Genomic DNA, 115343 nt, shown 5'->3' with positions numbered 1-115343 from the left:
TGCCGATTGTGGTGATCGCCAAGCCCCAAGCGGAATTTGATGCTTGGGTGCAAGAAACCGCCTTAGCGCAGCAAAAAGCGCGCGAAGAAGAGCAACGCTTGCTGGACATGGAAATGCCGATGGATGAGCTGATGGCGCTCGGCAAACAAGTGTATGACAGTCGTTGTGGCATGTGTCATCAAAGCGAAGGGCAAGGGATGCCGGGCGTGTTCCCCGCGTTGGCGGGCGCTGAGATTGCTACTCAACCGGATAGATTGGTCGACCATATCGATATTGTCGTCAACGGTAAAGCGGGCACTGCCATGCAAGCGTTTGGCCCGCAATTGTCGCTCAAAGAATTGGCAGCGGTGGTGACCTATGAGCGTAATGCGTGGGGCAATGACACTGGTGAGACCGTACAAGCTGCGCAAATCAACGCGGTGAAGTCAGGTGAAGATCTTTAGGAGCGCGTGATGACAGATACTACCCCAGATAACCTGCATGACGATCATCACCACAAACCACGTGGGATCATGCGTTGGGTGTTGACCACCAACCACAAAGACATTGGCTCCATGTACCTGATTTTCAGCTTCACCATGTTTTTACTGGGTGGGGCAATGGCGATGGTGATCCGCGCTGAGCTTTTCCAGCCCGGACTACAATTGGTTGAGCCTAACTTTTTCAACCAAATGACCACAGTGCATGGCCTGATCATGGTGTTTGGCGCGGTGATGCCCGCGTTTACCGGTTTGGCTAACTGGATGGTGCCGATGATGATTGGGGCACCGGACATGGCGCTGCCACGGATGAATAACTGGAGCTTTTGGATCCTGCCGTTCGCATTCTTGCTACTCATTGGTTCTTTGTTTATGGAAGGCGGCGGCCCTAACTTTGGTTGGACCTTCTACGCACCGCTGTCGACCACCTATAGCCCAGACAGTACCGGTCTATTTGTATTTGCCCTGCATATCATGGGGATCAGCTCGATCATGGGTGCCATCAATGTGATTGTCACCATTACCAATATGCGTGCGCCGGGCATGACCTACATGAAAATGCCGCTGTTTGTTTGGACGTGGCTGATCACCGCCTTTTTGCTCATTGCAGTGATGCCGGTGTTGGCGGGCGCGGCCACCATGGTGCTTACCGATAAATACTTTGGTACCAGCTTTTTCGATGCCGCGGGGGGCGGCGATCCAGTTTTGTTCCAGCATATTTTCTGGTTCTTTGGTCACCCCGAGGTCTACATCATGATTTTGCCAAGCTTTGGCATTATCTCGGCCATTGTCCCTGCGTTTTCACGCAAGCGCCTGTTCGGTTATAGCTCGATGGTGTATGCCACCGCCTCGATTGCGGGGTTGAGCTTTTTGGTGTGGGCGCACCATATGTTCACCACCGGGATGCCGGTGTTTGCCGAATTATTTTTCATGTTCTGCACCATGCTGATATCGGTGCCCACTGGGGTGAAGGTCTTTAACTGGGTGGCGACCATGTGGCGGGGATCCTTGACCTTTGAAGTGCCCATGTTGTTTGCGATTGCCTTTATTGTGCTGTTTACCATCGGTGGGTTTTCGGGCTTGATGCTGGCCATTACCCCGGTCGATTTTCAGTATCACGATACCTATTTTGTGGTGGCGCACTTCCACTATGTGCTGGTTTCGGGGGCGGTGTTCTCGATTATGGCCGCCGCTTACTACTGGCTCCCCAAGTGGACGGGCCATATGTTTAATGAAACCTTGGCCAAGTGGCACTTTTGGTGTTCGGTGATTTCGGTGAATGTGCTTTTCTTCCCCATGCACTTTCTGGGACTGGCGGGAATGCCACGCCGGATCCCCGATTATGCCCTGCAGTTTGCCGACGTGAATGCGATTGTCAGTATCGGTGGCTTTGCCTTTGGTTTATCGCAACTCATCTTCTTGGTGGTGGTGATTCAATGCGCACGGGGTGGCGCACCAGCGGCCGCTAAACCGTGGGAAGGTGCCGAAGGGCTGGAGTGGACTGTACCTTCGCCGGCACCGTATCACACCTTTGAGACACCGCCTGATCTCAAGGAGGTGCGAGATGGCCACTAAATCAACCCGCTCCGCTCGCCGATTACTGCTGCTCGCAGTGGTGATGTTTGGCTTTGCCTTTGCCTTAGTGCCTTTGTATGACGTGTTCTGTGAGGTGACGGGGATTAATGGTAAAACCGATACCGAGGCGGCCGCATCCAGTGCAGGCATTGACCAAGACCGCTTGGTGACCATTGAGTTTATCGCCTATATCAACCCCGGCATGCGTTGGACGTTTGAGCCCCAAGTCAACCAGATGCAAGTGCACCCTGGTGCGACTCACACGATTAATTATCTCGCAACCAATAATGCGCGCTACGACACCATTGGCCAAGCCGTGCCTTCGGTCTCGCCGGGTCTAGCGGCGCAGTACTTGAACAAAATTGAATGTTTTTGCTTTAACCGTCAGCCATTGCCACGTGGGGAGGATGCCTCTTTACCGCTGATCTTTTACGTGGATCCTGAGTTGCCGGATGACATTAACCACTTAACGCTGGCTTACACCTTGTTTGATGTGACCGCCAGCGCCGAGGAATAAGGAGGCGCTCATGGCGACGCCTGAACGTTATTATGTCCCAGCGGCGAGTATTTGGCCGATTGTCGGTGCCGTGGCGCTGTTTTTAATCGCTGCTGGCGCGGGGGCGACCGTGGGTGGTTTATTTGGTGGCAGTGGCCCTTGGCTGTTGCTGGCAGGCACTGTGCTTATTTTGGTGATGCTTACCGGCTGGTTTCGCGACGTGATCCGTGAGTCCATGCAAGGGCTGTACTCGGCGCAAATGGACCGGTCTTTTCGCCAGGGAATGAGCTGGTTTATTTTCTCTGAGGTGATGTTTTTTGGTGCCTTCTTCGGTGCGCTCTTTTATGCCCGCTTTATCGCCGTTCCGTGGCTCGGTGGTGCGAGCAATAACGCGATGACCGCGGCGGTGTTGTGGCCGGATTTTGTCGCTCAGTGGCCACTTACGTTGACCCCGGGCGGAATTGAAACCACTGCGATGCCGGCAATGGGACTGCCCTTACTTAACACACTTATCCTACTGACCTCATCGGTCACGCTCCATATTGCCCATACCGCGATTGAAAAAAATCAGCGCGAGCGACTGAAAGGCTTTTTACTGGTCACGGTATTGCTTGGGGCGCTGTTTATGTTCTTTCAAGGTGAAGAGTATGTGCACGCCTATCAAGAAATGAATCTGCGTCTCGATTCCGGAGTGTATGGCAACACCTTTTATTTATTAACTGGCTTTCATGGCCTACACGTTACATTAGGTACCATCATGCTGTTGGTGGTGTGGCTGCGTGTGATGCGGGGGCATTTTAGCCCTGAGCATCACTTTGGCTTTCAAGCTAGCGCCTGGTATTGGCACTTTGTCGATGTGGTCTGGCTATGCTTGTTTGTCTTTGTGTATATCTTGTAGCTCAGTAAGGACGCGGGTTAGGGGCTATCCAGCCCATGGAGAGCGCAATCAGCAATAATACGAAGACAACCACGGAAAACAGCACACGCCGACCGAGATAACGCGATAAAGGCACGGAACTATCGCCTTTTAGGAGTACCGGCAAGGCACGAAAAAGATTAAACAGAATAAAAACCAGTAAACAAATCAGAATAGCTTTGACCAACATAAGCGCTCCTTAGCGCAATAGGTAATCATGAAACAAGGACGGCGAATGGGGTTTCTGATATTGACTGTGGTTGTGGTCTTGCTGCTCGTCAAGTTAAGCCATTGGCAATGGACGCGTGGCGAGCAAAAAGCCCAACATCTGGCACAGTTTGAGGCCAATCAAGCACCGGAATCGCTCTCAGGCTCGGTGCAAAAAGGGCAATACCTGGCGATTGATGGCCAGTTTCGTCCCGAGTTTGCCGTGTGGCTCGACAATCAGACTCACCAAGGTCGCGTAGGCTACCGCCTTTTTCTTCCCTTCATTCCAAGCCAGCAGCCATCGCAATGGTGGCTAGTGGAGTTGGGCTGGATGGCCGCGCCTGCGCTGCGCCGCTTGCCGGCGGTGCCAGAGTTGGCATCGCGTTACCAGCTGTCTGGCTTCGTTGATACACCGTCTAAGCGGGTGGTACTCAAAAAAGAAACGGCATCGCATGATTGGCCCGCTCGGAGGCAGCGCATTGACTTACAAGCCTTGAAGGCCCAATTGCCAACGCTTAATCCGCAGTGGCTGATACGGACAGAAAAACTGGTGGATGTGACCACGCCGAGCACAGATGCCTTGGCGCAAGCTGGGGTGACGCCAGTGTGGCAGCCGGTGGTGATGCCGCCAGCAAAACATTATGGCTATGCTTTGCAATGGGCATTGATGGCGCTCGCGGTCAGTATTGGCGCAGGTATTTGGTGGTACAAAACAAAACAGAGGGAAGCGATGTGAAAGGACGCATGACGCTGGTGGCATTGATTGGCATTTTTGTCCTGCCCGTGGTGGTGGCGAAATTGGTGCTGGAGAAAAGCTGGTATGAAAAAGGGGTCACCAATTACGGACAGTTTCTCTCTGAGCCAGCGACCCTAAATTGGTTACCCGAACAAGGCCAGTGGCGGTTGATTTATCGGGTGCCAGAGCAATGTGATTCTGTGTGTGAACAAGCGCTGTTTCAGTTAACACAAATTCCCATTGCGGTAGGCAAAGAGCGAGACCGGGTCAGTAGCGTGGCACTGATGAGCACCGCCCAGAAAGCGCCGGAGGTACTGACACGGCAAACCCTGACGACGGAGCAGGCGCAGGCATGGCAGCAGCAAGCGTTTGATAAAAATACCATTTATCTTAGCGACCCGATGAACAATGTGGTGCTGGCCTATCCAGTCAGTGACGATAAAACCCAGTGGGTGGCGCAAGGTAAAGGCTTATTGCGCGATCTCAAACGGCTTCTCAAGTTGTCTAAGGTAGGCTGATTATGGCAACGCGTCGCTACCAACTCGCCGTCTTATCGACACTGATACTGGCCGTGCTGGTGGTTGGACTCGGCGCGTATACCCGCCTGACTGAAGCAGGGCTGGGCTGCCCAGACTGGCCCGGCTGCTATGGCCATTTAGGAGTGCCGGCCAGTGACAGCGCGCAATCGGTCGCCATGTCGCGTTTCCCAGATGCGCCGCTCGATATCAATAAAGCGTGGAATGAAATGCTGCACCGCTACGTGGCCGGCACCCTAGGGCTGGCGATTTTTGCGTTGGCGTGGATCAGCTGGCGACGTCCTGACTATCAGGCGTTGCGACCGCTGACCACCTTGCTCAGTGTGGTGGTCATCGCGCAAGCCGCCCTAGGGATGTGGACGGTGACCCTAAGTTTAATGCCGGTGGTGGTAATGGCGCACTTACTCGGTGGTTTCACCACGGTATGCTTGCTGGTTTGGCTGGCGGTGGCAACAGGCGCGCTCCGATTGCCGGCAATTGCGGTGTCGTCATCCGCACGTCGTGTGGGCTCCTTGGCCTTGGTGGCGGTGATTATACAAATCGGACTCGGCGGCTGGACCTCCGCCAACTATGCCGCCACTGTATGCACTCAGCTTCCTATCTGTGAAAGCCCTTGGTGGCAGCTTTTCACCCCTTCCGCCTTTCATCCTGTCAGTCCTCTTAGCGACACCTATCAGTTTGGGGTGCTGAACCATGCCGAGCGGGTGACCATTCATGCCACCCACCGTCTGGGCGCCATGGTGGTCACCGTGTTAGTGCTCGCTTGGGCATGGATGCTGTGGCGTGCTGGGGCGCGTGCGCTGGCAATGAGTGTCAGCGCCGTGTTGGCGATTCAAATTACGCTGGGCGTGACCAATGTGGTCGCGCTACTGCCCCTGAGTGTGGCGGTGGCGCATAACCTCGGTGGATTGTCGCTATTGGCCACATTACTCCTCACCCGATTTTTATGTCTTTCATCGTCGATCCGACAAGGAGCCCGTGATGGCACAGTTTCAACGTACCGCTAGTGTTTCGACGCCTGCTGGCGCCAGTTGGCGAGATTATTATGAGCTGACCAAGCCGCGCGTGGTCGCCATGTTGCTCCTCACTGCGCTGGTGGGAATGTGTTTAGCCACCCCCGGCTGGCCACCTTGGTCGGCCGTATTGGTAGGGTTATTTGGCATTGGCGCACAAGCCAGTGCCGCGGCGGTGTTTAATCATGTTATCGACTGGAAAATTGACACGAAAATGCAGCGCACCCGCCATCGCCCCGTTGCCGAGGGACGAGTGACTCAAGGCGCCGCGTTGGCCTTTGCGGTAGGGCTGATGGTGAGCGGTTTTATCGCCTGTTGGTGGCTGAACCCGCTCACGGCTTGGCTAACGTTTGCTAGCCTGGTCGGGTATGCGTTGGTGTATACCCAGTGGCTTAAACCCGCGACCCCGCAAAATATCGTGATTGGTGGTTTGGCCGGTGCAATGCCACCACTGCTAGGCTGGACCGCGGTGACCGGAGAGCTTCACGCGCATGCGTTGCTGTTGGTGATGATCATTTTTACCTGGACGCCGCCTCACTTTTGGGCGTTAGCGATACATCGTCGCCATGATTATGCCAAAGCCGATGTGCCAATGCTGCCGGTCACTCACGGGGTAGGGTTTACCCAAACCATGGTGTTGCTTTATACCCTACTGCTGGTCATCGTGGGCATTTTCCCTTGGCTGACTGGAATGAGTGGTTGGCTGTATCTGGTAGGGGCGACCACGCTAAACCTGGTCTTTGTTGGCTATGCGTGGCGACTGAAAACCCAGTCGCAAAAAGGCATCGCGTGGCAGACCTTTAAGTTCTCGATATGGCATATCTTTGCGACCTTTGTGGTGCTGCTTGCCGACCACGCGTTGCGCTATTGAGTTGCGCGATTGGAGGGACTATTTTAGCCCTTTTGCCGACAGCACGGTGGCTTTGTCGGCGACAAACGAGACTTTGATGTGTTGACCATCGCCACCCCATACACAGTGGGTCAATCCCATGGTGTCGTCGCATTGGCTTGGCTCGCCAATGTGGCTCACAACCACGTCATAGCTCATGCCGACTTCGAGTTGATCATAGTTTTGCTTGGTGACTTTCGAGCAGCCCGCGAGTAATACCACCAACACACAAGCAAAAAATATACGCATAACCCTTCCTTATTCATTCAGTGATGAGGGCAGTTGACGCAGTGAGGCTGCCGCTCGTCGATGAGATTGCTGCAATGGTACACTGCTGCACCCATCAGGGCTACCCAAGGATGTGAGCGCTTGTCGGTGCAATCATGTTCTTTATCAAAAATAGATTACCTCCCTCACTCAGTGTGGGTTCTTTAAGATTCAAAACGAGGCAGTATGTGGCAGTCTTTAACCCAGCGTGAACTTCACTGGCGCGTTTTATCGCTGGCTTTACCCATGGTGATCTCCAACATTACCGTCCCCTTGTTAGGGCTCGTGGATGCCGCGGTGATCGGCCATTTGGAGCATGCGTGGTATCTAGGTGGCGTGGCGGTTGGCAGCACCATGATTAATGTCACCTTTTGGTTGTTGGGCTTTTTGCGCATGGCGACCACCGGGTTTACCGCGCAAGCCTATGGCGCGAATGATAACCGTGAGCTGGCAGCGACCTTTGTGCGTGGCGCGACCTTAGCGGGTCTGTTGGCTACGCTATTAATCGCACTGCATGTGCCCATTTTAGAGGGGGTCATGCACTTTAGTGATGCCAGTGCTGAAGTCAAACATTACGCGAGCCAGTATTTCTCCATTCGGATCTTTAGTGCGCCGGCGACCTTGATGAACTTGGTGATCATGGGCTGGCTACTAGGGGCGCAAAATGCGCGTCAGCCGATGTGGCTGCTGATTGTGGTTAATAGTGCCAATATTATCCTTGATTTGCTGTTTGTAGTGGGTCTCGATATGAAAGTCGAGGGGGCCGCGGCGGCGAGTGTGGTTGCCGATTATCTCGGCCTCATGCTGGGGCTCTATTTTGTCAAAGGTATCTGGCAATCGCGTCAGTTACCGACCGTTTGGTCGGTGTTTGAGCGTGGGCTAACTGGGATGAGCCGTTTGCTAAAGCTTAACCGAGACATCTTTTTACGCAGCCTTAGTTTGCAGTTGGCGTTTACTTTTATGACCTTCCAAGGGGCGACGCTTGGTGACGAGATTGTGGCCGCCAATGCGGTATTGATGAGCTTTCTGATGCTGATTTCCTTTGCGATGGACGGCTTTGCTTATGCGATGGAGGCGATGGTGGGTAGAGCGATTGGCGCGCAGAGCAAGTCTGCGTTGTTGGTGTCACTGATAGGCAGCACTTTTTGGTCGTTGGTGATTTGCTTGGCGATCACGCTGGCGTTTGGCGTGGCAGGCCATCACATCATTGCGCTGATTTCCGATATTGAGGCGGTGCGTGACCAAGCGGCACGCTATTTACCTTGGCTAGTAGCTATGCCTTTGGTGTCGATGTGGTGCTTTTTGCTCGACGGTATCTTTATTGGCGCGACGCGGGGTAAAGACATGCGCAATGGGATGTTTGTCGCCACTGCAGGCTTTTTTGCTGCCTGGTGGCTAGCGCAAGGATGGGGCAATCACGCCTTGTGGTTAGCGATGCTTACTTTTATGGCGCTAAGAGGGCTCAGTCTCGCGGTGTGCTTTGTTTACCACTGGAGACGAGACAGCTTTTTTGATGTCACCCGCTGAGTCCTATCAACCAAAAAAAACAGGCCAGTTGGCCTGTTTTTGCGATGGAGGGGACAGCGTCTTAGTAGTAAGAGTGATCGCCACGGGCATGCTCAGTCACATCACGCACGCCGTTCAACTCACCGCTGAATTCGGCCAGCAACTGCTTTTCGATCCCTTCTTTTAAGGTCACGTCTACCATTGAGCAGCCATTACAACCGCCACCGAATTGCAAAATCGCCACCGCGTCATCGGTGATTTCAATCAAGTTCACATGGCCGCCATGGCTGGCAAGCTGTGGGTTAACTTGGCTTTGAATCACGTAATCAACCCGCTCCATCAAAGGCGCATCGGAGGCCACTTTCCGCATTTTCGCATTCGGTGCTTTCAACGTCAGCTGTGAGCCCATTTTATCGGTGACAAAGTCGATTTCCGCTTCGTCTAAAAAGGGCAGGCTCATCTCATCGATAAAGGCCGAAAAGCCGTTAAATTTGAGTTCGGTATCGCTGCCTTCTATCGCTTCGGGGGGACAATAAGAAACACCGCACTCGGCGTTTGGCGTGCCTGGGTTAACCACAAACACGCGAATATTGGTGCCCTCGGGCTGTTGCTCAAGCAGCTTCACAAAGTGGCTTTGTGCATTTTCTGAAATATTGACTTCTGACACGACAAATACCTGACTAATCCAGTGTGTTTTATACAGTGTACTCCGGTTTGCGTTGGCTATCACCCCTTGAAGCATGTGGCTACTTTATGAGCATGGATAGCACGCTTTCCGTTAGGGTAGATCGGTACGTGCCAAACAGTAAATATCGATCGTTTCTGCTCCCGCACGGCGTAATAACCGGCACAGTTGTGACACCGTTTGTCCGGTTGTTACCACGTCGTCAATGATAGCCACATGCGAATCTGGCAGCTCGCCGCTGATCGCAAACGCATGTTTCAGATTAGAGAGCCGCGCCTGTCGGCTTAAACCTTGTTGTGGCGCAGTATGGCGATGTCGGACTAAAACGTTATCGACGACGTGAGTATCCAGGTAGTCGGCCAGTGCCCAGGCTAAATGCCCGCTTTGATTAAAGCCGCGCTGCCAGCGGCGCCGCCAATGGAGTGGAACAGGCAGCAATACGGGGGCGGGGTGATGGATACGTTCACTTAACTGGCGGGCAAAAGGTATCGCCAATTCAAAGGCCTGTTGGTATTTAAATGCATGGATAAGCTGCGGCAGCGGATCCTCGTAGGCACTGATCGCGACCAAGCGGTCCCATGCTGGAGGGTGGCTAAGGCAGACACCACAGCGTGCTTGTGGGGTTGGGACCGGCAGGCCGCAACATTGGCATAGACAATAAGAATAGTGCGCATCCCAGCAGGCGGCACAGCATAAAGCCGGGGTGGCACTCTCGGGTGCGGCATCCAATGACAAGTGGCAAACCGGACACTGAGAGGGCAAGAGTTTGCCTCTCCAGTGGGTGAGTAAACGCGTGAAGCGCCGTGGTGTGATTGCTGATATCATAGGCACCTTGATTGAAAAGCAACCAAGGCAGTGTAAAGCATGGCGTTATGTGATTGGCAATCTCACGGGCAAGGTCCCGATCTGGTTCTCATTCATGGCTGGGGAATGAACAGCGCTGTCTGGTCAATGTTGCTCCCTTACTTGACCGCGCACTATCGTGTTCACTGTGTTGACCTGCCGGGTTTTGGCGACAGCGCCCACCAACCGGATCTTGATATCGAGAAACTGGCACAAGTGTTGCTTAAAGAATCACCAGCGCATGCAACTTGGATAGGTTGGTCACTGGGCGGATTAGTGGCAACACAAGCCGCACTGTTATCGCCACAGCGCGTGACTGGATTGGTCACTATCGCCAGCTCACCCAAGTTTGTAGCAGAGCCAGGGTGGCGTGGGATCAAGTCGGCGGTACTCACCGACTTTGCCGACCAGCTTGAGCGTGATTTTTCGCAAACGGTGGAGCGCTTCATGGCGCTACAAGCCATGGGGTCACCCACGGCGAGAAAAGATGTGAAAGCACTCAAACAAGCGGTATTTTCGCGCCCGGCGCCCGACCCTCGCGCGTTGGCGGATGGCTTGGCGATGCTGGCAAACACGGATCTGCGCCAGCAGTGTGAGGCGATTTGTGTGCCGTGGCTGCGGTTATACGGGCGGCTAGACGGTTTGGTGCCCGCATCAGTGGCGGAAGCTGTCTCTGCGTTAGCGCCTCATTCGCAATGTGCGGTATTGGCACACAGTGCTCATGCCCCTTTTGTGACGGAGCCTGACGAAGTGGTGGACAAGCTACTTGCCTTTTTAGGCACAAACTTGCCGCCCAAATAGTGTACGCTGATCGTTTTTTGGTAGAATTGACTAAATCCTGTCATGGTTCTGCCGATAAGTTAACTATGTCACTTGCTCTGACATTAGGAGAGACCATAATGAACGTAGGTAACGTTGGGCAGTCTCAGGCGTATCATCAACAAACGATGAAGCCAAAAGCGCCGACACAACCGCAACAAAATGCGGACAACGCGGCCAAAGACACGAAAACAGCCAAGGCGGCTGAGACGCTTTCCGCTGCCGAGGCAGCAAAAGAAAGCAAAGATGTGAAAGCAGCGAAAAACGCTGAAGGTGTTAAAAAGCCAGAAGATAAATCATCGGTTGAATCCTTTACCTATGGTGCGTTGGGCATGGACCACCCGGACAAAGTGAAAGAAAACGATGATGCGGCCTATGGTGCGGGACAATTTTTGTCTGCGCTGGGCACAATAGGTACCATACTCGCGGTTGTCGTCTAAACTATAAGGAGACGAGGCCGCACTGACAATTAGGCCTTCAGCTGATGTTGGGAGGTAGCATCAGATGAATATATCGCCAGCAAGCGTCAGTATCCCAACTGTCGCGCCATCGGTGAACCCGCCAACTGAACAAGTTGCGCGGGACAATCGCATGCGCGAAAAAATTGTCCCTACCAAGCAAGCCCCAGAGCCAGAACACGGCAAAGCGGCGACCGATCAAGGTAAGCAGCTCGGCCGCTCATCCTGGGATCCGTCACAGCACCCTAATTATTCGCTCGACTACAGTCGCGAGTCCTTGTCCGGCGCTGATTACGACGGTGCCAATATTGCTGGGCGTGTTGATGCCATGGCACGTAATGAGCCTGGAGAGCAAGCACGCAAAGACAACGGCTATCCCTTGGGGTTGAAAATGCCGGAAGAGGTGCTGGAGAAAGTTGAAGAGCTGAAAAGGTTCGAGCAAACGCGTGCGGTGGTTGCCATGCGTTATCAGCAAGCAACCGTGGCGAACATGCCCTCAGAGGTGCTGATTGTGATTTAAGTGGTGTCAATGATGCCACGATGAAAAAGCCCCACGATGTTTCGTGGGGCTTTTTGGTTAGGAGCGCTTGGCGCGGGCAAAGGCATCGGCCATGCTGCCCATTGCAGCGGGTTTGTCCTGGCGCTTTTTCGGCGCTTTCTCACGTGGCTTAGGGGCGGCGGCTGAGGGTTCGCTGGTGGCTGGGGTATCGTCGAGGCGCATCGATAACCCAATTCGCTTGCGCGGCGCATCCACCTCCATGACTTTTACTTTCACCACGTCACCGGCTTTGACCACGTCGCGTGGATCGCTAATAAAGCGGTTTGATAGCGCGGAGATGTGTACGAGGCCGTCTTGGTGGACGCCAATATCGACGAACGCACCAAAGTGCGTGACATTCGTGACCACGCCTTCGAGCTGCATACCTGGTTTTAAGTCACTGATCTGATTCACGCCCTCGGCAAAGGTCGCGGTTTTAAACTCAGGGCGCGGATCGCGGCCGGGTTTGGCCAGCTCGTTCAATACATCGGTGACGGTGATTTGGCCAAAGGTGTCATCCGCGTAGTCACTGGCGGTTAAGCTTTGTAATAAGCCCGTGTTACCCACTAAGGCATCGATGGCCTTACCCGTCTTTTGGGCGATATGTTTGACCAATGGATAGGTCTCTGGGTGGACACCCGAGCGGTCAAGCGGGTTGGCGCCATCCATTACCCGTAAAAAGCCAGCGCATTGCTCATAGGCTTTGGGGCCAAGGCGCGGCACTTTCAGCAGGGTTTTACGATCGCCAAATCGACCATTTTCATCGCGAAAGGCAACAATGTTTTGCGCCATTGTTTGGCTGAGACCCGCTACGCGATTGAGCAGCGGCGCGGACGCGATATTGACATCGACCCCTACGGCGTTCACACAGTCTTCCACCACTGCATCAAGCTTTTTCGCCAGCTGGTGTTGAGAGACATCGTGCTGGTACTGACCGACGCCAATCGATTTAGGATCAATTTTAACCAGCTCGGCGAGGGGGTCTTGCAGGCGGCGGGCGATAGAAACCGCGCCACGTAGCGAGACATCCAGGTCGGGAAATTCTTTGGCTGCCAGCTCTGACGCTGAGTAAACCGAGGCACCGGCCTCACTGACCATCACGGTTTGGATGCTCAAATCGGCTTGTTTGAGCATGGTGGTGACAAAGTGTTCGGTTTCACGTGAGGCGGTGCCATTGCCGACCGCAATCAAGTTCACGCCATGGCGATCAATAAAACGGCGCAGTGTTTTACTCGCCCCTTCAATATCGTGTTTAGGCGCGGTGGGGTAAATGGTGGCGGTGTCGAGCAGTTTGCCAGTGCCATCCACCACCGCCACTTTACAGCCGGTACGTAGGCCTGGGTCTATCCCCATGGTGCAGCGAGGGCCGGCCGGTGCAGCCATCAATACATCTTTTAAGTTGGCGGCAAACACATCAATGGCGTCGTTCTCTGCGCGCTCTTTCAGGTTGGCCATGAACTCGGTCTCAAGATGCATCAAGATTTTTACTCGCCAGGCAAAGGCGATGACTTGTTTGCGCCAACGGTCTGCCGGGGCGGTGCCCAAAGACAGCTGATAGTGTTGAGCAATCATGGTCTCGCACACGCTTTGCTTGCTGTCTGGTGCTTGGTCGGGGTCGGCAACCAGTGCCAGCTGTAGCACGCCTTCATTGCGACCACGAAGCATGGCTAAGGCACGATGAGACGGTACTTTGGCGATTGGCTCTTGGTGAGCAAAGTAGTCTTTGAACTTGGCACCGGCTTCTTCCTGGCCAGCAACCACGGTGGCGCGCAGCACCGCGTATTGCTTAAGGTATTGGCGCAGCGTCTCTAATAAGCTCGCATCTTCGGCAAGGCGCTCCATCATGATGGCGCGGGCCCCCTCGAGTGCCGCTTTGGTGTCGGCGACGCCCTTTTCAGCATTGATGTATTGCTCAGCAAGTGTGTCAGGGTTGTGTGAGGCGTCTTGCCATAAGGCCTCAGCCAAGGGTGCTAGGCCGGCCTCAATCGCAATTTGGCCTTTGGTTCGGCGCTTGGGTTTGTAAGGCAGATAGAGATCTTCTAAGCGGTTTTTACTCTCGGCAGCGAGAATATCGCGGCGCAAGCTCTCGGTGAGTTTGCCTTGCTCGTCAATCGATTTGAGAATGGTATCACGACGAGCGTCCAATTCGCGCAGATAGAGCAAACGGGTCTCAAGGGTGCGCAATTGCGAGTCATCCAGGCCCTGGGTCGCTTCTTTGCGATAGCGGGCGATAAAAGGGACAGTGTTACCATCGTCAAGCAGCTCAACCGCTGTCTTAACTTGACCTGGTGCGACATTGAGTTCGTGCGCCAGGGTGTGTGTAATGGATGTGTGCATGTGTTTCCTTTTCTCTACAAGCACGGCAGGGGAACGCCCTGCCAAGGGATAGCATTTTTGACCGCGATGGGGACGAAGGTTCCCTCAGGTGTTACTGAGCGTCGCTGTCACTGGGTTTCGGGTAGGTAATGGTATTCACAAACCATTGCTTTTCGCCTTCAGGGGTTGAGACCACCACCTCGTCATCAACGGCTTTTTTTAATAGCGCCCGCGCCATGGGGGCATCGATAGAAATGTAATCTTTGCGTTCATAAATCTCATCAGGACCAACGATTCGAAATTGCTTGGTGTCGCCGGCTTCGTTTTCAATTTCTACCCAGGCGCCAAAAAAGACCCGTCCTTCTTGCTCGGGCGCGTAATCAACAATAGTTAAGTCATTGAGGCGTTTGCGCAGATAACGGACGCGGCGGTCTATTTGGCGTAACAAACGTTTGTTGTAGGTGTAGTCTGCATTTTCTGAGCGATCACCCAAACTGGCGGCCCAACTGACAATTTTGGTCACTTCTGGGCGCCGTTCGTGCCACAGGTAATCGTGCTCGGCTTTGAGCGCGTTAAACCCTTCTCGGGTCACCAATTTGGTTTTCACGTTACCTCTCCTTTCGCTAGCCATTCGGCGTCGCGCGATATAACCTTGTCCAGGAAAGTACAAGAAGCGGGCAAACTTGTCGAGGCAACACTCGGTAACAATTTACCCCTCGCTTGACGGCAGACAAACACGCGGTCTGAAAGAGAACTGTGGCAAAATTCAGTATGATATAAGTGACGGCCAATCGATGGCCGGGCAACGATCAGCATTGAGGGCTTAGCATGCAAGAGAACTATAAAATTCTAGTGGTGGATGATGATATGCGTCTGCGCTCGCTACTGGAACGCTACCTGACCGAGCAAGGTTTTCAGGTACGTAGTGTGGCCAATGCCGAGCAAATGGATCGCTTACTCGCGCGTGAAGCCTTTCACCTGATGGTGCTGGATCTGATGTTGCCGGGGGAAGATGGCCTGTCAGTGTGTCGCCGTTTACGTCAAGCGAATAACCAGTTGCCCATTTTGATGTTGACCGCCAAGGGCGATGAGATTGATCGCATTGTCGGTTTAGAAGTGGGTGCCGATGATTACCTACCCAAGCCTTTTAACCCGCGAGAGCTATTGGCGCGAGTACGGGCGGTATTGCGCCGGCAGACCATTGAAGCGCCAGGCGCGCCGAGTGCAGACTCAACCACAGTGACCTTTGGCGAGTTTCGCCTCAACTTGGGCACGCGAGAAATGTTTCGCAATGATGAGCCCATGACACTCACATCCGGCGAGTTCGCGGTGCTTAAGGCCTTGGTCACCAATGCGCGCGAGCCGTTATCACGAGACAAGTTGATGAACATGGCGCGTGGCCGTGAGTATTCGGCGATGGAGCGCTCGATTGATGTACAAATCTCGCGTTTGCGTCGGATGATAGAAGAAGATCCGAGTAAACCACGTTACATTCAAACCGTATGGGGGCTCGGCTACGTATTCGTGCCGGATGGAGAGGTGTAGCGATGCGGATGTCACCGCGGACTAACTTTGCACGTACCTTGTTTATCTTGGCTGGCTTATTAATTGCCAGCCAAGTTTTTTCTTATCTAACCATCGTTAATTATGCCTTACTGCCCAGTTTGCAGCAGTTCAACAAGATCCTCGCTTTTGAAGTACGCTTGATGCTGGAAGAAGACTGGTATCTTAAGGATGGTGAAGTCCTTCACCTGGGTGAACCCGTGCGGCGGCAATTGTTGGAGCAGATTGGGGTCACCTTGCATGCGCCCAATAGTGAGCCTGCGGCGGCGTTTAAAGACGCCATGGAAATTGATTATTTAAGCGAGCATATCAGCGAGGAGTTGGGCACCCAAACCGAAGTGCGCTTGGTCAGTGGTGAAGACAGTTACGTGCTGTGGCTGAAGTTTGACCAGATTGACGATTTTCTAATGCGGATCCCGCTATCGGAGCTGCATCAAGACGACTTTGCGCCTTTATTTCAATACAGCTTAGTGATTGCCCTGTTGGTGATTGCGGGCGGGTGGCTATTTATCAAGATGCAAAACCGTCCACTCGTGGCACTTGAGCGCGCGGCGTTAGATGTGGCAGATGGCCGTTTTCCCGATCCTGTCCCACCACGAGGGGCATCAGAAATTCAGGCGGTGACGGTCGCGTTTAATAAAATGTCAGCCGGTATACGCAAGTTGGAAGAAGATCGCGCCTTGCTTATGGCAGGCGTCAGCCATGATTTGCGCACGCCACTGACGCGCATTCGCCTTGCCACTGAAATGATGTCATCGGATGACGCCTATTTGGCCGATAGCATTACCGAGGACACCGAAGAGTGTAATGAAATCATCAACCAGTTTATGGACTACTTGCGCGCGGTGCAGCAGCAAGACCCTGACCCTGTTGACTTGGCGAGTATTTGCCGCGATGTGGCGAGTAATCAGCAACAAATGGGGGTCGATATTGATCTCGACCTAGGGGCATTGCACGGAGAGCTATTTGCTAACTCGGTAGCGTTAAAGCGTGCGGTGACTAACTTGGTGGTTAATGCGGTGCGATACGGTCATGGCTGGGTCCGTCTCGGTTGTGGCAGTAATGCTGATCACACCTATCAGTGGGTGGAAGTGGAAGATAATGGCCCGGGCATTGAAGCGAGTCTCGAAAATACCTTGTTCCAGCCGTTCACCCGCGGCGATACGGCGCGGGGCAGCGAAGGAACGGGGCTAGGGCTAGCGATCGTGAAACGGATTGTGGAACAGCTTCATGGTGATATTCGCTTGTCGTCACGTACTGAAGGTGGGTTAAGAATTCAGATGACGTTTCCTGTGGGCAATAAAAAATAACGCCCTTGTGTGCGTGTGACCACGTTTTTGGCCGCGGAAGTCGCGGAACCAGGAGGGTAGACCATACTGTCATAGAGACTCAATACACTGGGAAACGGCCATGCGTTTATCGCTAGATAGTCAGGATCCGACGCCTAAATTTCAGCAGCTGATTGATCAAATTCAACGGCAAATTGCCAGCGGCACCCTCTACCCCGGCGCGCGCCTTCCCTCGGTGCGGCAACTGGCCAAAACATTGGCGATGAACCCAATGACGGTGTCGCGCAGCTATCAACAATTGGCCGACGAGGGCTGGCTGGAGCGCTTGCCCGGTGTGGGCATGCAGGTGAGTGAAACCATGCGCCCGGCTGAGCCCGAGCAGCGTTTGCACTACGTTGAAGGCGCACTGGCGCACTTTATCCAGGCGGCCAGTGAAGCGGGGTACAGCAAGTCAGAAACCATGGCGCTGATCATGACGCATTGGGAGCGTTATAGCGGCGATCAGGCATTGGAGTAGTGGGTTTTATGCCCCAGCCAGCGGCGAATAATCGCTTGAGCATGTTGTGGATAGTGTTGATGTAGGTGCGTGGCCAGTTTTTGCACTTCAGGGATCAGCCCCTGATCTCTGACCAAATCGGCAATCTTAAACTCAGCCAGCCCGGTCTGGCGGGTGCCAAGAAGCTCGCCGGGTCCACGAATATCGAGATCGCGCTGCGCAATCACAAAGCCGTCATTGCTATCGCGCAGCACCCCAAGCCGCTGACTGGCGGTTTTGGATAAAGGGGCATGGTAAAGCAGCACACAATGACTGGCGACGGAACCACGGCCGACACGGCCACGTAGCTGGTGGAGTTGTGCCAGCCCGAGTCGCTCGGGGTTTTCGATAATCATTAGGCTGGCGTTAGGGACATCGACGCCCACTTCAATAACCGTTGTCGCCACCAATAACTGTAACTCGCCTTGCTTAAACGCTTCCATGACCGCTTGCTTTTCTGCCGCTTTCATTCGCCCGTGAACTAAGCCAATCTCCAGGTTGGGGAGGGCTTCTTTAAGCGCGGTGGCTGTGTCTTCCGCGGCTTGCGCTTCTAAGGCGTCGGACTCTTCAATCAAGGTGCACACCCAATACGCTTGTCGACCGGCTGCACAAGCAGCACTGACGCGGGCGATGATATCGTCTCGGCGGGTGTCGGGGACGGCGACGGTTTGGATGGGTGTGCGCCCCGGGGGTAATTCATCGATGACGGACGTTTCAAGATCCGCATACGCGGTCATCGCCAAGGTACGGGGAATAGGGGTCGCGGTCATGATAAGCTGGTGCGGATGGGCGCCTTGCTGCTCGCCTTTTTCACGCAGCGCGAGACGTTGATGAACGCCAAAGCGGTGTTGTTCATCAATAATGACTAACGCTAGGCTGTCGAACTGGACGCTCGCTTGAAACAAAGCATGGGTACCGACCACCATTTTCGCTTCGCCGTCAGCGATGCTTGCTAGGGTTTGCTCCCGCGCTTTCCCTTTTAGCTTGCCGGCCAGCCAACCGACTTGAATGCCCAGTGGTTCGAGCCACTGAGCGAAGTTAGTGGCGTGTTGTTCGGCCAATAGCTCGGTCGGTGCCATCAACGCAACTTGATGGCCTTGTTCAATCGCTTGCAAGGCGGCCAGCACAGCGACCAAGGTTTTACCTGCCCCCACATCGCCTTGCACGAGGCGCATCATCGGAAACGGCTTGGCCAAATCGGCGCTGATCTCGCTCACCACCCGGGTTTGTGCGCCGGTGGGAGTGAAAGGCAGGTTATCTAAAAGACGCTGCCCTAATGACTGACTGGGCGCGAGGGCAAAGCCTTTCACTTGTTGGGCATGATGACGCACAGACAGCATCGACAGATGCTGGGCAAGGAGCTCTTCAATGATTAAGCGTCGTTGAGCAGGGTGTTGCCCTGCTAGTAAGTCTTCCAACACGGTCTCGGGCGGCGGACGATGCAAAAGGTGTAATGCATCGCGCAGCGAAAGTTGTCTATCGTACAAGCCCTCGGGCAGCAGCTCGTCGACGCCACTTTTGTCTAACAAAGCCAGGGCTTGATCGGTCAGGCTACGCAGCGTCGCTTGGCGCAGCCCCTCCGTGGTGGGGTACACGGGGGTGAGGGTTTCTTCCATCACCAACTCGGTAGGCTCGGAAAATACCTGATACTCGGGGTGAATGATCTCCAGCCCGTGCTTTCCGCGCTTGAGCTCACCGTAGGCTTTTACTTGCTTACCTACGGCTAAACTGTTTTTCATTGCGGCATTAAAGTTGAAAAATCGCAGCGTTAACGCGCCACTGTTATCTTGCACCCGAACCGTGAGCATCCGGCGGCGACCAAACACGGTGTCATTGTGGGTGATTTCGCCTTCGATGGTGGCATGTTGGCCGGGTAAGAGGCTGGCGACCGGCCACACACGGGTGCGATCTTCATAACGATAAGGCAGGTGAAATAAAACATCCTGCACCGTATGCAGGCCTATTTTTGCCAGTTTTTCTGCCATTTTGCTGCCAACGCCACTTAAGGTATCAACAGTCACCGCACTTAGCATCGAAGATCGCATCCGTTTCTCTATGGGTTCGCTCTGGCTCGCGTGTCGGACTAACGTGGATGTTTGGCCGCCTGCATCTGTGCCCACCACGCCTCGTCGGCCACAATTTGACCGTGTTCATCTAAGGGAGGATAAGGCAAGCCTTTTTGTTTTGCCACGCGGGCAAGCACCGGGTGACCACGCTCGAACAAAATGTGGTGAACCTCGTGGTCGGGCAAGCGTGTCTTATCCAACTGATACATGCCAGCCGCTTGGCGTTGGCGCTGTGCTTCGTACAAAATCAAGGCACTGGCCACTGACACATTGAGTGACTGTACCATACCTACCATAGGAATGAGGATGTCTTGGTCCGCTTTGTCGAGCGCTTCGCGACTGATGCCTTGTTTTTCTTGCCCCAGCACGATGGCCGTCGGACGGGTGTAGTCGATCTCGCGAAAATCGACCGCGGTATCCGACAAGTTAGTGACTAACACCTGCATCCCTTGGGCGTGCATGGCATCAAAGGCTTCTTCCGTGGTGTTGTGAGTGACCACATCTATCCAGTTGCGCGAGCCGGCCGATGTGCCGCCGAGGGTGCGCATCTTGGTGCCTTCTGGCCATACCGCATGCATGCGGTGAATGCCTACCGCGTCGGCCGTGCGAATGATGGCGGAAATATTATTGGGCTTGTGAACTTGCTCCATGCAGACAGTGAGATCAGGCTGGCGTTGGGCCAAGACCTGATGAATGCGTTCAAAGCGTTCAGGGGTCATGATTCAATTCCGTCAATAACAGGCAAAAAACGGTGACGCCCGCCAAAGGGCGGGCGACAGGTAATGATGGGTTGGGGCACTCAGTTTTTCTGGCGGCTCACTTTCACCACATTAGGCATCACGCGAAGGCGACGCATAATGTTGGCCAAATGCACTCTGTCTTTGGTCGTTAAGCGAACAAAGATAGTGTATAGGCGACCATCGCGCTCTTCGGTGGTTAACCCTTGGATATTGGATCCGGTTGCGGCGATGGTATTGGTGAGGTCGGCCAATGCTCCCTGGTGGTTTTGCATATCCACGCGTACCCGGGTGCTGAACTCTTGTTCAAAATCGTCCGCCCACTCGACCGGCATATATTTATCCGGCTCTTGGCGGTGGCCGCGGATGTTGGCACAGGTTTCACGGTGGATAACCAAGCCTTTACCTGGGCTGACATGCGCAATGATGGGGTCACCTGGGATCGGGCGACAGCAATTGGCATAAGTCACCAAGATGCCATCCGCACCACGAATCGGCATTTTGCCTTCGGTAGGGGCGGCCGGATCTTGATCTAGCAAGCGACGAGCGATCACCACGCTCATGAGTTCGCCAAGACCAATCGATGCCAGTAAGTCGTCACTGGTTTTGAGCTTCAAGTCGCTCAGTACAGCGTCAACGCGTTCAGGATTAATATCCGCTAGGTTTTTCTCTCCGAGCGCGTGATTGAGCAGGCGACGCCCTAGGGTGACCGACTCTTCTCGGCGCATGGTTTTTAGCACCTGGCGGATTTTCGTCCGTGCCCGCGCGGTGACCACATAGTTGAGCCAAGCGGCATTAGGACGCGCGCCTGGTGCGGTGATAATCTCAACCGTTTGACCATTTTTGAGCGGCTGGCTCAGCGGGTAAGGCTGACGATTAACCCTTGCCCCAACACAGGTGTTGCCGACATCGGTGTGGACGGCATAGGCAAAGTCGACCGCAGTGGCATCGACAGGCAGCTCGACAATCCGCCCTTTGGGGGTAAAGACGTACAGCTCGTCGGGGAAGAGATCCGATTTGACGCTCTCGATAAATTCGAACGAGCTGCCGGCGCTTTGCTGCAGCTCGATAATGTTCTGCATCCAACGCTGCGCCCGTTTTTGCGCGGTGGTGCCAGAGGGTCTGTCGGTGCCACTTTTGTATGCCCAGTGTGCCGCGACCCCTTTATCCGCCATTTGATCCATGTCTTCGGTACGAATTTGTACTTCCACCGGGACACCATGCGGGCCAATCATAGAGGTGTGCAGTGATTGATACCCGTTGGCTTTGGGCACCGCGATATAGTCTTTGAGCCGGCCTGGGCGTGGCTTATACAAGTTATGCATTTGCCCCAGCACGCGGTAGCAGGTATCGAGATCACCCACAATCACCCGAAACGCGTACAAATCCATGATGGTGTGGAAACGCTGCTCTTTGTTCTTCATCTTGTTATAGATGGAGTAGAGGTTTTTCTCTCGGCCCAACACACGGGCTTTAATCCCTGCATCTTCCAAGCGGCCTTCAATTTCCGCATGGATTTTTTGGATCATCTCTTTGCGGTTGCCCCGCGCTTGCGCGATCACCTTTTTAAGCACGCGGTAGCGATTGGGGTACAAGGCCTCAAAGCCGAGCTCTTCAAGCTCGACTTTTATATTATGGATACCCAGACGATGGGCGAGGGGCGCGAAGATTTCTAGCGTTTCACGGGCGATACGGCGCTTTTTATCTGGGCGTAGGGCGCCCAAGGTACGCATATTGTGGGTGCGGTCACTCAGTTTTATCAGGATCACGCGAATGTCATGGGCCATCGCCATGACCATTTTGCGGAAGTTCTCGGCCTGGGCCTCTTTGCGATCGCGGAATTTAAGCTTATCAAGCTTAGACACCCCGTCCACCAAGTCGGCTACCACATCACCAAAGCGTTGCTGCAGATCGTCTTTGGTCACCTCAGTGTCCTCAATCACATCATGCAGCAATGCCGCCATCAAGGTTTCACAGTCCAAGCGCATTTCTGCCAAGATCCGTGCCACCGCGATGGGGTGAATAATATAAGGTTCGCCGGTTGAGCGGGTTTGCCCGTCGTGGGCATCCCTGGCTACTAGGTAAGCTTGCCGAAGCGCTTCAAGCTGTGACTCCGGCAAATACTGGCTAGCAACTTCTTTCAGGCTATCAAATAGATACAAACGGCCTGTCCCTGATAAATGCAGCGTTTAACGTTGACCAGAAATGGTGCTTACCGCGGCCATTTCAGCGGCTTCTTGCTCTTGCTTCTCCTGACGCTCTCGTGCGTCGAGGACTTCTTTGTTGATCAGTCCTTCTTCAACTTCACGCAAAGAGATCACTGTGTACTTGTCGTTTTCTTCTGCGACGAGGGCATCTTTGCCGCCCGTTTGCATTTGACGGGCGCGGCGAGCCGCAACCAGAACGAGATCGAAGCGGTTACCAATTTTTTCAACGGCGTCTTGAACAGTTACGCGTGCCATGAAGGACTCCAGCTATGTCATCAATAGGTCATTCAAAATGACCGAAAAGTATACAAAAGGCCGCGACCTATTGCCAGCGTTGGCTGGGGCAATGGCCACGTCTCAATGTGGTGGTTAGTCAGCCAACAGTTCGTCGATCATTGTATGATACTTGCTGGCTTGTTTGGCTTGTGCCATCCGCTCGGCACGGATGATGGCCTTAATATCCATCAATGCGACATCAAAGTCATCATTAATAATCAGGTAATCATAATCAGCATAGTGAGAGATCTCGGTGCGTGCTTCCTGCATGCGTTGCGCAATCACTTCCTCACTGTCTTGGCCACGTGTCGTGAGGCGTCGTTCTAACTCTTCACGGCTGGGTGGCAAAATGAAAATACTCTTGCTGTTCGGCATTTGCTGACGAATTTGCTCAGCGCCTTGCCAATCGATATCGAGAAAAATATCGACACCATTATTAAGCATTTTTTCAATCCATACGCGCGAGGTGCCGTAATAATTGCCAAACACTTGCGCGTGCTCTAAGAACGCTTCCTGTGCAATCAGTGACTGAAATTCTTCCTCGGAGACAAAATGATAATGCACACCGTTTTCTTCACCAGGACGCATAGCGCGCGTCGTGTGAGACACAGACACTTTCATGTCATAGCGAGGGTTATCATTCAGCAGCGCTGAAATCAGACTAGATTTGCCCGCACCACTTGGGGCGGAAACAATGTAAAGCGTACCTTGGCTCATGGATTGATCACTTTCACTGGCTGATGCCCATCCGCAGTATAGCGTATACGTACAGGCGTCGATCGACGAATAGATAGTTGTTCCCCGTGGGAGGCGCGCAGGGTAGCACGAACCGGCGGGGATTTGAACGCTAGAGCGTGAAGTTACTGACTCGATACACGCGTGCGCGATTGCCGGTGTGACACAAACTGTGCGCTGAGTCGATAAAGCATGGCTCTATCTAGAACATGCTTGCATATACGCAATTATTAATGATAATTGTTAGCGTTTGTATTTAGTGGTCGGTTTAGATGTAGGGAGCACATTCAATGATAGGGAGTCAGCAGGCGTTACATCAGGGTGTTACCTCGCTGTATGTGTCACATCAGCGCTGGCTTTCGGGCTTTATTCAGCGACGAATGGGTTGCCCGTCAACGTCGGCAGATTTAGTTCAAGACACCTATTTGCGTTTGCTTAACTCTGGCCGTTTGCCTGATACAGACAGTGCGCGTGCTTACCTTACCCATATCGCCAAAGGCTTGATCATCGATTGGTATCGCCGTCGTCGCGTTGAGCAAGCTTACTTAGACTATCTGCAAGCGCAGCCAGAACTCATGGCCAGCTCGCCCGAGCAACACCAACAAACCATGGAAGCCTTGGTGGCGGTTGATGCGTTATTAGGGCATTTACCGGTCAAGGTGCGGCAGGCTTTGCTGATGCGCCAGCTCGAGGGAATGAGCTATAAAGACATCGCAAAGGCGCTTTCTGTCTCGGTTTCCTCGGTAGAGAAATATGTTGCCAAGGCACTGGCTGCCTGTGTACTCGCCGCGCAAGAGTGATTCATGATGTCGTCTTTATCACCTCATGTGGTTGAGCAAGCGGCACAATGGATGGCCCGTATGTGGGCGGACGATGTGTCTGAGCAGGATAAACAAGCGCTATCACAGTGGCGACGTGCTCACCCTCATCATGAAAAGGCATGGCAAGCGCTGGAAGGTGTGCAATCCCAGCTTCAGGATGTCTCGGGACATCATTCGGTCTTATTGCGACAAAGTGGCTTGTCGCGCCGGCGGTTTTTGGTGCTCGGTGGCATTGGTATTGGCGCAGGGTGCTTATTGGCATGGCGCTCCAATGCGCAGCGTTACGAACAGGGCGTTGCCTTGGCAAGCCGAGTCGGGGAACTTAAGCAGTTCACCTTGCCGGATCAGAGTCGTATCGCGTTAAACACAGATTCGCGGGTGTGGGTCGATTATCAAGGCGGGAAAAAACAGATTTTCCTTGAGCGCGGTGAAGTGATGCTCGAGGCGGCATCGCCTTTATCGGTTCTCACCGCCCACGGTCAGGTGTGGGTTGAGGATCAAGGCCAACTTGCTGTGCGCCAGTTTACGCGTTTCAGTGCTATACAATTGTTATCGACCAACGCGCGTATTCAGCCGTATCAGGGTCAACTGCGTCACATTCCCGCCGGGCATTCGGTGCAATGCACAGCCAATAAGGTGCAGCATCTTGCACCTTTAGAAACTCACGCGGTGAGTTGGTTGGAGCAAAAACTTGTGGCTGAACGCATGCCGCTTTCGGCGCTGGTTGAAGAGCTCTCACGGTATTTCTCAGGCTGGTTGCGCTTAGATGCACAACTGAATGATCTAACCGTGACGGGGGTATTTTCCACCCGTAATATCCAGCAAACGCTGGCGAATTTAGAAACCATTCTGCCTATTGCCCTGCGCTTTCGTACTGCGCTCTGGGTGCAAATTATTCCAGCCCAATAAAAAATGACATTCATCTTTACGGATCTCACGCCTTCGTTCGGTGTATCGGTTAGTCAATTCACTTAAGTGGAGCCGTATTGTGAAACTGCAGTCATCGATATTGTGTCTATCGTTAACCTTGGGCGTGCCTTTTTATTCCCCCGTTTATGCCCAAACAGACACGGTAAATACCTACCAGATTCCCGCCGGAGAGCTTGATGCGGTATTAAAAGCCTTTGCGCTGGCATCGGGTATCGAATTTCATCTGGATGCGCGTTTGTCCGAAGGTTTTTACAGTGCGGGGCTCGACGGACAGTTTACTCCAGAGCAAGGCCTCAACACCCTGCTGACCAGTACGGGGTTGACGGCACACCGACAAGCCGATGGCAGCTATCAAATTACCGACAGCACAGAGTCGCTGACGCTCGATACCCTAGATGTGTCGTTTTCGGAAGAGGAGATTAGTCGCGATGAAGCGGGTAAATATGCTGTTTACGATGACAACCGGTCAACGGTGTACGCGGGCAAAAAAGAGGTTGAGCGATATAAAGGTAAAGATGCGGCTGATCTCTTTAAAGGTATGCCCAATGTGTACAGTGGCGATGCGCGCAACGGCGGAGGCATTGACCCAAATATTCGTGGTGTCCAAGGGCCGGGTCGTGTGCCTGTTCTCATTGATGGTACAGAGCAAGGGCTGACTGTCTGGCGTGGCTATCGCGGTGTCTCGAATCGCAGCTATATTGATCCCAACTTAATTGGTGGTGTGCAGGTCATCAAAGGCCCCAATACTGTGGCGAATGTCAAAACATCCACAGGCGGCGCGGTGATCGTCAATACCCTCTCTGCGCAAGATATTTTGCTGCCGGGAAAAGACTTTGGCGGTGAGTTCTTGATTGAAGGTAGCAACAATGCGGTTGCGCCCACGTTAGGGACCTTATACACAGGGCAAGACTATCGAGAAGTCGACGGGTTTCCGTCCACGCCACAATACCCTTACGCCGATCCTTCGCTTTGGCAGCCGATGAGCCACAACAAGAACAACAATCCTTTCTCGGGGGATGACTACGCTTACCGTCTTGCGCTGGCGAAACGAGGCGAAAGCATGGAATGGTTAGCTGCTTACGCTTATCGCTATAAAGGCAATTATTATGGGGGCAAACATGATAGTGGTTTTTATAAAAGCGGCGATTCGAAAGAAGCCTATATGACCAAGATCGATCCAGAGACCTTGGCGCTGCGCCATCTGCCGGGCGCGGAAATTCCCAATACGTCCAGCGAAACCGAATCTGTGTTGCTGAAAAGTACATTCCTTTTCGAGGGCGCGCAGCAATTGAGCCTTGGCGCGCGCTACACCGATGCCGAGTATGGTGAGATCATGGCGAGCCGCTCTGGTGACTTAGTCGATGGCAATAAAATGGCGCAATGGCCACTTAGCCGCGTGCGAGCGCAAGCTTATAACCTTGATTATCATTGGTCGCCAAAGGACCCTTGGATTGATTTAACGGCCAAGTTATGGACCACCTACACCGTCAGCGATTCCAATACCCGAGGTGGGTTTCCTAACTATGCCAATAACCATGACCTGTTACCGGGCTACAGCACCCTGTTGCGCAATACTGCTGCGTCCAATGCAAAAGATAGCCGTATTGGCCTGAATATCAGCAATACCATGGCGTTCAGTGACACCTTATCTATTACTGCCGCAGGACGATATCAATACCGAGAGCAACGTTCTGATGATACTTATGATGCGAACAAAGCCGATGGTTGGGTGCACTTTCCACAAGAAGGGACCTATCAAGAATTTGATGCCAGCTTACAAGCCACTTGGCAGCCACATACCCAATGGACGCTTAACGCTGGTGTGAAGTTTCAAGGCTTTGATGTTAAAGATGACTTCCTTGCAGCGCGCCAAGCCGAAGGGGGCGATACCCTGTTCACGCAGCAGGCTGTCTCGCCGGGGCTTGAAGCCAGCTATAAAGTGCGGGTGTTCTTGAGTGAGGCTGAAATTCAGGCGAGGTTGGACCGTTATCGCGAAAGTTTGGAATTTTTTGGGGTGCCTGAAAGCCAGATATTGGTTGATCTTGCAGAAGAAGAAGCCAAGCTGCGCGAAGAAGGTAAAATTGAAGAGCGCACACAAGCTTGGTTACATGATGGAAATGGTAAATATAGCCGTGCGCAAAACCCCTGTGACCCTGCTAACGGACTATTACCCGACAACTACATTGAAGGGACGTGTCGTGCGACCAATCAATTGAATACCAAAGTGAATATGCGTCCCAAAACACACGATCACGGGCAGGGTTGGTCACCGTTTGCCTCCGTGGCATTTTCTCCCACGCCGCAAGACCGTATTTACTATCGCTACAGCCAAATGTTGCGCTTTCCAAGCCTCTTTGAAAGCACACTTAGCTTTTCCGCGTTAAATAATGCGTATACCAGCCTCAAACCCGAAGCAACGGTGAATCACGAGTTAGGCTACATTCATCATTTTACTCACGGTGATCTGAAACTGGCTTACTTTCACCACCTCACTGAAAACGTGATCGAGCGAGATGACATGCTGCGCTTTAGCAATATTGATTCGCAGACGCTGGCAGGGTTGGAGCTGCAAGCGAACTACGATGATGGTGATTGGTTTGCCGATTTAAATGGCGCTTACATGCTCACCAATCAAGTCTGTGATGAGAGCTCCGTCGTCACACGTTATCGCCCCGACGAGCCAGAATATTATCGCAATTGTTTGTTTGGCGGTTTTCCTGGCGGATATTTAGAATCGCAAGTCCCCCCAGCGTGGTCGACGTCGCTGAAACTGGGCCATCGCTTTTTAAATCGTCAGTTAGAAGCTGGGATCAAAGGCGCGTACCTTGCCAAAGCCAAGTCAGATGAGGTGGTCCAGCGCGACGATACCTTAACGTTTGATGCATTTGCCAATTATCAGCTATCACGCCACATCGCGCTTGAAGTCGTAGGGACCAATTTAACCGATGTCTACCACATTGACCCACTGGTGCGTTCCAGTGTACCGGCGCCAGGGCGGACTATTAAATTGATGCTAAAAGCAAAATTTTAACGACGCGGTTACGGGTTTGCCTGAACTGAACGGTAAAGAGGATGAAGCAAATAATTTGCTGGACGTTGAAATCATTTACCTAGGAGTCACATTATGCCTTACAAAACCGTCGTGATAGCACTAAGTGCCATTTTAACTACCACATCTGCTTTGGCTAATATTGTTGGCACACAAAGCGATGACGCCAATATTGAAGTCGGCACATCCAATGTGCCTTTTGGCCCCCATACAATGGGTAAGGCGGGGATTGGTAATGACAACCGTATCTCCTCGAAATTCAAAGTGGACTTTGAAGGGGTGACCCGTGCCATCAGTACCCAAAAGCAAGGCGACATTTACACCAATGGCACATCACATGCCGGGGATGCGGGAGTGTTTAACTTTGCGCAGGCCGGTGCGGGCGACGTGTGGTTTGGTGAATGGTCGCAAGACTTTGCCGGTAATGGTCAAGATCGCAGTGTGTATTATGCGGGCGATAACACCCAAACGAGTCTGCCCTCATCGGGCACGGCATCTTATGCAGTGACTGGCTTGAATCGCTTTACTGGCAATAATGCATTGACTGGTGAGTTTAACGCAGACTTTTCCGCTAAAACCGTTCGCGGCACCATCAGTAATGCTGCGATGAAACTAAGCATTGATGCAGATATTGATGCGAAAACTGCAGCGTTTAAGGGTGACGCGCATGCTTTACGTAGTGGTCCAGGGGTTGTAGGGGACACACAAGGCCATTTCTTTGGTGCAGACGCCGCAGCCCTTGCTGGGATTGCAACCTTTGCCGACCGCGATCTCAATACCGCCTTTGGCGGCACCAAAAAATAGCGTTTATTTTTTATGATGCAGAGGCGATGTGCCTCTGCTTTTTATTTGCGGGTGTTGCATGCGGTTTTATTTACTCGTCGGCGTTATTAGCTTGATGATCACGCCCACGTTGGTATTCAGTAGCCAATCCGAAACAGACCTTCGTATTGAACAACGTCAGAGACAACAACAAAAACAGTCGGAAGACAAAGCGCTGGCAGAGGCCGATTTAGCACTGCCCAGCACACCATCATGGCATGTTCCTTTAGAAACATTGGATGTGAATGCATTGGGAAGAGCGCTCTACCAAGCGATACGACAACACGCTTGGGATAGGGTGGCTGAATGGCTGCCTTACTATCAAACATTACCCGGCCATGATGCGATGTTAATTCTTTATGCCAAGGGGGGCTTAGCCCGACAGGCAGGAAACCTCGCCCAAGCCGCGCATTCCTATCAAGCTCTACTTAAGCTTAAGCCTGATTTTTTACTGGCGCAGTTATCACTAGCGCGCGTGTTATTTGAAGATTACCAAAGCCGTGAGGCTAAACAGTACTTTGAGGCTATCGCGACAAGCATTGCCGGTATGCCTCACGCTGCTGGTGTTCAGCGAACCGTCTCGGCCTATTTACAAGCACTATCTTTGCGTCAGTCATGGCAAGGCTCGTTGGCGATTGGGCCTGAGTATCACACCAATATCAATAAAACGTCTCACAGTGAAACCTGTTTGCTATCGGTGGCTGCAGGGTGTGCTTACGTACGAAAAACGCCGGACGCGATTGCCAGTTATGGCTGGGGAGCCACGCTCTCGGCAGCAAAAACATGGGCTGTGTCTGGTCATCACCATGGCTTTATCCGCGGCATGGCATATGGTGCGGATTACGATAAAAATGATACCTATAACCAGTGGGACACCCAGTGGTTGATTGGGTATCGGTATCAAAATGCGGCGAATCAACTCTCAATAGGCCCTTTATTGGAAGGCACTTGGCAAGGAGGCTCGTGGATTTCCCATACCTTTGGTGTCAACCTTGACTACCTACGTATCCTTACTCCTGCATCGACATTTAAGGGAACGGTTGTCAGCAAAGATATCCGTTATCAAGGCGCACAGCTGAAGGCGCTGTCGGGGCAGGAAACCTATTTGTCTGCAACATGGTTCTCTCAGCTTCATCCCAACTGGTTAGCTTTTATCGGTGCAAACTACACGGATAGCCAAAGTGAGGATACTGTCTTTGACTGGCACAGCCTAGGAGGACGAGTCGGAGTGAGTTTTCAGCCGACGCCCGAACTCGATGGCCTGTTTAGTTATGCCTATCAAGATCGTAACTATCAAGAATACAACGCCATGTTGGGGGATAAGCGGCATGATATTCAACATACGCTGGTATTGAGTTTGCGCCTGCCTACCCTAACTGTGGCGGGTTTTTCTCCGGTGATCACAGGCCAGTATCATCAAACACGAAGCAATGTTGATTGGCTCTATAGCCTTGATTACACGCGCATCCAAGTCCAGTTTGAAAAACAATTTTAAAAATTTTTACGGGTTTTCGTTATTCGTTCGGTATAGCGGGTAGATAACCGATATGGCGTATTACGCATGGATAATAAGGACTCAAAATGAAGCGATATTGGATAGGACTGGGGCTGTGGCTCTTGGTCATCACGGTGCATGTGCAGGCGAGTGAATCCACGGCACCTGCGGAGAGCGGGTCAATGGTGACCGCTTCAGGCTCGCAGGCCACCCATTTGTCCGTTGATGCACTGTCTCCGCTCGGTATGTATCAGGCTGCGGATCCTATCGTTAAAGCGGTCATGCTGATATTGCTGGCGGCTTCCGGCGTGACATGGGCTGTGCTCGTCACTAAGCAGTGGCAACTCGGTCGTGCGCGTCGCCGCTTAGCGCCACTGGTGTCACTTTGCGCTCACGCTGAAAGCTTTGCGGCGGCCAAAGCGGCGGCATCATGTCATCAGGGCACTGGGCTGGCGTTTCTTAGTGCGGCGCAAACCGAGCTTGCCCTATCCGAACAAGTAGATGCAGTCAGTCAAGGCGTTAAAGAGCGGGTACAAGCACGGTTGGAGCGGGTACAGGTAGCACAGGCTAGCATGATGAATCGCGGCACAGGGGTGCTGGCATCGATCGGGTCCGTGGCTCCCTTTGTGGGGCTGTTTGGTACCGTGTGGGGGATCATGAATGCGTTTATTGGCATTGCGCATACGCAAACGACTAATTTAGCCGTGGTGGCCCCCGGGATTGCTGAAGCCCTGCTAGCAACGGCTCTTGGCTTGGTCGCGGCGATCCCAGCTGTGATTGTTTACAACTATTTTATCCGTGCATTGGCTGCGTATCGTGCTCAAATGGGGGATTTAGCGGTGGCTATTTTGGTACTGGTGAGCCGCGATCTCGACAGTGAGCGCAATGCGCAAACTGAACTTGCGTGGCGACAGGCAGGGTAGAGAGATGAGCTTTCAATTTTCCTCGTCAGACCATGAACTACAAGAAAACCATGAGATTAATGTGACACCATTTATCGATGTGATGTTGGTGTTACTGATCATTTTTATGGTTGCGGCCCCGCTTGCAACCGTCAGCGTGCCGGTGGATTTACCCACCTCTTCGGCGAAGCCGAATGCATCGCCCAGTCAGCCTGTGTATTTGTCTGTAGGCTCTGGACAAATGCTGCAAGTTGATGAGCATCCTGCGTTCTCCCTTGAGGAAGCCAGTCAGAAGTTGCCTCAATGGGTGGCGAACAAACAAACCCGTTTATATTTGCGGGCCGATAAAACCTTGCCTTATCAGTCACTGTTGGAAGTCATTAATACGCTTAGTCAAGCGGGTTATCAGCAAGTCGGTCTGGTGGGCATTGCGCAGTCAGCATCGCGTTCCTCATGACGGTATTGGCTGGGTTGCCGCAAGGCTTTGAGTTAGACCGCACGCGAAAAGGCTGGTTAGTGGGGGCGGCAGTGAGCGTCAGTCTCCACCTTGGGGTGGCGATCGCGTACTTTTGGACACCGGCGCGCACGCTCGCACCGCCTCCCGCCGCGATGCCGATTGCCATTTCTGTCATCGCACCAGAGGTGTCAGCCCCAAAGGTGGAACAGCACGATGTGAAAGAGGGCAAACTGCAACGCGCCAGTCAGCCTGCTCATGCATCTGAGACGGTGCCGGAAAAAGTGATGTCGACGCCAAACGCGACGCCTGTGGTTCAAGATGAGAAAAACGCGCAAGTGCAAAAACAGCCGCAGTCTGTCCCACGTCCTGCCAAGGAGCAGCCTAAAGCGATAGAGACGAAAAAAACGGTTGAGACACACAAGGTGCAAACGACTGAGCCTCGCCCCAAACCAAAGGAAAACCCCAAAACGTCACGTGCATCGTCGGTCGCGCAAGAGGCGAGCGCGCCGAAACATTTTGATGCGCCAACACACAGTGAAAAAGTGACAGGCCCAGCGCAAGGACAGCTAACCGTAAAGGGAAAGGTTGCGAAGTTGAATTGGCAGCGACGGGTTCACGCGCACTTGGCTTACTATAAGCGCTATCCTCGATTTGCTCGGAGACTCAAACAGCAAGGCTCGCCTCGGGTAACCTTTACCGTCAATCGCCAAGGCGAGGTGCAATCGGTCAAACTCCAAACCTCGAGCCGCTTTGAGAGTTTGGACGAAGAAGCTAAGGCGCTGGTACAGCGTGCGTCCCCGTTGCCGACGCCGCCAGATGCCTTGCCGGGCTTGACAATAACGGTTACTGTCCCTATTCGTTTTTCACTTTAAAAAGAAGAGGATATCTTTTGTCCGCGAGCATGGATGACAAAGGTTCACTCTCGATTGCTAACCTGTTAGGCTGCTCCCGAAACTCGCTTCGGGGTTGATTTCTATCGAGTCGCCCCGATGTGAAGCTGTATTCCACTCAATGCCCGTTTGGGCCCCAAAAAGAGAGAAGATATCACTAAAAAACGAACGACATGAAGGAGGTGTCAATAATGGAAGGTACACCCGATTTGTATCCCTCACGCGTCAATGGAAAAGAAACCCTCTCCCCACGTCTAGACCCTGTTGTGTACGGCGGTGCGCAGCCAGAGGTACCGCATAGCTTGAGCCAACGTGATCTGGATACGTTTGATCGCCAAGGCTTTTTGGTGATGAATGACTATATGCCGGAAATGGTGGCACCGCTTAAATGTGAAATCGCCCGTTTACGCGATGATATGGCCGGCTATGAAGAGCTATATACCGAGCCAGATAGTGACGAGCTGCGTACTATTTTTAAACCCTTTGCCTACAGTGACTTAATTGATCGCTTCTCACGCGATCCGCGCATTCTCAATAAAGTTCGGCAAATTTTGGGCTCGGATGCATATTTGATGCAATCGCGCGTCAATATTAAGCCTGCGTTTAAAGGCAAGTCGTTTCCTTGGCATTCTGACTTCGAGACTTGGCACGTTGAGGATGGAATGCCACGGATGCGAGCCGTGACTGTATGGCTAATGTTAACCGATAACACCGAGCATAATGGGCCTTTGTATGTGATCCCCGGCTCGCACCATCACTATGCGTCTTGTGAAGGCAATACCGGCGAGAAGAACTATCAGCAGTCGCTGAAAAAACAAATGCTGGGCGTGCCCAAGCCAGAGACCATGGAGGCATTGTTAGAAGACAATGGCATTGCCTCGGTAACGGGACAAGCCGGTACCTTGGTGTTCCATGATTGTAACTTGATGCATGGCTCACCCGATAATATCGCCAACGACCCACGTTCGATTTTAATGTTTGTCTATAACAGTGTGGAGAATAAACCGGTGACGCCATTTAGTGGGTTGCCACCGCGCCCCCACTATTTATCCAATCCCGACCAACGCCCTCTGCAGGCGGTTGAGTCACTCTGGCCGCTAGCTTCATAGCCGTACTGACGCCCACGCTGTTGTGGGCGTTTTTAGTTTTTTTCGCTTTGAATCAGGGTTTTGCTATGCTGTCTCGATAATTGAACAAGCGTTTAATTATCTCGCTAATTTCAACGACATTAAGGAGTTTCCTTTGAATACATCATCAAAAACGACCCTGAGCGTGACTGTTGCCGCCCTGAGTGTAGCCAGTGCCGTATCCTTCTCTTCTTTTGCTCAAGCCAGTGACAGTACGCTTAGCGAACAACTTGGCATTGCTGATCATGCGGTGATTGCTCACCGTGGTGACTCTTACAATGCGCCAGAGTCGACCTTGCCGGCCTACCAACTTGCCTGTGAAGTGGGCGCCGATTATCTCGAGCTTGACCTGCAGCGCACCAAAGACGGCAAACTGATCGCGGTGCATGACGACAACCTTAAGCGCAACACCAATATTGATACAGTCTATCCTGAGCGTGCCGGCGACCCGGTCAATACCTTTACTTGGGCAGAGCTGGAAAAGCTGGATGCGGGCAGCTGGTTTAATCAGTCATACCCAGAGCGTGCGCGTGAAAGCTTCCGCGGCTTGAAGCTAGTAACGCTAGATCAGGTACGTAAAATCGCCGAAAACTGTGCCCATCAGCCCGGGCTTTATATTGAAACCAAGGTGCCGGAGTTCTTCCCAGGGATTGAGCAGGATTTGAAACAAGATTTAACCCAACACGGTTGGCTAGATAAGGACGCCAAGGGCAAAGTGATCCTACAGACTTTTAACAAATCGAGCCTTGAAGCGCTGCAGGATGTGATGCCGAATGTGCCAAAAATCTTGCTGCTGTGGGCAGGTGATGGCTACATTCCCACTAAAGACAGCGCGCCGAAAGCGGATGATGAGTCTTACGCCCAGTACTACGCGCGTCAAGAAGTGGCCTCAAAAGCCAGCTACGCAGAATGGTTGGATTATGCCAAGGAGCACGGTGCCATCGGTGTGGGGCCGTCGGGCACCCAAGCCAACTTTGATGATGCTTGGTCAAGCCAGTTTAGCTATATGGACTTGGCGAAGTCTTGGATGGTGGATATGAGCCATGAAAAAGGCTTGCTGATGCACATGTATACCCTGGACGATCGCGAAGATTTGATCCGTTACCGTGAGCGTGGCGTGGATGGCTTCTTTACCAACCGTCCTAACGTGGCGGTCAAAGCCTTAACCGACAGCGACGGTAAAGACATTGAAGTTACCTTAACGCAACTGGGTTATTAACCCCGCGCGTTAACAGTATTTATCCTTTGAGCCCGCCTGTTAGTAGCGGGCTTTTTTGTTGGGGGCAAACGCTAGAGAGGGTTCGGTTCGGCTTATTTCGCTGAGCAGACCCTCCGCGCCATGGATGGCGCGGCGGAGCCTCCAGGGATGGATTGACGGCGTGTCTGTGTGCGAACTGAGCCGATGCCCCAAGGTTAACGTTTTGGCTATCTACTCGCTCGCCATTAGTTTAGCCAGCGTACGTCGGTACATGGCATAAGCCACGGCGCCCGCAAGGAGGTTACCGATTAAGGCACCGGCAAACAGGCCAAACAGCTCGCCAATTTGTGCCCCCAGCCAGAGGCAGGGCAGGAAAAACGCAAATAGGCGAAGCGCAGAAATGGTCAGCGCGGTGTATGAGCGGCCTAATGCATTGGTAATCGACACCATCAACATACACACCCCCAGAGCGCCCAGGCTAAACGGCACTAGCGTAAGGTGAGTGTGCAAGATATCGGTAACTTGTTGATCGCTGGTCATCAAGTCGGCGAGGGGAGCGGCGGCAAGCCAGGTCACTACGGCAATCAGCAATTGAAAGCCGAGAATAAACTGACAGGCTAACTTGACCAAATGGCGGACTTCGGTCAGATCGCCTTTACCCAGCAAACGACCCACCATGGGTGGCATCGACATAGTTAATGCCAGCACCGAGACAATCGCGAAAAACTCAAAGCGCGAGCCCAGTGCCCAGGCGGCGACTGCCGCTGAGCCAAAGCTGGCGAGCAGCTTGGTGGCCAGCATAGATGACACCGGCGGCAGCAGCTGGCTGATCATCGCCGGTCCCATAATGTGGCCAATCGAGCGCACACTTTGTGTGATGTCTAAGTCTTGCCAGTCAAACGAAACCCAACCTTTACTAAACACGCGGGGCGCGACAATGGCGATGCCCGAGCCAAACGCAATTAAGGTGGCGACTGCCGCGCCATTAATGCCCCAATCGAGCCAAAAGATAAACACCGGGTCGAGCGCAAGGTTTAATAAGCTGGTGACCACCATCATGGAGCCCGGCAACATGGTGTTGCCATTAGCGCGTGCTAGGCTATAAAAAAAGTAAAGCACCGCGCCTGTCCAGGCACTGACCAACCAAATTTGCCAGTAGCTATCAATCACCGGAAATACTTTGTCTGGCGCATCGAGCAACATCAAGATCGGGTGGCGTAAGGCATAGAGCAAGCCGGCAAACAATGCCACGCCTGTGGTGCCAATAAATAAAATCAGGCCGCCTAGTTGTTTGGCATAGCGACACTGATCGGCCCCGAGCGCGCGCGAGATCACCGCCGTGGTCGCAATCCCGAGTCCGACTTGAATGCCGATAATGATCATCTGAATGGGCAAGGTGAAGCCTTGTGCCGCGAGGGGGAGCACGCCCAACTGACCAATGAAGGCACTATCGACAAGTTGAAAACTCATCAGTGACAGTACGCCAAACAGCATGGGTAGGGTGGTCGAGAACAAGCGTTTTGCGCGAGAAGCAGACTCCATCAGGCACTCTTTACATTAATAGGGTGAAAAAAGCCGAGCATTGGCATGCTCGGCATAGTCGCACCAATTGTAGAGGATTGCTGAAAATTACCAACCCTTAATCAATGGGGTGATTCATGGTTGACGGACGCCATCTAAGACTTACTCCATGCCGAGCTGGTCGGCGAGATACGTATAGGTCCGCGCGAGCATCTTGGCACGGGTGGTATTGTTGGATGCGCCTGCATGCCCGCCTTCCATATTTTCAAAATAGAGCACGTCATGCCCCATCTCCTGCATTTTCGCGACCATTTTGCGTGCATGGCCAGGATGAACGCGATCATCGCGGGTTGATGTGGTAAAAAATATGCGCGGGTAAGCCGTTTCAGCTTCAATATTATGATATGGCGAATAAGTGCGAATGTATTCCCAGTCATCATCGTTGTCTGGGTTTCCATACTCTGCCATCCAGCTGGCACCGGCCAGCAACTGGTTAAAGCGACGCATGTCCAATAGGGGCACTTGGCACACGACCGCGTTGTAAAGCTCGGGCCGTCGCATCGCGGTTGCGCCGACCAAAAGTCCTCCGTTGCTCCCGCCTTGAATGCCAAGATGGGCTGGTGAGGTGATTTTGGACGCGATCAATGCTTCTGCCACTGCTTCAAAATCTTCATAGGCTTTGTGGCGTTGATCTTTAAGAGCCGCTTGATGCCAAGCGGGCCCATATTCACCGCCCCCGCGTATATTGGCGAGGACATAAACGCCCCCTTTCTCGAGCCAATTTTTCCCCGTTACCGCGCTGTAGTGCGGTGTCAAGCTGACCTCGAATCCACCATAACCATATAACAATGTCGGGTGGGATTGATCCAGGTCGAGTGACTTTTTCGCCACGATAAAATAAGGAATGGCGGTGCCATCTTTTGATGTTGCAAACTGCTGTGTCACCTGAAGATCGTCCGCATTAAACTTGGCTTTAGTCGATTTAATCACGCGGGGATCTTGGCGACCTGGGGTCACTTGATAAATCGAGGGTGGGATCAGAAAGCTGGCTACGTCGACAAAAAAGTCATGGTGCTCAGGCGTCGCATTAAAGACCGAAAGCGTTGCATTATCTTCTATTGCCACCGTCTGAGTGTGCCACTGGCCAGTATCCTGTGGACGGAATAGCTGTATTTGCGACGTAACATCATTGAGCCAGCTGACCACAAGGTACTCGGCCGTGACGTCTAGCGCTTCAATATTGGCAGACGCCGTTGGTTTGACAAGTAATTGATAAGCCGGGGTCGGCTTGGCAAGCTCTGTCATTGAGGCATAGACAACACTGCCTTGCGGGAAGGTGCGTTCTCCTTGGCGATAGTCAGATTTTAGCTGGAAAAACAATTGCCCCTCAAAATAACCCATGACTTCACTATCTGCGGGTAATGCCAACGGCACCAGATCGTCTGCGTTTAGCCAAAAGAGCTTTTGCGAATAAAAGGTCATACCCTCTGCAATTAACGTCACTCGGCTGTGGCTATCACGTAACGTCATGGCGCTGACGGAGACCGAGTCGGTAGCGCCTTGGTATAAGGTTGTCGCTTCCGATAAAGGTGTGCCCCGTTGCCATTGTTTGATGGTGCGTGGGTAGCCCGAGTCCGTTAAGCTATCGGGCCCAAAATCAGTGGCTACGAGCAAATGATCGCGATCCAGCCAGGTGGTCCCGCTTTTGGCCTCGGGCAGTGTAAAGCCATCATGGACAAATGCCTTGTCGAGCATATCGAATTCACGTTTCACCGTCGCATCGGCGCCGCCGAGTGAGAGGGCGACCATACAGCGCTGGTAGTCAGGTGCGTAGCAATCGACTCCTTTTAACACCCAATCTTTTTGCTCTTGCTGTGCCAGGGCATCGATATCAATGACGATTTCCCACTCAGGCGCTTTTTGTGCATAACTTTGCGCCGATGTGCGTCGATAAATGCCCTTAACATGGGTATTATCTTGCCAAAAATTATAGTAGAAGGAGCCCCGTCGTGTCGGGTAGGCAAGCCGATCTTGTGCGTTAAGCACGGCCAAACTGTCTGCATAAAAGGCATCATACTGCGATTTTTTTTCTAAATATGCGTCGGTTTGGTTATTGTGTTTTTTGACCCATTCGAGCGCATCTTTGCCCTCGACGTCCTCAAGCCACAGGAAAGGATCCGCTTGCTCAGCGCCGTGTGCGGTTGCAACCGTCATGGCCAGTGCAGCCGCTGACAGGCATTTGGTTTTGTTTGTCATCGTGATTCTCCCGACATCATTGTCAGTGGGTGTGTCAATACATAGAAAAAAACCGAGCACAAAATGCTCGGCGTCGAAAAAGGTTCAACGTAAGCCGAAACGGCAGTGGTGGGATTTAACTGTTACTCAAAAAAGCGATCCATGGCGACGCCATCGGTTTGAGTGACTCAGACTGCGCCGCCTGCTTCATCGCTTTCAGCGCCGCTTGGTTATTCTCAAGCTCAAAATACGCCATGCCTTTTAAGTACTCGAGCTCTGCGCGTACATCTCCAGCGATATCTTGATTGTCGTCCGCAAAGGGAATGACTGCTTGGTACTGTTGGTCTTGTACCATCAGTCGGGCAATCTTTAGTTTGGTTTTTGGATCATTATCTATACGATAAGCCGCACGATACGCCTCGATCGCTTCCGGTAACTCTTTGGCTTGATGCCAATACTGCGCGAGTTTCTTTAAGTGATCATTGGTACGCTCGACAATGCCAGCGTCTAACGCTTGTGCCAGGGTTGTCGCTGCGCGATAAGGAATCGACTGGTAGGCTAAAAAGTCTGTCAGTCTCAACACTTCCTTTTCTTTATCGAGTAACCCCAAGCTATAGGCTGACTCCAAAGCGGCTAGAGCTGCTGCTTCATTGTTCCTTTCCATTTCAATACCGGACAGTTGTTTCCAATATTGCTTTTTCGTCGGGTTGATGGTGGTCAGCGTCGTTAACACTTGTGCCGTGTTCGCCAAATCGTTGGTTTGATAATAGGCCGACATCAGCATCATATACCAAGATTCACTCGGCGTATCACTGAGCGCAATGGCCTGTTTTATCTCGGGAATCGCTTGCTTAAACTGCTCTTGCTGTATGTACGCGCTTGCCAAGGTCATATAACTCATGGCGTCGGGTTTTTCCTCACCCTCAGCGAGTTGTATCTCGAACCACTGACGCATGAGTGAGACCGTTTTACCAAAGTCTTCTTGCACCATATACAACTGCGCCAAGCTATACCGCACTTGCTGCGCGACCGCAACGGGCAAGGCGCCAACTTCTAACGCTTTGGCGAAATAGGTAACCGCTTTGGCATAGTTATCTTCCATAGAATGGATATAGCCGAGTTGTTGTAAAAGTACTGCCTGATCATAATTTTTGTTACCGCGACGCTCGAGTGCCGATGCCAGCTCTTGCTTCGCCTCTTGATACGTCTCGTTAGCAATGTATTTTTGTACTTTGTTCACGGTACGGTAGGTGCGATCGGACAGCTCAGGCGTATCCGCACCATAGCTAGCGCTTGATAAACTGGCGGCAAATAAGGCCAGTGCCAACATCCGTGTCAGTTTTTTTTCCATGATGGCCATCCTAGTTAATTGAAAACTCTATTTCTTGAGAAAGTCGAGCTTTAACGGGGGCGCCGTCCACTACTTTAGGTTTAAAGCGCCATTGCTTAACGGTTTTTTGCGCCGCGCGGCGAAGTCCCATGCGGCGCGGATCTTCTTTGAGCACCGCCACGTTTTCGACGCCGCCTTGCTCATTCACCGTAAACTCAAGCAATACTGTGCCTTTTTCTAGCCCAGCGCGTGCCGCTTTACGTGGCATTTGCGGTAAGAAGGTGGCAAGCGGTGTCGGCCCTTGGTTGCCGCTCACTCCGCCGCCGCCTTGGCTGTAATGCCCCAGCACCGATCCGCCACTGACATTCACGGGTAAATCCAGGTCAGGCATATCTAAATCCACCTGGTCCATTTGCGGCTTCACCGTTGATGTCACTTTCATTTCCGGTGGTGGTGGTGGCTTTTTCGGCGGTTTCGGCTTAGGAAGCTCACGCTTTTTCTCTTTAACCGTTTCTTCGGGTTTGATCCGCACAAATTCGATGATTCGCTGATCGTCATCAGAAGCTAGCTCATGGCGTTCTTTGTTGACAATTTTATCCATGCCCCAAAAAAGCCCCAGCGAGACGAACAGCGCGATCACTATTGACGCCAAATAACGCATACGCTAGTCCTTGCTTTTCGCTGCAATCGAGATGCTATCGACGCCGGCCATCTTAATTTGATCCATCACATCGACAACCACACCCGCACTGGCCTCTTGATCGGCTTGGATAACAACCGCGCCCTCTGGGCTCTCCGCTCGTAAACGCTCAATATTGGCGCGTACGGCATCAACATCGACGCGGCGTTTGTCCACCCATACATCGCCAGCAGGACCAACCGCAACCATGATGTTGCCTTTACTGACTGTTTGTGCAGTATTGGCACTGGGTCGATTGACGTCTATCCCCGCCTCTTTCACAAATGAGGTGGTGACGATAAAAAAGATCAGCATGATAAAAACGATATCCAACATGGGAGTCATGTCGATTGCCGCTTCTTCATTGCCTTCATTGCTATAACGTCGTTTCATATCGCTACCTTAAATCCTTTTACGAGGTAACATGCTTAAGCTTATCTTCAAGCTTGCGCGTGGATAATTTGGCGAGGTGATCCAGCCGGGTACTAAAAAACAGCCCTGATAAAGAGGCAACCATGCCCGCAAGTGTCGGGATAGTGGCTTTGGAAATCCCTGAAGCCATTGCTCGTGGGCTGCCTGTGCCTACCACGGCTAACGTATCAAAGACGTGAATCATCCCTACCACGGTGCCAAGTAAGCCCAATAAAGGACACATGGCGATCAGTACTTTGACAATAGGCAGTCCGCGCTTGTTTTCAATATCACGTTGTGAAACTAGCTCCTCACGGATCCGCTTAGACGCCCAGCTTTTATGGTCCTTGCGTTGTTGCCACTGTGTGACGACCGACTTGGCCGCGCGTGGTGCCACAAAAATAAAGTAAAACCAACGCTCCAATAATGCACACCATAGAAAGACACTCAGGATAAAAATGGCGACGAGGACATCGCCGCCCATACCGAGAAAGTGTCGAATCGACTCTAGTTCAGAGAGTATCCATTGCATGATATCTCCTTAGCTTTCAGCGGTGTGAAGCTTTTCCTGGTAACGCGCAATAAAGCCAGCGCTTTGCTCTTCAAGCGTTTGAACCAGTCGACGACCTTTGCTGTGGACAAAGGTGTAGAGGAACAACAAAGGAATCGCAACGACAAGGCCAAGCATGGTAGTCACCAAGGCTTCGGAAATGCCGCCAGCCATCAGTTTAGGATCGCCCGTACCAAATAGGGTGATCGCCTGGAAGGTCCCAATCATCCCCATTACCGTACCGAGTAGGCCGAGTAGCGGTGCCACCGATGCAAATAACTTAATCGATCCGATAAAGCGCTCAATTTTCGGTGCATTGCGCATGATGATCTCGTCTAGTTTGGCTTCTAGATCTTCGAGGCTGGCACCTTGGTGCTCTTTATAAGCCGTGATCACTTCACCCAGCGGGTTACTACCAATCGCCTCTTCACTTTTCTTCTGCTTGCGTATTTTGTTACCGATAACCGATAGACGCAGATAGCAGAATAGGGCAATGAGCAGGCCAACGGCACCCATGGCGAGAATGATATAACCGACAATCCCGCCTTGGTCGATACGCTCTTGAACGTTTGGACTTTGCACCAGTAATGACAGAATCACCCCGCGTGATGGATCGATATGTAAGGGCGCATAGTCACTAGAGGCTGACTCAAAGGCGGCAACATTAGAGAGAATCGAATCGACGGGTTGACGCGCTAATTCTTCAAACTTGCCGGTTTCTGGCTCATAAGTCAGGTATTTACCATTGGCAATGGCATTAAACTCACCAATCAGAGTGACATCATCTTGGGCTTCGCTGCCTTCGCCGTACACCACAGTGGCCGGTACGGTCGAGGTGTCACCTGAGACGATCATTTGCTCCATAATGATCTGCCAAAACTGCTCGAGCTCGGTAATCGACGGCAGCTCTTTACTTTCAGCGAGTTTGGTTAGCAGTGCTTCCCGCTCAGGAAATTGCACCGCATTTTGAGAGGCGCTGAACAAGCCGTTAAATTCGCCGGAGAACTGGCGAACGACGCCAAACATCTCACCTAGCGATCCTGAGCGTTGGCGCAGGGTCTCACTAAGCTCAGTGAGGGTTTTGTCATTACTATCAAAGGTCGCTTTGAGATCTTCACCTCGCTGCGATTCGAAGGCGAGCTCCTCTTTAGCTTTGGCCAATAGCGCCGCTTGGTTTTCTTTATCGGCTAAAAACGCGGCTTCACGTTCGCGGTTTTGTTGCGATTCGGTAACGCGCTCGCTTTTAATTTGGTTGAGTAGCTCATCCAAGGTATTGGCTTGCACGTGGCTTAGCGATAATGTGACCGCGGCAATCCCTGCAAATAGATACTTGATTCCTTTCATGGTTACTTCTCCCCTGTAAAGACAGGCAACTCGATCAATGCGGGTGGCGCTTGTTTTTTCGCAATCCGCAGCCCTTGCGTAATTGCATCACTGTAGCCTTCGGGTAAGGCTTCCCATTGATTGGTTTGCTTATTCCACATGCCGGTTTCGGCGCCATCGGGCGATTGGAAGAAAAGTGCCGTTCGACCTATGCGAAGAAAATCATAGGTTTTAGTGTCACCATTACGTGCCATACTGGCTTTGTAGGCCTCAATGTTACGTGAGAAGCCTTCTTCAATTTGGTAAGCCTCGAGCACGCGACGGAACTTCTCTGATGTGGTGACATCCGCGCGATCCATCATCTCGCGGAGGCTGGCAATCCGTTTTTCCCGTTCGTCTAATTGGAAAGGTAAATCGAGCTGCACAAACTGATCGAGTGAATCAATCATCTTGAGTGTCAGCGGCACGATTTCCATCGCGGTTTGATCAATTTGTTCAATTTGCTTTTCCAGTGATGCGAGCTCTTTATTTTGCGAGTTCACCATTCGTTCAAGCTGGTTGTTATACACACGCATGCTATCGAGCTGACGCAGTACGGCTTTGTACTCGGCCAGCATGCTGTCGGTTTGTTCGCTGTATTGATCAATTTTTTGTTGCGATGCTTGCCCTGCGTTATTTTTACTTTCTACCGCTGACACCACGTCATCGGTAGAGGTAGCTATCGCAAACGAGCTCGTCAGCAACAGAGAACTGACAATGGCGTTATTTAATCCCTTACGTACCATATCCGTTACCTGTTAATTGTGGAGAAATAAGGCGCGGCTAGGCCGCGCCAGGTTTGAGTTAGAAGTTATATTCGGCTTCAACGTAGAGCTGACGTCCCAGAGGGCTGTCATAGTCATTGGCATAGAATGGTGATGTATCACTCAGCGGATCTGCTGGTGGTTGTTTATCAAACATATTGATAGCTCCCAAAGTGACTTTACCTTGCTCATTGAAGGCGTAAGTTGCCGTCAAGTTCCAAGTTGTCATGCTCGATACTTTGGTTTGCTGTCCAGCATCTTTAGCGTCTTGGCAGGTATCGAAATAGTATCGATTGGCATAGCTCGTACACATACTATCGCGGTATTTACCAAAGACATTGACGCTGTAATCGCCCATGACCCAGCCAAGGTTTAGTGTGGCTGTATACTCAGGTAAGAAGTCGGTTTCATCGATGAGCGGTTCACCATCGTTCTCGCGGTATTCAGCGTCAATGATCTTAGTCACTGACAGTTTAGGGCTGAAGGTACCGTAATTTTGAGTATCGTGAGAATAAGAGACTGATAGGTCGATACCTGAGCGCAATTCGGACGCTTGGTTGACCGGACCATAAATCACATTATCGATCTCGCCATCACTGTTGCGCTTCACTTCCGCACCGGCATATTTACTTGGCTCATTGATTACATCTTGATAGCTTGGTGCTGTGACCACGTTTTCCATCTTGATGCGATACCAGTCTAGTGTCAGACCGAGATCTTCAACAGGCTCCCACACCAGGCCCAAGTTAATATTGGTGCTTTCTTCTTCTTCAAGCTCTTTGTTTGGCCCAGAAGTGACATCGAAGTTTTGGGTATCACACTCAGGGATTGAGTCGCTATCCTGTGGGCCGTTGCCCCCAGCATTCTCACATAACACAGGGTCAAAGCCGCTACCAAATGCCTTGGTCTCATCGCCGAACAGGCGTTTCAGATCGGGGGCACGGAACCCAAGTCCGTAACTACCACGCAATAGCAAGGTATCGGTAGGACGATAAGCTAGAGAGGCTTTTGGCGTAAAGGCCCCACCGGTTGCCGAATCGTCAAAATAGTGGTCATAGCGACCCGCGAGTGTCATTTCAAGGTTTTCAATTATAGGAACTAAGGCTTCAACGCCCAAGCCGATCTGATCTCGGTCGCCACCACCTGATGAACCGCCTAAACCTTCAAAACGGCCGTTTTTGGTATTTTCATCGATGGTTTCGAGATAATCAGTTCGGTTCCACTCGCCGTATACCGAGAAGCTCGATATGCCCGCGGGAAGTTCAATTAAATCGCCACCCAATGAGGAGTTCACTGAATAAAGCTTAGTGCGTGCGTTTTTGGTCGATTTTCCCTTGTATTTTTCTACGGTCTCAGGAGAAAGACGAGCAAGGAGATCGATTTCGTCGTTTTTCACCGCATCGCCGATACTGGCAAAAATGGCTGGATTATCCGTTTCAACTTTCTGCTCTGAGTAGCTTGCATAAGCATCCCAGCTATAGTCGCTCATGTAGCCATCGAGCCCGACGGTGACACCATAAGAGCGCGATTCTGTGTTGCTCTCACGATTGCCAAATTCGACCATGCGTCGAGTATAGGTACCTTCTCCACGGCTGTGACTCGCATCGGTTTCGACTTTTAATGCGCCAGGCTCAAACGTGGAGTTGGTTTCTTTGTGGTTAAAGCGTGCTTCCGCAGTGGCCATCAAATCAGGGGAAATATCAAACTCACCGCGAAGCATTAGATCAGCTTGCTTGTTTTCAGGCTTTAAGGTCCGACGTGACGATCGGTTAAAACCACATTTTCCATCCGCACGCGCGACGCCGTCCCCCTCGAGAAAATCTTTACAGTTTTCACTCGGTAAGGTGATATTGTCGCTCGCATCCACGAAGCTTGCCCCGTAGCTCGAGTAACCACTCAAGGCTGAGCGTGCTGAGTTATCGTCACCAGCCCAGCTTTTGTCTTTTTGCTTGAGAATATCGTTGCCAGCAAATTGGCCAACGAAGAACACACGTTTTGAATCGAAGTCTTTACCGGCGACCACATCGAGACGATCTGCTGAATACCCCCCGCTGGTTGTTTGACCATGGCGACCTTTAACAGAAACACCGTCAAAGCCTTTTTTCATGATGAAGTTGACTACCCCACCAATGGCGTCTGAACCATAAACGGCTGACCCTGAATCTGTGAGTACCTCAACACGCTCAATGGCAGCAACGGGGATCTGGCCAATATCTTGGAAGTTTGTTGAGCCATTTTGTGCTAGTGGGTATTGAGGTAGGCGACGACCGTCAATCAAAATAAGTGTGCGCGATGCCCCAAGGCCACGTAGGTTCACTGACTGTGCGGCTGGGGTGAAACTAAAAGAGTTCGTTTGCGACAGGTTACCGCCGGTATTTTGAGTTAAGCTGTTGAGAATGTCTTGCGCACTGTTAAAGCCTTTGGCTCGAATATCCTCACTGCTGACTACAGTAATGGGACTTGGCCCTTCCACTTCAGCACGTGATATACGTGAACCGGTCACTTTCAGCTTCTGCAACTCTTGGGCTTGTTCTTGAGACTCTTCCGCGATAGCGGTTGAGGCGAATGTGACTGATCCCACTGCGAGACCAATGGCAACAGATAGTGCCGTTGTTCTTGTCTTCATCCTTGATTGCTCCCTGTCATTTGACTATTTCTCCAGCGCGTATTTTCAGTACTGCTCTTATTCCCTGAGCGCGCATGACAGCCAGATATACCGAATGTTTCGTCTAGGCGTCAAACAAGTGACAGCGACACCCTCTATCCGCGCTGTCATGGTTTATTTCGTTTTTTTTGGTGGTTTGTTTTGATGTGCAGCGCACAGGAATGTCTATATAACTGGTCTTTTACTTATTGTTAGAGAATTATTTCATGTGAGGCAGGGTTCGCGTGCTTGGTTGTGCGGTCAGTGGATATGCTGGTAATAGATGAATGTAAAGAATATACAACTATTTAACATGGTTTCGTTTCTCGTCGCATAATTTACCTAATGTGTGCATCGGTAATAGTGGCGTTCACGCGTTCAACGGAAAGCAGTTAGTCCAGTTTTAAACTGACAAGAGTTAACAAAAAATGACATTTATTTGACAATTGTGTTTATAGCGTCTATGGAAATTTATGCACTTTTTTTGCTTAAACTTCTAGAGCAAATGCTCAATTGATAGGTTTGTCATATTCTGTAATTTTACTGTCATGTGAATGAATGTTGTTTTTTTTATTTTGTAAGTGGCTGGTATCGAAAGAGAAAAAAAATCAGGTCTCATGGACATGGACCGTTGATCGTGGTGATAAATCAAGATAAATATAGGAGCCTTAAGTATCGTGTGTCATGAGGGGAAAGCCCCACGGTGCCTAGGATGGCACTGACAACTCGATACCATAGACTAATAAAGCGGCTCGTTTAGATGTCGTTGAGTCTAGACAGTCAACAGGGAGTAGTGGACTATGCTGTCGTACTTTTTACGCCGGTTACTGTTGGTGATACCGACATTTCTCGGCATTACCATTTTGATTTTCGGTATTACTCGCCTAGTACCGGGTGGGCCAGTTGAGCGAATGATGACCCAAATGCAAGCACAAGGTGATGCTGGGTCGAGCTTGCAACGTGCTGGTGACAGCTCGGCGTTATCGGACGATCAGATTGCTGAACTCAAGGCATTTTACGGCCTCGATAAACCCGTTCTAGAAGCCTATGTCGATTGGCTGGGCAAACTGGCCAACTTCGATTTGGGTGAGTCGACTCGCTATTACGAGCCGGTCGCAGATATGATTGCCGAGCGCCTGCCGGTGTCGCTGTTTTACGGCGGGATGACCTTCTTTATCAGTTATTTTATCTCCCTCCCGCTTGGCTATTACAAGGCCCTCAAGCACGGCTCGGTGTTTGATTCCTCCTCCTCGGTGCTGATCTTTATCGGGTTTGCCTTACCCGGCTATGTGGTCGGGGTATTGCTGATCACCTTGTTTAGCTATCACCTCGAATGGTTCCCGATGGGGGGCTTTGTGGGCGATGCTTACTACGACGCGACCAGTTTTTGGGAACGCGCCAAAGATGTGATGTGGCATGCGGTACTGCCGCTGATTTGTTATCTGATTGGTGATTTTGCCACCCTGACCATGACGATGAAAAACAACCTGATGGAAAACCTCTCAGCGGATTATATCCGCACGGCGATTGCCAAAGGGTTACCGTTCCGCTCGGCGGTGCGCAAACATGCGCTGCGCAACAGCTTGATCCCGATTGCTAGCCATTTTGGCAACTCGTTGCTGTTCTTTATGACCGGTGCATTTTTGATTGAGGTGATTTTTAACATCAACGGCATTGGTTTGCTCGGCTATGAATCAATTATGGAGCGCGACTATCCGGTAGTGATGGGGATTGTTGCCATCAATGCGCTATTACTGTTGGCGGGCAACATTATCTCCGATATCTGTGTTGCCTTGATTGACCCTCGCGTGAAGTTTGGATCTTGATATGTTGACGATTAGCCCTTTAACTCAAAAGAAAATCCGCAGTTTTAAGCAAATTAAACGCGGTTATTGGTCGTTTATCATCTTGACCACCATGTTGGTGTTATCGCTGTTTGCCGAGCTGTTAATCAATAGTAAAGCGTTAATGGTCAAATACGACGGCGAGTATTATTTCCCTGTAATGAGTGATGTATACTTGGCGCGCGACTTTGGTCAAGTGGGCACGAGCGAAGCCAACTATCGTCAACTTGCCAAAGCCTTCGAGGCACAAGGCGGTGATAACTATGTGGTCATGCCCTTGGTGCCGTGGAACCCGCTTGAACAAGACTTTAGTAGCGACTTTCCGCCCACTGCGCCAAGTGCCGCAGACCAGCATTACCTCGGTACCGATGATATTGGCCGCGATATTCTCGCCCGCCTGGTATACGGCTTTCGTATTGCTATGGGCTTTGCGTTACTGACCATGGCGGCGTCTTATGCGATTGGCACCGCCGTGGGCTGTGCGATGGGCTTTTGGGGCGGCAAGTTTGATCTGTTTTTCCAACGCTTTATCGAAGTTTGGTCGATGGTGCCGTTTTTGTACGTCATCATGATTCTAGTCTCGATTCTCCAACCCACTTTTACCTTGTTCGTCGCGATTAATGTGCTATTTGGCTGGATGGCGATTACCTGGTATATGCGCACTATGACGTACAAAGAATCAGCGCGTGATTATGTGATGGCGGCGCGTGCATTGGGTGCCTCTACTAGCCGGATCTTATTCCGGCATATTTTGCCCAACACCATGGTGATGATTGTGACTTTGGCGCCCTTTACCATCGCCCTCAATATTACCGCGTTAACGGCGCTGGATTATCTTGGCCTAGGGCTGATGCCACCGACGCCAAGTTGGGGCGAGCTGTTACAGCAAGGTAAATCAAATCTGGACGCGCCATGGATTGTTGCCTCTGTGGTATCGTCCCTGGTGGTGGTGTTGGTGATGGTGACCTTCATTGGAGAAGCGGTACGCGCCGCGTTTGATCCGAAAAAATTCACCCGTTATGACTGATTTTAAATATAACAAGCAATGTGTGCATCAAGATAAGGACATCACGATGAAAAAACTGATCCTTGCTACCTCCGTTTCCCTGTTTAGCCTCAGCGGCTGGGCGGCGGAATTGCCTGCAAATCTCAATTGGCAAACCAACTGGGATGCCCCCAAAATCGGCTCTCCCGACGCCAAGCGCGGCGGTACACTGCGTACCCATTTGCAGAGTTTTCCGCAGACATTACGCACTGTGGGGCCGGATTCAAACTCAGGCCTGCGCAGTTACTTTCTTGATGAAATGCCCTCACTGGTAAAGCGCCACCCAGATACGCTGGAATGGATCCCGGATTTGGCCAACGAGTGGGCATTTAGTGACGACAACAAAACCATCTATTTTAAGCTTAACCCAGAAGCGACTTGGTCAGATGGCGAACCAATGACCGCCGATGATTTTGTCTTTATGATGCAGTTTTATCGCTCTAAAGACATTGTTGCCCCTTGGTATAACGACTATTACACCAACACCATTGGTAGTGTGGAGAAAATCGACGCGCATACTGTGGCCATATCGAGTGCAGTAGAGAAAAACCAAGAAGAATTAATGTATACCTTAGGAAGCTTAATTCCGCGCCCTGCGCATTTTTACGCTAATCCGCGCAAAGATGAAAACCAAGACGGCATTGCTGACGACTATGTGCGCCGCTATAACTTTAAAGCCGAGCCCACCATGGGGCCCTATGAGCTGGGACGTGTACAAAAAGGACGCCGACTCACCTTTAATCATGTCGACGATTGGTGGGGTTATACCAACCCCTATTACCAAAATCGCTACAATGTTGAGCGTATTCGAATGCGCGTGATCCGCGATAACGACATTGCCATGAAGCATTTTGAAAAGGGCAATTTGGATGTGTTCGATTTGGTACTTCCAGATATCTGGCATGAAAAAACCCAATCTGAACCCTATAAAAAAGGCTATATCACCAAGTTCTGGGGGTATAACGAAGTGCCGGTTGGCGCGGGCGGTTTGTGGATGAACTCGGCCATGCCAATGCTGGATGATATCAATGTGCGCAAAGGGATTCTCTATGCTACCGATTTTGACGGCATGATTGAAAAAATCACCCGTGGCGATTACTCGCGGAAACCGCATGCAATGGGCTTTGGTCATGGTGAATACGACAATGACGGTGCGACGCCGCCACCGTTTGATCCTAAAAAAGCGATCCGCTATTTCGAACAAGCCGGCTTTGACCAGGTTGGCGCCGATGGTATTCGCGTCAATGACAAAGGCGAGCGTTTAAGCTTCGCGATTACTTATGGGTATCAGCAGCACACACCACGCATTGCTTACTTAAAAGAGCAGGCTAAGCAAGCAGGGCTGGAATTTACTATTAACTTGGTCGATGGCTCATCGGCGTTTAAATACGTACTCGAGAAAAAGCATCAGTTGGCGTTTCTTAATATGGGTACCTCGGAAATTCCGGCCTATTGGGAGTACTTCCACTCGGATAACGCTAATAAAACGCAAACAAACAACCACTCTAACTACAGCTCACCGGCATTGGATAAGCTGATCATGGCCTATAAAAGCGAGTTTGATACGGCGAAAAAGTATCAGCTGTCGCATCAAATCCGCGCCAAAATTTCAGAGGCCAGTGTGATTGTACCTGGTTACATGGTGCCGTATGTGCGTCAAGGTTTTTGGCGTTATGTGCAAATCCCAGATAACGCGATGACCAAGCGCACCGAAAACATGGTCACCAGCGGCCGCGTGATGGGCTTTGGCACCTTCTGGATTGATGAAGAGATGAAAGACGCCACCGAAGAGGCTATGGACGACGATAAAGCCTTTGAGCCGGTGACCATCATTGATGACAGATACAAGCTGTAGAGGCGATTATGACGCAGGATGTCATTCTTTCGGTTAAGGATTTGACCGTTAATTTTACCACTGACGATGGCCCCCGTGAGGTACTTCACGGGGTAAGCTTTGAGGTGAAAGCCGGGCGCACGCTCGGCTTGGTGGGCGAATCGGGCAGCGGCAAAAGTGTCACAGCGATGTCGATCATGGGCCTGCTCCCTAAGCCCTACGGCCAGGTGACGGGCGGCGAAATCTTGTACCGCGGGACCGACTTGGTGACCTTGCCCGCCAAAGAGCGCTATGCGATGCGTGGCAATCGGATCTCGATTATCTTTCAAGACCCAATGACGGCGCTGAACCCTGTGCATACCATTGGTCGGCAAATCAATGAAGTCTTGATGTTGCACCGCCCGGAGCTGGATAAAAAAGCCCGGTATGCCTGCGCATTGGATATGATGAACAAGGTAAAAATCCCACTGCCTGAAAAGCGTCTCAATGAGTATCCGCACAACCTGTCTGGTGGGATGCGCCAACGGGTCATGATTGCCATGGCACTGGCCTGTAAGCCCGATATCTTGATATGTGATGAGCCAACTACCGCCCTAGATGTGACGGTGCAGGCCTCGATTTTAGATTTGATTAACGAGCTGCAAGAAGAAACCGGCATGGCGGTGATTTTTATCACCCATGATCTGGGGGTGGTCGCCGAGGTGTGTGACGATGTGGCGGTGATGTACGACGGGCAAATTCGTGAACGGGCAGATATTTTTACCTTATTTGACCACCCTGCCCATCCATATACCAAGCGTTTGCTGGGGTTAATGCCGGGGCGTACCCACCAACCCAAGCAGATGATTGATATTCGCCCGTTGGAAGAGTTTGATGCCACGCCATCATCCACGTAGTTGCAGGAGAAAGCGATGAGCAAGGAAGTCCTCAGAGTAGAAAATCTGAAGCAGCATTTTGTCTCGGGCAAAGGCCTGCTTCGTCAAGGCTACACCATTAAAGCGGTCGACGGTGTATCGCTGTCGGTGTCACAAGGTGAAACGCTCGGGCTGGTGGGCGAGTCGGGGTGTGGCAAAAGCACCCTGGGCCGTACCATGCTTAAGCTGTTTGAGCCTACTGAAGGCAAGATCTTTTTTGAAGGTAAAGACATCACCCCGTTGTCGCCACGTCAGATGCGGCCTCTGCGTAAAGATATGCAGATTGTCTTTCAAGATCCGCTCGAGTCGCTCAACCAGCGCCATACCATTGGTGGGATCTTAGAAGAGCCCTTTATTATTCACAATATAGGCAATGCGAAAGAGCGCCGCCAATGGGTACTTGAGCTATTAGATAAAGTCGGCTTGCCCCACGATGCGGTTAACCGCTATCCGCATGAGTTTTCGGGCGGTCAGCGCCAGCGGATTGGTATTGCCCGGGCGATCGCCCTTAAACCGAAACTGCTGATTTGTGACGAGTCGGTCTCCGCCTTGGATGTGTCGGTGCAGGCACAAATTCTTAATCTGTTGCTGACACTCCAGCAAGAGATGAACTTGGCGATGATTTTTATCTCGCACGACTTATCGGTGGTTCGTCATATCTCCGATAAGGTGGCGGTGATGTACTTTGGTCATGTGGTCGAAGAAGGGCCGACCGAAACCGTCTACCATCAGCCGCAGCACGAGTACACGCAAAAGTTACTCTCTGCCATTCCGATCACCCACCCCAAATACCGCAAACACAAGCGTCGCGCCGAGCAACCGGTGGCCGAAAAAAAGCCTGAAACTATCGGATAAGTGTCGCCCTACCCAATTTCAGGGTGGGGCTCCTTTCATGTCTAATGATTTGATGAGAGCCAAGTAAACGGTGAGCCCATCATGTGGCTTGCCTCACATTTCCCTTCTTCCCATTATCGCTTATGACAAGTTCGTCAATAACTGTGAGTGCGATCTCTGTTCATGCATCAGTGTTACCGGTAACTTTACGGCGTAGAAGGTTGGTAACATAACAATTACATCCAGCGTTTCGACCACTCGCATTCCAGCTTGATGGAATAAATGGAAATAAAACAAGGACATCCTACTATGAAAGCAATAACGAAAACCCTGCTCGCTGCCTCTATCTCTGGCTTGCTCTCTATGTCAGCGATGGCGGCAGATTTTAATCTGAAAATCCAATCGTCTGATCCCTCGGGCGATCTCAACTTTAAGGTTCAGCAGCGCTGGGCTGACCGTGTTGAGACCATGTCTGATGGCCAAATTAATATCGATTTATTGCCTGTTGGCTCTGTGGTGAAACACACCGAGACGCTCGGGGCGATAAAAATGGGGATCCTGGACGGCCATGTCACTGCCACGGGCTACTTTTCCGGCAAAGATCCGGCCTTTGGCTTGATTGGTAACATGGTCGGTGCCTGGTCCGATACCACCCAGCTGCTGCAATACATGAATTACGGTGGTGGGAATGAGCTGATGACCGAGCTTTACGCCCCGTATGGTGTGCAGTTTGTAGGCGCGTCGACCACAGGCGTTGAGTCGTTTATTTCCAAAAAACCGATTGATGGCGTGGCTGATCTCAAAGGACTCAAGCTGCGTGCCCCAGAAGGCTTGGTGCAGCAAGTGTTTGCCGCCGCCGGCGCCACACCGGTTAACTTGCCGGGCTCGGAAGTGTTTACCGGTCTGAGCAAAGGGGTAATTGATGCGGCTGATTACACCGTGTTTTCCACCAACCAAAAAGCGGGGATGAATGACATTGCACCGCACCCAGTGCAGCCAGGCTTCCACTCGTTGCCACTGATTGACATCTCTATCGCGCAGAAAAAATGGGACAAGATGCCGGAAGACTTGCAGACCATTTTGAAAACCTCTGTTCGTGACTTTTCTTACGACATGACCACCCAGCTGAAAATGGCAGATATGGCGGCGGTGAAAGAGGCGAAAGCCAACCCAGAGATCACTATCCACGATTGGTCTGACGAAGAGCGCAAGAAGTTTCGTGAAATCGCCAAAACCCAATGGAAGGTGTTTGCCGAGCGCTCACCCAATGCACAAAAAGTGTATGACTCAGTCACTGATTTCTTAGAAACCAATGGCTTACTGTAAGCATTCATCCTTGTCTTGTCAGTGATAGGAGGGCGTTGCCCTCCTGATTGTGGACCCATTTTATGACTGAACAAACGCCTCACACCCCGCCCGAGCCCGACGAGCACCCAAGAAACGTGCTCGATAGAGCGATCATTAAGGTGAGCCACCTATTAAGTTGGTTGTTTATCGCCACCGTCTTTATCTCTTTTTATGAAGTGGTGATGCGCTACCTGTTTGATTCACCCACCACCTGGGTACATGAAACCGCCTCATTTATCGGCGGCTCATTGTTCATTATCGGTGGCATTTATGCCTTCGCGGCCAATCGCCATGTGCGTGTCGTCCTGATCTACGACGCGGTGTCGTCACAAACGCGCAAATACCTCAACCTGGTTCATCACCTCGTCGGACTCGCATTTGCCAGCATGCTGGCCTATTCATCCTACTCGCTTGCCAAGGAGGCCTGGTTTGCACCTTGGGGCGAATTACGGCTTGAGACCTCGGGGTCTGTGCTCAATGCTCCCTATCCGGCGCTGCTTAAAGGGCTGATTTTTATCGCGCTGTGCATTCTTGTGATCCAGTTTGTATTGCATCTCATCCAAGAGCTGATGGGGCTGAGGAACAAAGACGATGTTTGATTTATCTTCGATTGGACTGGCGTGGGGAAGCCTGCTCATGCTGGTGATGCTGATTGGATTGCTACTCACTGGGATGCAATTGGCGTTTGTGTCTGGGTTTGTGGCGATCTTTTTTACCCTCTTTTGGTTTGGCCCCGAGGCGATGCCATTGATTGCCAGCCGCACCTACAGCTTTGCCTCCGGTTACGTTTTTTTAGCCGTGCCGATGTTCGTGTTGATGGCGGCACTGCTTGACCGGTCAGGCATCGCCAAAGACCTTTTCGATGCCATGAAATCTCTAGGCCGCAAGGTGAGAGGCGGGGTCGCGGTACAAACCATTTTAGTCGCGGTGTTGCTGGCTTCTATGTCTGGCGTGATTGGCGGTGAAACCGTGCTATTGGGGATCTTGGCGTTACCGCAAATGCTCCGCCTTGGTTATGATCGCAAGCTGGCGATCGGTACTACGTGCGCAGGGGGCGCGCTGGGGACCATGCTGCCGCCCAGTATCGTACTGATTATTTACGGCATGACCGCCAGTGTATCGATTGGTGATTTGTTCAAGGCATCCTTTCTCCCCGCCTTTATTCTCGCCGCTTGTTACATCGCTTATGTGTTGATTCGTTGTAAGTTAAATCCGTCACTGGCGCCGATCCCAAGTGACAGCGGCGAAGACGACGAGCCGCAAGTGAGCTACTTTAAAGCGCTGTTTTTCCCGCTTTTCTCGGTAGCCGTGGTACTTGGCAGTATTTACACCGGGGTGGCCTCGGTCACTGAAGCCTCGGCGCTTGGGGTGGTGGGGATCATGCTGTCTGCCATTGTCCGTGGTGAGATGAACCTCTCGATGCTCAAAGAGAGCGCGATTGCCACTATGCGCACTTGCGGGATGATCATGTGGATTGGCATTGGTGCCAGCGCCCTGGTGGGAATCTACAACCTGATGGGCGGAATTGATTTTGTTGAACAAGTGATCCTGAGCCTAAGTGGCGGCAGTGCGATAGGTACCTTGCTTATCATGATGGTGATCTTACTCGTCTTAGGGATGTTTTTAGACTGGGTCGGGGTGGCGCTGTTAACCATGCCGATTTTTGTGCCCATCATCACCGGGCTAGGCTTTGACCCCATTTGGTTCGGGGTGGTGTTCTGTCTCAACATGCAGGTGTCGTTCCTTTCTCCGCCATTTGGACCCGCTGCTTTTTACCTTAAATCGGTGGCTCCGAAAGACATCAGTCTTGGTGAAATCTTTACCTCACTCCTGCCTTTTATCGCCTTGCAAGTGCTCGTGCTGTCATTGGTGATTATCTTCCCTGAGTTGGCAATGTGGTGGCAATGATCATGGTATTAAAACAGCAATATCGAGTTCTCAAGGTGTTATCGCTGGCGTGTGGCCTGGCTAAGGGTTGTGGTGTGCAATGAAAGTAAAAAAACTATTAATCATGGGGGTTTCAGGGTGCGGCAAAAGCCTGATTGGCAGTGAAATTGCCCGTGCACTCGACCTGCCTTTTTATGACGGTGACGATTATCACCCCGCTGACAATGTAGAAAAAATGCGGCAAGGGATCCCACTGACCGATGCTGACCGCAGTGGCTGGTTGCGCACCTTGAACCGTCTGTACACCGACAACGAAGCGGCGGTGATTGCTTGCTCAGCATTAAAGCCGGAATACCGTGACGTTCTGCGACAAAACAACTCAGAGTTAGTGGTTATTTACCTGCAAGGGGATTACGCCACGATTTGGTCACGGCTACAAAAACGGGCTAACCATTATTTTCACGGTGAAGCCATGCTGCGTAGCCAATTTGATGCCTTGGTCGAGCCCAGCGCTGAAGAGGCCTTGTTTGTCGATATCTCTTACCCCGTCGACATCGTGGTCGCGCACGTGTTGCAACAAATAAAGGAGATGGAGTCATGATGCCATCACAGATAAGTCTGGTTGGATTAGGCGTGATGGGGAAAAGCCTGGCTTTAAACCTTGTCGATCACGGCTTTAATGTTGCAGGCTTTGATATTGACCCGCATCACCGTCAAGCGGCGCATGAGGCTGCGTTATCCCTCAATCAGGCGTCGGGCAAAGGCCAGCTTACGGTGGTCGATTCGCTATCTCAGCTGCTGGCCAGTTTGCAAACGCCGCGCGTTATCGCCTTGTCGGTGCCCGCCGGCGAAGTTGTTGATCGGGTGATCGATGAGTTGTTGGTGGCGGGCCTGGCACCTGACGATATTGTTATCGACACCGGCAACAGCCTGTGGACAGATAGTGAGCGGCGCGCCCGCGACTACCAAGGGCAATTGCGCTTTTTTAACACCGCCATTTCCGGCGGGGAAGTGGGCGCGCGTATCGGTCCTTCGCTGATGGCCAGTGGCGATGCGTCAGCGTGGGCGCAGGTTAAACCCATGTGGTTGGCGATTGCGGCAAAAGTGGATCACGCCGGTCAGCCTGTGGGCCAGTTTGAGCAGGGGGAGCCGTGTGCCGCTTATTTAGGCGGGGCGGGTGTGGGCCATTATGTCAAGATGGTACATAACGGCATTGAATATGCGGACATGCAGTTAATTGCGGAATCGTACCATTTTATGTCGCAAGCACTAGGACTGTCGGCGGTGGAAATTGGCCAATGTTTTGCTCGTTGGAACCAAGGGCCACTCAATAGCTACTTGATGGCAATCAGCGCCGAGATCTTGCAAACCCCAGACCCTATCACAGGTAAGCCGTTCGTCGAGGTGGTGCTGGATAAAGCTGGCCAAAAGGGGACAGGCATGTGGACGGCAGTGAATGCGCTGCAAACTGGTGTTGCGGCACCGACCATTGCCCAGGCGGTGTTTGCACGCGCCCAAAGTGGCTTAAAAGCGGTGCGAGTGGCGGCAGCGAAAACCCGTACCAACGCAGAGTCTGTTGCGTATGATGATATTGATACGCAGCTTGAAAACCTACACGACGCCCTGTATTGCGCCAAATTATCGGTGTATGCCCAAGGGTTTGATCTGATCAACACCACCGCGCAGCAACAAGGCTGGACACTGGATTTTGCGCAAATTGCCAAGATTTGGCGCGCAGGGTGCATTATCCGCGCACAATGTTTAAGCGAGATTGCCAGCGCGTATCAACAGACGCCAGATGTCGCTAATTTACTTCTTGTCGCGCCCTTTGCCGAGGCGGTGAGTCGCCAAGCTTCCGGCTGGCGTGCGACCGTTGCCAGTGCCGCGCAAGCGGCGGTGCCTATTCCCGCGATGGCGGCGTCATTGAGTTATTTTGATGCCCTATGCAGCGAGGTGTTACCCGCTAACTTGCTTCAGGCTCAGCGCGACTATTTTGGCGCTCATGGCTATGCACGCGTGGATGACGATGAGTCACGCCAGTACCATTTGACCTGGAGTGAGCAGCCAAAGCGCCAGCAAATACGATAATAGAAGGCGCGCTGTGATGGGCGCGCCTTTTTGTTACACGTAACAACAAAAAGGGCCAAAGAGTGGGTATGATGGAGCCAAAACAAGACTGCATCAATGAAAGACCCCAGATGGCGAATAAGAAAAAGCGACCGACATTACAAGACATTGCCGATCGAGTCGGCGTCACTAAAATGACAGTAAGCCGCTGTTTACGCGACCCGGCAATGGTCTCTGAAACCGCCCGTGAAAAAATCCAATTGGCGGTAGAGGAGCTGGGTTACATTCCCAACCGCGCCCCCGATATTCTCTCCAATGCAAAATCCCATGCAATTGGCGTACTGGTACCTTCCCTGACCAACCAAGTCTTTGCCGAAGTGATCCGCGGGATTGAATCCGTCACCTCACCAGAGGGCTATCAAACCATGATTGCCCACTACAGCTACAGCGCCGCGCTCGAGGAGCAGAGCATTGAGTCTTTGCTCTCGTATAACGTCGATGCGATCATTTTGTCCGAAAATGTGCATACCGATAGAGCGCGCAAAATGCTGCAAACCGCCTCGATTCCGGTGATTGAAATCATGGATAGCGTATCGCCACGCATCGAGCAAGCGGTCGGTTTTGACAACACTAAAGCCTCGCGCGATATGACTAAGGCCCTGATTGAAAAAGGCCGCCAATGCATCGCGTATTTTGCCGCCCGTATGGATGAACGCACGCGCCTAAAGCTTGAGGGCTATCATCAAGCGATTGCTCAAACCCAGCAAACGCCGATCAGCCTGCAGACTGAAGACGCCTCATCATTTACCTTAGGGGCCAAGTTACTCGGTCAGCTGCTTGAATTACATCCCGAGGTGGATGGCATTGTTTGCACCAACGATGATCTGGCGATTGGTGCTTTATATGAATGCCAGCGACGCGGGATCAAGGTGCCGGAACACATTGCGATTGCCGGTTTTCATGGCCACGACATCAGCCAAGCCATGCTCCCCAAACTGGCGACAGTGATCACCCCCCGAGAAGAAATCGGCCGCGTCGCTGCCACCGAGCTTATTGCCCGACTCCGCGGCGCCGACACCTGGCCGAGCCACATCGATCTTGGCTACCGCATCGAACACGGGGAGAGTATTTGAGGCAGGGATCATGACACAGCGATGAGGCGTTGTCTGCGAACGCGTTAACCGATGGATATTACGTGGGAGCTGGCCACTCCGATGCCAAACTTTATGTGGCAGCAAGCGGCGAAGTTGGCAGTAGGCAGAAAAAAAGATTGCCAAATTGTTTCGTCAATCCACGACTATGGGGCATTGACCCCTGTGATAAAATGAAAGGTTGCATCATGATACTGTGCATATATACGCCTCATCAGTGATAGTTGTTTCATAAACTTGATAAAAAATCACGAAGTATAAAAGGGAAACTCTATGTCGTACCTTAGCTTTATTAGCGATACAGAGCTTGTTGCTCTAGTCTCAGAAGTCTTGAACAAGGGAATGAATGCTAAAAATACAGTCAAGGAGGAAAGTAGATTCAATAAGAACGTAATAGATCCTTTTACTACCTTATTTGATGCCTCTATATCTGGTTTTGATCACGAGACTTGGAAAGAGTCGGAAGCCACACGCCAGTATCAGAAAACTCTTACAAACAGTGTTGGTATGCTACATCAAAACTTACTTGGTCACAGTGAGGGGTGGGTTAATTTAGGGGTTGGATCTGAGGTCGATCTGAAGAACGATGAGCGTAAGATCATTGCTGAAATTAAGAACAAGCATAATACTCTTACTGGAGGCAAGCTCGCGAATCAATATCACAATTTGGTCAGTAAAATCTCTCAAAAGTCTAGCTATTATTCAGGGTATACCGCTTACTTTGTAAACATTGTTCCCAGAAAGCCGGAGCGGCTTGACATTCCATTTGTACCTTCAGATCCAACGACTGGTTCTAAAGTTCCTTCCAATCCTGATGTTCGTATTATAGATGGAGCTAGTTTCTATGCTTTGGTCACGGGTGATGATGATGCCTTGGAGAAGCTCTATAGCGCGTTACCAGATGTAATAGATCAGGCTTTTATACAACTAGGCTTGGATGGAAAGTCACCAAAAGATGCAGAAATATTTAAACAATATTTCACGAAAGCCTTTGAATAACCATGTGTAACGTTTGACCTTTTTACTGGTTAAATATACACTTGTAACCATGAATAAGGTTTGGGGTGGTTACATGAATGACAAAGGCCTAACTATTGCTCAAGTTGCTGATATGCTTGGGGTTTCCAAGGAGACACTAAGGCGCTGGGAAACCTCGGGTAAACTGGTTCCTGAAAGAGATGACTGCAATAACTATCGCGTTTATAGTCCTAATCAGTTAGATATGTTCGATGAAGCTAAATCTCTTACATCGAGCAATTGGGACAATGAACTAGAGGTTGCTCCCTCCCGTGACTACTCTGTTGTTGAGCTCTTTGCTGGAGCAGGGGGCTTAGCTTTGGGTATGGAGAGAGCGGGCTTAAAAACACTTTTGCTTTCTGAATTGGATAAGCATGCTTGCAACACGTTGACTTCGAATAGGCCAAACTGGAATGTGATTCAAGGGGACGTAACTGAACTTGACTTTACACCTTTTCGAGGAAAAGTCGACGTCTTATCAGGCGGCTTTCCTTGTCAAGCATTTTCATATGCAGGAAAGAAGCAGGGTTTTGAAGATGCACGAGGGACATTGTTCTACGAGTTTGGTAGAGCAGTTAAAGAGATCTCGCCACGTGTTATTATCGCAGAGAATGTAAGAGGCCTTTTAAACCATGATGAAGGTAGAACCCTTTCTACCATTAAACAAATAATTAATGAGCTAGGATATGAACTGGTGCAGCCAAGGGTTTTGAAAGCAGTTTTCTATCAGGTTCCTCAAAAGAGAGAACGGCTGTTCTTAGTTGCTATAAGAAAAGACCTCGCTAAGTATGCGCCATTCGAATGGCCCTCGCCCTATAAGCGTATTATGACGATGAAGGACGCTCTCAAAGCTGGTGAACTGTTTGAGACAGATGTACCTTACTCCGAAGGTCAAAAATATCCGGAGACCAAAGCTAGAGTTCTAAAGCTTGTCCCTCCTGGTGGATATTGGAGAGACTTGCCACTACAAATCCAGAAAGACTACATGAAAAAAAGTTTCTACCTTGGTGGCGGTAAAACAGGCATAGCTCGTAGGCTTAGTTGGGATGAGCCAAGCTTAACTTTAACTTGCGCACCAGCTCAAAAACAAACAGAGCGATGTCATCCCGATGAGACCCGCCCACTAACTGTTAGAGAGTATGCAAGAATTCAGACATTTCCTGACGATTGGTTATTTTCTGGACCTATTACCGCCCAGTATAAACAAATTGGAAATGCTGTTCCTGTGAATCTTGCTTATGCTGTGGCGCGTTCAGTTGTTAGACTGCTGAATAATATAGATAGTGAATCTTCTCGTGAAGAGCAGCACTTGCTGGATACAGAGCAACCTGCATGACGCCAAAAAAGTATTCAATGGAAGTCTAAAGATGCAACCATTCGGAAATTCCGGATAGCTCGATTAGAGGGAGCACGTCACGTCTCGCGTGAGGCCGCTCCCCAATCTAAATGGTAATTCGTTAAATGGGCTTTGACTGAATCACACTTAAACGCCTAGATAGCGATCACTCAATATTCTGGATCTGCTCGCGCATTTGTTCGATAAGCACTTTGAGCTCGACGCCGGAGGCGGTGATTTCGGTGCTGATTGATTTGGAGGCGAGGGTGTTGGCTTCGCGGTTGAACTCTTGCATCATAAAGTCCAAGCGTCGGCCGCAGGCGCCGCCTTTTTTGAGGATTTTATGTGCTTCTGAAACGTGTGAGTCCAAGCGGTCAAGCTCTTCTGCGACGTCGACTTTTTGCGCCAGCATCACCATTTCTTGCTCAACGCGGGCTGGGTCGAGTTCCACTTGTGCTTCTTCTAAGCGCGTGGTTAAACGTTCACGTTGCCACTCAATCACGGTGGGCATCTTTTCACGCACTTTGATCACTTCGGCGCTAATGGCATCGAGTCGTTGCTCAATTAGGGCTTTCATGTTCTCGCCTTCGCTGGCACGTGCAGCGATAAAGGCATCGAGTGCTTCATCAAGACCAGCTAATAAGGCGCGGTGTAGCTCGTCGGTGTCTTGCTCCGGCGCTTCCATCACCCCTGGCCAGTTCAGGACCTGAAACGGATTGATGTTGCCTTCACCCGCGGTCTCTTTCACCCATTTGGCGGCGTGAATCACTTGCTTGGCCAAGGCTTCATTGATGGTGAGCTTATCTTGGCTGGCTTGTGAGGTATCAAAGCGCAGGTTGCATTCCACTTTGCCGCGGGCTAGGCGCTTGCGAAAACGCTCGCGTACCACAGGCTCAAGGCTACGTAGCTGCTCAGGCATGCGAATGTAGGTTTCGAGATAGCGCTGGTTAACGGAGCGGATTTCCCAAACCGCGTTGCCCCAATCGCCCTTGAGTTCTTGTCGGGCGTAGGCGGTCATACTGTGGATCATGTGTACCTGCTCTTGTGTACTGAAGGTGAATGGCAAAGATTATACGCATCCATGCCCTTGCCGTCAGCTGTCTTGGTCTGTGGGGTGGACAGGGATCGCAAGCGAGCGGAGAAACACGTATAATCGCGCCCACATTCTGTCAGTCAATAAGGTAACTTGCATGCGCCCAAGTGGAAGAGCACTCGACCAAATTCGTCCCGTTAGCTTTACCCGCGGTTTTACGGCCCACGCAGAAGGCTCTGTGTTGGTGTGCTTTGGTGATACCAAGGTGATCTGTAATGCCACGATTGAAGAGGGCGTACCGCGCTTTTTAAAAGGCAAGGGCCAAGGTTGGGTGACCGCCGAGTATGGCATGTTGCCACGAGCAACCCACACCCGTAACCGTCGTGAAGCGTCAAGCGGTAAACAAGGTGGCCGTACCGTCGAAATTCAACGTTTGATTGGCCGCAGTTTGCGCGCCGCGGTCGATTTAAAAGCACTGGGTGAGCGCACCATTACGGTTGACTGTGACGTGATTCAAGCCGACGGTGGCACACGCACCGCATCCATTTCTGGGGCGAGCGTGGCCCTGGCGGACGCGCTTAACGCACTGGTACGCGAGGGCAAGCTTGCGGCTAACCCGATGCGTGGCCATGTGGCCGCTGTGTCAGTGGGTATTTATCAACAAACGCCGATTTGTGACCTTGAATACGTGGAAGACTCGGCCGCAGATACCGACATGAACGTGGTGATGCTCGAAGATGGCCGTATGATTGAGGTGCAGGGCACTGCCGAAGCCGAGCCGTTTACCCCCGATGAGCTAAACGCGATGCTCGCACTGGCCAGTAAGGGCATTGATGACATTGTCGTCGCGCAAAAATCGGCACTCGCCGACGCCTAACAGATTAAGTAGCTCCCGCATCGGGGGCTATTTTTTTATCTATCCGACCCCAGGTGGCATGTGGCGTGTCACCAAGACAATCAAGAGAGGAACGAATGAAAGCCTATCAGCGCCAGTTTATTGAGTTTGCCTTAGAGCGTGAGGTATTAAAGTTTGGCGAGTTTACCCTTAAATCAGGGCGGAAAAGTCCGTACTTTTTTAATGCCGGCTTGTTTAACACCGGACGCGATTTGGCAAAGCTGGGTGAATTTTATGCGGCCGCGTTGATGGATGCAGGGATTGATTACGATGTGTTGTTTGGTCCTGCTTACAAAGGGATCCCGATTGCGACCACCACCGCGGTAGCGCTCGCGGCGCATCATGATGTGGATACGCCTTATTGCTTTAACCGTAAAGAGGCCAAAGACCATGGTGAGGGCGGCAACTTGGTCGGCAGCGCGCTGAGTGGCCGTGTGATGTTGGTGGATGATGTGATCACCGCAGGTACTGCCATTCGTGAGTCAATGACACTGATTCAAGCGCAAGGGGCGCAGCTTGCTGGGGTGTTGGTGGCAATTGACCGCCAAGAGCGTGGCCAAGGAGAGTTGTCGGCGATCCAAGAAGTAGAGCGTGACTTTGGTTGCCAGGTGGTGTCTATCATTAGCTTGTCGGACTTGGTCACTTACCTAGAGCAAAGCCAAGCCGATCCGGCTCAGTTGACGGCGGTGAAAGCGTACCAGGCGAGCTACGGGATTTAAGTTGCGTGCGTGCAGCTGGCAGAGCCATTTAGCTGAGCCTGTTGCACGACGCCAGTTGCACTGCGCCATTTACTGCAGTTGGTTGGTGAGCAGTTGCCAGTATTGCTCGAAATTGGCAGTCGGCAGCTGCTTAAATGATGAGCGCACGTAGCGACAAAAGCCGCCTTCCACTTGGCTAATCAATTGGCTGGCGAGCACTGCCTCATCCAATGGGAACCCTTTCCCTTCGCGTAAACGACGCTCGCGCAGTACTTGCTTTAGCTGCGCCTCGACGCGTTCAAACAGCTGGTTGATCCGCGCTTGTAATCTATCTTGCTCAAACATCAAGGCATGACCTGTCATGATGCGCGTGAGCCCCGGGTTGCGCTCGCCAAAGGCCAGCAGCAATTGCAAAATCAGTTTGAGGCGCACCAAGGTATCCTTTTCTTCCTCAATGATCAGGTTGATGCGGGATAACAGGGAATCTTCGATAAACTCGATGAGCCCCTCAAACATCCGCGCTTTACTGGGGAAGTGGCGATAGAGGGCTGCCTCAGACACCCCGACTTGCTCGGCGAGTTTGGCCGTGGTGATGCGTTGGCTGCCTTGGTTGGATTCCAGCATTTGCGCGAGCGCTTGAAGGATCTCTTCGCGGCGATTACTTTTTTTTGGGGCTGCCATGGATGCGATTCCTTTGTCTTTTTATCTGTCACACTGGCGACCGGTAAAGGAGGCATCATGGAGAGGTGCCGCCATGTGTGGATTTTTCCCCTATCTTAGCGACGAGGTCTCTGTATTAAAAGCAAAAAGCGTGGCCATGGCGCACGCTTTTGAACTTGTATTTTGGCGATAAGTAGGTTGTCCCTCTCACCCGCGTCAGTGCTCATCCTGGATGGTTTGCTGTAAATAGCGTGCATGTATGTGCTTCATCACTTCGTGGGCTAATGTACGCTTTTCCGCGACGGGTAGGGCTTTGTCGCCGCCAGGCCAAAACAGGTGTAAGGCATTGCAATCGCTGTTAAAGCCTTGGTCGGACTGGGACACATCGTTCGCACAAATCATATCAAGCTTTTTGCGCGCCAGCTTGTCACGCGCGTAGGCCGCGACATCTTGGGTTTCGGCGGCAAAGCCGACCGTAAATGGACGATGTGACGTTAAGCCCGCTACCGAAGCAATAATATCGGGATTTTTTACCATGGTGACCGTCATCGCGTCTTTATCCACTTGCTTTTTCATTTTCTGTTCGGCGATGTGTTGTGGACGGTAGTCCGCGACCGCGGCACAGCCGATAAAAATATCTTGGTCGGTGATGCTCGCATGCACCGCATCATGCATTTGTTGGGCGCTGGTGACATCAATACGCGTGACACCTGTCGGCACTGGCAATGCGACTGGGCCAGAGACTAAGGTGATATCGGCCCCTAAACGGGCTGCCGCCTCGGCGAGGGCATAGCCCATTTTCCCTGAACTGTGGTTAGACAGATATCGGACTGGGTCTAGCGCTTCGCGGGTAGGGCCGGCGGTAATCATCACACGCTTGCCTGAAAGCGGTTTGGGGCCGGCCCAACGTTCGCATTCAGCTACTAAGGCCAGCGGCTCCAGCATGCGCCCAAGGCCCACATCGCCGCAGGCTTGCGCGCCACTGTCGGGGCCCCATATCAAGCAGCCGCGTGCACGCAGTCCACGTAAGTTCGCCTGGGTGGCGTGGGCGCGATACATTTGCTGGTTCATCGCCGGCGCAATCGCCAGAGGCGCATCGGTGGCCAAGCACACGGTAGTGAGCAAATCATTGCCCATGCCCGCTTGGATCCGGGCTATCAAATCGGCGGTTGCTGGGGCAATCAGCACTAAATCGGCCCATTTAGCCAGTTCAATATGCCCCATAGAGGCCTCAGCTGCGGGGTCGAGTAAGCTATCCGATACCGGATGACCGGAAACGGCTTGCAGGGTCAATGGGGTAATAAACTCTTTTGCAGCATGAGTCATCACCACCTTGACGGTAGCGCCACGCTCGATGAGGCGGCGGGTGAGATCGGCACACTTATACGCGGCAATTCCGCCGCCCATGCCAAGCAGAATACGTTTACCGGCCAGCGTCTGGGCTGGCTGCTGTGAACTATTGGCCATAATGCTCTGTGTGTTTGAACGACAATGACGAAACCATACCATAATCCTTAGCGCAAAAAGCTTGTTTGAGCGCATGAATCCGCATGGGGTGTGATGCGCGTTGGATGTGATATGGCTAGCGCACGGCTGAAAGCGTTAACGGTGGCTCATGATAAAATCGCGAACGCGCCGCAGTTACACGGAAAAGTCGTTGCGGCGTGAAAGGCGCTTACTTTAACTGGCGGCAACGTTGAAGAGGAATCACCATGAGCCTAAAAACCTTGCCGCAAGATTGTCGCCCCAGAGAACGCTTGTTAGCACGGGGAGCGGAAAGCCTCTCAGATGCCGAGCTGTTGGCGATTTTTCTACGCACGGGCGTCACAGGGATGAGTGCGGTGGCGCTGGCCGACCATCTGTTGCAGGATTTTGGCTCGCTCCGGGCGCTGATGGGCGCGGACCAAGGGGCGTTTTGTCAGCGAAAAGGACTGGGTAGCGCCAAATATGCTCAGTTACAGGCGGTACTGGAGTTGAGCCGGCGCTATTTAAAAGAAACCTTAAGCAAAACCGACGCATTGACCAGCCCGGACCATACTCGCCGTTATCTCTCGACCTTACTGCGTGACCGGCCTCGCGAGGCCTTTTACGTTTTATTTCTTGATAATCAGCATCGCGTGATAGCCGATGAGCAACTTTTTGAAGGCACGCACAATGCGGCGAGCGTTTATCCACGAGAAATTGTCCGTCGCGCGCTTGAGTTGCATGCCGCAGCACTGATTTTGGCCCATAACCACCCATCGGGCGTGGCAGAGCCGAGCCAGGCAGACCGACATATTACCGATAGAATTGCCAACGCCTTGTCATTCGTGGATGTTCGCGTGCTTGATCACCTAGTGATTGGGGACGGAGATGTGGTATCGTTCGCCGAGCGAGGTTGGTTGTTATCCCCTTAAGGATCGCCATTGGCGAAAAAAACGATCAAAAAGCGCATAAAAGGATCTGCTCGGGACTTGAGCAATGTGAATTCAGTTAGTATAATGCGCCACCTTTGATAGCCTTGACCTTCGACCTGACCTTAACGATGCAGGACTGGCGGACAAGGTTGATATCGAGCCGAAACGATTTTGGAGAGACTTTCATGTCACGAGTATGCCAAGTAACTGGCAAGCGTCCTGTAGTTGGTAACAACCGCTCTCACGCTAAGAACGCCACCAAGCGTCGTTTTCTGCCGAACCTGCAAACTCATCGTTTCTGGGTAGAAGGCGAAAAACGCTTCGTTAAACTGCGCCTATCCACTAAAGGTATGCGCATCATCGACAAAAAAGGCATTAGTTCTGTACTGACAGAAATGCGTGCCCGCGGTGAGAACGTATAAGAGGAATTAGAGAATGGCTAAAAACGGCGTTCGTGAGAAGATTCGTCTAGTATCCTCTGCAGGTACTGGTCACTTCTACACCACAGACAAGAACAAACGTAACATGCCTAGCAAATTCGAGATCAAAAAATTTGATCCTGTAGTTCGCAAGCACGTTATGTATAAAGAAGCCAAAATCAAGTAATTTGATTGACGCTTTGAGAAAGACCCAGCTTCGGCTGGGTTTTTTTATAACTAAAATCTGGTCACATTTACGGTTATACTGCGAAAGACACGCGTAACGTCCTCAGGTGAACCGACATGAAGCTAAAGCGGCAGACATGGAATAACATCCTGATTCTCTCAGTGGTGGTTTTTTTTGGCTTAATGTTGCTGCCAGATTATTTGCGCCATCAACGCCAAGCACGGGCGACGCCTGAGGGAGTGATAGCGCTGGTTGAGTCGCGCAGTGATGTGCTGTCGTTGCGGTTTTCCCATTTGACCCTGACACGTACGTTAGAGGGTTGGCAATCGGATAAACCCTTAGTGATTAGCCCGACAGAGCTTGCGCAGCGCTGGCTGGGACTGACTGGGACACAAATTGATGACACCACCTTGCAGTCGTTGCGACCCCAATTAACCTCTCCCCGTACGTTGGAGCTTACCCGCAGCCCCGACCAAGAGCCCATTCGCATTACCTATTATCAACAACCCCAGTTTTGGTTGATGCAAAACGAACACGGCCAATGGTTAGCCGTGTCAGTGGATAGTCGGTATCTTTTCCCGCTATCAAAGTCGTAAATATTAAGAGCTGTGTTATGCCCGAGTTACCTGAAGTAGAAGTAAGCCGTTTAGGTATCATGCCGTATGTCGAAGGGCAAACGGTTACCGAGATTACCATTCGTCAGCCCAAGCTACGTTGGCCCATTCCCGAAACGTTACAACAGTTAAAAGGCCAGGTGATACGTCGCGTCACGCGTCGCGCCAAGTATCTTTTATTGGAGACGGATGTCGGTACGGCGATTGTGCATTTGGGGATGTCAGGCAGTTTGCGGGTACTTCCCACGTCACTGGCACCGGAAAAGCATGATCATGTTGATGTGACACTCAGCAATGGTCGCTTAATTCGTTACCACGATCCGCGCCGCTTTGGCGCTTGGTTGTGGCAGGAGGGAGATTTGCCGCATCCCGTGTTGGGAAAACTCGGCCCTGAACCACTCACCGATGCGTTCAATTCAGATTATTTGCTGGCCAAGGCGGCAGGCAAAAAAATGGCGATGAAAAGCTTTATTATGGACAACGCCGTTGTGGTAGGTGTGGGGAATATTTACGCCAACGAATCGCTGTTTTGTGCTGGTATCCATCCTAAACGCCCTGCCGGTAGCCTGACGCAAACAGAAGCGACGGCGCTGGTGGATGAGATAAAAACCGTGTTGGCCGCGGCAATCACACAAGGCGGTACCACGCTGAAAGACTTTACTCAGGTAGACGGGAAGGCCGGTTATTTCGCTCAAGCGCTACGTGTTTACGGTAAGTCGGGTGAGCCGTGCCCAACCTGTGACACGACCCTTGAGCGCATAGTCATCGGCCAGCGAGCAACCGTGTTTTGCCCGCAATGCCAGCCTTTATGAACGCTTGTCTTGCAGCTTTTCTTGCAAGGCGGTCAGTACGCTAGGCGCGACAAACTCACTGGTATCACCGTCGTGTAACGCCACTTCTTTGACCAACGTCGAGGAAATAAACGAATGCTCCTCTGATGGAGTCAGAAAGACGCTTTCCAGTGCCGGCATCAATCGGCGGTTCATATTGGCGAGTTGAAATTCATACTCAAAGTCGGAGACCGCCCGCAAACCGCGCACTAGAATGTTGGCTTGGTACTGCTTGGCAAAATTGACCAACAACCCTGAAAAGCCAACCACAGAGACATTGGGAAGGTGTGCGGTGACTGCTTGCGTGAGCGCCACGCGCTCATCCAGATCGAACAATGGCTTTTTGCTCGGGCTAGCCGCAATCCCCACAATCACATCATCAAACATTCTCGCCGCCCGCTCAATCAGATCCAAGTGACCGTTGGTGATGGGGTCAAATGTGCCTGGGTAAATCACGCGTGTATGTTGTTTGTGTGTCACTGGCTTATCCTTAAAAACGTTGATCTGGAAAGAGGTTATCAAATCCTTGTCCATCACGCATTGTTCTTGCAGCGCCGTGACCTCTCGCCTGTGAATCCATTGACGAGCAAGGTACACTAATACGCGCTAGCGTGAGTGCGCAAACAGGAAAAACCGTGAGTATAGAAGTAGAGCAACGCGACAACGAGTGTATTTGGTACGATCCGGCTTTAGTGGAGGCCGACCCTCGCCAGTATTTTGATATTCATTTCTGGCACCAGCAAGCCGCCGTCACCGGTTCAGCGAAAGGGCGCGGTACCACGTTCTTTATCCGAGGGCCGAAAATGGAGATGGCGTTGCGTCATTACTATCGCGGTGGTTTGTTTGGTAAATTCGTGAAGGATCAGTATTGGTTTCAAGGATGGGAGGCGACCCGTTGTGGCGCTGAGATCAACTTACTGGCCTATCTTCGCGAGAAAAAAATGCCTGTGCCTCGTCCTGTCGCTGCACGCGCGGTAAAAAACGGCCGTACTTATCGTGCTGATATCTTGGTGGAGAAAATTCCAGGCGCGCGCGATCTGGTTGCTATCTTGAGTGAAAATAGCTTACTTGCCCATGATTATCGTGCCATTGGTCGTTTGGTTCGCCGCCTACACGACGCTGGCGTGTGTCATACTGATCTGAATATCCACAATATCCTCCGTGATAGAAAAGGAAAGCTGTGGCTGATTGACTTCGATAAGTGCCAACAGCGCGATGGCGAACAGTGGAAAGAGGATAACCTTGCCCGCCTTCATCGCTCGTTTAAAAAAGAAAAAGAGAAGCGTCAGATCCGTTGGCAACCCGAAGACTGGGCTGCCGTATTAAAAGGCTACAATCATATCCGCAAGTAAGACACGAGTGCGGGCGCTAGCGCGGGCGATTAAGCCAGGGCGCGAGTGCCTGCAAGGTGCGTTCGACCGCGCCACGATTTTGCTCTACCACAGAGAGGCCAGCGTTACCCGCTTGCGCGGCAAGAGCGGGGGCATTAAAAAAGGCACCGATTTTGGCGGCGAGGTCTTGGCTATCGTTACATACCTGTAGGGCGCCAGCGTCAATCAGCGCGTCGCCAATCACTTGGAAATTATAATAGCTTGGGCCGGTTAAAAGCGGCTTGCCTAACGCCGCGGGTTCAAGCAGGTTATGCCCACCCACTTTGCTACCCAGAAAACTGCCCGCCATCACTACCACATCTGCGCCAGCAAGGTAGGTCATCATCTCTCCCATGGTGTCCCCAAGGTAAACTTGGGTGCTGATCGCTAGCGGCTCACCCTCGGTGCGTCGTTGTACGCTGAGGCCTTGGCTAGCCACTTGCTGGGCAACATCATCAAAACGTTCAGGATGGCGAGGGACCAGTATCAGCAAGGCGTCAGGGTAGTCGCGCAGTAAAATACTGTGAGCGGCGAGCAAGGTGGCGTCTTCTCCCGCGTGAGTACTGGCACCTATCCAGCAAGGGCGATCACCGCGTGCTTGGCGAAGTGTGGCACCCAACGCCGGATCCACGGCTTTAATATCAAATTTCACCGAGCCAGCTACCGCAAGCTTGTTGTCAGCAATACCGAGACTGGCAAAGCGCGCTTGGTCGTTCTGATGCTGACAAACGATCAAGTCGATATGTTTACTCATGGCTTGAAAGAGCGGTGCAATTTTTTGGTAGCGCTGGCAAGCTTTTTGAGAAAGCCGGGCGTTGATAACCGTAATGGGGATGCCCGCTCGACCCACATGATGCAAGGTATTTGGCCAAAGCTCGGTTTCCATGATCACGCACACCCGTGGTGACACTGCGCGGAGAAAACCTTTTACCGCAAATGGAAAATCAACCGGCATATAGCGGTGTATGATCCCATCAAGACGCTTGGCCTGCTCTGCGCCGGTGGCGGTGGTAGTGGTGACCAGGATCGGAACATCTGGATAGGCTTGTTGCAGCGCGCTGATCACCGGCTTTGCCGCTAGAACTTCCCCCACCGACACCGCATGGAGCCAAATAGGCTGACCGTCTATGTTGGGCGTCCCACCAAAGTGTTCTCGCCACCGCTCGCCAACAGCAGGCTTGCCAGGCCGTTTACGGTACAGCCCAACAAGCAAAAAAGGGGCGGCAAGCGTGAGTAACAATGTATATATCCAGCGCACAAGTTGGCTCTCGAACTGACCACAAATAAGAATGTTATGATACAGTTGTCACAGCATTTATTGAACAGCGCTCTTTATGAAAAGTAAATCCGCCACCTTGATTGTTTCCTTTTACAATAACAGAAACGCTTTAGAGTTGATTTTTCAATCACTGGCTGAACAGTGGAATCATGACTTTAATGTTGTGATCGCTGATGATGGGTCGAAAGAGGAGGTAAAAAATTGGTTATCTGTAAGAGTAGAACAACTCCCATTTTCTGTTACACATGTTTGGCATGAGGATAAGGGGTTTAGGAAAAACAGAATTCTTAATAAGGCGATACTCGCCTCAAAAAGTGACTATTTGATTTTTATTGATGGTGATTGTGTTCCTCAGCATGGGTTTGTCAGAGATCATCTGCAAGCAGCTGAACGGGGGACCGTGGTGTGTGGACGTAGAGTAGAGCTGTCTAAGAAGTACACGGGTTTACTGGTGAAAACTAATAAAAAGTCGACATTTAGTCATAAGTATATGCTATCCATGCTAGTTGACTATCTAGTTAATCGAAGGGAGAAAAATACGACAGAGTACACGGGCAAACACCTCAAAAATGGTCTGTGTCTGCCTTGGTTACAACGTTTAACGAGCCTTTCCTCGAAGCCAAGATCGATTATAGGATGCAATTTTTCTATATATAAGAAAGATTTAGAAAGAATAAACGGTTTTGATATGAACTATGAGGCGCCAGCAGTGGGTGAAGATACAGACATAGAGTTCAGACTGAAAGGCGTGGGTGTACGAACCAAGGCTATCAAGTTTGGTGCGGCGTTGTTACACATGTACCATCACGAATTACCTAGGCCCTCAACTAACAAAGATATCTTTCATAGAACCGTTCAAGAAAAAGCGTTTTGGGCTTCTAATGGCCTCAACAAGCTGAAAAGTTAACCCTTTATTTCTTTATATAGGACTTCATATTTTTTAGCGCACTCAGATATGTCAAATTGATTTATCCTCGCTTCGGAGTTTTCCTTTATGAAGGAAAGTGTGACATCATCTTCGCTGATATTGTGAATCCTCGCGGCGAGGGATGCACTATCCCCTGGTGTCATTAAATAGCCACTAATGCTGTCTTCAATGATATCAGGGATCCCACCCGCGCGAGCGCCTATCACGGGCAGCCCTGCCGCCATCGCTTCTAAAATGACTGAGCCCAATCCCTCTGTATAAGAAGGGTGGATAAGCAAATCGGCCGCCGCGAACCAATCTCCCATATTGGTTTGTTTACCCATAAACTGCACATTCGTGAGCCCCTGAGCTTGCGCCTCGAGTGACGCTCGCTCTTTGCCGTCACCGAGTAAGCAAAACTGAATGTCAGGTGATGTGTCAGCCAGTAACCGTGCAGCTTCAATCGTGACATCAAAGCCTTTATGCGCATACATATTGGCGGCATGAATCACCAAGAACTTCCCACGAAAGTGCGCTCTGATTTGCTCAACCTTATCTTGTGAGACAGGGTAGGTGACAGGAGAGCTAGGGATTTTGACTAACTTGGCATCAGGGTGGCGTTTTTCTAGTTGATGGATAATCTCCGAACTCAAACCGACCAGCGCGCTGGCTTTGCGGTACGCCAGTTGAGATAACCACTTTTTCTTTAAAGGGTTATCAATGCGGCGTGTCACTATGTAGGGTACGCGGTGCAATAGGTGTTGAAACAGTGCCCAATAAATGGCGCGGCCTTCGTGAACATGGATCAGATCGCATGTTGCAGTGATTGAGCGCCCATGTTGCCGAGTATAGTGCGGACAAAGCACGATTTGGCATTGAGGTATCGCGCGAAGCTCGTCGACCAGCGGGCTTTTAGGGTTCACCACCGCCGTGAGCTGGTAGCCTATTCTGGCTTGTTGCTGGATTAAGGTGAGGGTTTGGCGTTCCCCACCACTAAAGCCTGACGCGAGATTGACGTGACAAATGTGCATATTGTCACCACACCTTATTGAAGTCTTCGTTTTCTAACACTTTTGGATCGCGTTGGAACTCGAGTAATTTGGCATATTTCAGATAACTATTTACCGCAGAGCTGAGTGCGACTGTCATACCATCGACTCCACCCAAAAAGCCGCGCTGAAAAATATACTTACGAATAAAGGCGTTGAGGCCATGCACAAAAGGAGAAAACGCGTTGGCACGTTTTCCTTTTTGGTACATAATTTTAGCTGCTCTCCCGCTAAAGTTGCGTCCCGGCTTGGCGAAAAGCTGTCCGAGGTTCTCAAACGAATAGTGGATAAGATCACAGTCAAGCTGTTTCGGGTTTTTGGCCTCAACTGCCGCGTGTTGCTTAACTTCGGCAAACCGCGTTTTTGACTTGTTATACAAGCGAATGCAGTAGTCTGGATACCAGCCGCACTGTTTGATCCAGCGGCTACCGATGTGGTTACGGCGACGAAAGGCAAAGGCATCATGCGCTGTATTGGCCAAATCTAGCGCTTGGATTTGCTGCACTGCTTCTTCGGTAAGACGTTCGTCAGCATCAATACTGAGGATCCATTGATTGTCAGTGTGCGCCAAGCCAACGTTTTTTTGCAGACCATCACCGAGGTAAGCTTGAGTGACTACGGTGGCACCGAGTTGCTCTGCAATGGCAAGCGTGCGATCTGTGCTTTGCGAGTCAACCACCACAATGTTAGAGCACACCTGCTGAAGTGACTCGATACACGCTTTGATGTTTTTTTCTTCGTTGAGCGTAATGACGACGCCTGTGATCATGATGACCTCTAATAATTAATACCGGGAACGAGCTACGCGTGACGCGCACCAATGTGACAGTTTTAGAGCTTTCAGTTTGAGCTTGAACGTGTGAGAGTCTTCTACGCCATATTTTCTTTTTATATACTGCTCATAAGCTTCAAATGGTGCATTTTTTCTTTTGAGTTGCTTAAGAAACTTTAAACAAGTTTTATAAAAAGGGTAAGCAAGATCAGGCTTTTTTTGGGATAATGGATAGATATAGTCGATAATACTAATATAATTGTATTGGTATCTATCACTGTAAGACGACTTTTTAGTAATGGATCCGACTCTTTCCCTATAAAAAATCACGTCTTCATCAATAGTTTTTACTTTAGGTGATCTGGAGAAAACTTGCCAATAAAACTCTTCGTCTTCATGTATTAGGCCTTCTTTAAAACGAATCCCATTGAAAATTTCTTTTCTATATAGTTTATTCCAAACTACAATTTCAAGCTGAAAAAAGTCTTTATTAAAATTTATTTTTGAGCTTCTTCGTTTTTTGTAACGACGAAAGTCCCCGTTGGATTCATTATAGGCTAAAACCCCACCCGAAATGACATCATAACCTTTAGATGCGTTGACCAAAGAACTAATAGCACTTAAAGATAGCCAATCATCGGAATCAAGAAAAAATAGGAACTCACCTTTCGCATCTTTTATTCCCGAGTTTCGTGCACCAGAAAGGCCTTTATTCTTTTGATCAATGACCCTAACTCTGTTATCTCTTTGAGCAAAGCTGTCACATATACCTTTACTGCTATCAGTAGAACCATCATTGATGCAAATAATCTCAAGGTTTTCATATGTCTGATTAATCACTGACTCTAAACACTGAGCAATAAAATCTTCAACATTATAAACAGGAATAACAACACTTACTTTAGGGTTATACATAAGAAACCTTTTTATACTCAGATACGATTTTCTCACCACTAAACTCAGTCAATTTTTCCTCAATGTAGGATTTTTCTTTATCGGACCATGACGAACTGAGTGATTTATACATTTTATCAGCGAGTGGTTCAGGCTCTTGTGCGCTGAGGTATTTTTCCAATTCTCCATCCATGATTTGACGAACACCACCGTCTGAGTCAGTGCATACTATACGACTATCACAGGCAAGCGCCTCGAGCAATACCATACCGAGCCCTTCAAATCGTGAACTCAGCACAAACAGGTCGGCATGCTTAAACCATGGGAACGGATTTTTGCGCGCGCCTTTAAAAAATACCCGATGCTCTAAATTGTGCTCTTTTACAGTATTTTCGATATTTTCTCTATCTTTTCCTTCGCCAACAATAACCAGATCTTGATGGATACCGCACCTATCAACGAGGTGCGCGTAAGCCTTAACCAGTAACGTAAAATTTTTTACCTGTGTCAATCGTCCCAAGCCAAGGATAAAAGGTCGAGGATGCATATCTGGCTCCGTTCTATCTGCTTGTTCACGAATATAGGGTGTATTGTTAGGATTGCTTATAACTTTCGAGATCAAGGGTGATATATTGTGAATGTTGGCGAGAGATTGAAAGCTCTTATGGGCTCCCTCGGAAACGCAGACAATATTTTTATAATCAAAAATCGCACGGTAAACGATACTGGAAAAAGCGCCGTAATGGTGAGGCTTGATAATGTTTTCACAGACATAAACAAAGCGGTCATCATGTAGCGGCCAAAGTTGTTCAAAGGTGCCTTGGCCACGAAAAATGACCAGATCAAATTTTCCTTTTTCCGCCTCAAGCTGTCTAAGTTTTCGCTTGAAGAAAAAAGAATTTGGATAGGCAAAGAGTAGCGGGAAGGTTTTGCTGACCAGCGCATTAACCAGCTTACAAATAAAGTAATAAAGCGCACCTATGCCGGTTTTTAATACTGACTTTTTAAGATCAAACAGGCGGACGTCCACATCCGACGTCGGCTTTATATCTTGTGGTCGATTTTTGAGGTAGATTAGCGTGGCATCGTCACCATGGGCGGTGAATGCATCGGATAAATTTACCGCAACTCTCTCCATCCCACCGAGTTTGAGACAATTGACGACAATTGCGACACGCATATCAGTCTTCACCCTGTGTGTTGTTTTTGGCGCTAGTTAGTGAGTAAAAGCAGCCCGATATTATGACAAAGGCAAACACACCAAGGCTTCGGCTGTTAAAGGTTTCGAAGGCATTAATGGTTAGCCAGTAGATAAAAAAGGCGATAGAGAAGAATGCGACTATCTTACCGTTTTCCGACGTATCGCGAGCGACAAAGCAACGCTTAGCGAGCTGGAAGTAGGTAAATAAAATCAGTGCAAAGCCTGCCAAGCCATAGGCGACCAGTGTTTCTATGTGGTTACTATGTAAATGCGATAGGTTGCTATACTTAGGCACCGTTTTTTTCAGCTCTGAAAGTTTCTCAGAAGAAGAGATAACATACCCAATACCGTTTTCACCCAGACCTACCAAGGGACTCTTTTGAAATACATCCCAAGCCGCTAACCAAGAGTTCAGCCTGACACCGACACTGGTCATCGGGATGTTATCTAGGTTGCCTTGGACCACGCTCGAAATAACCGAGCTCTCCTTTAACGCGCGGCTTTGAATATAGTCAGATTGACTGACTGCAAACAGGGTGACGACGACAAATGCGTAGCCAAGAAGTAGCTTTTTCTTCCCTTTAATGAGCCCAACAATAAACATCAGCGCTGGCGTTAATGCGATGACGATCGCCAGAGCAAGCCACACTTGTCGCGACTGGCTGACCAGTGTTAATGCGAGACCCAGGACGGCTGAAAGTGCAAAAAACGCACGAATCGTCCAGCGACTTTTGTCGGCGAGATAAAAGCTAAACGCCGAAATAATCGCGATCACACCGCCCAGCATCGAGGTGTACTGCGCATTCTTTAAGCCAAAGTCGACGCGGTGTGTGTGGAGCAGTCGCTGAATCTGGCTTGAAAAGTCGCTTTGTGTGTAACAGGCGATAAACACGCCCAAAACAAAGCAAGCAGCGAGCGTGATAACAGCATCCTTGCGCCCTTGTAAGGCGAGGCCGATGGGGACGAGCAAAAACAGTTTTGCCAATCGATCGACATGTGGGTAGGCATTGGCAACATCAGGAATATGCGTCAAGCTATTTGCCCAACTTAGACACTGGACAATAATGACACCAAAAAAAGCCCACATTATGGGGTCTTTTTTAAGCTGTGGCCAATGGGTATAAAGCAAGGGTAGGCTTAATAACAAAAAGCCTGCGCGGAAGACTTCACCCACGTCAGGAAATGCGATGGCACACAAGGCATAACCGAATAGGAAAAAACGGGTGATTTGGTAATACAGCTGATGACTAAAGTATCGAGATACGGATGGTGTCGTGTTATTGGTGCTCACGGTAGAATCCTTTTTACAACTTGGCTCGGGGCGAGGTCGTTTAAACATTTTAAGTGCCCTAAGGGACATTCGCGCTGGAAGCAAGGGCGGCACTCGATATCCGTGTGCACAATATCGACCTTACTGGTCAGCGGCGGGGTGTAATCGGGTGATGTTGAGCCGTAGATGGCGATCACTTGGCAGTTGACCGCTGCGGCGATATGCATCAACCCCGAGTCATTGCTGACCACAGTTTGACACGCGCCCAAGAGGTCGACGGCTTCGATTAAGTTAGTTTTGCCTGCCAATACATGAATGTTAGGCGCGTTTTCTGCGAGAGTGGCAATGTTTTCACAGGTTTCAACATCTTTTGCCGAGCCAAATAGCCAGATTTGGTAGCCTTGTTGATGTGCTTGGCGTGCCACTTCAGCATAGTGCTGCTCAGGCCATTTTTTGGCGGGCCCGAATTCGGCACCCGGGCATAAGCCAATCACAGGTTTATCTTGGTTTAGTCCCAGCTTGGTGATAACGGCCGCTTGTGCGTCAGGGTCAATGGTTAACTCAGGTTTTGGCAGGCCTTCAAGACCGCCCAGCGAGGCAGAGTTTTGCATCTCGGCGCGCGGGTGAGCGAGGGCAACATAACGCTCAACCATGTATTGAAATGCTTTCTTGTTGGGGCGCAGGTCGTTGAGCAAGCCATAACGCATTTCACCTTTCCAACCAGTGCGGGTCGGGATCCCTGCAAACCAAGGGGTCAGTGCCGATTTGGCCGAATTAGGCAATACGTAGGCACGGTCATAGCCACGCTTTGCCAAGCGCTTGCCCAGTTGATAGCGCTTACCCAGTGCAAACTCTCCATGGCCGAGTGGCATTTCAATGCTGCGATTAACCTCGGGCATACGCGCGAGAATCGGGGCGCACCAAGCGGGCGCCATCACATCAATCTTGGCATCCGGGTGCTGTTGCTTGAGGGCTTTGTACAAAGACTGCGACATCACCATGTCGCCGACCCATGATGGACCAATGACTAAAATGCGTGTCATGATGCCCGTTTCCTCTTTGCCTCTTGGTAGATATTACGACCATCCTCGCGGGTGCGAAGCAGCTGTAAGATCCACATATATTGATCTAACTGCTCGTCGAGCATGGTTTCTATTTGTTGGTTCATCATGCGTGCGTCGGTGCTACTGTTTCCTGTTGGGAAGTCATTAAACGCAGGGTGCACCTCGATCATGAACCGACCGCTTTTCGCATCAAAGCCGGAAAGCACAGGGATAATATGCGAGCGGGTGACTTTGCTTAACTTGCCTAGACTCGGCAAGGTCGCTTTGGTGGTAGCAAAAAACGGCACAAACTCGCTGCTCTCATCGCGCATATCTTCGTCGGGCAAGTAGTAGCCCAAAAAGCCGCGTTTAACTGCGCGGATAAAGGGTTTAATCCCTGCTTCGCGCTCATAACAATTGCCGCCATATTGCACGCGTTGACGGTGCATGAGCCAGTCCAGCAGCTGATTTTTTTGCCGTTTTGAGAATGCCGCCACGGGGAGCCCTTGCGAGGCAAATAAAATCGCGGCGGCATCAATGGCCCAAGTATGGGGCACAAAGAGGATCACCGCTTCGTCGTTATCAGTGTGCCGAGTAATATGTTCCATGCCAATCACATCACAGTGGTCCTGAAACCACTGGCGACTGCGCAAGGTGATCAGCGGAAAGCTCAGCAAAAAAGCCCCGGCGGTGGTCAAGGTGTCGATTAATACGGCCTCACGCGCTTGCGCGGATTTCTCGGGAAAGCAGGCTTCCAGATTAAGCCAGGCGTTAAGGATCGTGCCTTTTTTCTTTTTAACCAGCTTGCGTGCTACCCAGTGCGCGAAGCGATGCTTAGCGCGCGCCGGCACCAGGAGGCTGAATGGCATAGCGATGAGTAGCATCAGCCATGTGCCCCAGTATTTGGGCGCTAAGTAAGCACGCGAGAACTCGGGGTTATACGCGTGCGCGTCGTAATCGTGTCGCTGTTTTGTCATTGCTCTTTACTCGCACCCCAGAACGTCTGAGGCGAACTGCTGTGATTAGCGATTGATTTCGGCTAGGTAAGCGGCGACACCTTCTGCCACTGTCTTAAAGGATGCCGTGTATCCCGCTTCACGTACCTTGGTCAGATCGGCTTGTGTGTAGGCTTGGTAGCGACCTTTTAGGTGGTCGGGAAAGGGGATTTCCTCGATCTCTCCTTGACCGTGGAAGTCAATCACCGCGTTGGCAACGGCGCTAAAGGGCTCTGCACGACCGGTACCGCAGTTGTAAATACCGCTGATCTGTTGTTGCCAGAACCAAATGTTCATTGCGCAGACATCACCGACATAGACAAAGTCACGCTTGAACGTATCACTGCCCTCAAAAAGTTTAGGGTTTTCGCCTTTTAGAATTTGTTGATTGAGGTGATAAGCCACTGACGCCATGCTGCCTTTGTGCTGTTCTCGCGGACCATATACATTGAAGTAGCGGAAGCCAGTAATCGGTGGCAGTGTCTCGCCATGGGCCTTAGCATCTTCTTGCACGCGACGGACATAGTTGTCGAATTGCTGTTTGGAATACCCGTACACATTCAGCGCGCCTTCATACTCTGGCGCTTCAATAAAGTCACTGTCGCGGCCACCATAGGTGGCTGCTGACGAGGCATAAAGAAAGGGGATATCGCGATCAATACAATAATGCAACAGCTCTTTGGAGTACTCGTAGTTGTTGAGCATCATGTATTTGCCATCCCACTCTGTGGTGGCCGAGCAGGCACCTTGGTGGAAAATGGCTTCGATCGGGCCGAAGTTCTCACCGGCCATGATTTGGGTAAGGAAGTCTTCCTTATCCATATAATCTGCAATGTCGAGGTCAACCAGGTTAACGAATTTGGTGCCGTCTTTGAGGTTATCGACGACCACGATGTCACGGTAGCCTTGCTCGTTCAGTGCTTTTACTAAGTTGCTGCCAATCATGCCAGCACCACCAGTCACAAAAATCATATCGTTACCTAATTCATCTTTATCTGACGACAGACCCCGTCGCCATTACTGTTGACTGTGATAGTATGGTTGAGCATCAACCGGGCAGAGGACTGAACCATACATGAAAACCCGAGACCGAATTATCCATGCTGCACTGGCTTTATTCAATCAACATGGTGAGCCGAATATCACCACCAACCATATCGCGGCAGATCTCGGGATAAGCCCGGGCAACCTTTACTATCACTTCCGTAATAAAGAAGCGATTATACACAGTATATTCGACCAATACGCGCAAGATCTTGCCCTTGCCTTTGATCCTAGTCAGCCTCGTGACGATACCCAAGCTTTATTGCAGCACTATCTCGACGCGACCTTTAGCTTGATGTGGCGCTATCGATTTTTTTACGCCAATTTGCCGGATATTTTGCGCCGAGACGATGCACTGCAGCAAAAATACCTGGGGGCGCAGCAACAGCTGCAAACCAACTTGATGACCATCTTGCACCACTATCGGCAAGCCGGTTGGCTGAGCCTCAATGACAGCGCCTTGTCTGCGGTGGGAGAAACGCTTAAGCAAGTGGCGTCGAGCTGGATTTTTTATCAAAGTGCACAAGCTCCCCAAACGCAAATTCATGCAGGGGTGATCTACAAAGGTATTTTGCAGATGCTGGCATTGTTACATCCGCTGACATCGGCACAGGGACAAATGGCCATTACTGCGTTAATAGACCACTACGAGCAGCAGTTAGTTCGCCAAGACTCACGCTCACTGGACACATTGAACTGAGCTATCTCTCTAGGCGGTGATCGCATTGCGCGATATTCGCCCAGCTTGTCAGTGATTACACGATATGAATCACTGTCTCGCGCCCCTTATTGGCACAAAACGCGCGAACGTGCCATGATAGCAAGCATTCATTCGTCGTACACAATGTGTGCGGCGGCCTTCCCAAAGTAATCATCACAGCACGGAGATTGCGATGACGGCTGCCTTCTACCAGCAAATCCGTCATCAGCTTGAGCAAGTTAAAGCTGATGGCTTGTACAAAAGTGAACGCCTTATTACCTCACCACAAGCGGCCAGTGTCGCCGTCAATCATGAACAGCAGGTACTGAACTTTTGCGCCAATAACTATTTGGGGCTCGCCAATCATCCTGAGTTAGTGGACGCTGCCAAAGCAGGGATGGATGAGCACGGCTTTGGTATGGCGTCGGTGCGGTTTATTTGTGGCACGCAAGATGCTCACAAAACTCTGGAAGCCAAGTTATCTGACTTTCTCGGGATGGAAGATACCATCCTGTATTCCTCATGCTTTGATGCCAATGCGGGATTGTTCGAGACCATTCTCGGCCCAGACGATGCCATTATTTCTGATGCGCTTAACCATGCGTCAATTATTGATGGCGTGCGCTTGTGTAAAGCCAAGCGTTTCCGTTATGCCAATAATGATATGGATGAGTTGGAAGCCCAGTTAAAAGCGGCGAAAGCGGCGGGTGTGGCCAATATCTTGATTGTCACGGATGGTGTCTTCTCGATGGACGGCGTAGTGGCGAACTTGCCGGCTGTGTGCGATCTGGCGGAGCAATATGGCGCGTTGGTGATGGTGGATGACTCCCATGCGGTCGGCTTTATGGGCCAGAACGGTCGAGGCACCCACGAATACCATCAAGTGATGAACCGCGTTGACATCATCACTGGCACCTTGGGCAAAGCCATGGGCGGTGCTTCAGGAGGCTACACCTCAGGCAAAAAAGAGGTGATTGATTGGTTGCGTCAACGTTCGCGCCCTTACCTTTTCTCCAACTCGCTGGCCCCCGCGATTGTATCTGCCTCTATTCGCGTACTGGATATGCTGGCCGAAAGTGATCACTTGCGTGAGCAGCTTTGGGATAACAGCCAACACTTCCGTGCACGCATGACGGAAGCTGGCTTTACCTTGGCGGGCGCTGATCATGCCATTATTCCTGTGATGCTCGGTGATGCCAAAGTGGCCAGTGAGTTTGCCGAGCGGATGATGGAAGAGGGCGTCTATGTGGTGGGCTTCTCCTACCCAGTGGTGCCCAAAGGGCAAGCACGTATTCGCACCCAGATGTCAGCCGCGCATACGCGTGAGCAACTGGACCGTGCCATTGATGCCTTCATCAAAGTGGGCAAAGAGATGAAATTGATTGGGTAATGTCATGACACAAACAACCATGAAAGCCTTGGCCAAACTCAAGGCGGAGCCCGGCATTTGGATGACGGAGGCTGAGCTTCCTGAGCTGGGGCATAACGATCTGCTGATCAAAATTCGTAAAACGGCCATCTGTGGCACCGATGTGCATATTTATAAGTGGGACGAGTGGTCACAAAACACCATCCCTGTTCCTATGGTGGTCGGCCATGAATATGTCGGTGAAGTGGTCGGCATTGGCCAGGAGGTACGCGGTTTCTCATTGGGGGATCGCGTATCGGGTGAGGGCCATATCACCTGTGGGCATTGCCGTAACTGTCGTGGCGGTCGTACTCACCTGTGCCGCAACACGGTTGGTGTGGGCGTCAACCGTGAAGGTGCGTTTGCCGAGTACTTGGTGATCCCTGCGTATAATGCGTTCAAAATCCCCGATGAGATTTCGGATGACTTAGCCTCGATTTTTGACCCATTTGGCAACGCCGTCCATACCGCGCTCTCGTTTGATTTGGTCGGTGAAGACGTATTAATCACTGGCGCAGGCCCGATTGGCATTATGGCCGCTGCGGTGGCGCGCCATGTTGGGGCGCGTCATGTGGTGATCACCGATGTGAACGAGTATCGCCTTGAGCTTGCCCGCAAAATGGGCGTGACCCGCGCGGTCAACGTCGCCAATACCTCGCTGGAATCGGTGATGGAAGAGCTGGGGATGAGTGAAGGCTTTGATGTTGGCCTCGAAATGTCCGGCGTGCCCGCAGCGTTTAATAGCATGCTGACGGCCATGAATCACGGCGGCAATATTGCGCTTCTTGGGATCCCACCCAGTGATATGGGGATTGATTGGAACCAGGTGATTTTTAAAGGCTTGGTGATCAAAGGCATCTATGGCCGTGAGATGTTCGAAACTTGGTACAAGATGGCGTCGTTAATCCAATCTGGCTTGGATTTAACCCCGATCATCACCCATCACTACAGCGTGGATGACTTTCAACAAGGCTTTGATGTGATGTGCTCAGGCCAATCTGGCAAGGTGATCCTCGATTGGCAGAACTAAATGCCATGATTGCCGTGTCCATGTTGAACCGTGGCGATGGGCTCTGCTAGATGACAAACACGCCCGCCTACCCGGTGGGCGTTTTTAATCCAGCCAAGGGATGGGATTGGTGGTGTTGCCTTTGCGGCGAATTTCGAAATACAGAGAAGGGGTGGATTGGCCACCGCTGTCGCCCACCAAGGCGATAGACTCACCGGCGGTCACCGTATCGCCCACATCTTTGAGCAAGGCTTGGTTGTAGCCATACAAGGTCATGTCCCCTTTACCGTGATCGACGGCAATCAACAGGCCATAGCCACGCAACCAACTCGACAGCACCACTTTACCGGCATGGGCGGCTTTGACCTCGGTACCGCGCTTGGCACCAATCACGATACCATTCCATGACACCTCACCGGATTGGCGCTCGCCAAAGCGGTGGAGCAGCTTCCCTTGGGTAGGCCAGTGAAGTTTGCCTTTGGCCTTGCCAATGCCCGCCATTTTTACTTGCGCACGCCGCGCGGCCGCGGCGATCTGCTCTTGCAACCGTTGCTTATTAGCCTTGAGTTCAGCTAAATAAGCATTGTCGCTGGCAATTTTGGCCCGGATTTTTTTCGCGGTCTGGCTTTGCGAGGCTTGCTCTCGTTCCAACGCTTGTTTTTTCTCGGTTAACTCTGCGACCAAGCTTGCCTGCTTATCACGTTGCTGTTTGAGCTGATGGGCCGTGAGTTGGTAATCGGTGCGAGTCGCAGCTAATAATTCGATCGCCTCCCGCATGGTACTTGCAAGCACCTCAGCGTACTTGGTGAGGCGGTCAAGTTTCGCGGGTGACTCTTGGCTAAGCAGACGTTTAAGCTGATCATGCTCGCCTTGGCGATATTGAGCATCGATCAATTCGGCCAACTGTGCCTGCTGGGCAATCATCTCTTGTTTGAGTCGCGCTTGTTTTTTGCTGAGGCGCGTGATTTGGACATCGGTCTGCTGCAGGGTTTGCTGGGCTTGGCGTGTTTTTTTAGACAGGGTATCAATGCGTTTCGACTGTGCTTTTAGATCGCTTTGTAATGCATTGAGTTTTTTATTGTGCGCCGCCAATTGCGATTGCTGGCGGGCAATTTCATCGCTCACTCCCTCTAGCTCAGAGTTGGCATTGGCTGAGCCAATCAACAGGCAGAGAAAAACGCCAGTGCATAATGCACTGGCGCGGAGGGTTTGGCGTAAGCGTGTTCGTTTTTCCCGCATAGGGGGATTATTTCAGATCGAACAGTGGCTTGCCAGTCATCTCTTCAGGAATCTCCATACCGGTCAATGCCAGCATGGTCGGTGCCAGATCAGACAGCTTACCGCCCTCTTTCAAGCTTACCGGCTGACTCCCCACATACATCAGTGGGACAGGCAGGTTGGTGTGTGCGGTATACGCACCACCGGTCTCTTCGTTGACCATCATCTCAGCGTTACCATGGTCGGCGGTGATTAGCATCTGACCATCGACTTCTTTGATGGCTTCCAAGACACGGCCGATGCAGTGATCGACAGCTTCACAAGCTTGAACTGCCGCGTCATACACCCCAGTGTGGCCAACCATGTCGCCGTTTGGATAGTTACAGATGATCATATCGAACTTACCAGACTTAATCGCATCAACGAGCTTGTCGGTCAGCTCTTCTGAACTCATTTCTGGTTGCAGATCATAGGTAGCTACTTTCGGTGAGGCGACCAAGGCACGCTCTTCGCCTTCAAACACGGTCTCGATACCGCCGTTGAAGAAGAAAGTCACGTGTGCGTACTTCTCGGTTTCAGAGATACGCAGCTGAGTTTTACCATTTTTTGATAGCCACTCGCCAAGCGTGTTGGAGAGGCTTTCAGGTGGGAAGGCCACCGTGGTATCGATGTCGGCTGCATATTCTGTCAGCATCACAAAATCAGACAGCTCGGCGTATTTTTTACGCGTAAAGCCATCGAAATCCGGCATAAAGGCGCGCGTCATTTGACGAGCTCGGTCGGCACGGAAATTCATGAAAACGACCGCATCGCCATCGTTGATGGTCGCTTTGTTGTCACCGTCACGGTAAATTTCCGTTGGGGCGACGAACTCATCATTTTCTTCACGTGCGTAAGCCGCTTCCAAGCCTTCTACGGCGCTGGTCGCAGTGAATTCACCTTGTGCTTGGGTGAGCAAGTCATAGGCGCGCTCGACACGGTCCCAGTTGTTGTCACGGTCCATGGCGTAGTAGCGACCAACCAGTGATGCGGTACGGCCTTTACCCAGCTTTTCAAACAGGGCATCGAAGCGTTCTAGCGATGCTTTTGCACTGCGTGGCGGCGTATCACGGCCATCCAAGAAGCAGTGTAGATAAATCTGATCGGCGCCACGCTCTGCGGCCAGTTCAACCATGGCGGCAATATGATCTTCATGGCTGTGCACACCGCCTGGCGACATCAGGCCCATGATGTGTACGGCTTTGCCCTTATCGACGGCTTTATCAACGGCGGCCGTCAGCGCTGGCGTTTGATTAAACTCACCGTCCGCAATGGATTTGCCAATACGGGTCAAATCTTGGTAAACCACGCGGCCAGCGCCGATGTTGACATGGCCAACTTCTGAGTTACCCATTTGTCCATCAGGCAGACCCACATCGAAACCGGAGGCTGAAATCAGTGTGCTGTTATCGGCCATAAGGCTATCGATCACAGGCGTGTTGGCGTTGGTAATCGCGTTATCACTTTGAGGGTCGCGATAGCCCCAGCCATCGAGAATCACCAGTGCAAGTGGTTTTTTCGCAGACATGTTACGTCCTCTTAATTCAAGCAAAAGACTGACATTGGATGCCAATGACATTGGATGTCATGGAGCAACCACTGAGGCATGGAGCCAGATTCATGGCTAGCTTCAGGACTCAGTGTGTGCGTAATTTTACAACATTTTACGGGCTGATATGTAGGCTAAGATCAATTATCCCAGCTGACAAGTTAACCAGCAAGCCTTGGTTCACTTGCCTTCGACCCTTGACTCCCCTCATTATGGCGAAGATCGCCGCTGTGCGCGAATGGCTTGGCTCAATTTCTGCGATTGATGAAACCTTCTTTCTTTTCAAGTTATTGAGCGGAAGGTGAAAACGCGTGGACGTGCGTATGAGTGAGCAAACGCGCGATTTCGTCTCGGCAGGCTGTAAAACCATGGCGAGCAGGTTATACTCGACACCATTTTCACCCTTGATGGACTCTCGCCTTTGGCGAGACAAGCAAGCAGTATAGAGCAAAGGTTATGCAGGAATATATTGATTTTGTCTCCAACAACATGATTCTCACCCTTGTCTGGGTGGGTTTGGCGGCCGCTTTACTGATGTCGCTGATTAAACAAAAAACGGCTGCCTACAAAGTGGTCGGTCCTAATGACGCGGCGATCCTTAACAACCGAGAGAATGGGGTGTTTGTCGACATTCGTAGCCACGATGAATTTCGCGCTGGTCACATCACGGGTGCGCTTAATGTGTTACCGAGCGAAATCAAATCACAGTCGTTTGGTGAACTTGAAAAACACAAAAATGACCCCATCATTGTGGTATGTAAAACCGGTCAAACGGCGACTGACAGTGCCAATCAACTGGCGAAAGCGGGCTTCGAATCCGTGTATATTCTCAAAGACGGTTTGACCTCTTGGAACGATGCCAAAATGCCACTTGTTCGCGCCAAAAGCGGCAAGGGCAAAAGCAAAAAGAAAAAGTGATCCTTCACTCAATTCTCGAGCGACCGCATGACGCGGTGGCTCGCATTTTTTAATGTGCCAGTCGCATTTGCAATTTTTTAAATAAGGACGAACCATCATGGCTGAAGCCGAAAACAACCAACAAGCCGAGCAAAATTTTGCCATTCAACGCGTTTTTCTCAAGGACGTGTCTTTTGAAGCGCCAAACTCTCCAGAAGTGTTCCAGCAAGATTGGGCGCCAGACGTTAACCTTGATTTGGACACGCAAAGCCGCGAGTTGGGTGAAGGCATCTATGAAGTGATCTTGCGTTTGACCGTGACGGTGAAAAACCAAGAGAGTAATGCCTTCCTTTGTGAAGTGCAGCAGGGTGGTATTTTCTCTGTGTCAGGCATGGAATCGCCTCAATTGGCACATTGCCTGGGCGCTTTCTGTCCTAACATTCTTTTCCCTTATGCGCGTGAAACCATTTCTAGCCTCGTTGTGAAAGGGACCTTCCCGCAGCTAAACCTGGCACCGGTTAACTTTGATGCCTTGTTCATGAACTACCTGCAGCAGCAGGCAGGCGAAGCATCTAGCGAAGAAGATGCACAAGCATAAGGTGTGATGATGACAGATCTTGCTCCCACTCAAGACGCAGCGATTACGGTTCTGGGCGCTGGCTCTTACGGGACAGCGCTGGCGATCTCGTTGGCCAGAAACGGCGCTAACGTGGTGTTATGGGGGCACGATCCGAGTCATGTCGCGCAGCTAGAAATTGATCGCGCCAACCAAGCGTTTCTTCCCGATGTGGCGTTTCCAGACTCATTAGTGCTCTGTGCGGATCTTTCTGTTGCGGTCAATGCCAGTCGCGATTTGCTTGTGGTCGTCCCCAGCCATGTGTTTGCTGATGTACTGAGCCAGGTGCGCCCTCACTTACGGGCCGACTCTCGCATATGTTGGGCGACCAAAGGCTTAGAGCCGGAAACCGGGCGCTTATTGCAAGAGGTGGCGCGGGAACAATTGGGTGACGATATTCCGCTCGCGGTGTTATCGGGCCCTACGTTTGCCAAAGAACTTGCCGCGGGCATGCCGACCGCGATTTCGGTAGCCTCGCCTGACGCAGAGTTCGTGAGTGATTTACAAGAAACCATTCATTGCCAACACAGCTTCCGTGTGTATGGCAATCATGATTTTATCGGCATGCAGCTTGGCGGCGCGGTGAAAAATGTGATTGCCATTGGCGCAGGGATTTCCGATGGCATTGGCTTTGGCGCCAACGCACGGACGGCATTGATTACCCGCGGGCTTGCCGAAATGACCCGGCTGGGTGAAGCACTGGGCGCCTCTCGAGATACCTTTATGGGTATGGCGGGATTAGGGGATTTGGTGCTGACCTGCACCGATAACCAATCACGTAACCGACGCTTTGGCTTGGCCCTGGGGCAAGGTGAAGATGTGCAAGGTGCCCAAGACAACATTGGCCAAGTGGTCGAAGGGTATCGCAACACCAAAGAAGTATGGGCACTGGCCCAGCGTGCGGGGGTTGAGATGCCGATTGTTGAGCAGATTTATCAAGTGCTGTATCAAGGCAAACTGGCCCACCATGCTGCGCGCGATTTGCTGGCACGAGACAAGAAGTCCGAATAACAGCAAAGACAAAGAGAATAACGCGCGGGGTGAGAACCGCGCGTTTTTTTTATACACTGGCGTGGGGCGGTGTTGTCGCCTGAGTGGTAGATCATTTGGGATAAGGATGAAGGCAGTGAATCAGGCCAAAAAACAATGCCAACAAGATCGTGTCTGGCAAGCAGTGAAAAAAGAAGCGCGTGAGCATTCAGAGCGTGAGCCGATGTTGGCGAGTTTTTACCACGCCACCATTATTAAGCACGACAATTTAGCCAGCGCACTGAGCTATATTCTCGCCAACAAGCTTTCCACGCCCTCGATGCCTTCAATGGCGGTGCGAGAGGTGATAGAAGAAGTCTATGCCAACGATGCTTGTGTCGCGGAATCCGCGGCGTGTGATATTTGTGCCACCGTTGAACGCGATCCGGCTGTCGAATTGTATTCAACGCCACTTTTATACTTGAAAGGTTTTCATGCGTTGCAAGGCTTTCGGGTCGCTAACTGGCTATGGCGTCAAGGACGTAAAGAGCTAGCCACTTACTTACAAAACCAAATTTCGGTGACCAGCCAAGTGGACGTTCATCCAGCGGCCTGTATTGGTCGTGGCATTATGTTTGACCACGCCACGGGGATTGTTATTGGTGAAACCGCGGTCATTGAAGACAATGTGTCTATTCTCCAAGATGTCACCTTGGGCGGCACCGGTAAAGAGGGCGGCGACCGCCATCCGAAGATCCGTACGGGCGTGATGATTGGTGCCGGGGCGAAAATACTGGGTAATATTGATATCGGTGAAGGCGCGAAAATTGGCTCCTGCTCTGTGGTGCTTAACCCCGTACCGCCTCATACCACGGTGGCTGGCGTACCGGCGAAGATCGTGGGTCGGCCCAGCTCGCACATGCCATCGCTGGATATGGATCAAGAATTTAATGGCTCGCACAAGACATTTATCTCGGGAGACGGGATATGATGCGGCTTGCACAAGCGCGGATTGCATAATCGCGGCTTGCACAAGCGTGAGTATTGTTTTCTAGAGTGACGGGATAATGCGCCGACTCAAGTGTGGGGTCAGAACGAAAAACGGAGCCGAGGGCTCCGTTTTGGCAATAGATGAAAGCTTCGCCGCGAGTTAGAACAGCTTTTCGGCAACTTCGTACAAGTCGTCGCGGAATGGGCGCTTCATGTTTTCAATCGCGTCAACGATGTCATGATGCACCATTTTGTCATTCTGAATACCGACACAACGGCCACCTTCACCTTGTTGCAGAAGGTCAACGGCGTAAGCGCCCATGCGCGAGGCAAGAATGCGGTCAAAGGCACCCGGTTGGCCGCCACGCTGAATATGACCAAGAATGGTCGCGCGTGTTTCGCGGCCAGTTTCTGTCTCGATGAACTTCGCGAGTTCATTAGCGTCGGTCATCAGCTCAGTGATCGCGATAATCGCGTGTTTCTTACCTTTGTAGATGCCTTCTTTCACTTTGGCGAGAAGCTTGTCTTTATCCAAGCCGATCTCTGGGGTGATGATGTATTCACAGCCACCGGCAATCGAAGCCATCAAGGTTAAGTCACCACAATGGCGTCCCATCACCTCAACAATAGAGATACGCTGGTGAGAAGATGAGGTGTCGCGAAGGCGGTCAATGGCGTCAATCACCGTGTTCATCGCCGTCATATAGCCGATGGTGTAGTCCGTCCCCGCAACATCATTATCAATGGTGCCCGGCAGGCCAATACAGGGGTAACCCATTTCGGTCAGTTTCTTTGCCCCCATGAATGAGCCATCACCACCAATGACGACCAAGGCGTCGATACCGTGCATCTTCAGGTTCTGAATCGCTTGCTCACGGACTTTTTCGTCGGCAAACTCAGGAAAACGTGCCGAACCTAAAAATGTCCCGCCGCGGTTAATCACGTCGGAAACACTGGTGCGGTTGAGGCGTTCAATACGGTTTTGATGCAGGCCGAGAAAGCCATCATAAATACCACATACTTCTAAGCCTTCGCTGAGCGCGCTGCGAACCACACCGCGAATCGCTGCGTTCATACCTGGCGCATCACCGCCACTGGTCAAAACACCAATTTTTCTAACCATGGTTACCCTCTAACTGTTCGTCACTTAATTCGTGCCGATTGCGGTAATGGCAACCTGCTTGCCCCAGTGAACCCGCAATGACGATCGCTTAAACTGTAATTTTCCTACTTCTGTAATAGTATTACAATTGCTATAGAAAAAAAGTTGATACATGTCAGCCCGATGAGCTTTTGTTCACGTTACCTCTCACGCCTTTGCCTCTTTTGGCACCACCGATTTGGGATCTTGATGGATGATCACATCTGCCCCGGGAAAGGCGACGAGCAACCTATCTTCCACTTCATCGGCAATTGTATGTGCATCCACTAAGGGTAGCTCGTCATCCAGCTCTATGTGTAACTGGATAAACTTTGTCATCCCCGCCTGACGTGTGCGCAATTGATGAATGCCGTGCACCCCAACCACTGAGCTGGAGAGCACGGCAATTTTTTCTTGCTCTTCAAGCGGTAATTGCCTATCGAGTAGTGATTGGATGGCCTCATAAGCCATTTTAAGCGCTTGCGATAAGATAAACAGGCTGATGGCAATCGCAAACCAGGCATCGGCGTGTGTCCAGCCGTACCAACTCAGTCCAAGGGCAATAATAATCGCGACATTCATTAATAAATCAGATTGATAATGAAGGGCATCGGCGGCGATGGCGGGGCTGGCGGTTTTGCGGATCACCCACTTTTGAAACAGCACCAAGCCGAGGGTGATCACGGTGGCACCGACACTGACCATAATCCCCAGTTCAGGGGCGGCAATCGGTACAGGCTTGAACAAACGTTCGAGTCCACTGAGCAGCAAGAAGGAGGCGGAGCCAATAATGAAGGTGGATTGCGCCAAGGCGGCCAGTGATTCGGCTTTACCGTGGCCAAAACTGTGTTCGCTATCTGCCGGTTGTACTGCATAGCGCACCACGAGTAAGTTGGTGAGCGAGGCGAGCAAATCGAGCAATGAGTCAACAAACGAGGCCAGCACACTGACCGAGCCGGTGAGCCACCACGCGATGAGTTTGGCTAACAGGAGAAGGGTCGCCACACAGGTGGCTGCCCACGCCGCGGCTTCAACCCAAAACGCATACTTTTTTGTCATACAGAGGGCAGTCGGTTAATTAACACTGCCCTCAGTATATATGCCATTGACGGCAAACGTATGACACGGCGCAGGTTTAGCGCCAACAGTCACCTTTTTGACCCGGTTGACGATGCTCCCCTTTACCACGGTGACCGTGGCCGCGTTGCGCCCGCTTTTCCGTCATCGCATCGAAAAAGGCGCTCTGTTGCTCAGCGGTCAGCACGTGTAACATCGCATGCTGATGGCGGGCATGGCTAACGCGACGCTCAATATTAGGTTGTGACTGAGACGACAATAGGTCGCGCACCGCTGCTTCATCGAACGTCTCTTGGGTAAGCAGTGTATGCATATTGGTATGGAAGTCGCTTCGTGCTTGTTGGCGCTGGGCGCGATAGTCATCTCGCAATGCTTCAAGCTGCGTCTTTTGCTCAGCGGTCAAATCCAGATCACGCCACAGACTGCGGTCCATGCCACCACTAAAGTGCGGGGCAGCCAAGGTGGGAAGGGTCACTGCCGCAAGTGCTAAGCCAATCGTAAAGCGTTTCATCATCTCTCTCCTAATTGGAATGTTTACCCTAGTAGCCTACGGACTGGGATGTAAAGTGACGTTATTGGGTGTAAAGATGGGTAAAGTCACGCATGTGTGTGAGCCGCTATGATAGAAATACACCCTGTTGGGTGTCACAAACACGCCACCTTGGGAGTGAGTGTAAAAGCATGTATCAGGTTTTAATCATCGATGATGACACAGCGTTAACGGACCTTCTGAGCGAACTACTGTCTTTGGAGGGATTTGCGGTGCGCTGCGCGGATAACGGCCAAGTGGGGTTGGAGATGGCAAATGCGTCACCGCCCGATATCATTTTGCTAGATGTGATGATGCCAGTGCTCAACGGGATGGAAACCTTGCGCCAGCTACGCGCGACCTCCAACGTGGCGATTTTGATGCTCACTGCGCGAGGTGAGGAAGTGGATCGTGTGATGGGACTAGAATTAGGCGCGGACGACTATTTGGCTAAACCCTTTAGTGATCGTGAACTGCTTGCCCGAATGCGTGCCATTTTACGCCGGACGCAGGGAGATGGCGTTGAACCGGCGCAATCGGACGAGGAACCTGTCCTCGCCCACCATGACGTGCGGGTCTACCCACGCCGGTTGGAAACCCTATGTCAAGACAGGGCCGTGGAGCTAACGGGGATGGAAACCGAAATGCTCGCCTGTTTACTTCATCACCCTGGCGAAGTGGTAAGTAAAGCCCTGCTTAGCGAACAAGTACTGGGCAAGCGCTTAATGCCGTTTGATCGGGCGGTCGATGTGCATATCTCCAACTTACGCAAGAAGCTGCCCGAGCGCCTTGATGGTAAGCCAAGGATCAAAACATTGCGCGGGAAAGGTTACTTATGGGTCGATTAATAGCGCTGCGGCATCGTCTCGGTGAACGTTGGGCGCGATTACCCTTTCTTGGCAGCCTTTATGGTCGGGTTTTTATTATTTTTTGGCTCACTTTGCTGGTGGTGCTCGCGGCAGTGATGTGGGCACAACGTGGTGACCCGCGTAGCTTACATGCGATCCCATCCGTCGAAAAAGCGCGCATACAAGCTCAGATTGAGAAATTGATGGCCATCGCGCAGCGCCGAGAGGTACCGATCTCTGTGCTGGTGGCACGGCAAAATCAATATCACGGACACCGCCGAACACCGAACAAGCTCTACTGGGTGCCTGACAGCGCACCACTCGACGCGCTTCCTCGCGAGTTACGCCACTTTATGTCACGAACGTCAGACACTGCCGAGCCTTTGCAACGCCTCTATCATCGCCACATGTTCGCGGGGCCGTTTCCGGTCCAGACCTCCGATGCGTCGGGGCGTTTTTATCACGCCAGGCGTTGGCAGCCCAGACTGCCCTTTGTCCTCAAAATATTGGAAAAGCCGGAGCACTTATTAGGTGTCACCATGTTGGTGAGCACACCTTTATTATTGTGGTTAGCGTATACCTTAACGCGCCCGGCCAGGCGCTTTCAGGCGGCCAGTCAACGGGTGGCCCACGGGGAGTTAGTGACAGACTCTGATCTTGAGCAAGGCCCGAGGGAGTTTCGCGACGCGGGGCAGGGCTTTAACCAAATGGTGACCGCACTTAATCAGATGGTGACCGGACAACAACAGCTGGTCTCAGATATTTCTCATGAATTACGCTCACCGCTCACGCGTTTGCAAATGGCGCGGGCCCTCGCTGCGCGTGAGCTGGGCGATAGCGAGGCGTTAGCGAGAATTGAACGCGAAGCGAGCCAACTTGAGGCGTTGATCAGCGAGTTACTCACTTTGTCACGCTTACAATCCCAAGGCCACCTGGCGCGAGAAAGAATCAGTGCTGATGCCTTGTGGCAAACAGTGATAGAGGATGCCCAGTTTGAAGCCGGTCAACAGGGTAAGCAGGTCACCAGCAATGGGATCCCAGATGCCATGCTGACCGTTAATGTGCGCCTGGCGCGTAGTGCCTTAGATAACGTATTACGCAATGCCATTCACTATGCCGGCCAACACGTTCACATCAAGGTGGAACGAGACGCGGGACAGCTCTGCCTCTCGGTTGTTGATGATGGGCCTGGGGTGCCAGAGAGCATGTTAAAAGACATTTTCCGCCCGTTTTACCGGGTATCGGCCGCGCGCGATCGCCACAGTGGCGGCTCAGGATTGGGACTGGCGATTACCGCACAAGCGATTCAACAGCACGGTGGGCAGGTTAACGCATCCAACCGCCCACAAGGTGGGCTAGCGGTGTGTTTATACTGGCCATGTGGTTAATATTGCGCAATCCACAAGCGGTTGCGACAATACCGCCTTTGCTGGATTTTGCAGGTTACTGCCATGTTTGATATTGCGCTCTATGAGCCTGAAATTGCACCGAATACGGGCAATATTATTCGCCTGTGTGCCAATTGCGGCGCGCACTTACATCTGATTGAGCCGTTGGGTTTTGATCTTGACGAGAAGAAAGTCCGTCGCGCGGGATTGGATTATCATGATTTGGCGCGTGTGACACGTCATCAGGACTACACGGCGTTTGCAAAAGCGATGGCCAGCCGGCGGATCTTTGCGTGTACCACCAAAGCCACCCAGTTTCACACTGAGGCGACGTTTGCGGACGGTGATGTGTTGTTGTTTGGGCCAGAAACGCGCGGCTTACCCGATACGTTGATCCAAGCATTACCAGACGCGCAGCGGTTACGGATTCCAATGCAGCCAGAGGCACGTAGCCTTAACCTGTCTAATGCCGTGGCGATTATTGGGTATGAAGCGTGGCGGCAGTTTGGTTTTAATGGCGCGCAATAAAAAACGCCCCCAGCGATGGCTGAGGGCGTGGATCTTTCATGTCTTCGGCGCGTAATTTACGCTTTTTTCGCTTCTGCCGCGGCTTTAGCAATCGCCGCAAAGCCAGCAGCGTCAAGCGCGGCACCGCCAACGAGCGCGCCGTCGATGTCTGGCATTGCAAACAGCTCAGCGGCGTTGCCGGCTTTCACAGAACCACCATATTGAATCACGACTTTGCTTGCCACGTCTTCACTATAAGACGCAATATGCTTGCGGATCGCTGCATGGATATCTTGTGCTTGCTGCGCGGTCGCCGCTTTACCGGTGCCAATTGCCCAGATTGGCTCATAGGCGATCACGGCATCGTTCAAGGCTTCAACCCCTTGTGATTGGATTACAGCGTCAAGCTGACGTGCGCATACCGCGAGAGTTTCACCCGCTTCGTTCTGCGCGTCAGACTCACCGATACACAACACAGGCGTGAGGCCGTTTTCTTTCAAGAAAGCAAATTTCTGCGCGACAAATTCGTCAGACTCTTGATGATACTCGCGACGCTCTGAGTGGCCGATAATGATATGGGTCGCACCAAAGTCTTTCAGCATCTCTGCAGAGATATCACCGGTGAATGCGCCGCTGTTGTGTGTATCGACGTTTTGCGTACCGAGTTTAATCGCGCTATCAGCCAGCAGTTGCTCAGCTTGTGCCAAATACATCACTGGTGGCGCAACGGCCACATCGACGCCTTCAACGCCTTTCAGTTCAGCGTTAAGGCCGTTAAGCAGTTCAGTGACCATGGCTTTGCTGCCATTGAGTTTCCAGTTACCCATTACCAATGGACGGCGCATAGGAATTCCTCCGCGGTTTAGTTGATTTGAAGTCAAAAGATGTAAAGAAGGTAGTCTATTGTAGCGCGGCCTTCTCTGTTTAAAATCATAGAATGGCGAGAATGCTTTCGTTTTTACCCGTTTTAGGCCAAAAAGGGAACCTTAGGTAGTAAATTTTCATCATAAGGGCAGGCGGGTATCGACAAAAGTGTGACAGTCGCGCTCGTGGTAAGGCAAGACTTTCGGCACTATACGCGTGGGCGTGTTTAATGGAGGGAGGTTTTATGCCCCATCTGGTAATGGAATACACAGACGCACTGGCCGAGCGCGTCAATATTGATCAACTGGTGGATGACTTACACCGTGCTGCGATTGCTACCGGCAGCTTCGACCCCGAGGCCTTAAAATCACGCGCGGTACCGTGCGGTGTGTGGCGTGTGGGGGCACAGGCAGATCGCAGTGAGTTTGTTCATGTTGAATTTCGGTTACTCGCGGGGCGCAGTACCCAGCAAAAAGAAGCGATCAGTGATGCGTTGACCGTGCCGCTGCGTGAGCATGCCGGGCACGTCAGTAGTCTTACGGTAGACGTCCGTGATATGGATACCAGTAGCTACCGTAAGTGGGTGGGTACCACGCGCGCGATGTAGCGCATTTATGCGGGTGTAGGACACTCACACAAGGGTGGCTAAGTGGGACGGTCCGATCCTTTTGTCACGCCTTTTTTCGCGGCCTGCCCAACGCGAAAGTCCATAATGTCCGCCTGATGACGGCATAGTTCATCGGGGGCGGTAAACGCGGTGGCAAAGCGCGAATACTGGCGCGTCAGTGCTTGGAACAACATCATATTGACGTGTAATGGGTTCTTACCATGATCTATCATTCGATTGATATGGCTTAACATCGCATGTAGCTGAGGTTGGGTGGCGTAAGATGCATTGGCGATGACATCTTCACTCATACTAAGCCTCAATGCTTCTAATGCGTGTGGGTCTGACTCAGCCAGTGCCGCCAACTCATCGAAAGAGGGTAGGGTCTTCATCGCTTACTCCTTACACGCCGCCGATCATCTGATCGTGTTACCAAAGCGTTAATTTAACTATGAGCCGGAGGCTGGAGGGGATCAAATAAGCGATGTCTGGCTATATTGGCGGCCTGAATGAGGATGCAGACGGAGGCGGGGGCAATCGACTGAATCCGAATGGGTTTTTGTGATTAATTCTCGTCGATAAAAATGCCCTGCTTTACCGTATGCGTGTCAGCAAAGCAGGGGATCGGCTTACCAGTAGTGCTCGGTGGTCACGTTGCCTGGTTTACGGCGCAGGTTTTTGCTCAGTCCTTTACCTTCTAAGAGTGTTTTCACTTCTTTGACCATGGCCGGGTTGCCACACAGCATCACTTGGCTGTGTTCAGGCGTGAGGGGCAGACCCACTACCCGCTCGAGTAGCCCATCTTCCAGTGCGTGGGTCACGCGTCCAGAGAGCGCGCCCGCGGTTGGCTCGCGGCTGACGAAAGGTTGAACCACCAACTGATCGGGATACTTTTCTTGCAGCGCGTTAATGCGTGCTTGATAGGTTAAATCGGCGGCGAAGCGTACGGCATGCACCAATATCACTTTACGAAAACGTGACCACAGCTCGCCTTGTTCCATGAGTGAAATGTACGGGCCGATTGCCGTGCCAGTGGCAAACATCCAAAGGTGTTGGCCTTGCGGCACTTCATCGAGGGTAAAGTAGCCAGCCGGATCTTGCGTAATCATCACGTTGTCACCCGGCTCAAGCGCGTGGAGGCGGGGTGACATTAACCCGTCGGCGACACGGGTGGCATAAACTTCTAAATATTTACTTTGTGGAGGATTCACGAACGAGTAGGCACGCTGGATCAACTTGCCATCGATCTCCATGCCGAGTTTTGTGAATTGGCCTGCCTTAAACGGCTCGACAGGGGCGGATAACACCAGGCTGAAGAGATCCTTTGTCCAATGTTGGTTCTCCACGACCTCAGCCTTGATCCAAGTGGCCATATTACCTCCTCACGTCTTTTCTCCAATACGATATGTGCAGCGGCGCTGTCCAGAGACAATGTGCTCTTCGCGTTCGACCCGATAGGCCTCACCGAGCAGGTGGCGGAATAACTGGATTTCTGAGCGGCATAACGCCGGACAGGACTTCGCTGCATGACAGATAGGGCAGTGATGTTCAATCAGTATATAGTCGGTGCCGTCTTGATGAAGCTCGGCCATATATCCCTCGCTCTCTCTAAGATACGTCAAGGTTCGCAATTTAGCCTCTAAATTATCGCAATCTTTGAGTGCGTCTTGATATTGGGCAAAGGTGGCGGCTTCACGTTGGGCAATGACATCGGCAACACCTTGCTCGCCAAACACGTTTTGCACGGAATCGATAAGGGTAATCGATAAATCATGGTGGCTGTCGGCAAACCGCCGATGACCCTGGGCGGTTAGGGACCAATGACGAGAAGGTCTGCCCACTTTAGCGCGGATATCCTCAAAGTCGACCAAGCCATCGCGCTCTAAGCTTTGCAAATGCTGACGTACGCCCATGGTGGTCATGCCGAGCTGATCGGCCAAGACTTTCGCACTTACGCTGCCTTCGCGTTTGATGGTGTGTAGAATGCGGTCAGTGGACTTCATGATTCGATTTCGATTACCCCAATCGTGTCGTCGCAAATAAATAAAGTAAACTCTTTATAAAAGGATAATCGAAATCGACGGGCTTGACCAGTCTAGGGCCGTATTCACGGCCACTGGGGTTACAGGATGTGCGGTTTGATCGCCGTATCTTTGCGACTTAAATAATGGGTCGAACGGATCCGACGAATGGTGCGGCATTGCCCGCGTACCACCAAGGTTTCTGTGGTGGCTAAATCCCCGTGTCGGGTAATGCCATCGAGCAGATCGCCTTTGGTGATCCCAGTCGCCGCAAATACCACATTATCACTGCTGGCCATGTCCGATAGCGTCAACACCTGATGAGCGGTAATCCCCATTTGCGCGCATCGTGTCATTTCTTGTTCACCGAGCAAGCGGTTGTCTGGGGTATCCCCTTTCACGTCGTGACGTGGTAGCAATCGTCCTTGCATATCGCCGCCCAGGGCCCGGATCACGGCCGCGGATACCACACCTTCTGGTGCACCGCCAATGCCAACCATCACATCGACTTCACTTTCTGGCATACAGGTGAGAATAGAGGCCGCCACATCCCCATCGGGGAAGGCAAAGACACGGATCCCTTGCGCCTGCATGCTGGCAATGATTTCATCATGACGCGGTTTGGCCAAGGTGGCGACCACCAAGCTGTCGAGTGGTTTACCCAACGCTATCGCGACGTTTTCGAGGTTGTCGAGCAAAGGCTTATTGAGGTCAATCGCCCCTTTGGCACCGGGGCCGACGACCAGTTTTTCCATGTACATATCAGGGGCTTTTAAAAAGCTGCCTTTCTCGCCAGCGGCGAGGACTGCCAATGCGTTGGCTTGCCCCATGGCTGTCATTCGCGTGCCCTCAATCGGGTCAACGGCGATATCGACCGCATCGCCGCCTAAACCGACCTGTTCGCCAATGTAGAGCATGGGGGCATCATCAATTTCACCTTCCCCTATCACGATTTCACCGTCGATATCGGTGAGGTTAAGCAGGGTGCGCATTACTTCAACCGCCGCACCATCTGCCGCGTTCTTGTCTCCACGCCCCAGCCATTTGTACCCAGCCAATGCTGCGCCTTCGGTTACGCGCGAGAATGCCAATGCGAGATCACGTTTCATCAGTACTCCGGAAATGTCAGCCACACTAAGACGGGCCTTAGCCCAATTTGCGCGCAAGTCTACCAGAAAGAGAAAACGTTTGCGTGGAGTCGGGGCGGGCGTTTTTGTCTCATCCGGAAGGGCGATGACAAAAGGCGCTGCTTTTTTGCGCACTTGTACGCGAGCAGGTAGCGAGAACAGTGGCAGTCTGGTATCACCTGAGTACAATAAAGCCGGGGTGCACGTTCCGTTGCACGGGTTGCTGCGCATGAGGCAGTAACGGGATCAATCGTCAGAAATAAGGTGGCCTTGATGTCATTGGAAGTATTAGAACAACTCGAAGCTAAAGTACAAATGGCGGTGGATACCATTTCGCTGCTACAAATGGAAATCGAAGAACTCAAAGAAAAGAACGGCTCACTAGAGCAAGATGCCGTCGCGGAAAAAGAGCGCCGTGAGCAGCTTGAGCAGGAGAACGCTAAACTGCGCGATGAGCAGCAAGCATGGCAAGATCGCATTCGGACCTTGCTAGGTAAAATTGAGAACGTTGAATAAACAAAAACAGAGCCAATTGGCTCTGTTTTGCTATTCGGTATCAGACGACGAGTCAGTCGTCGTCTTCCGCATCGTCGAGGTCTTCGTCTGCCATGGTCAGCGCATCCGGTGAAAGGATCACGCCAGTGGTGTCGGCATAAACATGATCATCGGGCAAGAAAGTGACGCCGCCAAAGTTGACGGGGACATCCGTTTCACCGATACCTTGCTCATCAGTCCCCACTGGAATCGAAGCCAGTGCTTGAATGCCGATATCGATTTCATCGATGGTATCGACATCACGAACACAACCGTAAACAATCATGCCAGCCCAGTCGTTGTCAGCGGCAAGCTGCGCAATCTCGCCGTCAATAAGGGCGCGACGTAACGAACCGCCGCCATCAATCAGCATAATTCGCTGCTCGCCGTCTTGCTCGGCCATTTCACGAATTAACCCATTGTCCTCAAAGCATTTTACTGTGGTAATTTGGCCACCAAACGAGCTGCGGCCCCCATAAGAGCTAAACATTGGCTCCACGACATCCACGTGTTCGGGGTACATGTCGCATAGTTCCGAGGTATTATATTCCATAGTCTAACTTCTTGTTGAGGCAGAAAAAGGCTGGCAAGCTAGCGTTGCCAACATGGCAAGTCCAAGTATAACGAGCCCATAAGGGTTTGCAATGTTAAAGCGGCCAATCTGTGGCCTAATTAGACCAACAGCATACCCGTCATAAACAGGCCATTAGTGATCAGTGCACAACGCACCATGGTTCCCATCATGGGGCGCAGGGCGCTGGCATTAGTGGCTTGATAGACGTCACGCCCGTGGCGCGCCAGAAATGGGACACCAGCGAGGAACAACCAACCCAACCAAGCTTGCAAGGTAAGGGCAGCAAACAAGGAATAACAAACGATCGCGCCGGCCAGCAAGATCACGTGATACTGACGCCCGCGCTCCGGCCCTAAACGCACCACCAAGGTATGCTTACCACAAGCGCGATCGTTATCAATATCTCGTAAATTGTTGATGTTTAATACGCCCACCGCCAGCAAGCCGCAAGCGGTGGCAGGAAGTATGATTAAAGAATCAATATGACCGACCTGCAAATAGTAGGTGCCGGCCACCCCGAGCCAGCCAAAAAACATCAGTACCGATAAATCCCCTAGCCCGCGATAGCCATACGGTTTGTTGCCCACGGTGTAGGTAATGGCTGCCACTATCGCCATCACGCCAAGCAGCAAGAAACTGATAATGTCGGTCGGTTGTTGGCAGGCTATCGCAATCAGTGAGCCACCACTGAGTAGGGTCAAACCAATATTGAGCATGAGCGCGCGGCGCATGGTGGTCAGGCTGACATGGCCGGATTGGATGGCACGCATGGGGCCGATACGCGTCGCGTTATCCGTGCCTTTTAGTGCATCACCATAGTCGTTCGCGAGGTTAGACAGGATCTGCAGCAATAAGGCAGTCACCAGCGCCATCAAGCTGATTGACCATGACAGGCTCCCTTGTGAGGCGGCGACAGCACTGCCGGACAAAATCGAGGTAACGGCCAGCGGTAGGGTTTTAGGTCGCGCCGCATCCAGCCATATCGCAAGAGTAGAAGGCCGCATAGCGATCCTCAAGACGAAAAAACGATGCCACTATTATCGCGCAAGCGGGGAGAGGAGTAACCCATTGTTGGCTGAAATCCGACTTGCTATTGCGCTAGCTCAACTTTTGATGCAAAAAAGGGCAGCGTTTGCTGCCCTAGTGTTGTGGTCTCTCGCACGCTTAGAGGATGAAACGACTCAAATCTTCGTCGTCAACTAACTCTTCGAGGTGGCGGCGGACATAATCGGCATCGACGGTGACGCTTTGACCGGCACGCTCGCTGGCGTCGTATGAGACCTCTTCCATCAAGCGCTCCATCAAGGTATGTAGACGACGGGCACCGATGTTTTCGGTTTTCTCGTTCACACGCCATGCGGCAGAGGCCAGCTCATCAATACCACTTTCCTCAAACGTCAGATCAATGTCTTCGGTTTTCAGCAGTGCGGTATATTGCTGGGTGAGCGAGGCATTTGGCTCGGTGAGGATCCGCTTGAAGTCATCGGTAGATAGTGCTTCAAGCTCAACACGGATGGGCAAGCGGCCTTGCAATTCAGGGATCAGATCAGACGGCCGTGATACTTGGAAAGCGCCCGAGGCGATAAACAAGATATGGTCGGTTTTGATCATCCCGTGCTTGGTGGACACTGTGCTGCCTTCGACCAATGGCAAGAGATCGCGTTGCACCCCTTCGCGAGACACATCGCCACCGCTGGTGTTGCCTGATTTACAGATCTTATCGATTTCATCCACGAACACGATACCGTTGTTCTCCACCATGTGGATGGCTTGCTCTTTGATTTCTTCTTGGTTAACCAGCTTGGCGGCTTCTTCCTCGGTCAGCGCTTTCATGGCGTCTTTGATCTTCATCTTACGCTTTTTGGTGCTGTTGCCACCGAGGTTTTGGAACATGCTTTGCAGCTGGTTGGTCATCTCTTCCATGCCTGGTGGCGACATGATTTCTACGCCCATTTGTGGGGCGGCGACATCGACTTCCACTTCTTTATCATCAAGCTGGCCTTCGCGTAACTTTTTACGAAAGCTCTGCCGCGTTGAAGAGTCCTCTTGGCTGTCCTCGTTTTGGCCCCATGCGTCGCGTGCTGGTGGCAGCAAGATATCGAGGATACGATCTTCTGCTTGTTCTTCTGCGCGGAATTTGACCTTTTCCATCGCTTGCTGCTGGGTCATGTTCATCGCCACATCCGCGAGATCGCGAATAATGGTTTCTACTTCTTTCCCTACATAACCCACTTCGGTGAATTTGGTGGCTTCCACCTTGATAAAAGGCGCGTTCGCGAGTCGTGCCAACCGGCGAGCGATCTCTGTTTTGCCCACACCAGTTGGACCTATCATCAAGATGTTTTTTGGGGTGACTTCCGCACGCAGCTCTTCGGCAAGCTGCATTCGGCGCCAGCGGTTTCGCAGTGCGATCGCCACCGCACGTTTGGCATTGTCTTGACCGATAATGTGACGGTCAAGCTCATGCACGATTTCGCGTGGAGTCATTTCAGACATCACTAATCCTGTTTCTTACTCTCGAGTTCTTCAACCGTGTGTTGCTGGTTAGTAAACACACATATATCACCGGCGATGGTTAGCGCTTTCTCTGCGATCTCGCGGGCATCTAACGCCGTGTTTTCAAGCATAGCAACCGCGGCGGCTTGGGCATAGTTGCCGCCAGAGCCAATAGCGATCAAATCGCGTTCGGGTTCAACCACATCGCCGTTACCCGTAATGATTAATGAGGCGGTTTCATCGGCGACGGCCAGTAGGGCCTCTAATCGACGCAGTGCGCGATCAGTGCGCCATTCTTTAGCAAGTTCAACCGCCGCTTTGGTTAGGTGACCTTGGTGCAGTTCAAGCTTGCGCTCGAAGCGCTCAAATAAGGTGAAGGCGTCAGCAGTGCCACCAGCAAATCCGGCGAGTACTTGGCCGTTATACAAACGGCGAACTTTTCGGGCATTGCCTTTCATGACAGTATTGCCGAGTGACACTTGGCCATCGCCAGCAATAACCACTTTACCTTCGCGACGAACGGAGACGATTGTAGTCACGGGAACCTCTTTCTTTGTGTCTGGTACACCAGATGGGTGATTACTGTATGAGGTTGGGCTTTACCGATCACTTTTCAAGGGGTGAGGAGAGGATTTCAATCAAGGCTGGGCAAGGAATAGACTTGGCCCAGCCGATACAATGCAGCAGTGTTATTCCCAGTACCAAATGGCACAAGGTTCAACTCCGGCGCGTCGGAGCATATTACGGTCACGCTCTGCTTGACGCTTACGCGGGTAAGGACCCAATACTACGCGGTACCAGGTGCCTTTTTCCCCTTGGCTTATCTTGATTTGGCTTTCTAGCCCTTGAAAGGCAATGATCGCTTTACGCTCATTCGCCTGATCTTGACTGCGGTACGCGCCGCATTGCATCAGATAAGGACGCGTGGATTGTGGCAGTGCTTTGGCCTTCACTTCCACTTCTTTACTCTCCAGCTCCTCGATGTAACTCCATTTTTCTTCAGGCTTTTTAGGCAGATGTGCCTTATCGCTCTGCGCGGAAGGCTGAGGCTGTGCGTTTGTTGCCGGTTTAGGCGCGGGCGCGTCAGTGTTGCTCAATAGGTACAGGCCATAGCCAAACGCGCCAACCAAGCAGACAGCCAGTAACGCCCACTTTAATGGGAAACGAGCACGCGCTTTGGGTGGTTGCCGACGGGTATTTTTTTTACGCGGTGCTTTACCACGTTTTACGTAATCACGAGTTGCCACAGCAAATATTCAAATTCAAAAAGCCAGTAAAGCGTTCATGTTACTGGCTTCGACCCGTGCTGACCAGTCTTACTACCGAGACGGTGGGGCAACGCTCTCACGGATCACTAACTTGGCATCTAAAAGCCGTGATCCTGCGTTCACTTCACGCCCTTGTAAGGTGTTGAGCAGCATTAACATGGCCTGACGACCAATGTCATAGCGAGGTTGGGAGACGGTGGTCAGGGGAGGATCGCAATATTCCGCAAACTGGATGTCATCAAATCCGACAATCGAAATATCTTGCGGTACGCGCATGCCTAAGCGTTTGGCTTGTTGCATCGCGCCCACGGCCATCACGTCGCAATGACAGAAGACGGCGGTGGGTGGCTCGGGCAGGGAGAGTAGGTTGGTCATCGCCCGTGCCCCCGAGGCAAAGCTGAAATCCCCCACCACGCTGTAGGCTGGGTTGACGGTAATCCCCGCGCGCTGTAGCGCTTGCTGATAGCCTTGCGAGCGGAATTGTGTCAGTGCGGTTTCTGGTACCCCAGTAATATTGGCGATACGGGTGTGGCCGACTTGGGTGAGGTAATTGACCGCCTCAAACGCGGCAGTTAGGTTGTCGATATGCACCGTCGGCAGTTCAAGATCCGGGGCATACTCACAGGCCATCACCAGCGGGGGCAGGTTTTTCTGCTCGGGCTTACTCACATCAAAGGGCACATCGGCGCCCAGCAGTAGCATGCCGTCTGCCTGCTTGGTGAACACCAAGTTGACGAATGAGTTTTCGCGGTGGTGTTGTTGGGCACTATCACCGAGCAAAACCAGGTAACCGTGCTCCATCGCCGCTTCTTCGATCCCGCGGATGATCTCACTAAAGTAAGGATCGCAGATATCCGGGACGATAGCGACGATGGTTTTGGACTCGTTGCGGCGTAGATTACGCGCAAGTGAGTTAGGGGAATAGCCAGCTTCTACGACCGCTTGCTCAACCTTTTTACGGGTTGTGGCCGAGACCTTTTCAGGGTTCATCAGCGCGCGTGATACGGTTGCTGTAGATACACCGGCAATGTGGGCAACGTCCTTCATTGTCGCCATAATGACAGTCCTCTTGTTATCTGTATTGTGAGATCAGACAGTTATTAGCTCATCTGACCTGTTCTCTTAGCCAATTGCGGCCTTATTCTACCTAGCCTTGTCCGATTTAAACACGGACAAGCTAACACTTATTGCAATGAAAGTGTGATTGCTGTCGCTTTACTGCAAGGGAATATTAAGAAAGGTCTTGCGGCTCGACGTCTAATGACCATCTGACTTTACGTGACAGGGGGAGCTGTTGGATGGCCGGAAGTGCCACCTGGAGCCATTGCTGCATCACTTTTCGGCTGGGCGCTTGAATGAGGAGTTGCCACCGATAGCGACCCGCGCGTTTCGCCATCGCGGCGGGCATCGGCCCCATAATATGACATTCATCCTGTTGAACCGGTGAGGCAGCCAGTGTTTGACGGACTTGTTGTAAAAACTGCTGGACACTGTTTTCTTCATGCCCATCGGCGCGAAAGAGGCTAAGAAACGTGTAAGGCGGCAGCCATGCCTGACGCCGTTCATTTAACGCCGATTCGGCAAAGGCTTGATAGCCTTGGTGCACCAAAGATTGGATCAGGGCGTGATCTGGATGGTGGGTTTGTAATAACACAGTACCTGGTTTGCTGGCGCGGCCGGCGCGCCCGGCCACCTGAACCATCAATTGGGCTAAACGCTCAGGCGCGCGAAAATCATTGCTGAACAGCGCCCCGTCCACATCGACTAAGGCGACCAGGGTGACGTTAGGAAAGTGATGGCCTTTGGCGAGCATTTGCGTGCCCAGTAGAATTTGATACTCACCTTTTTCAATATCGGCCAAGTAACCTTCAAGGCTCCCTTTTCGCCGGGTATTATCGCGATCAATGCGAACGGTATTGTATTCGGGAAATAACTCGCCAAGCTGGGATTCGAGTTGCTCGGTGCCTACGCCAACACTAATCAACTGGGTAGAACCACAGTCGCCACATTGCGGGGGCACTCGTTTTTGGTGGCCGCAGTGATGGCAGCGTAACTCTTGGTGTCGCTGATGAAGGGTGTAGTAGGCATCACAGCGTTGGCAGTTCGCCAGCCAGCCACACTCATGGCACATCATCGCCGGCGCATAACCACGGCGATTTAAAAACAACATCACCTGATTGCCTTGTTGCAGGTGCTGGCGCATTTCGGCAATCAGTGGTGCGGATAAGCCGGCTTCCAGATGATGGCCTTTGATATCGAGTATCCCTTGCCGGGCGGTGACCGCATTACCAGGACGTTGAGTCAGTTTGAGGTACTGGTATTTACCGGTTTTTGCGTTATGCAAGCTCTCTAGAGACGGCGTGGCTGAGCCCAAGATCACCGGTACGTTTTCTTCATAACCCCGCATGACGGCCAGATCGCGGGCGTGATAACGAAAGCTATCTTGCTGTTTATAAGAGGGGTCGTGTTCCTCATCGATAATGATGATGCCAAGCTTTGCCATGGGGGTAAAAAGTGCAGAGCGGGTACCAATCACAATGGCTGCTTGGTTTTCGCGTGCGGCCAGCCAAGCGTTGAGACGGTCGGTATCGCTGAGCCCTGAATGCATCACGGTCACAGGGACAGCAAAGCGACGCTCAAAACGGCGAATGGTTTGTGGTGTCAGGCCAATTTCTGGCACCAAGATTAGCGCCTGCTGGCCGCGTGCGAGCACCGGTTCTAGCACATTGAGGTAAACCTCGGTTTTGCCTGAGCCTGTGATCCCCTCTAATAACGCGCAGGCAAAACCATCGCTGGCATTGAGGGTGGCAACCGCCATCGCTTGCTCGTGATTAAGCGTCGGCTTTTCTTCGGTGACCGCAAAGCTTTTTACCCAAGCATTGGCCTGAGAAGGGGGCGAGTAGGGCGCGATCCAGCCTTTTTCTGCCACTGTTTTTAGTACCGGCGCGCCGATGTCTTGTTCGATTAAGTCGGCTTGGGTGGCCGGGCCGTGAGTGAGCAGCTGCAACACTCGGGCTTGTTTGGGGGCGCGGCTCAGGCCTGATAGAGGTTGGTTTTGTCCTGATTCGGTAATTTGCCACCATTTTTGTTGCTGTAATGTCGCCGGGCGTCCTTTACGCAGCGAAGTCGGCATCACCGCCCCCATCGCATCGCCAAGCGGGTGATGGTAAAAGCGACTGGCCCACTGCAAAAGGTTATAAACGGCGGGGGTCCAGACCGGTTGCGCGTCGAGTACGGTATCAATTGCTTTGAGTTGGCTGGTTTCCACACTGGCCGTGGACGACAAGCCGGTAACGATGCCGACTTTATGCTGGCGTCCAAACGGCACCTTGACGCGCCCGCCGACGACCGGATGCTGATCGTCTGCGATACGGTAATCAAAGGTTTTCGGCAAAGGGACAGGCAACGCTACCTGAGCAAATTGTTCCATCACAACATCTTATTGGCCAGAAGGAATCTCAGTGTAACGGTTAGCCACACGTTGGCAAAGCCTTGATGCCTTTCAGCTGGCGCTATGATTGCACAAAAAAGTTGCGAAAAAGAGGGCGCTTGATTAGAATTGCGCGCCTTAGAAAATGTTTGTTAACGACGTGTGGTGCCCGGCTTAGGATCGGGAGAGCGACACGGCCTTCAAGATGAGGTTATCCCTATGAAAGCTGGTATCCATCCAGAGTACAAAGCCGTCACAGCAAAATGCTCTTGCGGTAACGAATTCGCGTTCAGCACAACTCTAGGCAAAGACATCTACCTAGACGTGTGTGACAAGTGTCACCCATTCTACACTGGTAAGCAGCGTATCCTTGATACCGGTGGCCGTGTTGACCGCTTTAAGAAGCGTTTCGGTGCCCTTAGCAGCAAAAAATAAGCCGCTATTGACCGAATACAGAGAAGGGACGCATCAGCGTCCCTTTTTTTGATCGTATCGTCCTTGTATTGGGGCAACAGGTCCGAGCATCATCGCGAATGCGTGTTAGCACTGGTGGACGTTTGCTCCCTGCGTTACCATCTTTATGCGAATGCAAACCTTCCCTGTGTGGTTTGTCGAGTGTCTGGCTAATATCGTTCACGCTTCCCTGGCGATATTGGTTATCTATCCCTTCACGATAATAATTAGGAACACTAGATGTCGGACGATAAACGCCAGCAAGCGCTGGATTATCATGCATACCCTACTCCCGGAAAAATTTCTGTTGAATTGAGCAAACCGGCCGACTCGGCCGCGGATCTCGCCCTAGCGTATAGTCCTGGCGTTGCTGAGCCGGTGCGAGAGATAGCGCAAGACGCGGATGCGGTTTACCGCTATACGGGTAAAGGCAACATGGTGGCGGTGATCTCAAACGGCACCGCGATTTTGGGATTGGGGAACTTAGGCCCCATGGCTTCTAAGCCCGTCATGGAAGGTAAAGCGTTATTATTCAAGCGTTTTGCCGGTTTGGACTCGATTGATATTGAAGTGAAACACCGCACTATTGATGAGTTCGTTGATACCGTGGCCAATATTGCTGACACCTTTGGCGGTATCAACCTCGAAGATATTAAAGCCCCTGATTGTTTTGAAATTGAAAAACAACTGATTGCACGGTGCGAAGTGCCTGTATTCCATGATGACCAACACGGTACTGCCATCGTGACTGCTGCCGGCATGCTTAACGCGCTCGAGCTACAAGGCAAAGATATCCGTGAGGCGACGGTGGTGTGCATGGGTGCTGGCGCGGCCGCGGTTGCCTGTATGGAGCTATTAATAAAATGTGGTGCGCAGCGAGAAAAAATCTATATGTTGGATCGTAAAGGCGTGATCCATACGCGCCGTGATGATATCAACAAATACAAGCAGCTGTTTGCCAATAACACCGATAAACGTACCCTCGAAGATGTGATTGAAGGCGCGGACATGTTCGTTGGCGTATCTGGCCCAGACTTACTCTCACCAGAGGCCTTGAAGCTGATGGCAGACAAGCCCGTGATATTTGCCTGCTCGAATCCGGATCCTGAAATCCACCCGGATGTGGCACATCAAGTCCGTGATGATCTGATCATGGGAACCGGGCGTTCGGATTACCCCAACCAGGTCAATAACGTACTCTGTTTCCCGTTTATTTTCCGTGGTGCATTGGATGTGCGTGCCAGTGAAATTAACAATGCGATGAAACTGGCCGCGGTCGAGGCCATTCGCAGTTTAGCCAAAGAGCCGGTGCCACAAACAGTATTAGACGCCGCCGGCTTGTCTTCGCTCAGCTTTGGTCCTGATTACATCATTCCCAAGCCCATGGACGCGCGTTTGTTGCCGAAAGTAGCACGTGCAGTGGCGCTGGCGGCCGTCGAAACCGGCGTAGCTCGTATCGAGATGCCAGAAAACTATATGATGTAGCGAGGCATGTTGCCATGCGCAAGTGGCAGACAGCACGATGCTGCAGGTAATGAAAAACCCGCCGGTTGGCGGGTTTTTTTAGTATTCGCTATCGTCGAATTCGATACCCAGCTCTTTCATGATCCGACGCGCTTCGGCGGGGATGCTGTCGGGTTTATCCTTACGGATATCGTCATCGGTTGGCAGAGGTTGACCGGTGTAGGCATGAAGAAATGCCTCACACAACAACTCGCTGTTGGTCGCGTGACGCAGGTTTTGCACCTGACGACGAGTGCGCTCATCAGTAAGAATTTTTAGTACTTTTAATGGGATAGAGACGGTGATCTTCTTTACCTGCTCTTTCTTTTTACCATGTTCGGCATACGGATTAATGTAGTCGCCGTTCCACTGCGCCATGTCTCACCTATCTTGATTAAGGAATACCCAGGATGATGCTGCGGAGATTTTAGCTATATTAACCGCCACATGCAAAGGAGTGTAGACGTCTAGAAGTGTTGACGTCCCAAAAAGCGACGGGTAAGGTGGCAGTATGACGCCTGGATCACGCCCACCATGCGCAAACCAGACTAGCAAGGACAGATCATGACTGAGAAAAAAACCGACACCATCGCCGTTCGCACTGGGATTGGCACCGACACCCAGCACCATGCGGTAGTGCCTCCCTTGTATTTATCGACCAATTACCGTTTCCCGGCTCTGGGGGATGTGCCTACCTACGACTACGCGCGAGGCGGCAACCCAACGCGTGCGCAGTTGGAACAAGCGCTGACTGACTTAGAGGGGGGCGCGGGTGCGGTAGTGACTAACTGTGGCATGTCGGCGATAAACTTGGTGTTATCTCTATTGGAGGCAGGCGATCATATCGTCGCCCCGCACGATTGTTATGGCGGCACCTATCGCTTGCTCGAATCACGCGCCAAACAAGGCATTTGGCAGGTGAGTTTTGTCGATCAATCCGACCATGAGGCGTTGGCGCAGGCATTGGCTAAGCAGCCCAAGTTGGTGCTGGTGGAAACTCCATCTAATCCACTTCTACGCGTGGTCGATATCGCAGAAATAAGCCAAAAGGCCCATCAAGTTGGGGCCCGGGTGGTGGTGGATAACACCTTTTTATCGCCCGCCTTGCAAAAGCCGTTTGCGCTGGGCGCGGATATGGTGGTCCATTCCACCACCAAGTTTATTAATGGTCACTCCGATATTGTCGGTGGCGTGGTGGTCGCGCGTACGGATGAATTGGCAGACACACTGGCTTGGTGGGGAAATTGCTTAGGGGCGACGGGCAATGCCTTTGACAGTTATATGACATTGCGAGGGTTGCGTACACTGGGCGCGCGCGTTAAACAACACCAGCACAACACTGAAGCGGTACTGAGCTACCTACAAACGGTGCCGGCGGTGCGGAAAATATACTATCCCGGGTTGGCCTCTCACCCTGGTCACCAAATTGCGGCGCGTCAGCAAGCGGGGTTTGGTAGCATGCTGAGCCTAGAGTTAGAGACCGACCAAGCCGGTGTGGCGCGGTTTATCGACGGCCTTTCGTTATTTGCTCTGGCCGAATCGCTAGGGGGCGTGGAAAGCTTGATCACTCACCCTGGCTCGATGACGCACCGAGCCATGAGTGACGCAGCGCAAGCAGAAGCCGGCATTTCGCCGACCTTATTACGCTTGTCGATTGGATTAGAAGATGCGCAAGATTTGGTCGCCGATTTGGCGAATGCTTTTGCCCGTTTAGGGGGCAACCCCCGATAGAGGCTGCGCCGCCGTGCGCGCCGTTTTACCGAGATTGATAGACATTAAGAGAGACCTTGCCATGCATGCGCAACCGATGGAAACGTCCCCAGAGTCACCACGCCAATTACACAAGTTTGGTGGCAGTAGCCTTGCGAGCCCTGATTGCTATCGCCGCGTGGTCGATGTATTGACCGCGCATGCGAGCCAGCAAGACTTGATCGTGGTATCTGCGGCAGGAAAAACCACTAACCAGCTGATCATGTGGTTGGCGCAATTAGACAAGGATGGACGAGTGGCGCATGAGACCTTGCAAACGGTGCGCGCCTTCCAGCAAGATTTGATTGAAAACTTGGTGGATGGAGAGACAAAACAACAGCTGGTGGATGCACTTTATGCGGATATTGCCACCATCGCGTCGCTGGGCGATAAGGGCGTGAGTGAAAATGACAAAGCTTACGTGCAAGGTTTTGGTGAGGTCTGGTCGGCGCGCCTGTTGGCCCAGTTATTGAAGCAGCATCAGCGTGCGGCGGTGATGTTAGACTCACGCCAGTGTTTGCGCGCCGAGCGCGCCGCTCAACCAGAAGTGGATCGGGGGGCGTCCTGGCCTTTGCTGCAAAATCAGCTTTCGCAGCATAGCGATATACATGTGGTGTTCACCGGGTTTATGGCACAAAACCAAGCGGGAGAGACGGTGCTGTTGGGGCGCAATGGCTCCGATTACTCGGCTACTGTCTTGGGGGCGCTGGCGGGCGTCAGCCGTGTGACTATTTGGAGTGATGTCGCCGGGGTGTATAGCGCCGATCCTCGCCATGTTGATAATGCCTGTTTGCTACCTTTGATTCGTCTTGACGAGGCCGGCGAGCTGGCGCGTCTGGCTGCCCCTGTGCTGCATAGCCGCACCTTACAGCCGGTAGCGCAAAGTGCCACCGACCTAACCTTGCGTTGCACCCAAGCGCCGGATAGCGGCTCAACACGTATTGAACGCGTATTAGCCACCGGGCGCGGGGCAAAAATCATTACGGCGTTGGATGAGGTAAGCTTACTCCAGTTTGATGTTGCGCGAGGACAAGACTTTCAGGCGATAAAGCAGGAGCTTAGTCGGATTTTGTCACAGCTGAAGGTGCAGCCACTGGCAACCGATTATCAAGACGATCAATACCGAATATTGTTGGCATTTACCACAGAAGTGGTGGCGTTGGTGATGGCGCAAATCCAAGATGCTGGCCTTTCGGCTGAACTCAAACTGCGTGAAGGCTTTACCATGGTGGCGGCCGTAGGAGCGGGCGTGGTGAACAATCCCGTCCATTGCCATGGCTTTTATCAACAATTGAAATCCCAACCGGTGGAGTTTATCAGTGAGTCTGCTTCCGGGCTGAGCATGGTGGCGATCCTTCGCCAAGTACATACTCAAGCCCTCGTCGCTAGCTTGCATGATGCCTTGTTTCAAGCCCAGCGCCGGATCGGTTTGGTGTTGGTGGGCAAAGGCAATATTGGTACCCGCTGGTTAAGCCTTTTTGCCGAGCAAAAAGCACACCTGGAAAAACGTCATGGCAAGGAAGTGTCATTGATCTCAGTGGTGGACAGTCGCAACCAGTGGCTTGATTTCGCCGGCATTGATGCCACGCAGGTATTAGAGGGTTTTGATGAGCGTTGCGAGCCTTATTTTGATGACGAGTGGCTCACCCGCCTACTTAATCACCCGTATGACGATGTGATTGTATTGGATGTCACCGCCAGTGCGTCATTAGCGTACTTATACCCGCGACTGGCAGAGCATGGCTTTCACTTAATCTCCGCGAATAAAGAAGCGGGGGCGGCGCCAGCCGAGCAGTATCACGCGATTCAGCAGGCGTTTAGCAAAACCGGGCGCCATTGGCTCTACAATGCGACCGTGGGCGCAGGGTTACCCATTAACTACGCGGTGCAAGATCTGCGTGAAAGTGGCGACACGATTGTTGCGCTGTCTGGGATCTTTTCTGGTACCTTGTCGTGGCTGTTCTTGCAATTTAGTGGAGAAGTGCCATTCAGCGTATTACTGGAACAAGCATGGCAGCAAGGGCTCACCGAGCCTGATCCGCGGGATGATCTGTCGGGTGCCGACGTGGTGCGTAAATTGGTGATTTTGGCACGCGAAGCGGGCATGTCGCTTGAGCCAGAGCAGG

113 protein-coding genes and 1 pseudogene (2 of these 114 cut by a window edge) are annotated in these 115343 nt (G+C 51.7%); 63 read left to right on the top strand and 51 right to left on the bottom strand.

What is annotated here, in order from left to right; all coding sequences use genetic code 11:
* The 4 genes in view from coxB to BGL48_RS06940 are tightly spaced (at most 10 nt apart) and all read left to right on the top strand, a layout consistent with a single transcriptional unit that may run on beyond the window.
* Positions 1 to 443, top strand: the 3' end of a protein-coding gene (gene coxB / locus BGL48_RS06955; protein WP_069361978.1) for a cytochrome c oxidase subunit II. Its footprint begins 673 nt before the window's first position; 443 of the gene's 1116 nt are visible here — the last part of the coding sequence; the start codon falls outside the window, past its left edge; it ends in the stop codon at positions 441 to 443.
* Between the two features lie 9 nt (positions 444 to 452).
* Positions 453 to 2054 (top strand): cytochrome c oxidase subunit I, encoded by a 1602-nt coding sequence (gene ctaD, locus BGL48_RS06950; RefSeq protein ID WP_069361977.1) that lies wholly within the window; start codon positions 453 to 455, stop codon positions 2052 to 2054.
* A complete protein-coding gene (locus BGL48_RS06945) occupies positions 2044 to 2571 on the top strand; it encodes a cytochrome c oxidase assembly protein (protein WP_069361976.1) in 528 nt (175 codons plus the stop codon). The genes ctaD and BGL48_RS06945 overlap by 11 nt, the downstream gene beginning before the upstream one ends.
* A gap of 10 nt (positions 2572 to 2581) precedes the next feature.
* The gene (locus BGL48_RS06940) at positions 2582 to 3448 is read left to right on the top strand and encodes a cytochrome c oxidase subunit 3 (RefSeq protein WP_069361975.1); all 867 of its coding nucleotides are present in this window, start codon (positions 2582 to 2584) and stop codon (positions 3446 to 3448) included.
* Position 3449: 1 nt separating this feature from the next.
* Here the strand turns inward: BGL48_RS06940 and BGL48_RS06935 are convergent, their stop codons facing one another.
* Positions 3450 to 3656 (bottom strand): DUF2909 family protein, encoded by a 207-nt coding sequence (locus tag BGL48_RS06935; protein WP_069361974.1) that lies wholly within the window; start codon positions 3654 to 3656, stop codon positions 3450 to 3452.
* Between the two features lie 45 nt (positions 3657 to 3701).
* On the opposite strand from BGL48_RS06935, the gene BGL48_RS06930 reads away from it, so the two are divergent.
* Genes BGL48_RS06930 through cyoE form a run of 4 tightly spaced genes read left to right on the top strand, consistent with a single transcriptional unit; the run spans position 3702 to position 6829 of the window.
* Positions 3702 to 4409 carry an SURF1 family protein gene (locus BGL48_RS06930; RefSeq protein WP_158012815.1) on the top strand — a complete coding sequence of 236 codons (708 nt, stop codon included), beginning with the start codon at positions 3702 to 3704 and terminating at the stop codon, positions 4407 to 4409.
* Positions 4406 to 4927, top strand: a complete 522-nt coding sequence (locus tag BGL48_RS06925) for a hypothetical protein (protein ID WP_069361973.1) — start codon at positions 4406 to 4408, stop codon at positions 4925 to 4927. Before BGL48_RS06930 ends, BGL48_RS06925 begins: the two co-directional genes overlap by 4 nt.
* A 2-nt stretch (positions 4928 to 4929) precedes the next feature.
* Positions 4930 to 5952, top strand: coding sequence for a COX15/CtaA family protein (locus tag BGL48_RS06920; RefSeq protein ID WP_069361972.1), 1023 nt, complete (start codon positions 4930 to 4932; stop codon positions 5950 to 5952).
* Complete coding sequence (gene cyoE / locus BGL48_RS06915) at positions 5927 to 6829, top strand: heme o synthase (RefSeq protein WP_069361971.1); 903 nt, start codon at positions 5927 to 5929, stop codon at positions 6827 to 6829. Before BGL48_RS06920 ends, cyoE begins: the two co-directional genes overlap by 26 nt.
* An 18-nt stretch (positions 6830 to 6847) precedes the next feature.
* Here the strand turns inward: cyoE and BGL48_RS06910 are convergent, their stop codons facing one another.
* Positions 6848 to 7096 (bottom strand): DUF3862 domain-containing protein, encoded by a 249-nt coding sequence (locus BGL48_RS06910; RefSeq protein WP_069361970.1) that lies wholly within the window; start codon positions 7094 to 7096, stop codon positions 6848 to 6850.
* 204 nt (positions 7097 to 7300) lie between these two features.
* On the opposite strand from BGL48_RS06910, the gene dinF reads away from it, so the two are divergent.
* A complete protein-coding gene (gene dinF / locus BGL48_RS06905) occupies positions 7301 to 8641 on the top strand; it encodes an MATE family efflux transporter DinF (protein WP_069361969.1) in 1341 nt (446 codons plus the stop codon).
* Positions 8642 to 8702: 61 nt separating this feature from the next.
* On the opposite strand, the gene nfuA is transcribed toward dinF, so the two are convergent.
* Both nfuA and BGL48_RS06895 read right to left on the bottom strand, forming a co-directional pair.
* On the bottom strand, positions 8703 to 9362 hold the full coding sequence (gene nfuA / locus BGL48_RS06900; RefSeq protein WP_176719644.1) for a Fe-S biogenesis protein NfuA: 660 nt from the start codon (positions 9360 to 9362) through the stop codon (positions 8703 to 8705).
* A gap of 36 nt (positions 9363 to 9398) precedes the next feature.
* Complete coding sequence (locus BGL48_RS06895) at positions 9399 to 10130, bottom strand: ComF family protein (RefSeq protein ID WP_083238472.1); 732 nt, start codon at positions 10128 to 10130, stop codon at positions 9399 to 9401.
* 39 nt (positions 10131 to 10169) lie between these two features.
* On the opposite strand from BGL48_RS06895, the gene bioH reads away from it, so the two are divergent.
* From bioH to BGL48_RS06880, 3 genes are all read left to right on the top strand, one after another.
* Positions 10170 to 10949 carry a pimeloyl-ACP methyl ester esterase BioH gene (gene bioH / locus BGL48_RS06890; protein ID WP_069361967.1) on the top strand — a complete coding sequence of 260 codons (780 nt, stop codon included), beginning with the start codon at positions 10170 to 10172 and terminating at the stop codon, positions 10947 to 10949.
* 98 nt (positions 10950 to 11047) lie between these two features.
* Positions 11048 to 11407 (top strand): hypothetical protein, encoded by a 360-nt coding sequence (locus BGL48_RS06885; protein WP_069361966.1) that lies wholly within the window; start codon positions 11048 to 11050, stop codon positions 11405 to 11407.
* 64 nt (positions 11408 to 11471) lie between these two features.
* Positions 11472 to 11945, top strand: coding sequence for a hypothetical protein (locus BGL48_RS06880; RefSeq protein ID WP_069361965.1), 474 nt, complete (start codon positions 11472 to 11474; stop codon positions 11943 to 11945).
* Between the two features lie 57 nt (positions 11946 to 12002).
* On the opposite strand, the gene BGL48_RS06875 is transcribed toward BGL48_RS06880, so the two are convergent.
* Complete coding sequence (locus tag BGL48_RS06875; protein WP_069361964.1) at positions 12003 to 14300, bottom strand: Tex family protein; 2298 nt, start codon at positions 14298 to 14300, stop codon at positions 12003 to 12005.
* 91 nt (positions 14301 to 14391) lie between these two features.
* On the bottom strand, positions 14392 to 14886 hold the full coding sequence (gene greB / locus BGL48_RS06870; RefSeq protein ID WP_069361963.1) for a transcription elongation factor GreB: 495 nt from the start codon (positions 14884 to 14886) through the stop codon (positions 14392 to 14394).
* Positions 14887 to 15107: 221 nt separating this feature from the next.
* Here greB and ompR point away from each other — a divergent pair, with 221 nt between their 5' ends.
* The 3 genes from ompR to BGL48_RS06855 all read left to right on the top strand — a co-directional run bounded on the left by ompR (position 15108) and on the right by BGL48_RS06855 (position 17648).
* A complete protein-coding gene (gene ompR / locus BGL48_RS06865; protein WP_046074657.1) occupies positions 15108 to 15824 on the top strand; it encodes a two-component system response regulator OmpR in 717 nt (238 codons plus the stop codon).
* 2 nt (positions 15825 to 15826) lie between these two features.
* Positions 15827 to 17152, top strand: a complete 1326-nt coding sequence (gene envZ / locus BGL48_RS06860) for a two-component system sensor histidine kinase EnvZ (RefSeq protein WP_069361962.1) — start codon at positions 15827 to 15829, stop codon at positions 17150 to 17152.
* A gap of 100 nt (positions 17153 to 17252) precedes the next feature.
* Positions 17253 to 17648 (top strand): GntR family transcriptional regulator, encoded by a 396-nt coding sequence (locus BGL48_RS06855; RefSeq protein ID WP_069361961.1) that lies wholly within the window; start codon positions 17253 to 17255, stop codon positions 17646 to 17648.
* Here BGL48_RS06855 and recG read toward each other — a convergent pair.
* From recG to gmk, 5 genes are all read right to left on the bottom strand, one after another.
* Entirely contained in the window at positions 17633 to 19711 is a 2079-nt protein-coding gene (gene recG, locus BGL48_RS06850) for an ATP-dependent DNA helicase RecG (RefSeq protein ID WP_069361960.1), read from the bottom strand. The genes BGL48_RS06855 and recG overlap by 16 nt on opposite strands.
* A gap of 38 nt (positions 19712 to 19749) precedes the next feature.
* Complete coding sequence (gene trmH, locus BGL48_RS06845; protein ID WP_069361959.1) at positions 19750 to 20451, bottom strand: tRNA (guanosine(18)-2'-O)-methyltransferase TrmH; 702 nt, start codon at positions 20449 to 20451, stop codon at positions 19750 to 19752.
* An 80-nt stretch (positions 20452 to 20531) separates the two neighbouring features.
* A complete protein-coding gene (spoT, locus tag BGL48_RS06840) occupies positions 20532 to 22631 on the bottom strand; it encodes a bifunctional GTP diphosphokinase/guanosine-3',5'-bis pyrophosphate 3'-pyrophosphohydrolase (protein WP_069361958.1) in 2100 nt (699 codons plus the stop codon).
* A 27-nt stretch (positions 22632 to 22658) separates the two neighbouring features.
* A complete protein-coding gene (gene rpoZ / locus BGL48_RS06835) occupies positions 22659 to 22931 on the bottom strand; it encodes a DNA-directed RNA polymerase subunit omega (protein ID WP_046074663.1) in 273 nt (90 codons plus the stop codon).
* A gap of 114 nt (positions 22932 to 23045) precedes the next feature.
* Positions 23046 to 23669, bottom strand: a complete 624-nt coding sequence (gene gmk / locus BGL48_RS06830) for a guanylate kinase (RefSeq protein ID WP_069361957.1) — start codon at positions 23667 to 23669, stop codon at positions 23046 to 23048.
* Between the two features lie 308 nt (positions 23670 to 23977).
* On the opposite strand from gmk, the gene BGL48_RS06825 reads away from it, so the two are divergent.
* The 10 genes from BGL48_RS06825 to BGL48_RS06780 all read left to right on the top strand — a co-directional run bounded on the left by BGL48_RS06825 (position 23978) and on the right by BGL48_RS06780 (position 35399).
* Positions 23978 to 24487, top strand: a complete 510-nt coding sequence (locus BGL48_RS06825; RefSeq protein WP_069361956.1) for a sigma-70 family RNA polymerase sigma factor — start codon at positions 23978 to 23980, stop codon at positions 24485 to 24487.
* Positions 24488 to 24490: 3 nt separating this feature from the next.
* A complete protein-coding gene (locus BGL48_RS06820) occupies positions 24491 to 25417 on the top strand; it encodes a DUF4880 domain-containing protein (protein WP_069361955.1) in 927 nt (308 codons plus the stop codon).
* 79 nt (positions 25418 to 25496) lie between these two features.
* Entirely contained in the window at positions 25497 to 28469 is a 2973-nt protein-coding gene (locus tag BGL48_RS06815) for a TonB-dependent receptor (RefSeq protein WP_141698067.1), read from the top strand.
* A 93-nt stretch (positions 28470 to 28562) separates the two neighbouring features.
* Entirely contained in the window at positions 28563 to 29291 is a 729-nt protein-coding gene (locus BGL48_RS06810; protein WP_069361953.1) for a Slam-dependent surface lipoprotein, read from the top strand.
* A gap of 58 nt (positions 29292 to 29349) precedes the next feature.
* The gene (locus BGL48_RS06805) at positions 29350 to 30804 is read left to right on the top strand and encodes a surface lipoprotein assembly modifier (RefSeq protein WP_069361952.1); all 1455 of its coding nucleotides are present in this window, start codon (positions 29350 to 29352) and stop codon (positions 30802 to 30804) included.
* An 86-nt stretch (positions 30805 to 30890) separates the two neighbouring features.
* A complete protein-coding gene (exbB, locus tag BGL48_RS06800; protein WP_083238470.1) occupies positions 30891 to 31727 on the top strand; it encodes a tonB-system energizer ExbB in 837 nt (278 codons plus the stop codon).
* Between the two features lie 4 nt (positions 31728 to 31731).
* Positions 31732 to 32163, top strand: coding sequence for a biopolymer transporter ExbD (locus BGL48_RS06795; protein WP_069361951.1), 432 nt, complete (start codon positions 31732 to 31734; stop codon positions 32161 to 32163).
* Positions 32160 to 33035, top strand: a complete 876-nt coding sequence (locus BGL48_RS06790) for an energy transducer TonB (RefSeq protein WP_069361950.1) — start codon at positions 32160 to 32162, stop codon at positions 33033 to 33035. The genes BGL48_RS06795 and BGL48_RS06790 overlap by 4 nt, the downstream gene beginning before the upstream one ends.
* Before the next feature lie 209 nt (positions 33036 to 33244).
* A complete protein-coding gene (locus BGL48_RS06785; RefSeq protein ID WP_069361949.1) occupies positions 33245 to 34162 on the top strand; it encodes a phytanoyl-CoA dioxygenase family protein in 918 nt (305 codons plus the stop codon).
* A gap of 133 nt (positions 34163 to 34295) precedes the next feature.
* Positions 34296 to 35399 carry a glycerophosphodiester phosphodiesterase gene (locus tag BGL48_RS06780; RefSeq protein WP_069361948.1) on the top strand — a complete coding sequence of 368 codons (1104 nt, stop codon included), beginning with the start codon at positions 34296 to 34298 and terminating at the stop codon, positions 35397 to 35399.
* A gap of 210 nt (positions 35400 to 35609) precedes the next feature.
* Here BGL48_RS06780 and BGL48_RS06775 read toward each other — a convergent pair whose 3' ends face one another.
* The 9 genes from BGL48_RS06775 to BGL48_RS06735 all read right to left on the bottom strand — a co-directional run bounded on the left by BGL48_RS06775 (position 35610) and on the right by BGL48_RS06735 (position 46856).
* Entirely contained in the window at positions 35610 to 36920 is a 1311-nt protein-coding gene (locus BGL48_RS06775) for an MATE family efflux transporter (RefSeq protein ID WP_069361947.1), read from the bottom strand.
* Between the two features lie 141 nt (positions 36921 to 37061).
* Complete coding sequence (locus BGL48_RS06770; protein WP_069361946.1) at positions 37062 to 39155, bottom strand: prolyl oligopeptidase family serine peptidase; 2094 nt, start codon at positions 39153 to 39155, stop codon at positions 37062 to 37064.
* 115 nt (positions 39156 to 39270) lie between these two features.
* Positions 39271 to 40485, bottom strand: coding sequence for a tetratricopeptide repeat protein (locus tag BGL48_RS06765; RefSeq protein WP_069361994.1), 1215 nt, complete (start codon positions 40483 to 40485; stop codon positions 39271 to 39273).
* A gap of 10 nt (positions 40486 to 40495) precedes the next feature.
* Positions 40496 to 41125, bottom strand: a complete 630-nt coding sequence (locus tag BGL48_RS06760) for an energy transducer TonB (protein ID WP_069361945.1) — start codon at positions 41123 to 41125, stop codon at positions 40496 to 40498.
* Positions 41126 to 41128: 3 nt separating this feature from the next.
* Positions 41129 to 41536 carry an ExbD/TolR family protein gene (locus tag BGL48_RS06755; protein ID WP_069361944.1) on the bottom strand — a complete coding sequence of 136 codons (408 nt, stop codon included), beginning with the start codon at positions 41534 to 41536 and terminating at the stop codon, positions 41129 to 41131.
* 19 nt (positions 41537 to 41555) lie between these two features.
* Positions 41556 to 42086 (bottom strand): MotA/TolQ/ExbB proton channel family protein, encoded by a 531-nt coding sequence (locus BGL48_RS06750; RefSeq protein WP_069361943.1) that lies wholly within the window; start codon positions 42084 to 42086, stop codon positions 41556 to 41558.
* Between the two features lie 9 nt (positions 42087 to 42095).
* Complete coding sequence (locus tag BGL48_RS06745) at positions 42096 to 43448, bottom strand: MotA/TolQ/ExbB proton channel family protein (RefSeq protein ID WP_069361942.1); 1353 nt, start codon at positions 43446 to 43448, stop codon at positions 42096 to 42098.
* 2 nt (positions 43449 to 43450) lie between these two features.
* On the bottom strand, positions 43451 to 44212 hold the full coding sequence (locus tag BGL48_RS06740; RefSeq protein WP_069361941.1) for a DUF3450 domain-containing protein: 762 nt from the start codon (positions 44210 to 44212) through the stop codon (positions 43451 to 43453).
* Between the two features lie 58 nt (positions 44213 to 44270).
* Positions 44271 to 46856: a TonB-dependent receptor plug domain-containing protein gene (locus BGL48_RS06735; protein WP_069361940.1), complete on the bottom strand. Its 2586-nt coding sequence runs from the start codon at positions 46854 to 46856 to the stop codon at positions 44271 to 44273.
* Between the two features lie 818 nt (positions 46857 to 47674).
* On the opposite strand from BGL48_RS06735, the gene BGL48_RS06730 reads away from it, so the two are divergent.
* The 13 genes from BGL48_RS06730 to dcm all read left to right on the top strand — a co-directional run bounded on the left by BGL48_RS06730 (position 47675) and on the right by dcm (position 62150).
* Entirely contained in the window at positions 47675 to 48700 is a 1026-nt protein-coding gene (locus BGL48_RS06730; RefSeq protein ID WP_069361939.1) for an ABC transporter permease subunit, read from the top strand.
* 1 nt (position 48701) lies between these two features.
* Entirely contained in the window at positions 48702 to 49745 is a 1044-nt protein-coding gene (locus BGL48_RS06725; protein ID WP_069361938.1) for an ABC transporter permease, read from the top strand.
* 46 nt (positions 49746 to 49791) lie between these two features.
* Complete coding sequence (locus BGL48_RS06720; protein WP_069361937.1) at positions 49792 to 51618, top strand: extracellular solute-binding protein; 1827 nt, start codon at positions 49792 to 49794, stop codon at positions 51616 to 51618.
* A gap of 8 nt (positions 51619 to 51626) precedes the next feature.
* A complete protein-coding gene (locus tag BGL48_RS06715; protein ID WP_069361936.1) occupies positions 51627 to 52493 on the top strand; it encodes an ABC transporter ATP-binding protein in 867 nt (288 codons plus the stop codon).
* A gap of 15 nt (positions 52494 to 52508) precedes the next feature.
* On the top strand, positions 52509 to 53366 hold the full coding sequence (locus tag BGL48_RS06710; protein ID WP_083238468.1) for an ABC transporter ATP-binding protein: 858 nt from the start codon (positions 52509 to 52511) through the stop codon (positions 53364 to 53366).
* Between the two features lie 288 nt (positions 53367 to 53654).
* The gene (locus BGL48_RS06705; RefSeq protein ID WP_069361935.1) at positions 53655 to 54671 is read left to right on the top strand and encodes a TRAP transporter substrate-binding protein; all 1017 of its coding nucleotides are present in this window, start codon (positions 53655 to 53657) and stop codon (positions 54669 to 54671) included.
* A 62-nt stretch (positions 54672 to 54733) separates the two neighbouring features.
* On the top strand, positions 54734 to 55291 hold the full coding sequence (locus BGL48_RS06700) for a TRAP transporter small permease subunit (protein ID WP_069361934.1): 558 nt from the start codon (positions 54734 to 54736) through the stop codon (positions 55289 to 55291).
* Positions 55284 to 56600 (top strand): TRAP transporter large permease, encoded by a 1317-nt coding sequence (locus BGL48_RS06695; protein WP_069361933.1) that lies wholly within the window; start codon positions 55284 to 55286, stop codon positions 56598 to 56600. Before BGL48_RS06700 ends, BGL48_RS06695 begins: the two co-directional genes overlap by 8 nt.
* Before the next feature lie 79 nt (positions 56601 to 56679).
* The gene (locus tag BGL48_RS06690; RefSeq protein WP_069361932.1) at positions 56680 to 57180 is read left to right on the top strand and encodes a gluconokinase; all 501 of its coding nucleotides are present in this window, start codon (positions 56680 to 56682) and stop codon (positions 57178 to 57180) included.
* Positions 57177 to 58667, top strand: a complete 1491-nt coding sequence (gene gndA / locus BGL48_RS06685; RefSeq protein ID WP_069361931.1) for an NADP-dependent phosphogluconate dehydrogenase — start codon at positions 57177 to 57179, stop codon at positions 58665 to 58667. The genes BGL48_RS06690 and gndA overlap by 4 nt, the downstream gene beginning before the upstream one ends.
* Positions 58668 to 58777: 110 nt before the next feature.
* Positions 58778 to 59779, top strand: a complete 1002-nt coding sequence (gene gntR / locus BGL48_RS06680; protein ID WP_077650775.1) for a gluconate operon transcriptional repressor GntR — start codon at positions 58778 to 58780, stop codon at positions 59777 to 59779.
* A gap of 291 nt (positions 59780 to 60070) precedes the next feature.
* Complete coding sequence (locus BGL48_RS06675; protein WP_069361930.1) at positions 60071 to 60796, top strand: Eco47II family restriction endonuclease; 726 nt, start codon at positions 60071 to 60073, stop codon at positions 60794 to 60796.
* 73 nt (positions 60797 to 60869) lie between these two features.
* A complete protein-coding gene (gene dcm, locus BGL48_RS06670; RefSeq protein WP_069361929.1) occupies positions 60870 to 62150 on the top strand; it encodes a DNA (cytosine-5-)-methyltransferase in 1281 nt (426 codons plus the stop codon).
* A gap of 166 nt (positions 62151 to 62316) precedes the next feature.
* Here dcm and BGL48_RS06665 read toward each other — a convergent pair whose 3' ends face one another.
* Positions 62317 to 63180, bottom strand: coding sequence for a YicC/YloC family endoribonuclease (locus tag BGL48_RS06665; RefSeq protein ID WP_069361928.1), 864 nt, complete (start codon positions 63178 to 63180; stop codon positions 62317 to 62319).
* A 160-nt stretch (positions 63181 to 63340) separates the two neighbouring features.
* On the opposite strand from BGL48_RS06665, the gene rph reads away from it, so the two are divergent.
* Both rph and pyrE read left to right on the top strand, forming a co-directional pair.
* On the top strand, positions 63341 to 64060 hold the full coding sequence (gene rph / locus BGL48_RS06660; protein WP_069361927.1) for a ribonuclease PH: 720 nt from the start codon (positions 63341 to 63343) through the stop codon (positions 64058 to 64060).
* A 95-nt stretch (positions 64061 to 64155) separates the two neighbouring features.
* Entirely contained in the window at positions 64156 to 64797 is a 642-nt protein-coding gene (gene pyrE, locus BGL48_RS06655; protein ID WP_069361926.1) for an orotate phosphoribosyltransferase, read from the top strand.
* Between the two features lie 69 nt (positions 64798 to 64866).
* Here pyrE and slmA read toward each other — a convergent pair whose 3' ends face one another.
* Positions 64867 to 65457: a nucleoid occlusion factor SlmA gene (slmA, locus tag BGL48_RS06650; RefSeq protein ID WP_069361925.1), complete on the bottom strand. Its 591-nt coding sequence runs from the start codon at positions 65455 to 65457 to the stop codon at positions 64867 to 64869.
* Between the two features lie 195 nt (positions 65458 to 65652).
* Positions 65653 to 66903: a bifunctional phosphopantothenoylcysteine decarboxylase/phosphopantothenate--cysteine ligase CoaBC gene (coaBC, locus tag BGL48_RS06645; RefSeq protein WP_069361924.1), complete on the bottom strand. Its 1251-nt coding sequence runs from the start codon at positions 66901 to 66903 to the stop codon at positions 65653 to 65655.
* Between the two features lie 245 nt (positions 66904 to 67148).
* Between coaBC and radC the strand changes: the two genes are divergently transcribed.
* The 5 genes from radC (at position 67149) to mutM (ending at position 69864) form a co-directional block, all read left to right on the top strand.
* Positions 67149 to 67832, top strand: coding sequence for a RadC family protein (gene radC / locus BGL48_RS06640; RefSeq protein WP_069361923.1), 684 nt, complete (start codon positions 67149 to 67151; stop codon positions 67830 to 67832).
* A gap of 185 nt (positions 67833 to 68017) precedes the next feature.
* A complete protein-coding gene (rpmB, locus tag BGL48_RS06635; protein ID WP_069361922.1) occupies positions 68018 to 68254 on the top strand; it encodes a 50S ribosomal protein L28 in 237 nt (78 codons plus the stop codon).
* Positions 68255 to 68267: 13 nt separating this feature from the next.
* The gene (gene rpmG, locus BGL48_RS06630; RefSeq protein ID WP_046074696.1) at positions 68268 to 68438 is read left to right on the top strand and encodes a 50S ribosomal protein L33; all 171 of its coding nucleotides are present in this window, start codon (positions 68268 to 68270) and stop codon (positions 68436 to 68438) included.
* A gap of 116 nt (positions 68439 to 68554) precedes the next feature.
* Positions 68555 to 69034: a hypothetical protein gene (locus BGL48_RS06625; RefSeq protein ID WP_069361921.1), complete on the top strand. Its 480-nt coding sequence runs from the start codon at positions 68555 to 68557 to the stop codon at positions 69032 to 69034.
* Positions 69035 to 69051: 17 nt separating this feature from the next.
* Positions 69052 to 69864: a bifunctional DNA-formamidopyrimidine glycosylase/DNA-(apurinic or apyrimidinic site) lyase gene (mutM, locus tag BGL48_RS06620; RefSeq protein ID WP_069361920.1), complete on the top strand. Its 813-nt coding sequence runs from the start codon at positions 69052 to 69054 to the stop codon at positions 69862 to 69864.
* Here mutM and coaD read toward each other — a convergent pair.
* Positions 69859 to 70404 carry a pantetheine-phosphate adenylyltransferase gene (coaD, locus tag BGL48_RS06615; protein ID WP_369801956.1) on the bottom strand — a complete coding sequence of 182 codons (546 nt, stop codon included), beginning with the start codon at positions 70402 to 70404 and terminating at the stop codon, positions 69859 to 69861. The genes mutM and coaD overlap by 6 nt on opposite strands.
* 119 nt (positions 70405 to 70523) lie before the next feature.
* Between coaD and BGL48_RS06610 the strand changes: the two genes are divergently transcribed.
* A complete protein-coding gene (locus BGL48_RS06610) occupies positions 70524 to 71234 on the top strand; it encodes a 3-deoxy-D-manno-octulosonic acid kinase (RefSeq protein ID WP_069361992.1) in 711 nt (236 codons plus the stop codon).
* Between the two features lie 16 nt (positions 71235 to 71250).
* Here BGL48_RS06610 and waaA read toward each other — a convergent pair whose 3' ends face one another.
* On the bottom strand, positions 71251 to 72510 hold the full coding sequence (gene waaA, locus BGL48_RS06605) for a lipid IV(A) 3-deoxy-D-manno-octulosonic acid transferase (RefSeq protein ID WP_069361918.1): 1260 nt from the start codon (positions 72508 to 72510) through the stop codon (positions 71251 to 71253).
* 76 nt (positions 72511 to 72586) lie between these two features.
* Here waaA and BGL48_RS06600 point away from each other — a divergent pair, with 76 nt between their 5' ends.
* On the top strand, positions 72587 to 73438 hold the full coding sequence (locus BGL48_RS06600) for a glycosyltransferase (RefSeq protein WP_069361917.1): 852 nt from the start codon (positions 72587 to 72589) through the stop codon (positions 73436 to 73438).
* Here the strand turns inward: BGL48_RS06600 and BGL48_RS06595 are convergent.
* Genes BGL48_RS06595 through rfaD form a run of 8 tightly spaced genes read right to left on the bottom strand, consistent with a single transcriptional unit; the run spans position 73435 to position 81634 of the window.
* Positions 73435 to 74469, bottom strand: a complete 1035-nt coding sequence (locus BGL48_RS06595; RefSeq protein ID WP_069361916.1) for a glycosyltransferase family 4 protein — start codon at positions 74467 to 74469, stop codon at positions 73435 to 73437. The two genes, BGL48_RS06600 and BGL48_RS06595, sit on opposite strands and share 4 nt — an antisense overlap.
* A gap of 4 nt (positions 74470 to 74473) precedes the next feature.
* Positions 74474 to 75256 carry a glycosyltransferase family 2 protein gene (locus tag BGL48_RS06590; RefSeq protein ID WP_069361915.1) on the bottom strand — a complete coding sequence of 261 codons (783 nt, stop codon included), beginning with the start codon at positions 75254 to 75256 and terminating at the stop codon, positions 74474 to 74476.
* Between the two features lie 15 nt (positions 75257 to 75271).
* Entirely contained in the window at positions 75272 to 76174 is a 903-nt protein-coding gene (locus BGL48_RS06585) for a glycosyltransferase family 2 protein (protein WP_069361914.1), read from the bottom strand.
* Positions 76167 to 77333 carry a glycosyltransferase gene (locus tag BGL48_RS06580; protein WP_069361913.1) on the bottom strand — a complete coding sequence of 389 codons (1167 nt, stop codon included), beginning with the start codon at positions 77331 to 77333 and terminating at the stop codon, positions 76167 to 76169. Before BGL48_RS06580 ends, BGL48_RS06585 begins: the two co-directional genes overlap by 8 nt.
* 1 nt (position 77334) lies before the next feature.
* Entirely contained in the window at positions 77335 to 78645 is a 1311-nt protein-coding gene (locus BGL48_RS06575; protein ID WP_069361912.1) for an O-antigen ligase family protein, read from the bottom strand.
* The gene (waaF, locus tag BGL48_RS06570; RefSeq protein ID WP_069361911.1) at positions 78642 to 79667 is read right to left on the bottom strand and encodes a lipopolysaccharide heptosyltransferase II; all 1026 of its coding nucleotides are present in this window, start codon (positions 79665 to 79667) and stop codon (positions 78642 to 78644) included. The genes BGL48_RS06575 and waaF overlap by 4 nt, the downstream gene beginning before the upstream one ends.
* Complete coding sequence (lpxM, locus tag BGL48_RS06565; RefSeq protein ID WP_069361910.1) at positions 79664 to 80644, bottom strand: lauroyl-Kdo(2)-lipid IV(A) myristoyltransferase; 981 nt, start codon at positions 80642 to 80644, stop codon at positions 79664 to 79666. The genes waaF and lpxM overlap by 4 nt, the downstream gene beginning before the upstream one ends.
* A 45-nt stretch (positions 80645 to 80689) precedes the next feature.
* Positions 80690 to 81634 (bottom strand): ADP-glyceromanno-heptose 6-epimerase, encoded by a 945-nt coding sequence (gene rfaD, locus BGL48_RS06560; protein WP_069361909.1) that lies wholly within the window; start codon positions 81632 to 81634, stop codon positions 80690 to 80692.
* 103 nt (positions 81635 to 81737) lie between these two features.
* Here rfaD and BGL48_RS06555 point away from each other — a divergent pair, with 103 nt between their 5' ends.
* The 3 genes from BGL48_RS06555 (at position 81738) to tdh (ending at position 84844) form a co-directional block, all read left to right on the top strand.
* Entirely contained in the window at positions 81738 to 82406 is a 669-nt protein-coding gene (locus BGL48_RS06555; protein ID WP_069361908.1) for a TetR/AcrR family transcriptional regulator, read from the top strand.
* A 193-nt stretch (positions 82407 to 82599) separates the two neighbouring features.
* The gene (locus BGL48_RS06550; protein WP_069361907.1) at positions 82600 to 83796 is read left to right on the top strand and encodes a glycine C-acetyltransferase; all 1197 of its coding nucleotides are present in this window, start codon (positions 82600 to 82602) and stop codon (positions 83794 to 83796) included.
* A gap of 19 nt (positions 83797 to 83815) precedes the next feature.
* On the top strand, positions 83816 to 84844 hold the full coding sequence (gene tdh, locus BGL48_RS06545; protein WP_100297960.1) for an L-threonine 3-dehydrogenase: 1029 nt from the start codon (positions 83816 to 83818) through the stop codon (positions 84842 to 84844).
* Between the two features lie 84 nt (positions 84845 to 84928).
* Here tdh and BGL48_RS06540 read toward each other — a convergent pair whose 3' ends face one another.
* Together BGL48_RS06540 and gpmM are read right to left on the bottom strand one after the other, a co-directional pair.
* The gene (locus BGL48_RS06540; RefSeq protein WP_069361905.1) at positions 84929 to 86062 is read right to left on the bottom strand and encodes a peptidoglycan DD-metalloendopeptidase family protein; all 1134 of its coding nucleotides are present in this window, start codon (positions 86060 to 86062) and stop codon (positions 84929 to 84931) included.
* A 7-nt stretch (positions 86063 to 86069) separates the two neighbouring features.
* Positions 86070 to 87608 (bottom strand): 2,3-bisphosphoglycerate-independent phosphoglycerate mutase, encoded by a 1539-nt coding sequence (gpmM, locus tag BGL48_RS06535; RefSeq protein WP_069361904.1) that lies wholly within the window; start codon positions 87606 to 87608, stop codon positions 86070 to 86072.
* A gap of 477 nt (positions 87609 to 88085) precedes the next feature.
* On the opposite strand from gpmM, the gene BGL48_RS06525 reads away from it, so the two are divergent.
* The 4 genes from BGL48_RS06525 (at position 88086) to cysE (ending at position 91102) form a co-directional block, all read left to right on the top strand.
* Positions 88086 to 88547: a rhodanese-like domain-containing protein gene (locus tag BGL48_RS06525; protein ID WP_069361902.1), complete on the top strand. Its 462-nt coding sequence runs from the start codon at positions 88086 to 88088 to the stop codon at positions 88545 to 88547.
* A gap of 97 nt (positions 88548 to 88644) precedes the next feature.
* Complete coding sequence (gene secB, locus BGL48_RS06520; protein WP_069361901.1) at positions 88645 to 89124, top strand: protein-export chaperone SecB; 480 nt, start codon at positions 88645 to 88647, stop codon at positions 89122 to 89124.
* A gap of 9 nt (positions 89125 to 89133) precedes the next feature.
* Positions 89134 to 90153, top strand: coding sequence for an NAD(P)H-dependent glycerol-3-phosphate dehydrogenase (gene gpsA, locus BGL48_RS06515; protein WP_069361900.1), 1020 nt, complete (start codon positions 89134 to 89136; stop codon positions 90151 to 90153).
* Between the two features lie 115 nt (positions 90154 to 90268).
* Positions 90269 to 91102, top strand: a complete 834-nt coding sequence (gene cysE, locus BGL48_RS06510) for a serine O-acetyltransferase (RefSeq protein ID WP_231637427.1) — start codon at positions 90269 to 90271, stop codon at positions 91100 to 91102.
* 159 nt (positions 91103 to 91261) lie between these two features.
* Here the strand turns inward: cysE and pfkA are convergent, their stop codons facing one another.
* The 3 genes from pfkA to BGL48_RS06495 all read right to left on the bottom strand — a co-directional run bounded on the left by pfkA (position 91262) and on the right by BGL48_RS06495 (position 93833).
* The gene (pfkA, locus tag BGL48_RS06505) at positions 91262 to 92224 is read right to left on the bottom strand and encodes a 6-phosphofructokinase (RefSeq protein WP_069361899.1); all 963 of its coding nucleotides are present in this window, start codon (positions 92222 to 92224) and stop codon (positions 91262 to 91264) included.
* Between the two features lie 186 nt (positions 92225 to 92410).
* The gene (gene fieF / locus BGL48_RS06500; RefSeq protein ID WP_069361898.1) at positions 92411 to 93301 is read right to left on the bottom strand and encodes a CDF family cation-efflux transporter FieF; all 891 of its coding nucleotides are present in this window, start codon (positions 93299 to 93301) and stop codon (positions 92411 to 92413) included.
* A 76-nt stretch (positions 93302 to 93377) separates the two neighbouring features.
* On the bottom strand, positions 93378 to 93833 hold the full coding sequence (locus tag BGL48_RS06495; RefSeq protein WP_083238465.1) for a Spy/CpxP family protein refolding chaperone: 456 nt from the start codon (positions 93831 to 93833) through the stop codon (positions 93378 to 93380).
* Positions 93834 to 94000: 167 nt separating this feature from the next.
* On the opposite strand from BGL48_RS06495, the gene BGL48_RS06490 reads away from it, so the two are divergent.
* The 3 genes from BGL48_RS06490 (at position 94001) to BGL48_RS06480 (ending at position 96612) form a co-directional block, all read left to right on the top strand.
* Positions 94001 to 94696, top strand: coding sequence for a response regulator (locus tag BGL48_RS06490; RefSeq protein WP_069361896.1), 696 nt, complete (start codon positions 94001 to 94003; stop codon positions 94694 to 94696).
* A complete protein-coding gene (gene cpxA, locus BGL48_RS06485; protein ID WP_069361895.1) occupies positions 94684 to 96084 on the top strand; it encodes an envelope stress sensor histidine kinase CpxA in 1401 nt (466 codons plus the stop codon). Before BGL48_RS06490 ends, cpxA begins: the two co-directional genes overlap by 13 nt.
* Positions 96085 to 96147: 63 nt before the next feature.
* A complete protein-coding gene (locus BGL48_RS06480) occupies positions 96148 to 96612 on the top strand; it encodes a tRNA (cytidine(34)-2'-O)-methyltransferase (RefSeq protein ID WP_069361894.1) in 465 nt (154 codons plus the stop codon).
* A gap of 56 nt (positions 96613 to 96668) precedes the next feature.
* On the opposite strand, the gene tpiA is transcribed toward BGL48_RS06480, so the two are convergent.
* A complete protein-coding gene (tpiA, locus tag BGL48_RS06475) occupies positions 96669 to 97436 on the bottom strand; it encodes a triose-phosphate isomerase (RefSeq protein WP_069361893.1) in 768 nt (255 codons plus the stop codon).
* A 263-nt stretch (positions 97437 to 97699) separates the two neighbouring features.
* On the opposite strand from tpiA, the gene BGL48_RS06470 reads away from it, so the two are divergent.
* Positions 97700 to 98062 carry a 5-carboxymethyl-2-hydroxymuconate Delta-isomerase gene (locus BGL48_RS06470; protein WP_069361892.1) on the top strand — a complete coding sequence of 121 codons (363 nt, stop codon included), beginning with the start codon at positions 97700 to 97702 and terminating at the stop codon, positions 98060 to 98062.
* Between the two features lie 38 nt (positions 98063 to 98100).
* On the opposite strand, the gene BGL48_RS06465 is transcribed toward BGL48_RS06470, so the two are convergent.
* The 4 genes from BGL48_RS06465 to glpX all read right to left on the bottom strand — a co-directional run bounded on the left by BGL48_RS06465 (position 98101) and on the right by glpX (position 101192).
* Positions 98101 to 98454: a DUF3135 domain-containing protein gene (locus tag BGL48_RS06465; RefSeq protein WP_069361891.1), complete on the bottom strand. Its 354-nt coding sequence runs from the start codon at positions 98452 to 98454 to the stop codon at positions 98101 to 98103.
* A gap of 237 nt (positions 98455 to 98691) precedes the next feature.
* Positions 98692 to 99435 (bottom strand): ferredoxin--NADP reductase, encoded by a 744-nt coding sequence (locus BGL48_RS06460; protein WP_069361890.1) that lies wholly within the window; start codon positions 99433 to 99435, stop codon positions 98692 to 98694.
* Positions 99436 to 99444: 9 nt separating this feature from the next.
* The gene (locus BGL48_RS06455) at positions 99445 to 100065 is read right to left on the bottom strand and encodes a helix-turn-helix transcriptional regulator (RefSeq protein ID WP_069361889.1); all 621 of its coding nucleotides are present in this window, start codon (positions 100063 to 100065) and stop codon (positions 99445 to 99447) included.
* A 119-nt stretch (positions 100066 to 100184) separates the two neighbouring features.
* Positions 100185 to 101192 (bottom strand): class II fructose-bisphosphatase, encoded by a 1008-nt coding sequence (glpX, locus tag BGL48_RS06450; RefSeq protein WP_069361888.1) that lies wholly within the window; start codon positions 101190 to 101192, stop codon positions 100185 to 100187.
* A 291-nt stretch (positions 101193 to 101483) separates the two neighbouring features.
* On the opposite strand from glpX, the gene zapB reads away from it, so the two are divergent.
* Positions 101484 to 101726: a cell division protein ZapB gene (gene zapB, locus BGL48_RS06445; protein WP_069361887.1), complete on the top strand. Its 243-nt coding sequence runs from the start codon at positions 101484 to 101486 to the stop codon at positions 101724 to 101726.
* A 52-nt stretch (positions 101727 to 101778) separates the two neighbouring features.
* On the opposite strand, the gene rraA is transcribed toward zapB, so the two are convergent.
* From rraA to priA, 7 genes and pseudogenes are all read right to left on the bottom strand, one after another.
* The gene (gene rraA / locus BGL48_RS06440; RefSeq protein WP_069361886.1) at positions 101779 to 102297 is read right to left on the bottom strand and encodes a ribonuclease E activity regulator RraA; all 519 of its coding nucleotides are present in this window, start codon (positions 102295 to 102297) and stop codon (positions 101779 to 101781) included.
* Positions 102298 to 102416: 119 nt separating this feature from the next.
* Positions 102417 to 103322, bottom strand: a complete 906-nt coding sequence (locus tag BGL48_RS06435; RefSeq protein WP_069361885.1) for a 1,4-dihydroxy-2-naphthoate polyprenyltransferase — start codon at positions 103320 to 103322, stop codon at positions 102417 to 102419.
* A gap of 160 nt (positions 103323 to 103482) precedes the next feature.
* Positions 103483 to 104814: an HslU--HslV peptidase ATPase subunit gene (gene hslU, locus BGL48_RS06430; protein ID WP_069361884.1), complete on the bottom strand. Its 1332-nt coding sequence runs from the start codon at positions 104812 to 104814 to the stop codon at positions 103483 to 103485.
* 2 nt (positions 104815 to 104816) lie between these two features.
* Positions 104817 to 105353, bottom strand: a complete 537-nt coding sequence (gene hslV, locus BGL48_RS06425; RefSeq protein WP_069361883.1) for an ATP-dependent protease subunit HslV — start codon at positions 105351 to 105353, stop codon at positions 104817 to 104819.
* A 150-nt stretch (positions 105354 to 105503) separates the two neighbouring features.
* Positions 105504 to 106061, bottom strand: coding sequence for an SPOR domain-containing protein (locus BGL48_RS06420; RefSeq protein ID WP_069361882.1), 558 nt, complete (start codon positions 106059 to 106061; stop codon positions 105504 to 105506).
* A gap of 72 nt (positions 106062 to 106133) precedes the next feature.
* A pseudogene (gene cytR, locus BGL48_RS06415) lies at positions 106134 to 107144 on the bottom strand (DNA-binding transcriptional regulator CytR); the annotation flags it as partial.
* A 169-nt stretch (positions 107145 to 107313) separates the two neighbouring features.
* Positions 107314 to 109515, bottom strand: a complete 2202-nt coding sequence (priA, locus tag BGL48_RS06410; protein ID WP_069361880.1) for a primosomal protein N' — start codon at positions 109513 to 109515, stop codon at positions 107314 to 107316.
* A gap of 216 nt (positions 109516 to 109731) precedes the next feature.
* Between priA and rpmE the strand changes: the two genes are divergently transcribed.
* Entirely contained in the window at positions 109732 to 109947 is a 216-nt protein-coding gene (gene rpmE / locus BGL48_RS06405; protein ID WP_046074736.1) for a 50S ribosomal protein L31, read from the top strand.
* Between the two features lie 258 nt (positions 109948 to 110205).
* The gene (locus tag BGL48_RS06400; RefSeq protein ID WP_069361879.1) at positions 110206 to 111450 is read left to right on the top strand and encodes a malic enzyme-like NAD(P)-binding protein; all 1245 of its coding nucleotides are present in this window, start codon (positions 110206 to 110208) and stop codon (positions 111448 to 111450) included.
* A gap of 78 nt (positions 111451 to 111528) precedes the next feature.
* Here BGL48_RS06400 and metJ read toward each other — a convergent pair whose 3' ends face one another.
* Positions 111529 to 111846, bottom strand: coding sequence for a met regulon transcriptional regulator MetJ (metJ, locus tag BGL48_RS06395; RefSeq protein WP_069361878.1), 318 nt, complete (start codon positions 111844 to 111846; stop codon positions 111529 to 111531).
* Positions 111847 to 112032: 186 nt separating this feature from the next.
* Here metJ and metB point away from each other — a divergent pair, with 186 nt between their 5' ends.
* Both metB and BGL48_RS06385 read left to right on the top strand, forming a co-directional pair.
* Positions 112033 to 113199: a cystathionine gamma-synthase gene (gene metB / locus BGL48_RS06390; RefSeq protein ID WP_069361877.1), complete on the top strand. Its 1167-nt coding sequence runs from the start codon at positions 112033 to 112035 to the stop codon at positions 113197 to 113199.
* Between the two features lie 61 nt (positions 113200 to 113260).
* A protein-coding gene (locus BGL48_RS06385; protein WP_069361876.1) for a bifunctional aspartate kinase/homoserine dehydrogenase II crosses the window boundary here: on the top strand, positions 113261 to 115343 show its 5' portion. Its footprint extends 359 nt past the window's final position; 2083 of the gene's 2442 nt are visible here — the first part of the coding sequence; the start codon lies at positions 113261 to 113263; the stop codon falls past the right edge of the window.

Source organism: Salinivibrio sp. SS3 (assembly GCF_001722105.1).
Classification (GTDB): domain Bacteria; phylum Pseudomonadota; class Gammaproteobacteria; order Enterobacterales; family Vibrionaceae; genus Salinivibrio; species Salinivibrio kushneri.
This window is presented reverse-complemented; position numbering and strand designations above follow the sequence as displayed.

Bases quoted from the DNA above. Each gene is read 5' to 3' on its own strand.
- ctaD (WP_069361977.1), top strand. From the start codon at position 453: ATGACAGATACTACCCCAGATAACCTGCATGACGATCATCACCACAAA.
- BGL48_RS06945 (WP_069361976.1), top strand. From the start codon at position 2,044: ATGGCCACTAAATCAACCCGCTCCGCTCGCCGATTACTGCTGCTCGCA.
- BGL48_RS06940 (WP_069361975.1), top strand. From the start codon at position 2,582: ATGGCGACGCCTGAACGTTATTATGTCCCAGCGGCGAGTATTTGGCCG.
- BGL48_RS06935 (WP_069361974.1), bottom strand. From the start codon at position 3,656: ATGTTGGTCAAAGCTATTCTGATTTGTTTACTGGTTTTTATTCTGTTT.
- BGL48_RS06930 (WP_158012815.1), top strand. From the start codon at position 3,702: ATGGGGTTTCTGATATTGACTGTGGTTGTGGTCTTGCTGCTCGTCAAG.
- BGL48_RS06920 (WP_069361972.1), top strand. From the start codon at position 4,930: ATGGCAACGCGTCGCTACCAACTCGCCGTCTTATCGACACTGATACTG.
- cyoE (WP_069361971.1), top strand. From the start codon at position 5,927: ATGGCACAGTTTCAACGTACCGCTAGTGTTTCGACGCCTGCTGGCGCC.
- BGL48_RS06910 (WP_069361970.1), bottom strand. From the start codon at position 7,096: ATGCGTATATTTTTTGCTTGTGTGTTGGTGGTATTACTCGCGGGCTGC.
- dinF (WP_069361969.1), top strand. From the start codon at position 7,301: ATGTGGCAGTCTTTAACCCAGCGTGAACTTCACTGGCGCGTTTTATCG.
- nfuA (WP_176719644.1), bottom strand. From the start codon at position 9,362: ATGCTTCAAGGGGTGATAGCCAACGCAAACCGGAGTACACTGTATAAA.
- BGL48_RS06895 (WP_083238472.1), bottom strand. From the start codon at position 10,130: ATGATATCAGCAATCACACCACGGCGCTTCACGCGTTTACTCACCCAC.
- bioH (WP_069361967.1), top strand. From the start codon at position 10,170: ATGGCGTTATGTGATTGGCAATCTCACGGGCAAGGTCCCGATCTGGTT.
- BGL48_RS06885 (WP_069361966.1), top strand. From the start codon at position 11,048: ATGAACGTAGGTAACGTTGGGCAGTCTCAGGCGTATCATCAACAAACG.
- BGL48_RS06880 (WP_069361965.1), top strand. From the start codon at position 11,472: ATGAATATATCGCCAGCAAGCGTCAGTATCCCAACTGTCGCGCCATCG.
- BGL48_RS06875 (WP_069361964.1), bottom strand. From the start codon at position 14,300: ATGCACACATCCATTACACACACCCTGGCGCACGAACTCAATGTCGCA.
- ompR (WP_046074657.1), top strand. From the start codon at position 15,108: ATGCAAGAGAACTATAAAATTCTAGTGGTGGATGATGATATGCGTCTG.
- envZ (WP_069361962.1), top strand. From the start codon at position 15,827: ATGCGGATGTCACCGCGGACTAACTTTGCACGTACCTTGTTTATCTTG.
- BGL48_RS06855 (WP_069361961.1), top strand. From the start codon at position 17,253: ATGCGTTTATCGCTAGATAGTCAGGATCCGACGCCTAAATTTCAGCAG.
- recG (WP_069361960.1), bottom strand. From the start codon at position 19,711: ATGCGATCTTCGATGCTAAGTGCGGTGACTGTTGATACCTTAAGTGGC.
- trmH (WP_069361959.1), bottom strand. From the start codon at position 20,451: ATGACCCCTGAACGCTTTGAACGCATTCATCAGGTCTTGGCCCAACGC.
- rpoZ (WP_046074663.1), bottom strand. From the start codon at position 22,931: ATGGCACGCGTAACTGTTCAAGACGCCGTTGAAAAAATTGGTAACCGC.
- gmk (WP_069361957.1), bottom strand. From the start codon at position 23,669: ATGAGCCAAGGTACGCTTTACATTGTTTCCGCCCCAAGTGGTGCGGGC.
- BGL48_RS06825 (WP_069361956.1), top strand. From the start codon at position 23,978: ATGATAGGGAGTCAGCAGGCGTTACATCAGGGTGTTACCTCGCTGTAT.
- BGL48_RS06820 (WP_069361955.1), top strand. From the start codon at position 24,491: ATGATGTCGTCTTTATCACCTCATGTGGTTGAGCAAGCGGCACAATGG.
- BGL48_RS06810 (WP_069361953.1), top strand. From the start codon at position 28,563: ATGCCTTACAAAACCGTCGTGATAGCACTAAGTGCCATTTTAACTACC.
- BGL48_RS06805 (WP_069361952.1), top strand. From the start codon at position 29,350: ATGCGGTTTTATTTACTCGTCGGCGTTATTAGCTTGATGATCACGCCC.
- exbB (WP_083238470.1), top strand. From the start codon at position 30,891: ATGAAGCGATATTGGATAGGACTGGGGCTGTGGCTCTTGGTCATCACG.
- BGL48_RS06795 (WP_069361951.1), top strand. From the start codon at position 31,732: ATGAGCTTTCAATTTTCCTCGTCAGACCATGAACTACAAGAAAACCAT.
- BGL48_RS06790 (WP_069361950.1), top strand. From the start codon at position 32,160: ATGACGGTATTGGCTGGGTTGCCGCAAGGCTTTGAGTTAGACCGCACG.
- BGL48_RS06785 (WP_069361949.1), top strand. From the start codon at position 33,245: ATGGAAGGTACACCCGATTTGTATCCCTCACGCGTCAATGGAAAAGAA.
- BGL48_RS06775 (WP_069361947.1), bottom strand. From the start codon at position 36,920: ATGGAGTCTGCTTCTCGCGCAAAACGCTTGTTCTCGACCACCCTACCC.
- BGL48_RS06770 (WP_069361946.1), bottom strand. From the start codon at position 39,155: ATGACAAACAAAACCAAATGCCTGTCAGCGGCTGCACTGGCCATGACG.
- BGL48_RS06765 (WP_069361994.1), bottom strand. From the start codon at position 40,485: ATGGAAAAAAAACTGACACGGATGTTGGCACTGGCCTTATTTGCCGCC.
- BGL48_RS06760 (WP_069361945.1), bottom strand. From the start codon at position 41,125: ATGCGTTATTTGGCGTCAATAGTGATCGCGCTGTTCGTCTCGCTGGGG.
- BGL48_RS06755 (WP_069361944.1), bottom strand. From the start codon at position 41,536: ATGAAACGACGTTATAGCAATGAAGGCAATGAAGAAGCGGCAATCGAC.
- BGL48_RS06750 (WP_069361943.1), bottom strand. From the start codon at position 42,086: ATGCAATGGATACTCTCTGAACTAGAGTCGATTCGACACTTTCTCGGT.
- BGL48_RS06745 (WP_069361942.1), bottom strand. From the start codon at position 43,448: ATGAAAGGAATCAAGTATCTATTTGCAGGGATTGCCGCGGTCACATTA.
- BGL48_RS06740 (WP_069361941.1), bottom strand. From the start codon at position 44,212: ATGGTACGTAAGGGATTAAATAACGCCATTGTCAGTTCTCTGTTGCTG.
- BGL48_RS06735 (WP_069361940.1), bottom strand. From the start codon at position 46,856: ATGAAGACAAGAACAACGGCACTATCTGTTGCCATTGGTCTCGCAGTG.
- BGL48_RS06730 (WP_069361939.1), top strand. From the start codon at position 47,675: ATGCTGTCGTACTTTTTACGCCGGTTACTGTTGGTGATACCGACATTT.
- BGL48_RS06725 (WP_069361938.1), top strand. From the start codon at position 48,702: ATGTTGACGATTAGCCCTTTAACTCAAAAGAAAATCCGCAGTTTTAAG.
- BGL48_RS06720 (WP_069361937.1), top strand. From the start codon at position 49,792: ATGAAAAAACTGATCCTTGCTACCTCCGTTTCCCTGTTTAGCCTCAGC.
- BGL48_RS06715 (WP_069361936.1), top strand. From the start codon at position 51,627: ATGACGCAGGATGTCATTCTTTCGGTTAAGGATTTGACCGTTAATTTT.
- BGL48_RS06710 (WP_083238468.1), top strand. From the start codon at position 52,509: ATGAGCAAGGAAGTCCTCAGAGTAGAAAATCTGAAGCAGCATTTTGTC.
- BGL48_RS06705 (WP_069361935.1), top strand. From the start codon at position 53,655: ATGAAAGCAATAACGAAAACCCTGCTCGCTGCCTCTATCTCTGGCTTG.
- BGL48_RS06700 (WP_069361934.1), top strand. From the start codon at position 54,734: ATGACTGAACAAACGCCTCACACCCCGCCCGAGCCCGACGAGCACCCA.
- BGL48_RS06695 (WP_069361933.1), top strand. From the start codon at position 55,284: ATGTTTGATTTATCTTCGATTGGACTGGCGTGGGGAAGCCTGCTCATG.
- BGL48_RS06690 (WP_069361932.1), top strand. From the start codon at position 56,680: ATGAAAGTAAAAAAACTATTAATCATGGGGGTTTCAGGGTGCGGCAAA.
- gndA (WP_069361931.1), top strand. From the start codon at position 57,177: ATGATGCCATCACAGATAAGTCTGGTTGGATTAGGCGTGATGGGGAAA.
- gntR (WP_077650775.1), top strand. From the start codon at position 58,778: ATGGCGAATAAGAAAAAGCGACCGACATTACAAGACATTGCCGATCGA.
- BGL48_RS06675 (WP_069361930.1), top strand. From the start codon at position 60,071: ATGTCGTACCTTAGCTTTATTAGCGATACAGAGCTTGTTGCTCTAGTC.
- dcm (WP_069361929.1), top strand. From the start codon at position 60,870: ATGAATGACAAAGGCCTAACTATTGCTCAAGTTGCTGATATGCTTGGG.
- BGL48_RS06665 (WP_069361928.1), bottom strand. From the start codon at position 63,180: ATGATCCACAGTATGACCGCCTACGCCCGACAAGAACTCAAGGGCGAT.
- rph (WP_069361927.1), top strand. From the start codon at position 63,341: ATGCGCCCAAGTGGAAGAGCACTCGACCAAATTCGTCCCGTTAGCTTT.
- pyrE (WP_069361926.1), top strand. From the start codon at position 64,156: ATGAAAGCCTATCAGCGCCAGTTTATTGAGTTTGCCTTAGAGCGTGAG.
- slmA (WP_069361925.1), bottom strand. From the start codon at position 65,457: ATGGCAGCCCCAAAAAAAAGTAATCGCCGCGAAGAGATCCTTCAAGCG.
- coaBC (WP_069361924.1), bottom strand. From the start codon at position 66,903: ATGGCCAATAGTTCACAGCAGCCAGCCCAGACGCTGGCCGGTAAACGT.
- radC (WP_069361923.1), top strand. From the start codon at position 67,149: ATGAGCCTAAAAACCTTGCCGCAAGATTGTCGCCCCAGAGAACGCTTG.
- rpmB (WP_069361922.1), top strand. From the start codon at position 68,018: ATGTCACGAGTATGCCAAGTAACTGGCAAGCGTCCTGTAGTTGGTAAC.
- rpmG (WP_046074696.1), top strand. From the start codon at position 68,268: ATGGCTAAAAACGGCGTTCGTGAGAAGATTCGTCTAGTATCCTCTGCA.
- BGL48_RS06625 (WP_069361921.1), top strand. From the start codon at position 68,555: ATGAAGCTAAAGCGGCAGACATGGAATAACATCCTGATTCTCTCAGTG.
- mutM (WP_069361920.1), top strand. From the start codon at position 69,052: ATGCCCGAGTTACCTGAAGTAGAAGTAAGCCGTTTAGGTATCATGCCG.
- BGL48_RS06600 (WP_069361917.1), top strand. From the start codon at position 72,587: ATGAAAAGTAAATCCGCCACCTTGATTGTTTCCTTTTACAATAACAGA.
- BGL48_RS06595 (WP_069361916.1), bottom strand. From the start codon at position 74,469: ATGCACATTTGTCACGTCAATCTCGCGTCAGGCTTTAGTGGTGGGGAA.
- BGL48_RS06590 (WP_069361915.1), bottom strand. From the start codon at position 75,256: ATGATCACAGGCGTCGTCATTACGCTCAACGAAGAAAAAAACATCAAA.
- BGL48_RS06585 (WP_069361914.1), bottom strand. From the start codon at position 76,174: ATGTATAACCCTAAAGTAAGTGTTGTTATTCCTGTTTATAATGTTGAA.
- BGL48_RS06580 (WP_069361913.1), bottom strand. From the start codon at position 77,333: ATGCGTGTCGCAATTGTCGTCAATTGTCTCAAACTCGGTGGGATGGAG.
- waaF (WP_069361911.1), bottom strand. From the start codon at position 79,667: ATGACACGCATTTTAGTCATTGGTCCATCATGGGTCGGCGACATGGTG.
- lpxM (WP_069361910.1), bottom strand. From the start codon at position 80,644: ATGACAAAACAGCGACACGATTACGACGCGCACGCGTATAACCCCGAG.
- rfaD (WP_069361909.1), bottom strand. From the start codon at position 81,634: ATGATTTTTGTGACTGGTGGTGCTGGCATGATTGGCAGCAACTTAGTA.
- BGL48_RS06555 (WP_069361908.1), top strand. From the start codon at position 81,738: ATGAAAACCCGAGACCGAATTATCCATGCTGCACTGGCTTTATTCAAT.
- BGL48_RS06550 (WP_069361907.1), top strand. From the start codon at position 82,600: ATGACGGCTGCCTTCTACCAGCAAATCCGTCATCAGCTTGAGCAAGTT.
- tdh (WP_100297960.1), top strand. From the start codon at position 83,816: ATGAAAGCCTTGGCCAAACTCAAGGCGGAGCCCGGCATTTGGATGACG.
- BGL48_RS06540 (WP_069361905.1), bottom strand. From the start codon at position 86,062: ATGCGGGAAAAACGAACACGCTTACGCCAAACCCTCCGCGCCAGTGCA.
- gpmM (WP_069361904.1), bottom strand. From the start codon at position 87,608: ATGTCTGCGAAAAAACCACTTGCACTGGTGATTCTCGATGGCTGGGGC.
- BGL48_RS06525 (WP_069361902.1), top strand. From the start codon at position 88,086: ATGCAGGAATATATTGATTTTGTCTCCAACAACATGATTCTCACCCTT.
- secB (WP_069361901.1), top strand. From the start codon at position 88,645: ATGGCTGAAGCCGAAAACAACCAACAAGCCGAGCAAAATTTTGCCATT.
- gpsA (WP_069361900.1), top strand. From the start codon at position 89,134: ATGACAGATCTTGCTCCCACTCAAGACGCAGCGATTACGGTTCTGGGC.
- pfkA (WP_069361899.1), bottom strand. From the start codon at position 92,224: ATGGTTAGAAAAATTGGTGTTTTGACCAGTGGCGGTGATGCGCCAGGT.
- fieF (WP_069361898.1), bottom strand. From the start codon at position 93,301: ATGACAAAAAAGTATGCGTTTTGGGTTGAAGCCGCGGCGTGGGCAGCC.
- BGL48_RS06495 (WP_083238465.1), bottom strand. From the start codon at position 93,833: ATGATGAAACGCTTTACGATTGGCTTAGCACTTGCGGCAGTGACCCTT.
- BGL48_RS06490 (WP_069361896.1), top strand. From the start codon at position 94,001: ATGTATCAGGTTTTAATCATCGATGATGACACAGCGTTAACGGACCTT.
- cpxA (WP_069361895.1), top strand. From the start codon at position 94,684: ATGGGTCGATTAATAGCGCTGCGGCATCGTCTCGGTGAACGTTGGGCG.
- BGL48_RS06480 (WP_069361894.1), top strand. From the start codon at position 96,148: ATGTTTGATATTGCGCTCTATGAGCCTGAAATTGCACCGAATACGGGC.
- tpiA (WP_069361893.1), bottom strand. From the start codon at position 97,436: ATGCGCCGTCCATTGGTAATGGGTAACTGGAAACTCAATGGCAGCAAA.
- BGL48_RS06470 (WP_069361892.1), top strand. From the start codon at position 97,700: ATGCCCCATCTGGTAATGGAATACACAGACGCACTGGCCGAGCGCGTC.
- BGL48_RS06465 (WP_069361891.1), bottom strand. From the start codon at position 98,454: ATGAAGACCCTACCCTCTTTCGATGAGTTGGCGGCACTGGCTGAGTCA.
- BGL48_RS06460 (WP_069361890.1), bottom strand. From the start codon at position 99,435: ATGGCCACTTGGATCAAGGCTGAGGTCGTGGAGAACCAACATTGGACA.
- BGL48_RS06455 (WP_069361889.1), bottom strand. From the start codon at position 100,065: ATGAAGTCCACTGACCGCATTCTACACACCATCAAACGCGAAGGCAGC.
- glpX (WP_069361888.1), bottom strand. From the start codon at position 101,192: ATGAAACGTGATCTCGCATTGGCATTCTCGCGCGTAACCGAAGGCGCA.
- zapB (WP_069361887.1), top strand. From the start codon at position 101,484: ATGTCATTGGAAGTATTAGAACAACTCGAAGCTAAAGTACAAATGGCG.
- rraA (WP_069361886.1), bottom strand. From the start codon at position 102,297: ATGGAATATAATACCTCGGAACTATGCGACATGTACCCCGAACACGTG.
- BGL48_RS06435 (WP_069361885.1), bottom strand. From the start codon at position 103,322: ATGCGGCCTTCTACTCTTGCGATATGGCTGGATGCGGCGCGACCTAAA.
- hslU (WP_069361884.1), bottom strand. From the start codon at position 104,814: ATGTCTGAAATGACTCCACGCGAAATCGTGCATGAGCTTGACCGTCAC.
- rpmE (WP_046074736.1), top strand. From the start codon at position 109,732: ATGAAAGCTGGTATCCATCCAGAGTACAAAGCCGTCACAGCAAAATGC.
- BGL48_RS06400 (WP_069361879.1), top strand. From the start codon at position 110,206: ATGTCGGACGATAAACGCCAGCAAGCGCTGGATTATCATGCATACCCT.
- metJ (WP_069361878.1), bottom strand. From the start codon at position 111,846: ATGGCGCAGTGGAACGGCGACTACATTAATCCGTATGCCGAACATGGT.
- metB (WP_069361877.1), top strand. From the start codon at position 112,033: ATGACTGAGAAAAAAACCGACACCATCGCCGTTCGCACTGGGATTGGC.